This window comes from Coprococcus ammoniilyticus (assembly GCF_025567345.1).
Lineage (GTDB): Bacteria > Bacillota > Clostridia > Lachnospirales > Lachnospiraceae > Coprococcus > Coprococcus ammoniilyticus.
In genome coordinates, this window is the sequence record NZ_JAOQJS010000005.1 from 230,687 (window position 1) to 346,029 (window position 115,343).

The window sequence follows — 115,343 nt, forward strand, 5'->3', positions numbered from 1 at the left end:
AAACTGCATGAGAAGATTCGATATAGCTTCATAATCCAGTTCCTGATCCGTACCCAGATAGTCTGTAAGAGCCTTGTCTCCATACTTCTGATATATGGATAACCACTGCATGTCCTCCTGTTCTTCTGCATCCCTTCCGGCTTTTTGAAGCTCTAATAATTTTTCTTTTATTTCATCTGTATATAGCCTTTCAGTTATAAGTCCATTTAACCCGGACATACGAAATCTCGCAATTCGTTCTGCATCATTATACATGGGAATCCGATGCGGATAATTGTCCCCGCTTATAATAAGTGATTTCTTTCCCTGTTTTTCAAACATATTTTGAAGTAAGAAAGCCATTCCGGTCTTACCAACACCAGAACCTCCGGATACCGATATGACTGTTTTTTTCTCTTTTCTTTCTTCTGTTTTTTTCCGGATCAACGGAAATAATCGTTCTGCGTTTTTGATCTGTTCCTGTGCCAGATCCGATACTGTAATTTCTTTCGTATCCATCTGTCCGTCACCTCATTTCTGATCATCTTATATATCTTTTATTCTATTGTTTTTGCCAAACTCCCCGATCTCTGCAAACAGAAACCGGGGAGTCCTATTTATTCTTATTCTACTGCATCAAGCAGGATCTGATAGCTTGGATAATTACCGGATACTACCGTAAACGGCATACCGAGCTCCATCAAAGCAGCTCCTGAATAAACAGTACCTGTTTTCTTATCCCGATAGGAACGTTCCGGCGCAAGCCCTCTCAATCGAATATAAAATACAGGATGATTACCATGTGTATTTAATAAAACAGCACCTACAACTGCATGTTTTTTTTCTTCATCGACAGACATCCATGCTCCATATTCCGCCTCAAACGGATTACTTAATCTGTAATAATCCCCTTTTAAAATAACCGGTGCTGCTTCATGATAGGTTTTGATCTGTTCACGGACTGCCGTCTTATCTTCCTCAGATAACTTTCCAAGATCCAGTTCATATCCGAATGCACCTGTCATGGCAACCACACCTCTGGTCTTCATGTCCGTCACTCTGCCGGTCTGATGATTCGGCACCGCAGATACATGGGCTCCCATCGTTGATAAAGGATAAGCAAACGATGTACCATACTGGATACGGATACGATCAACTGCATCTGTATTATCACTGCACCATATCTGTGGTGTATAATACAACATACCCATATCAAACCTTCCGCCACCGCCGGAGCAGCCTTCCCATAACATATCCGGAAATGCCTGCGTCAGGCGTTCCAGCAGGTCATATACACCAAGCATATAGTCATACATTACATTTCCCTGCCATACCATACTGTCGGAATATATATCACATAAGCTTCGATTCATATCCCATTTCACATAATTGATATCGCCCTGCCTGAGGACAGCTGCAATCTGTTCATAGATATGATCCACCACCTCCGGATTTGCAAAATCAAGTACAAGCTGATTTCTGCCATGTACCGGATGTTTACCGGGAACCTGAATTGCCCACTCCGGATGTTTTCTGTAAAGATCACTGTTTTCTGAAACCATCTCCGGCTCTATCCAGATACCAAACTGAACACCTTTGTCATGAACACGTTTTGTCAGCTCCGTAAGAGAACAGCCCAGCTTATCTTCATTTACAATCCAGTCACCAAGGGATGAATTATCATCATCTCTTGTGCCAAACCAGCCATCATCCATGACCAGAAGCTCTACACCAAGTGCTGCAGCCTGCTCCGCAAGATTAACGATCGCTTCACCATTAAAATCAAAATAACAGGCTTCCCAGCTATTTACAAGAACCGGACGGATCTGATCTTTATATTTCCCGCGACAGATATGCTCTCTCACCAAATGATGCATCTGATTGGATAGCTGTTCCATTCCATACGCTGAATATGACAGAACTGCTTCCGGGGCATAAAATGTCTGCTCCGGCTTTAATTGATAGGAAAAGAAATCCTCCTGAAGACCCATAACCAGACGGATCTGATCAAACTGATCTAATTCTACGCTTCCTTCAAAGCTTCCACTGTACACCAGTGATACACCATAACAGGCTCCGGCAGTCTCTGTTGTGCCATGTTCCGCAAGGATCATATATGGATTATACTGATGTCCGGACGTACCACGATTACTTCCGATCACCTGTCTGCCATGTGTTACCGGTGTTCGCTGCATATTCCGTTCCATTGCATGCCGTCCATAAAATGTCAGTACATCATAATCTCCATACAAAAGATCAAGACATGCGCTGGAAAGCTTCTCCAGATAGATTTCATTCTTTCCGACATTTGTAACTTTTACACTTCTGGTTATTACATCGCAGTCAGGTAATACGCCATATAATAATGTTACCTCTACACCGACTCTTTCGTCCTTCAGATATATGCACAGAGTCTGTGCAGCTTCAGAATGTACTGCCGGAAGTCCCGGGAGATCATACTTACCATCCTGAATCTGATATCCTGTATAGCGAAGATCAAGTGCCATACAGCCATTTGCTTCACGGATCTTTCCTGCCGTTGTTCTGTAATCACCGGTTCCAAGAACAGGGAATTCCTGAGGAAGTGCATCTAGGGAATAAGTACGATCGTTTCCAAGATCATATGGATTTCCTGAAAAACCTCGATCATAGTAAGTCAGTATATAATCCATTTCCGAATCCAAGCGTTTTCCGTAATACAGATGAAGCAAATAATCATGTGTATCGGCCATCATCTGATAAGTTGTATGTTCCGTATGGAGAGAAAATATTCTTTTCTCTTTGTTATATATAATAGCCATAAATTAAGTCTCCTTTTATTTTACTGCTCCGTTTGCCACACCTGATATGATCTGTTTCTGACAAATAATATAGAAGATCAGAATCGGAAGTAACGCTAACAGATAAGATGCAAAGGCCAGATTGTAATTTGTTCCAAACTGAGTCTGGAAATTCAGCTGCGCAAGCGGAAGTGTATTCTGATCACCGGACATAATTACAAGCGGTGTCATAACGTCATTCCATGTGCCAAGGGCTGTAAGGATCGCAACCGTTGCATGCATTGGTTTCATATTCGGGAAGATGATCTTCCAGTAAGTCGTCCATGTAGTGGCTCCGTCAACACAAGCTGCCTCTTCCAGTTCAAGCGGAAGATTATTCAGATATCCGGCATATAACATTGTGTTCATCGGAAGATAAAATACTGTATAAAGTAATACCACACCAATCATATTTGCCAGTCCCATTTTTGCTGTCTGTTTTACAAGCGGCATCATCAAAATAGCAAATGGCACGAACATACCACTGACAAGATAAAGATAAATTCCATTATAGATCCGATTCTTTTTCTTGCTTCGTCCAAGTACATAACCGATCAGGGAATGTATTACGATCGATAATGCGATAGTTGCCAGTGTGATAAATAAACTGTTACCGAGAGAATGCCAGAAATCTGTTACCTCCATAGCTTCCTTAAAATTACTCAGACTCCAGTGCTGTGGAAGAGATAAGATTCCATGGATATCATTTGTCATCTCAGACGGCTGCTTAAATGCGATCATAACCGTCATATATAATGGGAACAGGATGGTTACAAGACCAAGGATCAACAGAATCGTAACCCCGATATTATATCGTTCTTTTCCTGTCTTAATCCCCTTTTCTTTATATTCTTTTCTGATCTGTCTCTGCGATTTTTTCATAACTGTTCCTCCTTCTTACCCAGGAAACGCATCTGTAATACAGATATCACTACGATTACTATAAAGAACACGACTGCATTTGCACTCTGGAATCCAAACTGTCCGCCACTCATACCATTATTGTAAATCAGGTAGGAAATGGATTCTGTGCTCTGCGCAGGGCCACCCTTTGTCAACGACATGATCTGGTCAAATACCATCAGGAAGTTCTTCATACAAAGGACTACATTAATTGTAAAAAACGGAAGGATCAGTGGGAATGTCAGATAACGGAATTTTGCAAATCCGGTTGCACCATCTAAAGATCCTGCTTCGTATACATCTTCCGGAACTGTCTGAAGACCGGATATATAAATGATCGTATTCATCGCGATCGACTGCCATGCACATACTACTGCGATTGCTAGCCAGGCCGTTTTAGAACTTGCCAGCATACTGTTTCCCTCAAAACCGAGCATGATTGCAATCTGTGGCAGAATGTAAGTAAAGAAATAGTTAAAAATATAACCAACAACCAGACCGCCTAAGATATTTGGCAGGAAATACAGTCCACGAAGGCCGCTCTTAAAACGAATCTTGCTGTTTAATGCCATCGCAAGGATCAGGCTGACAACATTTACGATGATCGTTGTTACTATAGCCAGCTTAAATGTAAACAGATAGGATGAACCAACTCTGGCATCATGAAAAAGATCAATATAGTTTCGAAAACCAACCCACTCATAGCTGCCATACCCACGGAAATTGGTAAAGCTGTAAATCGCACCCTGAATCAAAGGCAATGTGTTGAATGTAAAGAACAATGCTACGATAGGAATTGTGATCAACATAAATGTTCTGGATTTCCCGGACATTTTCTTTTTCTTTTTAGCAAACTTCATATCTTCTGTCTTTTTTGTATCCATTTCTATTCCTCCTCTCCGGAATGCTCCTGCTCATATTTGCGAACCTTTGTGATCAGGTCACGATTGTACCGTTTCCATTCCGTATCAAATTTCTTCAAAAACGCTTCTGTATCTCCATCTAACAGATAAGTCTGAATCAATGCATCTACTGCCATCTCAGATGGATAAAAATGATCCTGATAATCAGTCACGATTCCGTTGTCCAGATATTCCTGCATACCGTCTAACATAGATGCAAGCTTGAAATCACCTTTCTTACAAGGTACTGCGTTCTGATTGTCTATATAGTCCTGTACATTTTCATCCTCTAACAGGAAACGGAGGACTTCATAGGCTGCTTCCTTATTCGGACAGTCTTCCATCACGCAGAACTGAAGATCTACACCGGATGTCAGAACCATGTCATCCTTATTGTTAGAAGCCGGGAATACAAATGAATCAATATTGATATCCGGATTTACTGACTGGATCTGTGGTACAGCATAGCTTCCGATCATATACATTGCTGACTCACCTTTTGCAAATGCTGTACAAGCATCATTATAAGAATATGCAACCGGATTGGCTTCTCCATACTGAAGCAGGGTTTTCATTTCTTCCGCAACCTGAACATACTGATCGGAAAATGTCGTTTCTCCCTTATTAACATCCTTACATACGGTCGAAGATGTCAATGAAGCTACTGCACTGTTCCATGGAGAAAGACAGGTCCATGTATCCTTGTAGCCCATATAAAACGGAAGAATTCCTTCTGCTTTAATCTCATCACATAATGCAAGAAGCTCATCCCATGTTTCCGGGATCGTCCATCCATGCTCCTCAAACATATCCCGGTTGTACAGGATACCGGCAGCATTTGCCACATATGGAACACTGTATGTTCCTTCTGTTGGAATAAATTTCAGATTCTCACAGATCGTCAGATAATTTTCCTTTATATCTGCCAGTCCATCAAAATCAGAAATATCCATCAACATATCGGCATCAATAAAATTCGAATAATTGATGTCACCGCCAATACCAATGATATCCGGATTATCTTCACGAACAAATCTGGTCTTCAACACCGTCATTGCATCGTTCGGAGAACTGATCTTCAATTCAATATCATCATGACTGGCATTAAACCGTTCCTCAACTTCTTCAAAATAAGAGGTTGCTTCCGGCTTGTACTGTACCAGTTCGATCACTGTTTTTCCGTCTTTATTATTCTTGCCACACCCCGCCAGTAAGCAGAAACCAGTCATCATTGTAAGTACAAATAATAGTTTTTTCCCTTTTAGCATAAATACATTTCTCCCTTCTTTTATAATATGCTTTTTTAAGTTATTTTCATTCTAACATATCATAATGCTTGTTAAAATATCGTAATAATTCCATTTTTATACCAAAATGCATTATTTTTGTCTCACTATTGCATTTATCTAGCATTTTGGTATATAGTAAAAAACAGTAGAGTTTATATTGTGTATTTGTTCTAATTTTGGGAGGTTTTTTTATGCATGAATACCTTTTTTCTATATTTCCAAATGAGAAATTTATAGATCTTGGACTATACCAGTACGGATGGGAACGCTGTGCACCGGCCCATCAGTTCGGTCCGGCTGCCAGAACCCACTATCTGTTTCATTATGTCATCTCCGGAACCGGACTTTTAATGGCACAGGACAAAAAAGGAGAGACTAGAAATTATTCGATCAAAAGCGGACAGGGCTTTCTTCTGTATCCGGGACAGATCAGCACCTATATCGCAGATGAGACAAACCCATGGGAATATACCTGGCTGGAATTTGATGGATTACGGGTAAAAGAAGCACTGGACATTGCCGGTTTTTCAAAAGACCAGCCCATCTATCATGCTACCTCAAAGGAATACCGGGAAATCATGATGAACGAAATGCTCTATATTGCCAATCACCCAAACGAACCGCCATTTCACCTGATCGGTCATTCCTACCTTTTTCTGGATGCACTCACCCGTTCCACCGCCTCTACCCAGATGATAAAAACCGGTAAAATGAGCGATTACTATATAAAAGAAGCGATAAACTTCGTAGAGCAGAATTTTCCTTATGACATCTCTATCGAAGATATAGCTGTCTGTTGCGGCATCAACCGCAGCTATCTGGGAAAGATCTTTCATGACTCCATTGGCAAAACGCCACAGGAATTCCTGATAAACTATCGGATGTCCAAAGCAACAGAGCTGCTGAAAATGACTAAATTATCAATTGCAGACATAGGAAATGCAGTCGGCTATCCAAACCAACTGCATTTCTCAAGAGCTTTTAAAAATATATATGGTGTCTCCCCAAAAAACTGGCGGGACCAGAATCACTAACATAGAAACCCCTCCGGCAGATGATTATATGTATGTGGTTTTATCTGTCGGAGGGGATTCGTTTCCTTAGTTATAGGTTCCACCTACGCCGGATCCGGCATTGAAGCCAAATAACGCACAACAGATCAGGTCGATGATAAAGGCTGTGCTTAAGACAGCGCAGATCAGGATCTGTGTTTTCCGGCTCTTCTTATGCATAAAGCGGCTGAGCTTCGGCGCCGCGATATAGACACCGAACAGACTTCCGATGCCAAATGCAAGTAAGCCGACCAGACAGATCCTTCCATTTAAATTCAGGAAGAATTTCTTATAATTCCAGTAGTGGGAATTAAAGAAGAAATCCAGGATCCAGCTTGCGATATATTCGAGCACGCCACAGATACCCATAGACATCAAGAATAGTTTCAATTTATCTGCCTTGAACCGGTCTAACAGGAAGATAATAACGACACCTCCGACACCATAGATCGGAAGCCACGGTCCATACATTGTTCCACGGTTTACGAGCTCATGATCTCTGACAATGTGGAGCATAACCTCCCACACCCAGCCGACAAAACAGAATGAGAAGAAGAAAAAGATGAAATCTGTCAGCCGGTATTCACTCTTGATCTTGATTCCCTTTGGTACTTCTACTGCTGCATCCTGCAAGAGATATACCGGCACAGCAGTTTCTATACCTTTACAGTATGGTGCTCCGTCAAATGCACGCTCAACAAATGCTTCACTGTCAATTCTCTTTCTAAGATGAAAATACATCTCCACGTCGATCTCTACATCAAACGGTACTGCTACTAACAGACCGGCAATCGGAACAAGCTTTAACAGCATAACAGGAATACAGGACAGATCTGTTACGAACATCTTCCATTTGTATCCATTTGTCATTTCTTTGGATAAAGCTTTTGCCTCTTTCCAGCTAAGTGTCTGATTCTCCGCAACAAGATACGGGATCATCCGGTACTGATAGAATTTGTATATACCACCGACGATCGTAAGATTCCATAAGAACAGAACCACCTTATATACGAACATCGTCCAGATCAATCTCAATAAATGTTTAAAATGAAATGGTGCAAACATACGGTTGATTGATACTTTATCACTGTACCGGCACTCCATCGCATACCGATTCTTTCCAACGATGGCTGCACTCTGAATAAAGAAATGCACGATCATCATAATAAATGCGGATAATAGAAGTGCAATGATCACTTCTCCGGTATTACGTTCCAGATAGGCGGCATTTGCGCCTAACAGCTTAATGATCCATGTCTGACTCTTGGAAGCAACATCGATCAGTCCGATCACAAAATCCGAATGTATAAACGGAACATCCTTTACAATCGGTGTATTTACAGCATAGTCTTTTAAGATTTCCACGTTACTTGCTACATGCGAAGTATCCAGTCCGATTGCCTTGTCAATCCCATTTACAAATGTCGACTGTGCAAATTCATCGACACCTAAAAATGCAAAGATGAAGCAGACTGCAACCAGTGCAAGCCACGCCATCGTTCCACGCTTAAACACCGTGTTCCACGCGCCTTTTCTCAGTTCTTTTCGATTCCAGTTCATATTCTTATGCTCTCCTCCAGCTCTGCTTACTGTATAATCTCATACTGTAACAGCTCGTAGTGCAGCTTCGTTCCCTCTGCGATCCCATTCGGCAGCAAGGCTCTTGCAACCAGCTTATCTTCTTCGGAACCATCCAGATTCTGCAGATGCGCATATTCTCCATCAATCTGTTTTACAATATAATCACATACTAACATTTCCATATCTCCTATCAAAAGCGTTAGCCTGATTATACTATCTCTTTCGACAAAATTCTATCTTTATATGCAATTTGAAATTTACAAAAAACTTCGCAATCAAAATAAACTGCCTGTACGCATACATTTAATCATTAGACAAATATATCCACCCGGAAAAGAATTCAATGCATTTTTCGTTATAAGATACACATTGTCAACAAATGCGGGTGTATGTCTGAGCCCAAAGGGCGAGTTCACACAGGAGCATTTGTGAATCAGACATGTGTATCGAATAGAAAATGCATTGATATTTTCAGAGTGGATATATCTGTCTAATGTTATACTGCTTATAAACAGTTTATTTTGATTGCGAAATTTTTGCTACTTGCCAAAATGGAATAAGCCTTTTTTCTCATATGGCTCACTGGTTGCGGAAAGCATCTCATAACCGATATCCTTGATTGCCTTCTTTGCAGTCTCAGTATCGATATTGTCCTCGCTGATGATCACCGTTTCCCCGCTCTTGGCAGAAGAAGTTACCTTTTTTACCTTGAAATTCTTACGAATCACATCATTCATGTGGGCTTCGCACATACCACACATCATTCCATCAATTTTTAAAGTTGTCTTTATCATCTCAATTCCTTCTTTCGTATTTATTATGTCGCATTTAATATATACCCCACAGGGGTATATGTCAATTCTGTTTCTATTATATTGAGAATTAATTATCACTTAATCGTATATTCCTTCACAAATCACTTTTTGAAAAATCATGCTGTATAAAAAGGAAAAACCGGCAGTCCCTAATCTGCCGGTCATCACCGATATCCCCACATCGGTCTCACGCTCTTTTCTTTATACTAAATTCCCAAATGCACTGATCTATTATCGATCATAGTCAAATTATATCACCCTGCACCACTTTTTGTACACTAACCAAACGGATAGTATTTGCCATTTATTTTATTTATTTTTATCTTTTTTACCTCTTCTTATCGAATCAAACATACACACACTGTCCAATTTGCGGGTTGTATTTTTATATAGTTCTGATTAAAATAGAAAAAAAGAAAGGAGCACCCCATGACAATTCAGGATTTTGTTTCTCTTTCCGGCGAGATATTGACACAATATTATGACAACAACATTACGCCATTTCTCGATGCATGCCATGAAGATGTTCTGTGGATCGGTCCTGCCGAAAAACAGGTAATTCGCACAAAAAAAGTACTGGTCAACACATTTCTGTCTGAACAGCACAAATTAAAATTTGTTCTTCATGATCTGGTTATTACTCCTCTTGCTACGACCAGCAACCGGGTAGTTGAGATCATTATGTTCTTTATGGTTGATACGATATGGCCTGATAACAGCATGAATCGGGTTAATCAGAGGATTCATCTGTCCTGGATCATGAACAACGAAGTTCCTCAGATTCGGCTCTGCCATATCTCAAATGCTATCTCTTACGATGAACGAGATACCATCTATCCGGTGCATTACGATTCCAAATTCCGCGGAATGCCGCTTGCCGGCGTATCCCGCTCGGAACGTTTGTCGTTTAAGGGTACAGATAAATCTCTGCTTTTTCTGAATCGGAATCAGATCCTGTACATAGAATCCCATGGCAGACACTCCAATACCCATACAACCTCCAATTCCTACGAGATTACAGAAAGTCTGCTTTCTCTGGAAAAACGCTTCCCGGATTATTTCCTGCGTTGCCACCAGAGTTATTTGATCAATCCTGATTTCGCATCATCAATTGAACGTTTTAAACTTACAATGTCCGATGGCTTTGTAATCCCAATCCCGGAAAAGAAATATACTCAGGTAAAACGTCTGCTTCTGGATTTTATTAACGCCCGGTCATCAGACACCGGAATTTAAAAGATCTTTAAACGGTGCAAATGCTGACGGAATCGCAATCTCCTGCTTCAGCTCTTCTAATGTAACCCAACGAAGATCTTTCGCCTGCTGTTCCATACATTCCATATAAAAGGCTTTCATATGCCATTCTACATGGGAAAAAATATGTGTATATGTTGTCTCCATCCAGATTTCTTTTGGGTGGAGATTTTTTGACGTTACATACGAAAGGATCTCCTGTGTGCTGTAGCTTCCGGGAAGATTCGGGAATTCCCACAATCCATGTAACAACCCTTTCTCTGTCCGCTTCCGTATCGCAACCTTATCTTCATACCGAAGCATCAGCACCGCTTTTTCTTCCACTTTCCGTTTCTTCTTTGCTTCACGAACCGGATACTGCTGCCAGGAATCATGCTTATGAGCTTTACACAATTCCTGTAGTGGACACACCTCACATTTTGGCGCACCATTTGGCAGACAGATTGTTGCTCCAACCTCCATCAGACTCTGTGTCAGCATATCGCAATGTCCATACCGGTACACCTGCAGAAGTTCCTCCCGGATTTTCTTCTTTACTGCCTGCTTGTCGATATTTGACGGATCTTCCATCACTCTGGTATATACCCGGAGGACATTTCCGTCCACTGCAGGAGTGGGCAGATCAAAGCAGATCGAGCCGATTGCTCCCGCCGTATATTCTCCGATTCCCGGCAGGCTCAGGATCTCATCGTATTCTGCAGGGAAGTTTCCCTGCCATTCTATCACCACTTCTCCTGCTGCCTTTTTCAGATTTCTTGCACGGTTATAATATCCAAGTCCTTCCCAAAGTTTCATCAGGCGGTCATCATCTACCTCTGCCAGCGCCTCGATCGTCGGAAGCTCCTGCAAAAACGTTCTGTAATATTCTTTTACTGCTTCCACTCTCGTCTGCTGCAGCATGATCTCCGACAACCATACATGATACGGTTCTTTATCTTTTCTCCATGGAAGATCTCTGGCATGTTCCGGATACCATGCGATCAAATTGTCCGCGATCTGCTTATATACATTCTGCATAAACTCATTCCATCCTGTTGCGTTTTTGTATTTTATTTCTATCATTCTATCACAATATCCTGCAAAACAGCATTACCATTTTCTTCCCGTTTCCATTTATTTGCTGCCATCGGATATTGCTCCTCTCGATGTTTTTATTTTTCCAACAATTCTACCGTTTTTACCACATATGCAAATGCTTCTGCATTAAACTTTCGTAATTTTGAGAGCTTCGAATAGTTTGATTTACCTATATTACAATCCAGATATAAATTACAGTCTATAACTTTTTCAAAATTTGATTTTCGCAAAATACAAGCAGCAAGATACATTGTTTTACAGGCAGATTGCACCGCCTTCTCAGCAGAATATCTTTCATCATATATATGTGTGGAAATACTTTTTATTCCTGCCAGATACATTGGATATTCATTACCGATCTGTCCTCTGCCAGCAATACAGGCAGCAGTATCTATTGTATCCATTAATACCTCATTTGCCGATATATCTAACCCTCTATAATTTATCTCCGTTTCAACGATAGCCATATAAGAATTATAAACATCTTCAAAATCATCAAATACATCGATCAACGCAGCTACATCATACATTTGTTTGATTATCTCAAGTTCTTTTCCTATTCCCAATGGTATACCCGTCGTATGTGGCGCAAATGCTGTTAATTTATCACCCAGAATACAATCTACCGATGGCAATACAACTTCTAAATCTTCCCCCTGTGTATTTAAAAGATCATTTTTAATAGGTTTACTTACAATCCTTGCATAATGATTCTCTTCAAAGAGGATATCTAAAAGTATATAAAACAAAGTATCATTTTTCACCGGAGATTTATAATAAAATTTATAGTGTTTCTTTGCGATACCATTTTTTCCAATTCTCTCCTGTTGCACGACTTTCTCAAAAGGAAAGACATCTTTTACTTTCTTCAAATAACTTTCCACATCCGTTCCTTGTGGAACGATTATATCAACATCTGTCGATAATCTTCTTGGATGTTCAAGTAACAACATTAAACTGGTTCCACCCTTAAATATAAACGGCATCTTTACCTTGCAAAGAGCCTCCAGCAAACCAAACGCATAGATGCTTCTCTCTAAAATAAAAGTATCCGTATTTTTATTTTTTCTCAATTCATTTATATGTTCTAATGTATAATTATCCTTTGTAAGCATCCAATCTCCTATACAATCAGTTGTATGTTCGTGTTATCTTTTATAAAATCCCGAATTTCAATTTCTTTATTACGCCTCCGTGCATATCGAAATAACTTTGTTTCATCAATTTTGTACATGGAAAACATATTTTCCAAGGCCTGTGGATAATCAGAAAATGAAAGCATCTGCTTCAATTTTTTATTGGCAAACAAATCAACTACCAGCTTTTCCAGTGAAAGACCATACGCCGAACTTTCCCCTTTCGGAGACTCACTGACAAGACGATCTAGCAATATTGTTTCATATGTTGCATAACGCAATACATCTTCTACACTTGGCTTAAAAAGAATCTTTTTATTTTCAACTATTAACTGATCAAACACAAATTCACATCCTGTATGTTCAACTTCTAAAAAAATATAATTATATCCTACCTGATGATTAAAAAATTCATTCAACCATCGAAGTTCCCATATTCTATAATCCACCAATGGAAATTTCTGCTCCATCTCATCTATTATTTTTTTTGATCTGTCTGTATAGATATTTGTATATTTTTTCAGATGTTCTCCTGATGTACACTTCTTGTATTTATCACGACCAACTCTTTCTATCTCTGACATTCGAATCCAATATTCTATTAATCGCTTCATCTGTCCTTCACGAAACTCCGGTTGTACCTCAATCACAAGCTGCATCAATTCTTTTCTTGATATTATTCCATCAGGTATTCTTATCAATAAATCCATATTTTTCATTCTTCCATACAATCCAATCTGTAATTGGAATCCTCCTTTCCTCTTTTTCTAACCGTTTCATTGTCTCGTTCGGCAAATTTTTATTTTTTTGCCGATATAGTCATTAATAGGATAACATCTTTTATAATAAAAGGCAATGACCAGAGCGGCAAATTTTTATTTTTTTGCCGTTCCGGTCATTTTGATAAGAATAATAATTATACACTTAAAATCTTCTTCCGCCCATGCCACACATAGGCTTTTCTTCTGTCTCCGGTGTTTCTACTACATAATTTGTGCGAAATGCAGCATTTACTTCTGCAATTTCTTTCTTGCCATCAATGTAATCTCTGAAATATTCCATCAAATTCATACCGGAATTCTCACAGCCTTCTTCTTCCTCCCACTGTTTTACAAGTGCAATTCGTTCTGATTTTGTTGTGTCTTTAATTAATGTACTTTTCATCTGAAATTACCTTCCTTTTTTCTTTTTTTCCGGGATCTCGATTCCTCTTGCTTCTAACAGTTCCTTCAATGACTGTGGCTCATAATTCATATACGGTTGCATACAACCGACATTGATCGCCAGGAAATCCTGGTCTTCCTCATGAAGATCCTTGCGTTCATTCAGCCGCTTTATGCAGTCCTGAAAAAACACATCCTCCGGGGATCGGTGTGTATGCCCATACAACAGGATATTCCCTCTATGCTGACCATTCCAGAACAGGATTGGATAATGACAAAGCACCAGCTTATATGCATTTCCTCGAATGTTGTCTGTAATCTCTTTGTAATTACAAACCTCCTCAAATAACTGCCGGAGCCTGTAATCTGACAGATCATCATGGTTCCCATGCACAAGAATCTTATGTCCTTTTAACTGCGCAACGAGTGCAATCAATTCTTCACTTTTTCCCCGCTTACTGAGGTCGCCAAGGATATAGACCGTATCACCATTTGTCACCTTCCGGTTCCATCTGGCAAGCATATCGGCATGCATTTCTTCCAGTGTCTTATAATCTCTCTCATCATATCCGCTTCCGCTGCCTGCAAGCTGACTGGCACAGCAGAAATGCAGATCACTGATATAATAATTCATTCCGTGTTTTCACCTCGCAATGTCCTTATGACATTTTTCCTCTCACCAGTTTACATTCTACCAAATAGGTATATCAATTCATCCAGTGGATCTGTTCTCCCTGAACCAGTGGATATCTAAAAAGCTCGGAACCGTCCAGATCACAATGGTGCATATCCACACCTGTGATCTGGTGGTTGTCGTATGTTGTATAATAATAAATTCCTTTATCTGCATTACAGCAGGAAGTATAGAGTGTGATCTCATATTTGCCATCTGCCACTTCACAGCATCCACGCTGCTGATCGACCGATCCGAGAATATGGAAGAACTGGCTGATACTCTCCGCCTCGCTGTCGCCAGATTTCGAATTCATTTTTGTAAATGCGACCTTCGCAAATCGTGACGCTGACGACAGATCACCCGGCAAACCAAGTGCACCCATGCCCCTGCTGTAAGACTGTAACTGCAGCTGCTCTGCGAAAGTATTTTCCGGCTGCTTCGGAGATAAGCCCTGATAATTATTCAATAAAAACATCTGTGTCTCAAATGGTGGATTGTTCGTGAGAACTCCGACCGGATTCTCATGTATATGCATTCCATCCGCCATACACTCAACTGTGATCGCAGCATTTCGATCTGCTATGATCCAGTGTAACTGTGCCGATGGAAGCTGTTCGCTGAAAGGTGTTCCGACCAGATTCATCCGGTCAAGCAATGCCCGTACCTCGTCCAGATCCGCACACTGTCCAAGTATCCACGGGATAAATTCAAACTGTGCAACATTATCCCTACCAGCTTCTACTGCCTGATAAACTGCATTTCCAACAAAATTAAGTCCCGCCATACCAACACCCTTTTCATTGATCGCATCATAATAAAGCGGATATCCACCTGCCACATGCGCCATGCCAATGATCGCATAATGAGAATACCTCTTTCCCATATGACGAAACTCAAACGGGAACTTTCTCGGTGTCACCGTAATCTCATCCCCATAAGAAAATTCATAATCTAACGTTCTGCCAAAATAAAAATCCTTCGTTTTATACGTCGCTGCTGTACACATCTATAACCATCATCCTTTCCTGTTTTCTCAATTTTGCAATCTTGCACTCATCAAGTTCAAAATTATATTCTTATTATTTTCATATACTACACATGTTACTATTAGCATTCGCATAAAACAATGGTTCAATTATAAAAGAATTATAAAAAGCGGCATTCTTGCAAAAGCATTTCCGTATAACCAGCTATTCACTATAATATAACATCAGCGAGGATTTCGTTATGACATGCACATTGCCAGTAAATGCGAGTGCTTGTATGAGCCGAAGGCGAGTTGCACAGGAGCATTTACGAATCAGGCATGTGCATGGAATAGAAACCACAGCGAGTTATATATAGTGAGTAGCTGATTATACAGAAATGTCTCTGCAAGAATGACGCTTCCAGATTCTATTCTTCCATGTATTCAATATAATCTGTTTCATCCGCAAAAAGCTGGTATCTTCCATCTACATATCCCATATAACCTTCCGTTACAAAATATCCTTTTATCATAATTCCGATCTCCTGTACATTTGTTCTGTCCTATAAAGTTCCGATTTTCTTTGAATTTCCTGTATTTTTATACAGTCAACCCGTTTATGGCTTTATATTACAGTTTTATATGCACAAAAAATCGTACATCTTTTAAACCAGCAAAATATCAGACAGATTTGCCTGAATTCCTGCTGCCACCTCCGGCTTGTTCATGGAATATACATGAATGTGCTTTACGCCATTTGCCAGAAGATCTATGATCTGATCAGTCGCATAAGCAATACCTGCCTGCTTCATTGCAGCTTCGGTATCTCCAAACCGGTCAACAATATTCTTGAAACGTTCTGGCACATTGCAGCCGGATAATTTGACGGCATTTTTCACCTGAACCCGCTTCGTGATCGGCATGATTCCCGGAATCACCGGCACAGCAATCCCTGCTTCTCTGATACGATACATGAAATTAAAGAAAATATTGTTATCAAAAAACATCTGTGTAGTCAGATATTCACATCCCGCTTCCACTTTCTTTTTCAGGTTTGCAATATCATCCTGCTTGTTTGCAGAATCCGGATGAACCTCCGGATAACAAGCTCCGCCCACACAGAAGTCTCCGCTCTCTTTTATTAATTTTACCAGCTCCGATGCGTGAGCAAAATCAGTAAATACCTGTCCATCATAATTCTTTGGAATATCCCCACGAAGTGCCAGGATATTTTCAATCCCTGCATTTTTCATTTCAGAAAGTGCTGTCCGGATGCTGTCTTTATTTGCGCATACACAGGTCAGATGCGCAATCGTCGGAACTCCGTATTTTTCTTGAATCTCATTTGCAAGCTTGATCGTATGTCCTTTTGTGCTGCCACCCGCTCCATATGTAACACTCATATAACTCGGCCGTAATGCCGCAATTCCAAGTGCCGCAGCTTCCACACTTGCAAAATCTGTATCCTTCTTCGGTGGAAAAACCTCAAATGACAATGTTGCTTTCTCCTGCCCTATAATATCTCTTATCTTCATGTATTTCCTCCTGTCATTTCATCTTTTTTGTATATCTGCAGTTGGGATAATTCGTGCATCCCAGAGAATTTTCTCATCCTTTTTCATTATATAAATTCTACGGTAATATGACAATAACAACATTCTTTTCTGCCACACCATGAAAACTTTTGAAAAGTCTGCTGGCGTAATCCCACATTTTCCTGTATAGTATATGGGTATGTAATTTGTTTGGAGGAGTTATCAAAAGATGAAAAAACGTGAATCATTTAACAACAAATGGGGATTTGTCCTCGCCTGTATCGGCTCAGCGGTCGGCATGGGTAATATCTGGATGTTCCCAACCAGAGTATCCCTCTATGGCGGAGGCTCTTATCTGATCCCTTACTTCATATTCGTTATCCTGATCGGATTCACCGGTGTTATCGGCGAAATGAGTTTCGGCCGTGCTACGAAATCCGGTCCGGTCGACGCTTTTGGCTATGCCTGTGGAACAAAGGGCAAACGAAAGCTTGGCGAAATCCTTGGATTTATACCGGTACTTGGCGCGCTTGCCATGGCAATCGGCTATACTGTCGTAATGGGCTGGATCTTAAAATATATGATCGGTGCATTTACCGGTTCAACACTTGCACCGGAAAATGTGGAATCCTTTGGTGCCGCATTTGGCTCAACCGCTTCTGCATTCGGCAATAACCTATGGCAGATCATTGCACTCGCTGTCGGCATTATCATTCTGATGTTTGGTATCGGAAACGGAATCGAAAAGGCAAATAAGATCCTGATGCCTCTGTTCTTTATCCTGTTTATCATTCTTGCGATCTATACCGCCTGCCAGCCGGGTGCTGCCGAAGGATATAAATATATCTTCCGGATCGAGCCAAAGGTTCTCGCCGATCCAAAGACATGGATCTACGCACTTGGTCAGGCATTTTTCTCCCTGTCTGTTGCAGGAAATGGGACACTGATCTATGGCTCTTATCTGCCGGACGAAGAAAATATACCGGAAGCTGCCGGACAGGTTGCTTTATTTGATACGATTGCTGCATTACTTGCCGCCCTCGTTATCATTCCGGTTATGGCAACGACCGGTGCACAGTTAGACCAGGGTGGTCCCGGACTTATGTTCATCTATCTGCCTGCCCTGTTCAAATCTATGCCGGGAGGACATATCATCGCCATGATCTTCTTCGTTGCAGTATTCTTTGCAGGCTTGTCCTCATTGATCAATCTATACGAAGCTCCGATCGCAACGATTCAGGAAAAGCTTGGATTAAATCGTAAATTATCCTGTGGTGTGATCGCAGGAATCGGCGTGATCGTATCCATCTGTATTCAGGGAATCGTATCCGGCTGGATGGATGTTCTGTCCATCTATATCTGCCCGCTTGGTGCAGGACTTGCCGGAATCATGTTTTTCTGGGTATGCGGTAAGAAATATGTAGAGGAGCAGGTAAACCTTGGACGTGAAAAGAAGTTCACAGACAAATTCCTGCCAATCTGTAAATATGTCTATTGCCCTATCTGCATTCTGGTTTTAATACTTGGAATCGCATTAGGCGGAATCGGCTAAAACAGGGATAATGCGAGATTCAGATACTTCTATTTACAACAATACCCCTATTGAATAACACACTACGATTTCTGTTCGATGCACATGCCTGATTCGTAAATGCTCCTGTGCAAACTCGCCCTTTGGGCTCAAACATGCACCCGCATTTACTGGCAATGTGCATTCTCACAACGAAATCTCGTTCATGTTATATCAATAGGGGTATTATTGTAAATATAAAATACTTGAATCTCGGCATTACTCCTCGTCATTAGGAATGCCATTTGCCAGGTATTCATTCCACTTGGCGTTGTTACGCTCCAGTTCTTTTTTCTGCATGATGCGGTTGCGGTCTGTAAGGATCGCGAGCATCTCATCTACGATCTCCTCCATGGGAAGTGTCTGATAATGTGACAAATAGCCGATCATACGACCGGCTGTAAAATCTGTATTCAGATTCTGTGTTATAACCTCGCAGAATTCCACCGGATAGCCCCGGTCAAGCATCATCTGATATAGGTTTTTACTTGCTTCTGATCTTGGTTTCAATTATGATCACCTGACTATTCTTTCGATATATATCTGCATATCCAATTATGCATCCAAACGGTTCGCTGATCGTCCGATCTGCTCTCCCATTTTCACCAGTGTTTCCATTCCTGATCCGGTATGTTCCAATAAATCCCGATCCGGTATCACGACATTCTTCTGTGTCAACAGAATGATCGTTGAACCGCCGAATTCAAATCGTCCTTTTTCAACACCCTTATGAACAAATCCCAAGCCTTGCTGATTATTACTGATCTTACCAACCATCAATGCCCCGACTTCCATCTGAAGAAGCGTTCCAAACTGCTCCGTCTTTATCAGACAATACTCTCTGGAATTCATCTTGTAGATCGGACAGACATCATTTGCAACCGGGTTCACCGTATGCAGAATTCCTGCTATCTTACGCTGTTCGGATTTTCTTCCATCTGCTGCATAGCAATACCTGTGATAATCATCTACCGTCAATCGGATCACATAAATATGTCCGTCCAGATACCTCTTAGCCAGCTTCTTGTCCTGCAACAACTGTTCCAATGTATACTCGGTGTGTTTAATAAGAAAATGTCCGTTTTCATGGATCTTATACACACTGACCTTTCCATCACTTGGGCTAACCAGCGCATTTGCATCCGGATTAACCGGTCGTTCTTCTACTCTGATCTTTCGAGTGAAAAAATCATTATATGAATCAAATATCCGTTTCTCATATAAGGACAGATCAATGCCATTCTTCTTTACAAACCCCGGAACTGCCAGTCCTGAAATCCGGGTATCCAAAAATGCCCCGCCTATGCGGGACACTACCGGTGACAGAAAGGGACGGATCAGACACCTCGTCACTGCATGTCCATAGATAAATGCAAGCAGGCGATCCTGACCGGTCTCGCCCTGTCTTTTATGTCCTTTTCGATCTATATATATGATACTCATTTTCTTTTCTCCAATCTTCTCCTACCATATATGGAGCATCCGAAGTACAGCCAACGTTACAACGCAAACGATGATCGCCAGTGTGCGGTTCTTTGGTTTACGGAATTTGAAATTTGTAATAAACAGCAAACCGACCAGCAGTACCAGCGCATGAAGGCTGAGCATAAATTCCCGCTTGCCAAGCATCGGCTTAAATACTGCCAGAAGTGGCAGAAGCACAGCCATAGATGTGATCGGAAGTCCCTGATAATATTTACGTTTTTCCTCTGTCTCATCCTGTCTGACTTCCTCAGAAACATTGAACCATGCCAGACGGATGAGGCCTGCCAGCACATAGAATAACAGGATCGCAACACCAGTCAATCCACGCATTCCCATGCGGTAGCAAAGGATTGCCGGTGAAACTCCAAAGCAGACAATATCCGCCAGAGAATCAATCTGGATTCCAAATCGTTTTTCAACCTCTGTACGATCTTTCTTGGTCCGTGCAACCTTGCCATCAAACATATCGCACAAACCGGAAATTGCCAGACATACAAGCGCCATCCGGCAGTCGCCATTTAACGAAAATAACATACCACCGATGGACACCATCAGACTGATATATGTAAGAATTACTGTATAATCATAAACACCTAACATTTCTCTACCACACTTTTCTTTTTTCTTCCAATAGTAAAATTTGCAACAATCGTAAATATCGCACTGAGGATCAGTTCCGTATAATACCCCAGTCCACGGGACAATACCATACCCGGAAGGAGAAGCATACTTCCAAATACCGGAAGGAAGATATCAAGGAATATCTTCTCACTGATTCCCATTCCGCCCGGAAGCGGCAGCATATCAACTGCAACCGCGATTGAGCCCTGAAGAAGTATCACGGTAAGCGCCGATGTTCCTTTTAATCCAAATGCAAGATATACGAACCAGGTTGCTGCAAACAACGCAAACCGCTGCACCATCGTAATGAGGAATACAACGATCAGCACCTTTTTATTTTCCTGCAAATAAACAGCAGATCCCCGATACTGATCCATCGACTGAACCAGCTTTTTTGCTCTTGACTTTCTATGTTTTAATATATGGATTCTTTCTAACAAAATATGCCCTTTGATCATAATTGACTTCGCAAAATTCGGATGAAATGCAAATACAACCATAATCGCTACACACACCACATTTAATCCCATTCCGAGATAAAACCAGAAGATTGCATCCGATAAATACCGATGTATAAATCCCTGCCCGAAGATCATCAATGCAATACCAAGCAGTACCAGTACCATCTTATAGATAATGGTTATGATCAACAATACCATCGTTGAGATCGGAATCGGTATATCTTCTTTCTTCATATAGTAAACCTGTGCCGGCTGACCACCCGATGCAGACGGAGTAATGCAGCTAAAGAAAAAGCCAACGGATGAAAATAAAAAGCAGGTCCATTTCTTTACCTTTATACCAAGTGAATGCATCAGATAATGAATAATGATAGATTCTCCCCATATGAAGATTATTACACAGATAACGCCGGGAATCAACCAAAACGGGTTCACAGTTTTAATTATTTCGATGATCCGCCCCATATCCTTGCCATGAAACACACCATAAAGAGTTGCTGCAAAGATCAGAAGCAAAAAAATTATATTAAATATCCATTTTTTCTTACTCTCCATACGTCCTCATTTCCAATTTCACTGCCTTATGCATGAAGCATTTTTACTGTTTCTTTACCATGTCTTTGCCAATATCTGTTTCAGTATATCACAACGTTTGAAAAAAATGTTAAATCTGACATTAATATCACATTAATAATATTTAATATTATATTTTCAATAGGAATTTCCAATCAATTAACTTTTTTACCATGAAGTGCACCCCTTGTTTTACTTTACAAGGAAAACTTTTCTAATATAGAAAAAAGCAGTCTGTAGAATAAAATTATTCTCAAAGACCGCTTTCTATGCTGACTTTCGCCAAATATGAAATTATTTCTGCGCCTCTAAAATCTTGGGCTCCTGTCCTTCTTCCCATAAAACAGTTACTTCTGTTCCATCCTTATGACAGTAAACTACCTTCCGGATCACTGGCAAACTCTCTGTCTCTTCCTCATCACCGGATGCAAATGCTGATGATATAGTGGCACCTTCCCGGTGTCCACCAAGTGCATGATAGCTCTCTGTCAATTGCCATGATCTGCTCTGACCGGTTGGATCAAGGGAAGTCAGTCCCTGTTCACCGAGATAAAATCTTACAATTCCATTTTCCAGTTCCTCTCCTGTACTGATCGTCACGATCTGTCCGCTTCCTAAGAGAGCAGACTGATGCAGATATAACGCTCCATCCATCTCGACCACTTCCACATTTTCCTGAATACCCTCTGCACCAATCTCCGGCCATACCTCCGACCAGTGTGAAGTAACCGCCCAGTTACCGACTACCCACAAAACAGCAAATATCACAATAATGATCAAAGCCCGTCCCCAGACCTTTTTATTTACAAATTTACGAAATCCTTTTACATCCGCACTGTCCTTCATCGGCAAGGCAAGGTCTGACTTCATCTGCTCCGCAGTTTTTCTGCAAGAATCGCAGGTCTTCATATGTTCTTCTACTAATTTTTTACTTTCTTCGCTGCAAACCCCATCTATATATAAAGGAAGCAGATCATTTATCATTTCACATTCTTTTTTCAAGATAATTCCTCCATTTCATTCATGATCAACAGCCTTGCACGATGATACGTCACTCGCGCCCAGCTCTCTGTTTTTCCAAATATTACTGCAATTTCCCGAAATGGCAGTTCGCCAAATACTCTCAGATTGAATACTTCCTTATACGGTTCACTCAGGTTATGAACCAGTTGATGAATCTTCATCGCCTGTTCCCTGTCCACAGTATCTTTGACAAAATCGTGATCCGAGGCCCGTTCTGTCAGTGTCTCATCCGGTTCAGTCGTTTCCCGTTTCTGTTTTTTCACATAAGTAAAGTAAGTATTCTTTGCAATCTGGCACAACCACACGCGTATATCGCAGTCACCCTTGAATCGGTCTACTGCCTTTATGGCTTTCATAAATGTCTCCTGCGTAATATCTTCCGCTATATGCGCGTTTTTGCTTAACGCGAAAACATACCGATACAAGTCTGTATAATAGTTATTGTAGATTTCTTCTATTGGTACCAATTTGCTTATTCACCTCCCATCACTTATATGACAACGCTCCCGGAAAAACGTTACAGAAAAATTTATATTTTTTATAATATCCGTCTTGACGACATTTGTCGATGGTGTTTAAATAGATTCTGCTTCTAATGTGTGAAATAAACATTTCAAAATACTACTTTGGGATTATAGATATGAAAACGATAAAGTCAAAAGAAATGGATATGTTAAACGGGGGATTGGTTGGCAAGCTGATCCTTTTTTCACTGCCGCTTGCATTCAGCAGCATTTTACAGCAATTATTCAACTCCGCAGATGTCGCTGTTGTCGGCAGATTTGCCGGAGATAATGCGCTCGCTGCAGTCGGAAGCTGTGTGGCTCTGGTCGGCATCTTTGTCAACCTGATCGTCGGTCTGGCTGTGGGACCAAATGCCGTCCTCGCTAATCTGATCGGTCAGAAACAGCGTGACAAGATCAACGATATGGTACATACGATCCTGACATTTGGCACAATCCTCGGACTTGGGCTTATGATCCTCGGCTTTGCCTCTGCCCGGATCATTCTGGAATTATCCGGTACTCCGTCCGGTGTTCTTGCCGAAGCACTGTTATATATCCGCATCTATTTCTTAAGCATTCCGTTTATGACCGTTTATAATTTTGGAGCTGCCATTCTGCGAAGCTTCGGCGATACCAGACGACCGATGTTCTACCTTATCATCTCCGGTATCGTAAATGTCATCCTGAATCTGATCCTCGTCATCTGCTTTCATCTGGGTGTTGCCGGTGTTGCCATTTCCACTGTAATCTCTAATGTTATCAGTGCTGTTATGGTCATGGTATATCTTTACCGCAGAGATGATGAGTTTGCATTCCGGTTCAACCGGATGAAGATTGTGCGCCCATATCTGCGCAAGATCCTTCAGATCGGTATTCCATCCGGTATCCAGGGAACCATTTTCTCGATCTCGAATGTTTTTATCCAGAGTGGTATTAATTCATTTGGCAAATTTGCGATTGCAGGTTCTTCTCTTGCACTTAATTTTGAATATTTTACCTATGACATTGCAAATGCATTTGCACAGGCAACGGTCACCTTCACCAGCCAGAACTATGGCGCAGGAAACATCAAACGCTGCAAGAAGGTGTTCTGGTTAAATATGCTGTTTGGCATTGTCTTCACAGAGATTCTCGCAGTTATCTTTATCGTATGGAGTGACTTTTTCGTCGGGATCTACACAAAAAGTACAGCAGTCGCTGCCTATGCTTTGATCCGTATGTATCATGTCTGCTCATTGGAAGGTCTAACCACTACTTACGAAGTTGAAAGTGCCGCTCTCCGTGGTATGGGCAAATCAGTGGAACCTGCAATCTTCACCATCTTAGGAACGGTTGTTTTCCGCTTGATCTGGCTTGGAACAGTCTTCCGCCTGCGGTCAACATTTGACTGGCTGCTGAATGTATATGCGGCTTCATGGATATTTACCGGATGTGCACTGTTTATCGTGTATGTAAGACATATGAAGAAGGTGGAGGGAAGACAGAAATCAGCGCTTTAGGGACTATGAAATAATAGCTTCTTTGGTAATTCTGATTAGCTGCCTTTTGCTCATAAATTATTTTATTCCATCCTCCACAATCTTACAAATTGCACCGCCATCTATAACTGCGATAATCTTGCCCTTGGCTGTTTTACCAATCCTGTCATACAACCGACCGGCACTTGAAGACTCACCCTTGACAGTAAATGGACTGTTTGCAACATAACCACATTTACCAATGCCTTTGATCTGCACCATAATTGCTTCTGAATCAAACTCATTGTCCGGTTCCTTTTTCAATTTCACCTTCATACCCTTTTCCATAAATTCATTTCCCAGATAATGATTACATCCTGTAATTGTAAAATACATATCCTTCATATATACCGACTCCTTTCTGATCATATATTATATCGTGAGCATAGCTCACTCAATGCATTCCGCAAAATCAATATCCTTGCGAGCAAATAATTTTGCGTTCATTATATCTTGTTGCTCATGAATGTTCCTGTCTTCATGGCTTTATATTAGCAACTATCATGTCCAAATAAATGTACATCCGAAAATTTCTTTTCATCCACAATATATTATTTAATACTGCAAAGTCGCCAGACACCTGCATTTCTACAGGTATCTGGCGACTTTGCATTTTACTCTAAATGAGTGGACCATGTATGCCAGTCATATGGATCATACTTGTTGATATCTACATAATAATCACCCTTCATTAACTCTTCGATCGTATTATATTCATTCAAAGCGAACTTACATGATGCAGAAGTTAATGTACTATAAGTTGGTTTATGCCAGCCTGTAGGATCAAACTTAAATTCTGAACTGTCCGATGCATACCCCTGAACCTCACATTCTACAAACTTACCCTGCCCCATAAAAATCAGTGTCACCACATGTCCTCCACTTACATTATGCGGCTTTTTACTTGCAGCAGAATAATACCGGCTATAATCATTATAAAAACCATTTTCCCCATCATATGAACAGGACAATATTATATAGGGATAACCAAGTTCTGTCATGGCATTTGCTACCGTTGACGCACCCCAGCATGTATACTCTGAATAACTATGACTACCGATCCAATAATTAAGTGCTGTATATGTTTCATAATCTGTCATATCGGGTGCGCATTGGGCAACATCTTTTAAAATACCTTTCAAACGCACCTCTCTATCATAGTTATACACAGGCTCTAAAAACGGATCATATTCCCAATACTTTTTACGGTTAAATTCTACAGAATTTGAAAATCCGTTCGACACCAATGTTACAACCTTCGTATCACCAAAATACACATCTACGGATTGTTTTTTATCTAGCAGACAGCTTACATTTACAAGTATATACCCAATATATCCTTGCTTATAAAGCGTCTGCTGCATTTTGTCTCGCACCGGCATTTCATCATAATATACCACCGATATGTTTGTCGCTATCTGGACATTTTTTCTGTCTGGGATATATTGTGTATTTGAAAAGCTGTTAAATCCACATTTTCCATTATACTCTGTATGAATTACAACATCGTTTTTCAACTTCTGTTTAATAAAAATCGGGAAATAGCACTGTGCAAAATCCTTTGAGATTTTGTTTGCTTCATCATTATAATTCGCATAATCTGTATATTTAAAAAAAGGAAACTCATCCGTTTTGTAAGCAAGATCTATTCCGTTTACTGTTTTAGTCGTCATATGATAATCAGGTATCGGTATCTTTTTCGTTACCTTCGACCACTTGGAATAATATGTTTTTCCGCCTATTTTTTTATAGGTACGTATGCGGAATGTATATGTTATTCCATATTCACTGACATATAGATAGAAGCCGCTATAATAAGTTTCTATCTTTTTTTTCGTTACCTTATCCCCTATGGTTCCATTGTTTCTTACCTCAAGCTCATACCCATCCATTTTCATAGTAGCACTGTTCATATTCCAATCGAAATCTAACGTATCACCATAAGTATCATTTCTGTAAAATGTGCTTTTCAAACCTTTTATAGTAGGAAGTGCTACACTATATTCTATCGTCTTACTTCCTTTTATTTTTTTACCTTTATATTTGCCTTTTAAGGTTACTTTGATTTTATATTTACCCGGTTTGACCGGATTTTTAGGATATGTAATCTTATAATTCTTCGGTTTTAATTTCTTCCCCTTATACTTTACTGTAACTTTAGGTTTAATTTTCTTTCCTGTATAAGCATAAGTTTTTTTACTCGTAGTTACCGTCCATTTCGAAGCTGTACCTTTTGCATAAGTCTCTATATCGGCTCCCTGAAATGCAAATATACCGAATACTAATAAAATAACTAGGCCTGTTAAAAGTCCTCTTTTTCCTCTCATATAACGTTTCTCCTCCCAGGGTATTACCTATATTCTTCTATCAGTTCAATGGCTTCTTTGATCATGCCATCACAGTGCGGTTTCTTCTGACCACCCGCCTGTGCATTTGCCCTTAACAGATCAAAGCAATTAATCATACCATTATGATTCTCTTTCATCTTTCTCTGGAACTCTCCTACAATATGAGGATCTGAGATTCCCAATGCTCCGAGTACCATCAGTGCTCCTGTCACAGCTCCACATGTACTGCCTGACTTCATTCCTCCGCCAAAATTTGTACCAAGTGCCTTCATCTGGCTCTCCGACAAACCAAGCTCATCTGCATAGGTCATCATTATCGTTTCCGCGCAGTTCGGACACCTCTCATTATTTCTTAACTGCATTGCTTTTTCTATGTGTTTATCCATAAAAAACCTCCTGATTATCATTTGTAGATTCGGATATAAAAATACCCATTTGTCATTGTTTTTAATGAGCAGCATACTTTTCGATAAAAATTATCTGCTGAATTAAAAATATCATTGTAAACTTATTATACAAGATACCAATACCATCGCAAATACTTTTTCATCATTTTTTCACATGCCTCAAAGAAAAGCTATCTAAAAAAACAAAACGATGTGAAATAGAGTAGTTGCTATTAGTTGCAAATTAGTAGCAGAGCAAAAGAAAAAGTCTCGGAAGCCGCTTGTTTAGCGGGTTCCAAGACTTGTGGCTCTTATTCAAACTCTTTATGACCCAAACATCACTTAACTTATTTTATTTAAGTTTCGGTCGAGTATGGGGCATATTTATATATCAATTACACTATTTATTTTGACCTACTGAATGGTTGTTGCCAAACTGTTGCCATGGGAATATTATAACTTGATGATACCTGAATGACAAGTTAATTTTCATTTTTTGCAACTACAAATTCTCTTCTCCCTCAATATCGTCGCTTTCAAACATATTCTTGTTGTATGATTCATTTTCATCATCTTCAAAATCATCAAAATCAAACAAAACCGATCTATTTCCAATCAATGCCAATAATTCCTTACGCTCTTTTCTTTTCTTTATGTCTTCCATTTCTTCATACAACTCGTCTACATAATCTATCAACCAATTATTGACTTTTCCCTCACATAAATCAGCTAAATAATCATTTACTAGTGCATCATCCATTTCCAAAGATTCCATATCATTCAGTAATCTAAAAACACCAGACTCTCGCTTATTCTTATACATATAGAGCAGTAGCTCTTTTATTGAATTTTGTTCTATAACCATCTGCTCATAAAGAGATCTTCTTTGAGTTGATAAAAAGACTCTTGCAGCATTTGAATACGAGTCAATCTCATATGTATACGTATTAATATCTCTTGCCTTATGTTCTATTAATTCAAAATAATATCTAGCCAATTTTCCCAATTCATTTATGTAAAAACGTTTGAATTCATCAAACTGGATCAAAGCACATGGCTCATCAAAATTAAATTTTCCATTTTGTTTTTTCAAAAAACTAATAAATAACTTTCTCAACTCACTGCTATTTTTTCCAGGTATATAATTTGCATATCGGTAATTATTATAATAATTAGAAAAAACTCCCAAAAGACTTCTTCCATTTTTTGAAAGTTGTTCTGTAGTATATTTCTCAATTTCTTTTTCTAATTCATGATGGTTATGTTCTATAAGGCACTTTGGAACAGATTCCTTATCAGTTGGATTTTTTAGAACAAGACACAAATAAATTTTTTGTAACCGTTCTATGCCAACTGCTCCGGTATACAATATGATATTAATCTCATATTGATTATTTAATCCAGTTATCGACATTGTTTTCTTTGCTGATTCATATATAAATTCTCCAGAAATCTCTAACTCGCGTCCCATGTTAATACTTTTGAAATCCCATATTTCATCTACCAACATCTCATCACCACCTTTATTATCATCTTATATTCAAAGATATCTTTCAAAAAAATCCTGTATTCTCTTCTTTGTGTATTTATTCTCAACCTCTTTTAATATGTATATCGACAATTCATTTAACGAACGAGTAAGGGCTACATAAAGCTTATTCTTCGTCTTATTCGCCTCCGTATTATTATCGTTAAATAAATATGCTGCCAAGTCATTTGTGAGAATGAATAAACACTTCTCCCCCTCCATTCCCTTTATGTAGTCTATTGATTTTACAAAAATCTTATCTTCTTGTTTTATTGGACTTTCGTCTTCAAAAATATTTATGATAATGCCATATCTTCTTGAATCTATTTTTTCGCACTTGCTCAGTAATGCCATTGCATCTTTTTTCTTTCCCGTATTCCTGTACTTTTCAATCATCTTCCCAGCATAATAATACGCTACTTTTTTAACTGTCTGAGCATCTTTGGTTGGATGATTCTCAAACAGCAATGGTTCAAGCTCTTCCGCTAAATTCTCTCTTATGTTATTCTTCTTGTAGTCGTGTGTTTCATACACCCCTTGCTTCTGGGATATATACATCAAATCATATTTTTGTCTTTCAATTAATGTGTGACAATCAATTTCACTTTCATAATATACTGATAATTGACCGGAGTCCTTTTCAGATTTCTGCTTTTCATTTTTATCTACCAAACGATTTGACAGTTCTAAATGTAATTGCGGACATCTATGACATTCTGATATATATCTAACATTTTGTTCGTATATAGACATAAGGTTTCTTAAGCATTTAAATCCTTTTAAATCCTGCTTCGGATCTCCCATCAGTATCATTGGGATTTCCATTCCACTTAATTCTTCTATAATTTCTTGCATATGCTTATCTATGTCCTGTACTTCATCTATACAGATTGCACCACAATATTTTACAATTGCATTTTTAATTATTTGTCTCCCATCTTTTATATTTTTTGTATCCTTTGATTTTTTACACAATACCCATTTAGCATGTTCAGGAATTACTGTTTGATGAAGTACATTCATATCATCAAGTCTTTTAATCTTTGCATTTTTATACTTTGCGTCTTGTGGTAATTCTGCAATAGAAATTTTTTCATATTTCTTTCCATAAAGTAAATGATAATATGGCTTTATTATTTCCCTATACAAAAACGAATGAATCGTACTCACTATTATGTTTTCCGGAATTTGTACATAATGTTCGCACAGCTTTCTACGAATACAATCTACGGCACTATTAGTAAATGCAACGCAAAATATTTTCTTTTCCGCATCAATTTGATTACGAAGAAGTATTATTTTATCAGACATCTTTGTAGTCTTTCCTGCTCCTGCACCTGCTATATTTATTTCCACTTTATAACACCTCTTCTGACTCTTGTGAAAGAAAATCTATAACATCTTGGATATGTTTTGGCATTTGAAAACCTTCTAATTCTCCACTAGCTAAATCTTTACAAATCGTAAACATATCAGTTGCTTTTGCATTTTTCCACGCTTCTGTAAGCTGATCATCTGTCATATCATTCCAACCAAAAACATCTCCATATTTGTTCTTCAATATCTTATAGTTGTCACCCGTATTTACAATTTCCGGTTCTAAAGTATAATACTCGGTCGTTCTAACACATATTTCCTTATCATCATTATATTTATCATGTTGCTTCTTAGCGTTAGATTGATTATCATAATCACGAATAATGCCCAATTTATTGCCAGAACCTTCATTGACTTTTTTCCAAATATTCATTATTTTTTTAAACCCTTTATGAAATGACAGCACTTCAATGTCACTTAATGTTTCTTTTGATTCAATATAAGAACGAATTAATAATTCTTCCGATATTCCTTCAAACAAAATACATTTCTTAGAGAAAAATAGTTTAAAAAGATCCAAATTAGGGTTCTTTGCTAAATATGCAAAATCTTCATCCTCTAATTCATCTGCAAATGAGTAAGCTTTTCCATTATGTAAAACCACCACATTTTTTAAATTCATCTTGTTAATGAATTCAGTACTATGTGTGGAATAAAACAACTGCACAGTTTTATTCTTATCCGTAAATGCTTTTAAAAAACTTACCATCAATCTTGTATTATTAATACACAAATGGGCTTCCGGTTCTTCTATCGTTAAAACATTCAGAGCAATATCTGTTTCCTTTCCAAGCAGTGAATTAATCAGCACAAACAGCAATACTAAGTTACGATGTCCCAATCCTTGCATTGACAATTCTTCTTCTGAATATCCCAACCTTACACTACTTAAAATAGATTGCATTGGTGGCATATTAGGCAAAATGTTAATGTACGAAAAAAACTTCTTTGCACCCTTTAGCTCAGATGTTTCTTGCCAGTTAATTATATCATTAATATCACTAATTTCTTTTAGTGCCTCAAAGAAATGACTATATTCTTTTTCTATTTTCAATTTATCCTGATCAGAAAGTCTATCTTTCAATAAATCAACCAAAAATTTTGAGCCCAACTGATTCTTAGTTTTTGAAAAATCATCTCTTTCTGCCTCAAGAGCCTCGTACTTGAACATTCTCAATGTATCATATGACACATTGCTACCATCCGAAACTTTTATTGAATAATTATAATATTCTACTGGTAAGAGATTCATTTTAACCTCTTTTAAATTTGCATCGTTAATTTCAGTCTGAGATACAACTTCTTTTACCACTCTGAATATGTCTGCGCAATTCTTAGGAGCGAACTCATATTTTATTCCATATTGAATTTCTCCGTCTTCGATTGCATACGATATATCCTTAACATAATATTCCTCTGCACCACTTGCCTGAATATTCACTTCAACACTTACTGTCGGTAAAAATTCTGCAAATTGCTCTACAGTAATCTCATCATTCCTAATTTTATTTTGATTCAGAATAATTTTCTTATAATAGCATTTCTTAGTTTCATTGTTTATATCAATCCATGATAATTTCTTACTGATATGTGTATTATCATCAGTCAAAAAAGGAAGCGTGATTGCTTTTAAAAAGTTGCTTTTACCACTATTATTTTCCCCTATAATTGCTACCGTTTCTGCTAAACCTATATCTATATCCCTTAAATTTCTATAATTGCGTATTTTAACATGTGTAATCTTCAAATCTTCACTTCCTTTTTTTACAATACAGCTGTCAATTGTTAGTAAATATAATTTAAATAATGACTTCTCCAATTATTTTCTGCACTTTTTCCGACTGTATCAACATCCTCATCTTCTCATTCCCATCCTCAATCTCCGGCTGACCACACCTCAGATTATCCGGATATTCTGACACACAACAATCCTTGTACCAGCACTCACCCATAAGAGAACCCTTAACGGACCACTTCTCGTTTTGTGTAAATTCACCCACCAATGATTTCATCACACGCTCTGTAGAGTATCTCTTAAAACTTGCCAAATACTGCAATGTCTTCTCATCGCCAATCTTTGACAAATTGATTCTATGATTCTCAATTGCTGATAAAACCTCTTCACGAATTTTGATTTTATCTCTCTTTCCGGTGCCTGTCCATTCCACCAGCTTATCAAAAGCAAGAATCAGGTATTCAAAACAAATCATATCCAGAATTATAATCTTTCCTTCGGACTTATCTGCTATTGATTTCAACATACGATACTTGTTACGAATATCCTGATTATCAACCACATAATCAAATGCAATATAATACTTATCGTCCTCTTTAATGTCTATCTCTGCCAATGCATCCAATAAACCCTGATTACTTTCCTTGCTTTCGATCACCAATGCATCATCAAAGAAAAGTTGATTTACCAATTTCCAGAAGTGAAGTCCTGCGCCGGTATCTTCTGTCCATAAATACTTCATATCACAACTCCTCTTCCAGTGTTATCCTATTATTGTCAAACTTTAACACCTTAAAGCTCTTATCAGATACATTTAGTCCATCGCAATTTCGTAGGAAAAGCATATATTGATTCGACGGCTCAAAATTAATAAAACGTCTGATCTCATCATTAATCAAATTATCTGCATTATCGACCACAACAAAACTATCCCTGCATTGTTCTAATGATTCTGAGAAATTATCTGATTTATAATTAAACAATTTTATAGCTTTGTACTCATCAGTTAATCGTAAATCTTCTAACATTTCATAAAGCACAGTTTTACCGGTACCGCTATCTCCGCCAACAAGAGTTATTCTATCGTCAAATTCCAGATTGTATGAAAATGGATCTGCTTTAAATGTAATATTCTTATAGATCATCTGCTTCTCTCCTTTCATACTCCTTGCCCCACCAGGCATTATATCCTCTCCTTCCGGTCACTATATCAGAATCATTGAATCTGATTTGCACATCATCCGGGATATCAAAAAGCGATGGTCTGGACATATAAATCTTTATATTATCCATAGTAAAAATTATTTTAAGCACATTCGGACCACATTCTTCTACATTCACCACCTTATCAGGATGCTTTACAATATTAAGTAATGTCTTGCAGCCAGATGACAAATTACGGATTGTACCTAAACCATATTTTGTTTCAATATGCTTATCTGGTGTCAACTTCGCCTCATCTACTTGCTGAATGAGATTTATTTCATTTGAGGACATTTCTTCATTACTTGTATTTAAATTGAAATACAAGTCGTTTTGAAGAATCCAGTCTTTAGAATCTTTTTTTTGTGTATATATATCTATCATTCGGTGTCACTCCTTCTCTCAATCATAATCAGGAACAAACGTTGCCATTTCTTCATAATATCCAGCAATACAATTTAAGTTATCACCTATTTTTTTGAATACCTCCACAAACATTTCCAAATCTACAACCTCATTTCCATAGTTCTCAATATAAAAATGATATTCGTCATCCGTATTAAACGGATACCGTGAAAAATCCATATTTTTTATCTTTGCATTAGCATTATGGTCTTTATCTATTTTGTCATATAATTCTAAAATATAGTCGTCGAGTTCTTTTGTCATTTCCTTAAATTGTTTTCTCTGGTCTTTATCGGATTCAAAACTTATCATACGTTTTTTTACTGTATGCCATATCTGCCTGATATCGTGCCCTCCGCAAAAGGACTCTTTCTCATTAAGCAACATATTCAAAGACCAGTTTATAGATTTTAGATACAACTCTATTGCATGGTTTGCCGAAAACAGCATTGGGAAAACTACAATATCCGCCTTTTTATCTCCATTATCCTGCAAACAATCTTGTGCAAGCATTATCGCTGCCTTCATGTATCCATCAGCAATAATCATCATATCATGAATGGGTTGATGCTGTCTGGTTCTCCAATTCATATATGCTGTTTTGTCTATATCTACATTATACGAAAAAATCTTTTCCATTCATTCACCTACTTTTCAAAGCTATATATTTAAATTTCTGAAATACCTAAAATCTATAAAATATCAACCAAATACCTTCCACCAATTAATGAAAATAACACTTTTGATGGAAATAATCTTTCACCCATACTGGAAACCCCAGCAACAGTCATAGTCCAATCACTGTACTCATTCGGCAATCTATAACATATCGGCTTATCATTTTCAGAGATTGTTACTAATGGGGTCCTATTCTGTGAAAATCCAACTGAAAGAACATAAAACTCATTCTGTCCACTATGTAATGGCAACATAGGTTGCTTGTTAATATCCTTATAAACCTTTGCACCTCTTTGATTATAAAAATAATCTTTGCCATCTTCTACTATAGGATCAATCGGTAATTTGTTCCTCATTATTTTATAACGTTCGTTCAAGCTCTCGCAGACAAAAGCATTATAATATTCTGGTTGCATTTCTATCTTACTATTACGAATCTCATCTGCATCTGAAAAATGATTCACAAATTGAAGAAGTGCTACAAAAGCCACCAAATCATCCGAATAAATTCCAGAATAAGATTTGTACCAATAGTCATTATTCTCACAAATTACCCGATATAATTTTTTATACAAATCAAGCTGTCTTTGATTCAATGCAAACCAACCAGAATCCAAAAGAGTCTTCTTAATTTCCCCTTCTTTATAATTTCCGGTTAATGATATCTTCAATGATTGCATCAATCGAGATATTAATCCAACAAGCAAATCAGCCATTCTGATTCCAACATAATCCTTAGAATCTTCTTCGGTGACATTTTCAAGCCCTACATCCATTGCAGAATTCAATGTATGCGATTTTTTCCCTTCTCGGTCAATCATCAACTGATATTCATTAACATTCATCTCTGTCAACAACTTCTTAAATCCATCAAAAGGTGCAAAATAGGACCAATCTAATGTTTCGGGTACCTCTGTGTCCTCAAGGAGTATAAGTATTTCCTCAAATGCTTGATTCTCATGCTCTTTCAAAGTAGTATTCGCTTGATTTTTAATAATCCTATCTTCTAAAAAAGACCGTAGTTCTTTAACAAATATTTGTGGTTCTTTATAAATTGCTTCTATCACATTTTGTGGTCGATATACATTGATAGCCTTAATTATTGAGTATTTCATGTAATCAACATCAACAAACATAGAACTATGATAATTTACAAACAACTGGCTAATAACATACTCTATTTTGCTAAACACAGAGAAATAAATAATTATTTTCTCATCAAATAATGATACAAGGTCTTCATAAAACTCAATCGTATGATTATTAAGAGAAGCAAACCCAAGCCTAAAATCTTTTGCTTTCATGGTCTGGCTCTTTAATTCTCCGTCTTTTTTTCTATAAGCATACTTCGATTCAAAAGCAAGGTATCTGTCAGAAATACATTCATCTTCTTCTGCTTTCCACCCTACAATTCCAGTTATGAAATTATCATAGTAATTATTCGCAGTAACAGTTTCATAATTAATCTTTCTACTATGCTCTGTTTCATCATAAAAAAAAATGTACTTCATCTTCAGTGCCTCCCCTACTGATTATTTTTTGAATCACCATAATGTGCCGAATCTTCCGCCACCTTCATCACATTATACTCTGGCTCATATTGATAAATCTTTGCAGACTTAGCTGCTTCATTTCCTATATCTTCTGTTACGGAATACTCTTCAAAATTCTCCACCTGTTCCATAACTTTGTTGAATACTTCCGGACTATACTGTGGCGGATAACCATTCTTCACCAAGCATATTTTGATTTCCAATTTCAATCCATTTCTTACATTTTGGTTATTGAGCCAGTCGGCAAACGAAGACTTTGTATCAATAATATCTTTTATTTTCTTTGCTAAAGCTTTACATTTATCATTGACTATAACACCATCCACTTCTTTATCTGTTCCATATTCAAAGTTATATTGGTCACGCAAAGAAATCAAAATATCATAGAATGCTTTTTCCTCAAATGTTAAGCCAATTTTTCGAAAACTCTCTCTGTTTTCGTTCATGTGACGAAGAATAGCTAACGCCTGTTCCGTTGCAATCTTAATTATATCCTCAGATGCCTTTTCCTGTGCCTCACCGGCTTCTTCAGCAGTAAGATGTTTACGTCTTTCATGATATTCTGCAATCGTCTTTTCCAACATTTCCTGATATGATTTTGCAGCTAACCGATTGACTTTTCCATATTCCTTAATTTGCTTTCGAAGCATCTTAACAAGCAATTCCAATTTAGTTGCCGGCATTTTGACATCAGATAATTTTTCAAAATATTCCGGAGAAAAAATATCTTCTTCCTCTCCGCTTTCAAGAACACTTTCCACCTGATTATATTTTAATGCTTCTTCAACCATCTTTGAAACTGCACGATTCATCGTATCAGTGTCTACTTCACTTGTTCCGCTCATCTTACGAACAAAACCTGCTATAGCCATAAAGCATTGTGCAAGTGCAGATTCTTCTTCCCCAAGATAACCGGAAGGCTGACAAATATCAAAAGCTGCCCTCATTCGTTTTACTGTCTTTAAAAAGTAGGTTTTGAAGGAAACTTTCTGAACACCATTATTTCCTTCCGACTGTAATTCTTCTGTTGATACAAATACATATTCTGCTGCTTTTGCAAGAAGTCTATATCTTTCTATCGGATCACATTCCGGATTTAAAAATGGTGATAAATCATAACCTGTGAACATGTTTTTCAATACTTCAAGTTCTTCTCTAAACACTGATGTAGCCTGCTCTACATCATCGGCTGTCGGTGCAACAGATGTATTGCCTCCATATACCTTCATGGCTTCACGCATATTGTCGCGAATACCAATATAGTCGATAACCATACCATATTCTTTCCCCGGATATTTTCTGTTTACACGGCTTATTGTCTGTATCAGCAAATGCTTTTTGAGAGGTTTATCATTATATAAATATGTAAGGCAAGGAACATCAAAGCCCGTAATCCACATATCTACAACAATGACAATACTGAAATTTGATTTTTCCTGTTTAAAAGCAGCATCCAATTCTTCTGAACGCTTATCATTTTTAACTCCGCCAAGATAATCATACATATCTTTTTCATCGTTACTACCAACACTGGATACCATTGCCATAAATGGCATTGGTTTCAATTCTTTCAGTTCCTCTTCTGTTACAGAAACCCCATCTGGTGATTTCTTTTCCTCAAACCATTCTGGGTATTTATCCTTAAACTTCTGTAATAATGCGTAGGCTATCTTTCTATTAGAACATACAACCATTGCTTTTTGTATTCTGTCTGGATCACCTGCACAAGATGAAACATAATGGTCATGAATATCTGTAGCAAGACGCTCAAGTCTGGAAGGCTCGCCAAGAATTATTTCCATAGAGCTCATTGCTTTCTTACTTGCTTCGATATCCTCATAGGTTGCGCCGTCATCAACACATTTTTTATAATAATTCTCAATTTCTTTTACCTTATTATTATCAAGCAATACCTTTGCAATACGCGGATGATACTTAATGGAAACAGTAAGTCCATCTGCAACTGCCTGATCCATTGTATATCGGTCGATTTCTTCACCAAAGGTCTGATAAGTTTCTGCAATCGGAGTTCCAGTAAAACCGACAAAAGTAGCATGTGGAAATGCTTCTTTCAATACTTTTGCATATGGTTTTGAAACCATAGCTTTCATATTTTCATCGGCATCCTTACTAAACTGAATTTTCTTAGAATGTTCAAGCTGGGTTCTGTGAGCCTCATCTGAAAAACATATAATATTCTGTCTATCATTGATAAGTCCGATTTTGTCATCTTCTCTGTCGCAGAATTTCTGGATGGTGCAAATATAAAAACCACCACTTTGCCTTGCACCAAGTTCCTGTCTTAACTGTGTTCTGTTTTTTACAACAGATACTTCACCAAGGTTAAGAAATTCTTTACTCTTCGTAAAAAGTTTTGAACCTTGTTTTTGCAGTTCATCTCTATCAACAATTAGTATGATTGTAGGAGAACCGATTGCAGGAATATCAGTACAACGAAGTGCAAGCTGACGTGCAAGAAAAGCCATCGTATACGTTTTGCCACATCCGGTTGCACCGAAGTATGTTCCACCTTTGCCACTCCCCGTAACAACAGAATTTACAATACTTTGTTTTAAAAGTTTTGCTGCAAAGAACTGAGGGTATCGGCATACGATTTCTACTTCATCGCTATCATAAATACTATCTTGGAAATAGATATAGTCCCTAAAAATCTCCATGAAACGTTCAGGTGCGTAAACACCCTTTATCATAGTTTCTGTTTCTGCAAAAGGTAAGGTGGATACTGTATCTCCTTCATTTACTCTACGCCAAGCATAAAAATGCTCGTAAGGTGTGCGCACTGTACCTAATTTTGTTTTCACACCATCTGAAATGCAAGCCAAAGGACAATAGTGTAAAAGATGCGGAATATCTCTCCAGTAACGAATATTAATTTGCTCCCAGGCATCATAAATAGTCGCATTGGCATCAGCGGGATTTTTAAGCTCAACGACACACAAGGGCATACCATTTACAAACAAGAGCACATCCGGTCTGCGATTTTCTTTTTGACCATTGTTTGTATATTCTACTGTAAACTGGTTCACTATACGAAAGATATTCTTATCCCAATTGTCAAAATCAATAAGTGGTATCATTCTTGGCAATCCATCCTGCGGTATAAACTGAACACCATTTACCATCCAGCCATATACTTTGTGCAAAGTAGCAAAATCACTTTCCGCACCTACAAAACGGACATTATCGTAAATCTGTGTCACTTCGTCATCTATCAAATCCGGGTTGGTGTCTGCTATAAACTTCTTGAAATCATCAGCAATTAGTACATCTCTTTTTGTTACACGGGAGATATTATTGCCAGAAGAATACTTCCAACCTTCCGCTTTTAAAAATCCAATGAAGGCATATTCATATTCTGATTCACAATAATGACCATTGTATTCTTTTAATCTTGCCATAGACTATGCCTCCTTTGCTTTTGTCGCCTCTTCTATTGAGCCTTTAATAAGAATTGGACAGATGTCTTTTATTTGTGCTTTGAGTTTTTCGTTAATCTCTTTTCGTATTGTGTATGCTTCATAGATACCAACTATGGATTTTTGAACGTCAATAGTTGGAAGTGGCATTCGTACTTCTTTCATATCATCAAGGCTAAATGTTTCTCTTGCACTCCCCCACGAATGAAAACGGGCATAACGATCAAATTCTGTTCTGCAAAAAAATAAATACAAATATTTAGGAAGTAGTTTAGTATTATCAGTTTGTATTACAGTTGATATTGACGATACTAAATAGTTCTCCTCCGACTGATTCAAAGCTATCGACATTTTATCTGCTCTTCGTGAAGTGTCAGAAATAAAAGCAATCATTCCAGGCTCTACTACCTTGTAATTTTCTAGAGAAACTCCCTCCATATTAGCTTTAGTATTGATGAATTCTTTACTTGTTGCTATACCTCGTACAGAATCCAACTTGAGATTACCAATATTTTTTTGATTGACCTCTTCTATATAGGAACCAATTGCTTCACAAGGCATCTCTCGCCTCAAATCTTCAGTATACGCATCACAAACAAGTTTTATATCATCCAAGCCACGCTCATAGCTTTTCTGATTTTCAAGCATAGCATTATAAACATCTACATATTTTTGTTGGATTTGAATTGGTGGAAGAAAAATTTCTTCTTCACAAAATATATTCCAATCAAAAACCTCAGTGGAACTTCCCCATGAAATAAACTCTGCGTATCTGTCCCATTCTTTTCTACATAAATACATGAATAAATATGTGTCCAATATTTTTTTCTTTGCTGTTTCCTTAATTCTAAAAACATTGTCATTAAAAGTGATAATAAATGTTTTTTCAGTATCATTAAAACCAATACCGAGTTTTCTACTTCCTCTTGGATTGTATGCAAAGTGCCTTGGTGGAACTAAATGGAAATTTGAAAAATCTTTCTTCTCCAAATTTCCTCTCATTGGCATAATAATTTTATCGATGTTTACACCTATTGCATCATCTTCACCATATAATCCATTGGCATTTTTTTCATTTGTTAATTCAATCAATTCACCAAATTTATATTTAGTCAATCCCATATCCAATCCCCCTAAATGCTTCCTCCAGCATTTGCTGGGATTTCTTTTCTTGTTTCATAACCTCTTTCATTTCAGATTGAATACGAGCCATTTCTTTTTCATAATCAATTTCTAAATCATGGTCAATAAACTCAATGTATTTGCTTGGTGTGAGAGCCCAGCCTTTATTTTCAATTTCATTAATGCACACACTATGGTAAAGTTCTGGCATCTCATAGTCTACTCCATCAGTTCCCTCACATTGCCATGTGTGATAAATATCTGCTGCCTTCTCAATTTGTTCTGTATCCAACCGAACTTTTTTTTGCTCTCACCCTTAACAGCATTTTCTGTCCATTGGCGTAAATCCATAAAGAGTATCTCATGCTCGCGATTTCGGAGATTTCTTCCATGGTATTTTCCACCTTTTTTATTCTGATTCAGTATCCAAAGAGTAACACTGATATCTGTTGTAATAAACAATTCTCTTGGCAGAACAACGATAGCCTCAATTTTATCATTCTGAATCAGTTCCTTACGTATTTCCAATGTATCACTATCATTCAACGCACCATTCGCAAGAAGGAATCCTGCTACTCCATCAGTTTTCTTCAAATGTGAAAGTATATGCAAAATCCATGCATAATTTGCGTTGCTTTCAGGTGGCGTTTGATAGTCAGACCAACGACCGTCATTTTTCAAATTGTCATTATACCAGCCTTTCAGATTAAAAGGTGGATTTGCCATAATATAGTTAAAGTGCAATCCTTTATGTAAATCATGCGTAAATGATGAATCTGCTTCTTCTCCAAGATTATGACTAATTCCACGCAAAGCCAAATTCATTTTCGCAAGGCGATATGTAGCCGGTTCTTTTTCCTGACCATATACATTGATACCATTTAAGTTTCCTTGCTTTGACTTTACAAGTTCAGCACTCTGAATAAACATTCCTCCTGAACCACAGCAAGGATCATATAAGGTGCCATCATAAGGCTCAATCATCGTTGCAATGAGTTGAACTACGTCATGAGGTGTATAAAATTCTCCTTCCTCCTTTGTAGCATTTACCGCAAACTCCTTAAGAAAGTATTCGTATACACGACCAATAAGGTCTTTTTCCTCTCCAAATGTCTTATGACTGATTTTGTTCACTTCATCAACAATTTTCTTTATATCATTAGCTGCTAAATTGCGTGCTGTAAATGTTCCTTTAACAAAACAGCCTTTCAACTGTGGATCTTCTTCCTCAAGCCTTTGCAAAGCTGTATCAAGTGCAACATTAAGCTGTGGTGCCGGTGTACTGATAATAGTCGACCATCTTGCTTCTGGTGGTAAATTATATGTACCATCTGCAAAAGTAGCATCATCAAAGAATGCTGCTCTAATGTTCTCATCTTCCGGATCTAATCCCTGCTCTTTAAGTGTCTGTTTTAGATTTTCAATTCCATCCTCATACTTTTCGCCGATAAACCTCAAGAACACTAGCGTAAGCATCATATCTCTTTTTTCAAAGAATGAGCCGGAATTACGTGCCGCACGCAAATAATCTCTACAATTAAATAAAATATTATCTATGTTCAATGCCTTTTCCGTTGTTTTCTTCTTAGCCATATTACTTTTCTTCCCTTTCCTCGTCTGGAACAAATTCCATGATATCCTGTATCTCACAATGCAATACTTTACATACTTTTTCCAAAACTTGTGTACTTACATGTTCATTCTTCCCTAGTTTAGCCAGTGCATTTGTTGTAATTCCTGCCTGATCTCTAAGGTCAACTTTCATCATATTTTCATCTATCAATTTCTTCCATAATTTGTTGTATCTGATTGCCATTATTATCCCTTTCGTGTCATTACAACTATTTATCATTTCTTTTCATTATATCATCAAGTCCTCCTTGTTTCAATCTAAAATTGATTTTTTCAATTTTAGAATTGTAGGATTACAATACATGTGTTACAACTGAATATAAAAAAGCAGAGATGCTTCTTTTGTGTTATATTTTAGTCACCACAACAAAAAAGGAGTTCTCTGCTATGGCTACTATAACACAAGATATGCGGTATCGTCTATCCTTAATCAAATACGCTGAAAGGTTTGGTGTCACCAAGGCTGCTATCAAATATAAAACCAACCGTCAATACATTTATCGTTGGAAACGACGTTATGACGGTTCTATTGAGTCCCTTCGTGACCACTCTCGCAGACCCCATCATCATCCAAACCAACATACCCCTGAAGAGATCAAGCTGATCTTTGATATGCACAGACGCAATCCCAATGCCGGTCTTGTTGTCTTTTGGGTTAAACTCAAGCAGCGTGGTTACTCCCGTTCCATCCCTGGACTATACAGATTTCTCCGTAAGCAGGGAATTATGGCAGTTCATCCGCCAAATCCTAAATATATTCCAAAGCCTTACGAACAGATGGATTATCCGGGACAACGCATACAGGTTGATGTAAAATTTGTTCCTTCTGCATGCCTCAAAAACCCCAAGGTCATCGGCAAACAATTCTTTCAGTATACTGCCATTGACGAGTATTCCAGATGGCGTTTCGTAGAGGCTTTTGAAGAACACAACACGTATTCTTCTGCTATGTTTATAGAGCATCTGGTGAAAGCCTTTCCGTTACCCATTCAGTGTATCCAAACTGATAATGGAGCAGAATTTACAAATCGTTTTACCACTCACCGTGACAAACCCACACTATTTCAGGTGCATCTGAAGCAGCATGGGATTTGCCATAAAGTTATACGACCTTTTACACCACGACATAACGGGGAAGTTGAAAGAAGCCACCGAAAGGATAATGAGCGTTTTTATGCAACTCATACTTTTTATTCTTTTGAGGAATTTGCCAAACAGTTGAAAGTGTATAATCGCAGGGATTATAACAACTTTCCTATGCGTCCATTAGGATGGAAATCTCCAAATCAGGTACTAAAGGATTATCTGTCATCTGTGTAACATATGTTTGACAAACCTACAAAATAAAAATTATTGATTATCCCTCTACGTCGCAAAATACTATTTAGCATCGGTTACAATCGGAAAATTCATTTCAACAATAAACTCTTTTTTTTCTATTTTTGCTTCAATCTCTCCATCCATCCGACTAACCAACTCCTTTGCAATAGATAGTCCCAATCCAGTAGATGTTTTACTTCTGGCAACATCTGCTTTATAAAATCGCTCAAATACCTGATCTATATTAATCTGTTCTGGATGTGTAACCTGATTGCTGATTCTAAGCACCGCCTGATTTTGATCACGTTCCAACACAATGCTAATCTTCTTTTCTCCATGATCCAGCCCATTTTTTATCACATTCTGGATAACACGGCGGAGTCCCTGCCTGTTTCCATGTATATACAACTGTTCTTCCGTAATCTGAATATCCGGCTGAATTTCCATTCTTACCCATTCATCATAGTATGAAAAAACTGTTTCTTTCAAAATCCGGTTCATACAGCACAATGTCAATTCCAAACTGTAAGATTCGTTTTTTAACTTTGTAAACATAAAAAGTTCTTCCAACATTTCATTCAGACTATGAATTCTTTCGTGGATAATGCTTAAATAACGTTTCTGATCCTCTATATTTTCACATTCTTCCATTAGCTGGAAATATCCGTCCAAAGATGTCAGTGGTGTGCGGATATCATGAGAAAGATTTGTATAAGTGTCCGCAATCAGAGCTTCTTTCTCCTGATAATGCTGCTTCTCTTTTCTTCGCAGTTCCAGAAGCTCATTCAACTTGTCAGAAAGCTTTCCTATTCCACCCACATCAAATTCATGGTTAATCAACATGTTACTGTCATGTTTCATCATAAACGCCAATTGGCGGCAGATGTCTTTCACCTGCCGCTGGTATTTCCACATAATAATAAATTGTAAGATAATAATTCCTGCTAATATCCCAATTACGATATACATCCGTTAAATATCCCTCTTTTGAAAAACAACGCTGCTTACTGATATCATCATAACGATGAACACTATTGCCACACCAAATGCCGCCAAACACTCATTTCCACTCGGATCCATAGGAAGCAGTGATAATTTTCCTGTTATCGTATACTTATAAATCTGGAAATTCTGAATTCCTATTTTTTGAATAGCACTATTGATCACCCCATACACAATGGTCATTACATTCATGCTAAGACAGACAGCAATGACCATGCTGATTACATTATTTTTCAAAATAATTGCAATCGCCATACAAATCAGCACAAGTGCATAATGAAGAGCCAGTTCAGTCACAAAATAAGATAAAATTGCCTTTGTATTTCCCCATTCCAATTCCCCGAAAACAATACCATTCGCCGCTGCCTGAAATAAGAATGCACCTGCCATTGTCAGTACCGTAAAGACAGCCAAGGCAATTGCCCTGGAAAAAATCAGAGTTCCTCTATTTCTAACCTGACCTCCTATATTCTTAATATATCCGCTACTGATATCCGCTGTTGAAAACAGAACAGTAAAAATTACCAAAAGCAGTGCATACAATTTTCCTTGGGAATTGGCAAAAAAGATATCATATACCGTCACCTTTTCTCCCGGCTCCGTAGGCAGCGTTACCATCATTCCCACATTAATATTATCCACAGTAGGTTCAGTAACCTGCTCCTGTTTCATGGCATCCTTTTCAGTCAAAAGCTCATAATCCGTCTTGCATAAAGATGTTGTAATCAATAATATTGCTGCCAGTACGATCCAGATTACATACATACTTTTGGTTTTAAGCATCCGGTATAAATCCATTTTTATTATATTAAGCATGATCCGCACCTCCCGTCAGATTCAGAAAATAAGTTTCCAGTTCTTCACTGGTTATGGAAATCCCTTTTACCGGAATTTCTGACTTTGCAAGTTCCATATTCAACGCTGCACTTTCATTCAATCGTTCAAAAATATGAATATGCTCTTTATCTGTTACCTGATAGTTGGTAAATCCCATAGAATCCATCACCGGAATCGCCTGTTTCGGATGATCCAATGTCAACTCTATCCGTTCACTGCATCTTCTTATTAATTCTTCTCTTGTAATTTCCTGTAATAAACTTCCATTATGAATAATTCCATAATCAGTAGCAATCTTCGATAATTCCTCAAGAATATGACTGGAAATGCATATTGTCATATTCTTCTCTTTCTGAAGTCTCTGAATCGTATCCCGGATCTCTGCAATACCCTGTGGATCCAATCCATTGATTGGCTCATCAAGAACTAATAAATCTGGTTCTCCAACCAAAGCAAGACCAATTCCCAAACGCTGTTTCATTCCAAGTGAAAAATGTTTTGTTTTTTTCTTTCCCACATCTTCCAGACCGATAATTCTCAATATTTCTTCAATATAACTTTTTTTCTTTATTCCAAACAGCTTGCATTTGATATTCAGATTTTCATATGCAGTCATATCTCCATAAAGTCCCGGTGCCTCAATCAGACATCCTATCCGTGATCGAACTTTTTGCAAATCCTTTCCCTTGTATCCGAACATCTCGATTTCTCCACAAGTTGGCTTGGAAAGTCCACTGATCATCTTCAGACAAGTTGTCTTCCCAGCTCCATTCCGACCGATAAAACCATAAATAGCACCTTTTTTAATATGCATATTGACACTGTCCACAGCTTTATGGTGTCCATATTGCTTAGTCAAGTTTCTTGTTTCCAATAATATTTCGCTCAAGTTTTTCATCTCCTTTTTCTTATCTGCATTTATCATAAAGGAATAATCCTAATCAAACGCAAATAAATAGTAAAAAAAGAGTAAAGATTATAGATGAAGACGATAACCGATTCCCCAGACTGTTTCAATATATTCCTCAGATGTAACTGTTTTTATCTTTTTACGAATATTGCTTATATGTACATCCAGAGTTTTTGTTTCACCCATATATGGTTCGTCCCACGCATATTCAAAAATGTCCTCTTTACTGAAAACCTGCTTCGGATTTCTGAGCAGTAATTCTAAAATCGCAAACTCCTGTCTTGTTATCTTAGGAAGTATTTTTCCACCAATGCTGACCTGAAAAGTAGCTTTGTTCAATACCATCTCTCTGAACGAAAGGTTAGATTCTTTTATTTCCTTTTCTTCTGTATGACGAAGCTGTACCTGAATTCTTGCCAATACCTCTCTGATTTCAAAAGGTTTCGTTATATAATCATCAGCCCCACTAGTTAAAACCTTTACCTTTTCATCCAAGCTATCTTTCGCAGTCAAAACAATAACCGGAAGATTTCCCTTTTTCCGTATTTCCTCCAGAACTGCTTCTCCTGTAATTCCCGGCAACATCAAATCCAGCAACACCAGTGCATAGCTATGCTCCTGCATATTCAAAAGCAGCTTTGCCTCAGTTCCGGAAAACGCCTGCTCACAGGAATAGCCTGCTTTGGATAATGCTTCCTGAAGCAGATTATTGATATTTGTATCATCTTCTACAATCAGTATTTTCTGCATGATAGTTCTCTCCTCTATTTTACACTGTGAAAACATTATTTTCTTGCATTATACGCTTTTCCCTTTTTTCCCGCAATTACTCCCCACAGATTCCCGGAATTCTCCAGTACATAACTTACTTTTTGTTCCAGCTGAACTTATAATTTTCAGTATTGCTGTGCTTCCAAGATGCATATATCACTTTTTCCTTACCATTATGCCTTTATTTCTCCATCAGTGCTTTCGCAACCCTTATCCCGCCCACAAATAGAGCCAAACTAGAGCCATTTGATAAAACAAATGCCGGAAACCCGCATAAATACAGGCTTTCGGCATTTTAATCCGTTATTCAAACTCAATCGTTCCAGGTGGCTTACTCGTCAGATCATACATTACTCGATTGACACCCTTCACTTCATTAATAATTCTTGTCATTACTCTCTGCAATACTTCAAACGGAATATCCGCGCAGTCAGCGGTCATGAAATCGCTGGTGCATACGGCACGAAGTGCAACTGCATAGTCGTAGGTACGTTCATCACCCATAACACCAACCGAACGCATGTTGGTAAGAGCTGCAAAATACTGTCCAAGTCCTTTATCAAGACCTGCTTTTGCAATCTCCTCACGATAGATATAGTCAGCATCCTGAACAATCTTAACCTTCTCAGCAGTTACTTCCCCAACGATACGGATTCCAAGACCCGGACCTGGGAATGGCTGACGGCTTACCAGATACTCTGGGATGCCAAGCTCACGACCAGCTTTACGAACCTCGTCCTTGAACAGGAGACGAAGCGGTTCAACGATTTCTTTAAAATCAACATAATCCGGAAGTCCGCCTACGTTGTGGTGGCTCTTGATCGTTGCAGATTTTCCAAGACCGGATTCGATCACGTCAGGATAAATTGTTCCCTGTACTAAGAAGTCAACAGCACCGATCTTCTTTGCTTCCTCCTCAAATACACGGATAAATTCTTCACCGATGATCTTACGTTTTGCTTCCGGTTCAACAACTCCTGCAAGTTTCTGGTAGAAACGATCCTGCGCATTTACACGGATGAAGTTCAGATCATATGGACCATCCGGGCCAAATACTGCTTCGACTTCATCACCCTCGTTCTTACGAAGAAGTCCCTGATCGACAAATACACAAGTAAGCTGCTTGCCAACTGCCTTGGATAACAGAACGGCTGCAACCGACGAATCTACACCACCGGATAATGCACAGAGCACTTTGCCATTTCCAATCTTCTCACGCAGACTCTTGATCGTATCTTCAACGAAAGAATCCATCTTCCAGTCACCGGAGCATTTACATACATCCATGACAAATGCACGAAGCATCTTCATTCCTTCTTCTGTATGCATAACCTCTGGATGGAACTGTGTTGCATATAAATTCTTCTCTGCATTTTCCATTGCCGCAAATGGACAGTTTGGAGTCGTTGCAGTTGATACAAATCCTTCTGGTGCTTCTGCGATATAGTCGGTATGACTCATCCAGCAGATCGTTGATTTATTTACATCTTTAAACAAAATGGAATTCTTATCCACTGTTACCTCAGTTCTGCCATATTCACTAACCGGAGCAGTTGCTACCTTGCCGCCGAGCACATGTGCCATCAACTGTGAACCATAACAGATTCCAAGGATTGGAATACCCAGTTCAAAAATTTCCTTGCTGTAACTTGGTGAATCAGCCTTGTATACACTATTCGGTCCACCAGTGAAAATAATGCCTTTCGGGTTCATCTTCTTGATCTCGTCAATGCTCATGGTGTACGGATGTACTTCTGCATAAACATTACATTCTCTGACCCTTCGTGCAATAAGCTGATTGTACTGACCACCAAAGTCCAGTACGATAATCAATTCCTTATTCATGAAAGTTTCTCCTTTATTTTTCTTAACCGTGCCACTCACAAATACTTCGTATTTCCTCGTTGTCGGGCTTTCGCCCTATCAAAATAAACTCTAATGCTTTCGTCTGCAAGCAGCCGAATCATCAGAGTTTGTTTTGGCACGGCTCAATGCTTACGCATATTATACCATGTAATTACTCTATTTTCTACACCTAATCCTAGTCTATTTTTCGTTCCCGCGCAGGACTTCCAGCCCCTTCTGGTACTGTGTATCTTTTTCGCCCTGGAAATCATCGGAAACATAATCCTCCGGAAGTTCTACTTCGATATCCGGTGCTACACCCTTCTTGTGAATATCATTTCCATTTGGTGTGAAATATTTGGCAGTTGTAAGCTTTATTGCTGAGCCATCAGAAAGCGGAATAACCGACTGTACGATTCCCTTGCCATATGTGTTCTCGCCAACAATCGTTGCTACGCCATATTCTTTTAATGCCGCTGTCATGATCTCGGATGCGCTTGCACTTTCTCCGTTTACGAGCACTACCATCGGTAGATCTAGCTGCTCTTCATCCGTAGACTCATACGTTGATAAGACATTTCCATTCTTATCTTCCTGATATACGATCTTACCGGCAGGAAGCAGATAATCACACATATCAACAACCGTTGATAACATTCCGCCCGGATCGGAACGGAGATCGATCATCAGCGCTGTCATTCCCTGTGATTGCAGATCTTCTACTGCTTTTCTGAACAAATCACCTGTATTCGCAACAAACTGTGTTACACGGACATAGCCGATCTTCTTATCTGTATCTGCCATAAAATAAGAAACGGTACTGTTTTCCAGTTTTCTTCTTGTAATGGTTACTGTATGATACTTCCGCTCGCTTGGTCTGTAGATCTCAAGAGTGACATCCGTACCTTCTTCTCCACGGATCTTTGTAACCAGATAATCCAGATCATCAGATTCCTGAATCTCATAATCATCGATCTTACAGATCAGATCATCCGGCTTAATATCAGCTTCTGACGCCGGGGAATCTTCTGTAATGCTAACCGCGATCGCATATCCGGTATCTTCATCCTGTCTCACAACAACACCGATGCCCGCATATTCTCCGGAACTGTCTTCCTGCAATTTTGCAAATTCCTCTGGTGTATAATATTTTGCATATGGATCATCCAATGCCTCGATCAGCCCGGCATACAGACCATTCTGCATATCCTCATCCGATGTGTCAAAATAATACGACTGATCTATGATCGTCTCCAGACTTGCAAGCTTCTCCAGTGTATCTTCATCCACGACTGAACCATTGTATTCCAGATTATCATGCCGTTTTCCGGCATCCGTATTCAAATCGCCGCTTTTTGTATTGTCCTTCGTAAAGGAGCATCCCATCATTCCCGCACATCCGGCTATAACTGCCGCACCAAGAATCCATTTCTTAAAATTATGCTTCATTTTACCTTTTGCAATGCGCATCGCGCATTTTGCATCCTTTCATATTCTTAGAAATAATCATTCATATTCATTTGTATCATGTTAACTTTTTTGAATATCTCCCGAAAATTTCCTTTTATAAACGACAACAGACAAATCCAGCTTTCACCCGATCTGTCTGTTGTTTTATCCTATGTGTAATTCTGTAAAATCTTACAATTCTGACTGGTTATCATACTTGTATGAATCCCAACTTTCTGTCTTTTTACAGGTAATCCAGTGGATTTACATAAGATCCATTGATCATAACTCCAAAATGGCAATGGGAACCTGTACTGTATCCGGTACTTCCTGCCTTGGCAATTACCTGTCCCTGTTCAACACTCTGTCCTACACTGACAACCAACTGGGAATTATGCATATATACTGTCGATACACCATTTCCATGATCGATCATGATGTAGTATCCTGCAGATGAGCTGTACTGTGATACAACAACTGTACCTGCTGCTGATGCAACAATATCACTACCGGTTGGACATGGAATATCAATTCCCTTATGGTTCGAACTTGCACCTGCTGTAGGTGAAGATCTTGGTCCGAAGTAAGAACTGATCCGGCTTCCCTGTGTAGCAGGCCACATGTAAGAACCACCGCTTGGTGTATAGTACTGTGGCTCACTGCTTCCGCTGCTGCCACCACTCTGCTGCTGTGCTGCACGCTGCTCATCCAGTCGCTTCTGAATGGCTGCCATCTCTGCATCTGCTGCATCAATCTCTTTCTGATACTGTTCAACCATAGCTGTCTGAGCGTCAATATCCTTGGAATACTCTGCGATCTTATTATTCTTCTCTGTAATTGTTGTATTCAGATTATCTTTTTCAGTTTCAAGATCAGCCTTAACACTCTCAACCTCTTTCAGGTCTTTTTCCAGTGTTGCTTCGTAATCCTGAATATCCTGTCTGGTCTGAATCAATGCATTTAACTGTTTCTGGTCATAGCTTGAAATCTGCTCAACATATTCTGATTTATTCAACATATCTGTAAAGGAAGCAGATGACATCAGTGTGTCTATGTATTCTACCTCTCCGTTTTCATAAAGATACTGAATACGCTTCATCATTGCTGCATACTGATTATCTTCATCAACCTGGGCTTCTGCAAGCTTTTTCTTTGTATCATCGATCTCAGTATTCAACTGATCTTCTTCTTCCTCTTTTGCAGTGATCTTTGTCTGAATATCAGAAACCTGTTTATCAAGCACTTCAACATCACTGATCAACTGGTTCTGTCTCTCCTGCAGACCGTCCAGCACATTCTGTGCATCTTTTTTATTTCCCTCAGCTTCATTCTTGCTGTCCTGTGCCTCCTGCATGGAAGTTGCCGAGACATTGGAAACCGGCGGTATTGCCGCAAGTGCAACCGCACATACAACAACAATTGCTGTCTTTTTGAATTTCTTCATCAATGGGATCTGAAATTTCTTCAAAATAAAACCTCCCTTAAACCTTCAAATGTTTTCTGGTAGTGATCAAACTACCAAACAAACCTACACCTATACCAAGTATTAAGCCTACCGGTACCATTGTACGGAACAGTTCCTCTTTGCTTACAAATGCAAATACTGATGTCAGAACTGCAAATCGTCCTGCCACATATTCCAGAATCTTCTGATACATAATATATAACAGATAAAGCGGAATAACAGAACCGACTGCTCCGATAATAATACCTTCTATTATGAACGGTGCACGTACAAAAAAGTTTGTTGCACCGATCAGCTTCATGATCGCAATTTCTTCCTTACGAACGGTAATACCGATTGTGATCGTATTACTGATCAGGAAGATAGATACCAGCATCAGTATCACAACGATACCGACGGAAGCATAACCGACCAGTGATGATAATGTCGAAATACTGTCAGCCGTTACCTCTGAGCTTCTGACATTTCTTACACCGTCCAGTCCCTTTGCAAATGCTACAAATTCAGCCTGTTTGGATACATCCTTCAATGTTACCTCATAAGAAGCAGAATTCTTTAACGGATTGTCATCACCAAAAGCTGCTTTTGCTGCTTTCGGATCATCATAGTTCTGCTCACAGAATTTATCAAATGCTTCATCTGCACTGATAAAATCCATTGTGTTCACATAATCGAGAACACGGATCTGCTCTCCGATCAACTGAACCGTTTCATCCGGAATATCTTCATCAAAAAAGATAGATATCGTTACGTTGTTCTCCAGATCCTGCATTCCGGACTGGAAGTTAACAACAACTGCATATACAATACCAAATATAAACAAACACGAAATAATTGTACCGATGGATGCAAGGGAGAACAATATATTTCTTCTGATGTTTGTAAATCCCTGTTTCAGGATATAAAAGAATGTACTAATCTTCATCTATATAACCACCTTGTTTTTCATCGCTGATAACCACACCCTTCTTCAGTGTGATTACTCTCTTTCGCATCTCATTTACGATATCTTTATTATGTGTAACTACAACAACTGTCGTTCCACGTTTATTGATATCGTCCAGCAGCTCCATAATATCCTCTGAGTTCTTCGGATCCAGGTTACCGGTTGGCTCATCGGCAAGGATGATCTCAGGATTATTTACCAAAGCTCTTGCCATGGCAACTCTCTGCTGTTCACCACCGGATAACTCCTTTGGATATGACTTGTACTTATCAGCAAGTCCTACCAGCGTCAGCATAGCAGGTACTCGTCTTCTGATATATCTTGCAGGAGTCTGTATAACTCTCTGTGCAAATGCGACATTCTCATAGATAGTACGATCCTTTAACAGTCGGAAGTTCTGGAATACAACTCCAATCTTTCTTCTGACCTTTGGGATATTCTTCTTTTTGATCGTTTTATAATTATATCCCGCTACACGGATAGAACCGGATGTCGGATCTAGTTCCTTTAATAAGAGCTTGATCAATGTCGTTTTACCAGATCCACTGCTTCCAACGATAAAGACAAACTCGCCTTTTTCTATATTGATATTAACATTCTTCAGAGCCGTCATACCACCCGGGTAGGTCATAGTAACATTCTCTAACTCTATCATAATGGTTTCCTTTCAACTTTAACTGTCTGTACTTTCTCTCTCTTTGCATTTGCAAGTATAGCAACTAAATGTGAAATATATGTGTAAATCATGCATACAATATATTACAAAGAGACCAGCTTTTACCTTTAATAATCTAATGACTCCATATACTTCATGTATTTTACAACCATCAGCGCGATCTTAAATGTGATCGCATCCTCAAATACACGAAGATCCAAGCCTGTACTCTTCTGAAGCTTATCCAGACGATAAACCAGAGTATTTCTGTGAATGTATAACTGTCTGGATGTCTCTGATACATTCAGACTGTTCTCAAAGAACTTATCAATCGTCGTAAGTGTTTCTTCGTCGAATTCATCCGGTGACTTGCCATCGAAAATCTCACGGATAAACATCTTACAAAGCGGAAGTGGAAGCTGATAGATCAGACGTCCGATTCCCAGATTGCTGTATGCGATGATATTCTGGTTCTCATAGAAGATCTTTCCTACATCCAGTGCCATCTTTGCTTCTTTATAAGAACGGGATACTTCCTTGATCTCATTTACGATCGTACCATAAGATACATGAACAGAAGACATAACCTCTGTATTCAGCATATCTACAACAACCTTTGCGATCTTATTCATATCATCATAGGACTCTGTCTGCTTTACTTCCTTTACAAGAATAATATTCTTCTCATCTACAGCAGTGATAAAATCCTTTGTCTTTGTTGAAAAGATATTACGAACCGTCTCAAGTGCATTGGTATCCTTCTCATTCTTGGTTTCAATGATAAATACGATTCTTCTGACATCTGTATCGATATGCAGTTTCTTTGCCCGGTTGTAAATATCAACAAGCAACAGATTATCCAGCAGAAGATTCTTGATAAAGTTATCCTTATCAAAACGCTCCTTGTATGCAACTAACAGATTCTGGATCTGGAATGCTGCGATCTTACCTACCATATAGGTATCATCTGTCTCACCCTTTGCAAGTAAGATATGCTCTAACTGGTTATCGTCAAATACCTTGAAGAACTGATAATCACGGATTGCCTGACTTTCCGCAGGAGAATCCACAAATGCGAGTACAGCCTCTTCACAGTCATCGACATCCTTAAATGTTGATGCAAGTATTTTACCTTCTGTATCAAGAACACATAAATCGGTTCTTGTAATATTCTTTAATCCATCAATCGTATCCTGAAGTATCTGGTTCGATATCATATATTCTACACTCCTTATTCTTATATTCGGATTCTGTATTCTTTCCTTATCCATTCTGCCCGACGGATAAACCTCCCGGAAAGCATACGAATAACAAAATACACTACTATACCTATTCTAAAACATATTTCAAAAAAAAAAAAGAGAAAATGCAGAATTTTCTGCATTTTCCCTCTTTGTTTATAAATATTAAGTATGTAGCATCTATTAGCTTACTAAGATTTCCTCTGTTTCCTTATCAAAGATATGAATCTTGCTTAAGTCAAATGCGAACTGAACTGTATCACCAGGTCTTGCTGTTGTACGAGCATTAACTCTTGCTGTGATATCGAACTGATCGATTGTGAAGTATAAGTAAACTTCTGCACCTAACATTTCATAGATATTGATTCTTGCATCAATAACGCTTTCCGGTGAGGACTCGATGAAGAGCTGCTCATCATGGATATCTTCTGGACGGATACCAAGAACAACTTCCTTATCAACTGCATCAAGTGCGATAAGTCTCTCAGCCTTGCTGTCTGGAACTTTGATTGAGTGTGAACCGAACATTAAGAGAATGTCTGATCCAGACTTAACTACCTTACAATCAATGAAGTTCATAGGTGGCATACCCATGAAACCAGCTACGAATAAGTTACATGGCTTATCGTATAAGTTCTGTGGTGTATCTACCTGCTGAATGATACCATCCTTCATAACTACAATTCTTGTACCAAGTGTCATAGCCTCTGTCTGGTCATGTGTAACGTAGATAATAGTTGTCTGTAATCTCTGATGTAACTTGGAAATCTCAACACGCATCTGTACACGAAGTTTCGCATCAAGGTTTGAAAGTGGCTCATCCATAAGGAATACCTTAGGCTCACGAACAATTGCTCGACCCATAGCTACACGCTGTCTCTGACCACCTGATAAAGCCTTTGGCTTTCTGTCAAGTAAGTGTTCAATGTCAAGGATCTTAGCAGCTTCATGAACAGCCTTGTCGATTTTCTCCTTCGGAACCTTTCTTAACTTAAGTCCGAATGCCATGTTGTCATATACTGACATATGCGGATACAGAGCGTAGTTCTGGAATACCATTGCGATATCTCTGTCCTTAGGCTCTACGTCATTTACAAGCTTGTCGCCGATCCATAACTCACCTGAGCTGATATCCTCAAGACCTGCGATCATTCTAAGAGTTGTTGACTTACCACATCCTGAAGGTCCAACGAAAATGATGAACTCCTTATCTTCAATTTCAAGGTTGAAATCCTTAACAGCATTAAATCCGTTAGGATATACCTTATAGATGTTCTTAAGTGATAAACTTGCCATTCTGCAAATACCTCCGTAAATATTATATAGTATTGTTTTATTTATTCATTCGTTCTGAACATAGTGTCATTTTACAACATTCCCCTTCTTTAAACCATATGATTATTGCCCAAAAAAATTTTTAATGTTTTGTTTGTTTTGTATACGACCGCAAAAAAACTAACATTTTGACGATATTCGCGTCGATTTAAGAACTTTTAAGGCGAGAATTTTGTGAAACCTTCACCAAAAACCTCCGTAACCTGCCCTACAATGAGAAAAGAATTTTCATCAATTGTCCTTATTTTATCTTTTAATTCTACTAATTGCCTACTTGACAAAACAGAAATAATCATTACACGCCCTTCATTCGTGTAACCGCCTCTGGTATTTAATACCGTCACACCTCTTCCAATCTCATTCATGATACAGGCTTTGATCTCTTCATAATGGGAAGAAATAATATATACCAGTTTTCCATGCCGGAGTCCCTGCACGATCACATCGGATAATTTTGTCGATATCGCAATCGCAATAACTGCATACAGCATATTTTCAAATCCAAATGCCAGTCCGCCTGCCACAACGATCGCCAGATCGATCCCGCCAAGAAATAATGGTGCTCCTATATCATGCCGCAGATGATTCAGGATCAATGCCATCAGATCAACCCCGCCGGAGGAAGCATTCTGCCGGAACATCAGCCCATAAGCACAGCCAAACATAACACCGCCAAGGATCATATTCAGCAGTTTATCCTGTGTTGCAAGCGGAAATGTGGGAATAGCCGCCATGAATACTGTTGAAACGGCTGTTGTATATGCTGTCCTTATCATGCTCTTCTTTTCCAATAGAAAATATCCGCAGATAAAAAGAGGTATATTGATCACCAGATTACTCAGCCAGACCGGTATGCCTGTTTCTCCGTTTCCCATCCCTTTTGTCAAATTCTCAATTATAATTCCAATTCCTGTCACACCACCCGGCACGATCTGTTCACTGTTAAAAATCCAGACAACCCCAAGCGACATCAGAAATGCTGCCACCGTAAGCAATGCATATGTTTCTATCACTTCGCCAATATTTTTCATATAAACCGCCTTTCATACAGTTTTTTATAGTATGTCCGATTTATTCCAGTGTAGTCATGTGCATCTAAAACAAAAAGCAGGTACTGTCACACTTCTGTGACAATACCTGTTTTTTGTATGGGCAACCTGTACAAATACATGTTCTTCCAGTTGTTCTGTTTAATTTTTAATATCGCTAGTTCCTATAATAACGATAATATCATATCCATCAATTGATACATCACAATCAGATGCGCTTACGGAATCTACCGTTGACATCTCCGGCGAAGTTAATTCAGCAGCAAGATCTGCTCCATCATATGAACCGGATACACATACCTTTGAGGTTGCAATTGCAGACTGTGTATACGTACCAACTTCTACAGAAGTATAGCCCTTGCCTTCTAATGCTGTCTTCCATGCACCGGCAACGCCACTTGTTCCTGTCGCATTGATAACAAGGATCTTCGCATCTGTGGAAGCAACAGAACCTGATTCGTCTGAGTCATCTGATCCACTGTTTTCTCCATCTCCATTCTTGAAGGTAGGATCATTTTCATCTCCTGCTTCTGTTACAATTTCTTTTCCGTTTGTTGTTTTCTTACTGTCTTTCAGAGAATTATTCTTTACTAAGGTCTTTATAAGCAGTGCTCCCATAATAACTATTCCGATTGCAAGAATAATTACAAGTGCTCTGAGCATTGTTTCCAGAAATAATCTCAATACTTTTTTTCCCATTTTCTGGCCTCCATTTAATATATACTATAATGCATCCTAGGAACATCCGATTGTTCTTAAAACAGCCTACCAGTTCCATGCATCACAAATGCACCAAAAAAAAATTACTTTTCTATGATTCTTCATTATACCTAAAAATCACCTAATGAGTATACCAAACGTACTTTTAAATTTCAACCTGCATTTCCAATTTCTTATTTATCCGCGGCAAATAATCGACCAATATAATATACAATCCTGTATTTTGTCCATTTCCCCGACATAAAAAAGAATCCTTATATGTTTTCATACAAGAATCCTTTTCCACTTCTATACTCTCTGTTTTAAAAATTAACCGATTCCATATATTTTTACTTCTGTACCCGTTTTTTCCCACAGACCTCACAGACTTCTCCACTATTTACATGTCCGCAGCCCCAGCATGTCCACTCTGAAGCCTCTGTTTCCTTCTTCGGCTGCTGGCTGGTTGTCATTGTAAAATTCTTCGATACGATCTCAACATTGCCATCTTTATCTACTGTCGTTTTCAGATCTGCCAATGTATTTGCCGCAGCAACCTCACTCTTTTTCTTTTTAATAAACTTTATTCCCATAATCTCTACCCCATACCTGCGCAACTTTGCATAGATTATTTTATAGCAATATGAACAATTTTTCAATAGATAATTATGGAAAATGCAAAACGTTTACCAGACTACTGCCAGCCACCATCAAAGGTCAGGACCTGACCGGTCAGATAACTGCCGGCATTTGCTGCCGTTACGATAAAATCTGCGGCTTCTTTCTCAGTAGCCATCCTGCCAAACGGAATCTCCTCTTCCAGAGCTGTTTTTTCTTCCAATGACAGATGTCCATTCATCGTAGTATCAATTGCACCAAATGCGATGGCATTTACCGCGATGCCGCTTGGGGCGAGTTCCTTCGCAAGAGCCTTTGTGAATGCATTGACCGCACCTTTGGTCGCTGAATACGCTACCTCACAGGAGGCTCCGACATTGCCCCATACAGATGAAATGTTGATAATACGTCCCTTATGTGCATGCACCATGTACGGCACAACCTGACGGCATGTGTTAAATACTGACGTTATATTCGTATCTATAATTCTTTTCCAGTCCGTTTCATCCATATCAGTCAGCAGCCCGACATAAGAAATTCCGGCATTATTGACCAACAGATCAATCTTCTTACCAAAATGTTCGGTTACATGTTCTATAAACTGCTTTACAAATGTAAAATCTCCGGCATCACCGGTCTCTGCATAACAATCTGTGCCCTGCGCAAGTATCTTCTGTTGAACCTCTTTCAGCTTTTCCGGATGACGAAATGACGTTATGGCTATTTTTTTATATTGTTGTGCAAGGGCTTCCGCCGTTGCTGCACCAATTCCTGTTGATGCCCCGATAACTATTGCTGTTTTCTGCTCCATTCTTTCTGTTCTCGCTGTTCTTTCTATTTAAAATGTGATACCCAACAGATTGATCAACAACCCCCAGCACACACTAGTAACATACAAGGTTCCAACAACCATAATGTTTTCTTTCAATCTGTGGCGGTTCATACGGAACAATACCAGAAGTCCTACGCCTGCGCTGACAAGCAGACCTGACATCATTGCTCCGGCACTGAGCATACCATCCAGATAAAGCTCCGTAATAATAACAGATGGTGCGCAGTTTGGTATCAGTCCAATCAGTGCTGCCATTGCTTCTCCAAGGAACGGTACATCACCAAGAAGTCTTCCAATCACATCTTCCCCTGCGATACCGATAATAATATTTAACACAAAGGATACCGCCAGAATAAATACCGTGATCTTCAAGGTGTGCTTTAATGCCGACATCCAGATTCCGTCCTCGCAGTTGCAGTGTTCCTGCTCGCACAGATCATGGATATGTTTTTCTTCTATGTCTGTACCATCATAGTGGATATGTCCATGATGTGTATGTGTACTTTTTCCATCGTCGGTATGAATAATTTTTTCATCATGCACATGCACACTTTTTCCATTATGTGTATGAGTATCTTTATAATTATGTGTACATTCTGCATTGACTGTCTGTGTTGCCTGAACGGAATATCCAGAATGCTCTGATTCATCTGCACTGTCTGTATTTTTAGAATTATCACTTTTTGAAGACGCTGTATGCTTCGTTTTTCTTCCTGCCAGATATCTTCTGCGGATATATTTATTTGCAAGATCGACTGCATAACCTGTAACGATCGCAATGCACATTTTTGCAAGCAGGATACGAATAATTGTACCGGCATTTACTGTATGCGAAATAAAGATTGGGAGCATCTCATCAGAGGTTGACATAAATACTGCAAGCACAACTCCTGCTGTGATCACGCCACCACTGTAAAGGTTCGCTGCCACACAGGAAAATCCACACTGTGGAACGATCCCAAGTACTCCACCTGCCAACGGACCAAACGCACCGGCAGACTGCATATATTGCTTCTGCTTTTCTTCTGTTCTCTGCTCCAACCATTCCATCAGCAGATATGTCACTAATAAAAATGGTATTAATTTTACACTATCGATCAGTGCATCTGAAAACGAATCAAATAATAATTCCATACTATCCATCTCATTCCTGAAAATATAATTTGCAACCAAGTTGCATTATCAGATTATAGCATTATTTTGCCCAATGTCAACTCCTATTATCAGAAATATTCAATTTTCAGCATGGAAATTCCTGTTATCTGGTTTTATTTTTCTGTTTCTTTCTTACTGCATTCGTCGCAGACACCATATAAAATGGAATCCTTGCAGCAAAGTGTGAACCCATGATCAGACAAAATGTGCTCTGATATCTCTTTCATGAAATCGCAGTCCAAATGGATGACCTTTCCACATTCGGAGCATTGCAGATGTAGATGCTTCTGACACCTGGATGGCTGTTCTACATACTGATATCCTGCTTTTTCGCCCTTATCAGCCACATATTTCATCAGTGTCTTCTCTGCGACCAGCTTATCCAGATATCGGTATACAGTTGTTTTATTTACCGAACACTCTTCCTGATCCATATGCCGTATAATATCCGACACATGAACGGCACGATCTTTATTCCGGATCAGATAATCAAGGATCATCTGTCTGCTCTTTGTCTGATATTCATGTTTACGTTCCATCTCAATTCCTGCTTTCTATCTGTTCTTAAGTCTCCACTATGTAAGCTGTTATTCTATGCAGTATCGATCTGCTGTCACATTATCTGCTTTTTGTTACACATTCTATCTATACTTTATCTTCCTACTGCATATTCTAATTACTGCTGCACATTGTCCTGCATCTGCACCGGTACTCCCTGATAATAAGGTGTATTCGGGATATTTCTGAGATCCTGATTTCTCATATACCGAAGATATGCCAGCCCCTCATCAGAATATCCAAATCTCGCATTTGGACATGCCTGTGCAAGTACATTCAACAACTCCTGTTTACTCTTTTTCCCTCTTGCCAGTACATTAATAGCAACACGGTTCTTTTGAAAACGATTTTCGATTACATATTCACTTCCGGTTGGAATAAAGTTCGTCGATGTAGTATGCAGATAGATCAGATATACATCCCAGAGCCAGGTCATCTGTGTCGGCTGCTTCTTATTCGCAAGCACCTTATCGGAAATCAATACATATTGGTCTTCATATATTATATGCGAATATAACTGGTCGGCCATCTCCAAAAGCTGTGGGTTATTTTTCAAATAGCCGGTTTTTTCAGGTCTTACAATATTACGAATCCCTATTATGATAAATACAATTCCTAATAATGCAAATAAACCAAACAAAATGATCATACCCATTCCGTCATCTGCATTATCTGACATCACACCTATTGTGATCAATCCGAAAATCAGCATTAACACCGCTCCGCCGACAACCGCTGTGATTCCACCTTTTTTTATTTTTGCCAGTACAATATCTCTCCCCATATGAAGATCCTCCTTTTTTATGTAAAAAGTATATAATATCTATATTATACGAAAAGGTCTCCATAGATTCAATCAAAAACTTTCCATAAAATCATTATAGATTGTATCTGCATATCCCGAAATAAAGCGTTATTGAATTTTCTTTTCTATAATGTCTTTCTCGCAAAAAACCCCGAAACCGCATATCACGATTCCGGGGTCTTATATTAACATTTACTATATAATAATTATCGTTAGATTTTGACCGGCATTTGATTAGCAAACACCCTGAGCAAGCATAGCTTCTACAACCTTTTCGAAACCGGCAATGTTAGCACCTGCAACATAGTCGCCTTCTACACCGTAACGCTTAGCAGCGTCGCTGATGTTTGCGTAGATTGTCTCCATGATTCCCTTTAACTTGCCGTCAACTTCTTCAAATGTCCATGAAAGTCTCTCTGAGTTCTGGCTCATTTCAAGTGCAGATGTAGCAACACCACCGGCGTTAGCAGCCTTACCACCTACGAATAATACTCCATTCTCCTGTAAGTACTTAGTAGCCTCTAATGTTGTAGGCATGTTAGCACCCTCTGTTACAGAGATAACACCATTTGCAACTAATGCCTTAGCATCGTCTAAGTCTAACTCGTTCTGAGTAGCACATGGTAATGCGATATCACCCTTAACATTCCATACACCGTGCTCACCGTTCTTCTTCTCATGGTATTCAGCGCTTGGTCTTGCTGCTGCGTACTCTGTAAGACGTGCTCTCTTAACTTCCTTAACTTCCTTAAGTAAGTCAACATCGATTCCTTCCGGATCATAGATCCAACCTGTTGAATCGGAGCATGTTACACACTTAGCACCTAACTGATGTGCCTTCTGGATTGCGTAGATTGCAACGTTACCAGCACCAGATACGATACAAGTCTTACCAGCGATATCAATACCATGATCCTTTAATAATGCGTTTGTTAAGTATAATAAACCATATCCTGTAGCTTCTGTACGAGCAAGTGATCCACCATATGTAAGTCCCTTACCTGTAAGAACACCTTCGTAGGATCCACGGATTCTCTTATACTGTCCGAATAAGAAACCGATCTCTCTTCCGCCTGTTCCGATATCACCAGCAGGGACATCGACATCTGCTCCGATGTACTTGCAAAGCTCTGTCATAAAGCTCTGGCAGAATGCCATGATCTCTCTATCTGATTTGCCCTTAGGATCAAAATCAGAACCACCTTTACCACCACCGATTGGAAGTGTTGTCAGTGAATTCTTAAATACCTGCTCAAATCCAAGGAACTTGATAATACCTAAATTAACTGAAGGATGAAGTCTTAATCCTCCCTTGTATGGTCCAATAGAATTGTTAAACTGTACACGGAAACCTCTGTTTACCTGAACCTGTCCATTGTCATCTACCCAAGGTACTCTGAACATGATCTGTCTGTCCGGCTCTGTGATTCTTTCAAGAATCGCATTCTTTCTGTAGAGCTCCTCGTTTGCATCGATACAAGGTCTAAGTGAATCAAGAACCTCTGTTACTGCCTGTAAAAATTCTGGCTGGTCAGCATTTTTCTTCTTTACGATCTCCAGCACTTCATCAACGTATGACATCTTAAAATCCTCCTTAAATTAATTATAAGTAAATCGCATCTCTGCGAAATTCATTTGGAGTAGTATTTTCTCTTTAAGAAAATTTCCACTTAAGATTATAAACAAAAGACTTGAATTTATCAAGTAAAAATATGATTTTTATGAATTTTTTTATCTTTTTAATGAAAAAGCAAGATTTTCTTAAGTTGCAATGCGCTAAAGTGCTAGCAAATTAGCGGGATTTACAGGTCTTCCATCTCTGCCTTGATCTCATCCTCCGTTGCTGCCATTGCCTGTAATGTCATGGTCAGAAGCTTCTCAAGCTCCCAGTTAAGCTGTGCAGCACCACGTTCAATCACTTCTCTGGAACAACCTGCGGCAAATCCCTTGCTCTTGTATTTTTTCTTCAGAGATTTCAGTTTCATATCCTTTGTACTCTTTGACGGACGCATCAATGCCGCCGCCCAGATCAGGCCTGTCAGTTCATCTGCTGCAAACAAAACCTTCTCCATCTCATGAACCGGCTCTACATCGATGGTTGTACCACATTCCACTGTAATTCCATAACCATGAGAACAGACCGCATGAATAATATCCTCTGACACACCACCATCTCTTAACAGCTCTGGTGCTTTCAGACAATGCTCTGCTGGATACAGTTCAAAATCAATATCATGAAGCAGACCTACGATTCCCCAGTATTCAGCATCTTCACCATAGCCAAGTTCATTTGCATACCATTTCATAACAGCCTCAACTGTAAGCGCATGCTGAATATGGAATGGATCTTTATTATATTTCTTCAGTAATTCAAACGCGTCATCTCTTGCAATATATTCCTTCAATGTCATAACCTCTTCTCAGTATATTTTTAATAATTTTATGTTCAATATCTCGTGAGCATAGTTCTATCACTTTATACCGCATCTCAAAATAGACTCCATTTTTTTAATCGGTATATAAATCCAAAAATAAATGGATGGTATTACTATTAAACGTCTTGCGGAATAATAGATAATACCATCCTTTATTTTGTTTCAAAGACTATATATTAATTGAGTCCTTTGAGGTACTCGTCAATGCCCTTTGCTGCTGCCTTTCCAGCTCCCATAGCAAGGATAACTGTAGCTGCACCGGTAACTGCATCACCACCGGCATATACACCTGTCTTTGTGGTCTGTCCGTTTGCCTCATCGGCAACGATACATTTCCACTTATTTGTATCAAGTCCCTTTGTTGTAGATGAGATCAGTGGGTTTGGTGAAGTACCAAGTGACATGATAACTGCATCCACATCCATAACGAACTCAGAATCAGGAATCTCAACCGGTCTTCTTCTACCGGATGCATCCGGCTCACCAAGTTCCATCTTAACACATTTCATGCCCTTAACCCAGCCCTTTTCATCTTCAAGGATCTCAGTTGGATTTGTAAGGAGATCAAAAATGATTCCTTCTTCTTTTGCATGATGTACTTCTTCTACTCTGGCAGGAAGTTCTTCTTCACTACGTCTATATACAATATGTGTCTCAGCGCCAAGTCGAAGTGCCGTTCTTGCAGCATCCATTGCTACGTTACCACCGCCGACAACGGCAACCTTCTTACCAACCATGATAGGTGTGTTAGAGCCTTCCTTATAAGCCTTCATCAGGTTACTTCTTGTCAGGTACTCATTTGCTGAGAATACACCATTTGCATTCTCACCCGGAATACCCATGAACTTAGGAAGTCCTGCACCGGAACCGATAAATACTGCTGAGAAGCCTTCCTCCTCCATTAATTCATCTATCGTTACAGATTTACCAACTACAACGTCAGTCTCAATCTTAACACCTAAGGATTTTACATTTTCGATTTCTTTCTTTACTACGCCATCTTTTGGAAGACGGAATTCAGGGATACCATAAACCAGTACGCCGCCTGTCTCATGAAGTGCTTCAAAGATTGTTACATCGTAACCCATCTTTGCAAGGTCTCCTGCACAGGTAAGACCGGATGGACCGGAACCGATAACTGCAACCTTCTTGCCATTCTTCTCTGCTGCCGGTTCCGGCTTAATACCATGCTCTCTTGCCCAGTCAGCAACGAAACGCTCCAGTTTACCGATAGATACAGGATCGCCCTTGATACCTCTGATACATTTACCTTCACACTGTGTCTCCTGTGGACATACACGGCCACATACAGCAGGGAGTGCTGATGATTTGCTGATCACCTGGAATGCCTCTGCAAATTCGCCCTTCTTTACATGAGCGATAAATCCAGGAATATCAATAGAAACAGGACAGCCCTTTACACACTGTGCATTCTTACAGCCGATACATCTTGCTGCTTCTGCCATTGCTTCTTCTTCATTATATCCGTAACATACTTCTTCAAAATTCTTTGCACGAACCGCAGGTTCCTGTTCACGAACCGGTACTCTATTTAAAACGTCCATTATTTGTCACCTCCACACTGTCCGCATCCACCATGATGGGTGTCGCCTTCCTTGGCTGCAAGATATGCTCTGCCTTCCTGTGTTTTATAGATCTGCTGACGCTCCATAGCTTCTTCGAAGTTTACAAGGTGTCCGTCAAATTCAGGTCCGTCTACACATGCGAATTTTACTTCGCCGCCAACTGTTACTCGGCATGCACCACACATACCGGTACCGTCTACCATGATCGGATTCAGGCTGACAACTGTAGGGATCTCAAGCTCTTTTGTAAGCTTACAAACGAACTTCATCATGATCATCGGTCCGATTGCTACGCATACATCATATTTGTTGCCTGCGTCTACAAGCTTCTGAATCTCATTTGTAACAACGCCCTTGCTTCCATATGAACCATCGTCTGTTGTAATGTAAAGATTTCCTGCAACTGCCTTCATCTGCTCTTCCAGAATGATAAGCTCTTTGGATCTTCCACCGATGATAACATCAGCGGCTACTCCATGCTCATGTAACCATTTTACCTGTGGATATACAGGTGCGGTTCCTACACCACCGGCTACAAATAAGATCTTCTTGTTCTTTAATGTCTCTAAATCTTCTTCTACTAATTCCGACGGACGGCCAAGCGGTCCAACAAAATCTGTAAAGCTGTCTCCAACCTTTAAATTCTTCATCATCTCTGTTGCTGCACCTACTACCTGGAATACGATAGTGATCGTGCCTGCTTCTCTTGAATAATCGCAGATTGTAAGAGGAATTCTCTCTCCATCTTCTGAGCCTCTTACGATTACAAACTGACCCGGAAGACAATTCTTTGCTACTCTTGGTGCTTCCACGTCCATAAGATAGATTGCATCTGTCAACGCTTCTGTTCTAACAATCTTAAACACGTTTTTATCCTTCCTTTCTCTTTTCCCGACTCTCCACACAAGACTCAGGAATACTACACTGCCGAAATCGCACAATATAGTCCATTATAGCATCTATTAACAAATACTGTAAAGGTGTAATTTTCAGGCATTTTCATATAATTTTTACGTTACTCCAAACCGGAAAACAGATCGCTTTCTATCCGACTGATATCTTCAATCGGTATGATCGTTGCATCTGCCATGATCACCGCTCTCCTATACAGATCGATTCGCTTAACGATACCGGAATGCGTAACATATTCTCCTCCGGCTTTTCTCTCATCCTGTACGAAATAGGTAATATCCACTAACTGTTCTGTACCTATATTGGCTGAAATAATGTTTAGTTTCTCATTCAATTCTTCCAATACTTCATCACTGAGCACCCGTTTCTCATCTGTCCGTCTGGCAGTCTCACGAATCGCCGCCGCATGTCCTGTCAATGCCGCAAACGGCGCAAATTGTGCCGCCCGGTCATAGAGTGACATCTGCGGATGTGTCTTTGAAACAGGGTGTTCCAAATGAATGATATCATCATATTTATGGTTGTTCTGCTCCTGCATATTATATATACCTCTTTATGCCTTATGTCCGCCGATCTGTGCATTTCTGTCTTTCGCCGTTGCCCCTTCCTGCAGGTTCATGCCCTTCAGAATCGCATTTTTTCCATATTTTTTCTTGATGTTGAGCATGGCTTCCTGCATGTGGCGTTCCCGTTCCAGATCCGCTTTCTCTTTCTCCCTTTGTTTTTTTACAGCCTCATAATCTGTAAAAAAATCAAGTTGCTCATACGCATCGTCATTCGTGACAGTATGTTCATCCACCAGTTTATTCGCGGTAATATTAATCCTCCGGATCAAAAGATCCTTGTCGACGATCCGGTCATACAGTTCCATTACCGCATCCATAAGCATCTGCGTCGATGAAGTCTGCCGCTTGAGATTGATCGTTCCATGTGCATGCTTTGGAACCTTTCGTCCATAACGATCCGTTGTAACAGCGCCTTTATATCTCTTCTTTCTCGCCAGGTCTGTCAGATTATCAATATCATAACCGATCGTAAGCACGATCTGATCTGTAACAAGTCCCTTATCCACCAGATCAAGCGACATAAGATCAGTCATTTCCTTTACAACCAGCCTTGTCTTATCAAAATCATACGGACAATGCAGTACCTGTCCGGTGCAAATGCTATTCGTCTCCGGTTTATATGCCTTGATCTGATCCATCGTGCAAGGCTCATATCCCCATGCATGATCGATCAGCAGCTCTGCATTAATGCCAAATAACTTATACAATAAATCTTCATTATATAATTCATTTGTCTTTCCGACCGAGCATCTCGCCACATCGCCCATCGTGTATAGCCCATATTCCGCTAATTTCTTCGCATATCCCTGACCGACACGCCAGAAATCCGTGATCGGCTTGTGACTCCAAAGCTTCCTGCGGTATGCCATTTCATCCAGCTCCGCAATCCGTACTCCGTCCTCATCCGGTTCAATATGCTTCGCCACGATATCCATCGCGATCTTACAAAGATACAGATTGGTTCCGATTCCTGCCGTCGCTGTGATTCCGGTCGTCTTTAATACATCCCGTATCATCATCATGGCTAGTTCTCTGGCTGTCATATGATAGACATTCAGATAGCTGGCCACATCCATAAATACCTCATCGACCGAATAAATATGAATATCCTCCGGCGCAATGTATTTCAAATAAATGTCGTAGATCCGTGTACTGTATTCCATATAAAGTGCCATGCGCGGTGGAGCAATAATATAATCCAGCTGAAGAGTCGGATCTGTCCCCAGCTTCGTGCTGTCATCCGATGCTCCGGTAAAATGATGATCCGGTATATTCCGTCTTCTTGCGTTATTTGCCTCCCTTACCTTCTGAATAACCTCAAACAATCTCGCCCTGCCCGGTATTCCATATGCCTTAAGAGAAGGGGATACCGCCAGACAGATCGTTTTCTCTGTTCGGCTCGGATCTGCCACTACTAGATTTGTGGTCAGGGGGTCTCTGTTCCGCTCTCTGCATTCTACAGAAGCATAGAAGGATTTCAGATCGATCGCTATATATGTTTTATTTTCTTCCATTTATCCATGCTCCTTCCGAATATTTTATCCACATCATCCGACAGTTGTTCTGCATTTTATTCCATGTTTCAATTATATGTAAAATAGTTGGTTTTCTCAATGGCAAAATACGGATACAAAGATAAAGTCCCACCTGTTTCCGGTGCTATGTCAGGGATATTATTGGAGCAAAAAAGTCCAGATACAGCATTTCTACCATATCTGGACTTCTACTAAAATATACATGCTATCTGTTCTGCCTGTGTCTTTAGCCTATAATTTCCTTAATTTCCGCTTCGCTCATATCGGTTACATCCATGATCTGCTCTAAGGAATAGCCTTTCTTATGCATTTTCAGAATAATCTCCGATTTTCCTCGTGCTTCGCCTATGATTTCGCCTTCTGCCCTGCCAACAGTTTTGCCAGCGGCTTCACCCTTTGCATATCCCATTTCTTCTACGCCTTCACTCAGATTGCACATGATCTTCACCTCATCTCTAATACCATTTCTGTCTACCGGTATGTCATACTCCTGTTTCATAAGCTTCAATTTTTGTTCTGCCGTCATTGTCTGTGACAATAGCGTTCCAAGTAATCGATGCAGTTCATATTGTTCTTCCTTTGGTGGAATCTCCTTTGCCAGACCGATCATCACGATGTTAGGGATATCCAGATTGCCTTTCCAATCCTGTTCGCCAAGTAAATCATCTTTTACCATATGAATATGACTCAGACTGTTCTCTTTCATATTCATACAGATCCAGATGGAATACACCTGTTTGATCTCATTATAATCAGAACCTGTAAATTCCCGCTCTTTCTGGGATGACACCAGTCTTGCCGTATAGAAGATTGCCCGATTTAAGATATGATACTTCGTCGGTTCATTCTTCTGGGCTTCCAGATTGATGATCATTTTCGCCAGTCCATCCCGCATCCGTACATAGAAGATAATATCAAAATATATCTTTCCCTCATCAATTTCGGAACTTTCTGTATTCAGTCCGACAATCCGTTCACCGGTTCTGGCATCCACCGTTTCTTTGTTCGTTAATCCCGGTTCTACCGGAACCTGGCTGATATACGGTTCCCCTTCAATCAATGATGCAACCGTATCTGCATCCATACCTTTAAATTCTTCTACTACCCTGATCAGTATATGCGCCAATATGATCTTCTGTCCAAGCAAGCGCTTGGCACTGGCATCATACTGTGCTTTCTGATCAGTAGCCTTGGAGGAATATACAATTTCGTTATCCATGTTCTATCTCCTTTCTTAATACTGATAGAACAGAATAACATGCATATTTTAGCTTTGTATATTGCCTCCGTCTCTCCAAGTTTGATTGTAATGGATATTCGAACGGAAAACAAGTTTATAATTATTTACCTAAAAAGGATCCTCAATATGTCAGAATATCCTTTTATATCTCATCTTTTTGCTGTAAAAAAATATCGACTGTTACCCATTCCGGATCTACGTTGTACTCCATTTTTCCATTATAGGATTTCACCACACGTTCCATATTCTGGATTCCGTATCCATGACCATCTCCCTCTTTGGAAGAATAAAATTCACCGCCAGCCAATGCTTTATAACGGCTGCTGTCATATGTATTCTTAATTTGAAAACTGATCATATTTTCATAACAGCCAGCTTTCATAATAACCGCTTTCCTATCATTCCCTTTCAGACACGCTTCCATTGCATTTTCAAGAGCATTCGCCAGAACTCCGCAAATGTCAATATCTTTGACACCCAGATTGCTTGGCAATCCACCATCAAATTGAAAATCAACATCTTTAAATTTCTGATCCCTTGTAATGCCAAATATAATAGAATCAACCATAAAATTTCCAGTATACCGAACCCGTTCTCGATTTAACTCTTTATCCTTCTGGGATAATTGTCCCATATATTTCTCCAATTCTGAATATTCTCCACCATAGACCAGACCTTCCATTGCTACAATATGATGTCTGAAATCATGTCTGAACTGCCGAACCTTCTCATAATCATCATGAACCTGTTCACCATATGCCAATTTCAATCCTAAACTTTCGCCATAAAGCCCTTCCGTTTCTATGTGTACATCATTTTGGTGTTTTAAACGATTTGAATATATGAAAAATGCAATAATACAAGCAACTGTTATCACAGAAGCAAAATATATAACGCCGTACAATCGAGCTCTGTTATCAGGACCTCCATATGTCATAAACATCATCATAACAATAAATAAAATGTATAATCCTAATGTTGCACCCAATAACATGATACACATAGCAAATGTTATCTTTCGTCCTAAATAGTCTTTGGATGGCATTTTCTTTTTGCATATAAGTGCTATTATCATTATAATAAAAAATGATATTACATTTTCCAATAAGGCAATTTTAAAATCATCATATATAAAATACCACCATATTTTTCCTTTAATTGCATATGATCCTATTGCCAATAGAAACGAATCTAAATAATTCGTTGCCACAATCGTAATCAAAAATAGGAGAATTTTGTTCCATACTATACCTGAATAAATCAAAAATAATTCCACTCCAAAAACTATTATCGCAACTATCTGATCATCACTATGTAAAACATATGACATCAAAACTAATAATCCAACCAGCACTATTAATCCCGTATATTTCCCAGTTTTCTCCTTAATCCGCCTATGAAAAATCAAATTAAAAATCACTAAAAACTTCAGTACTTCAATACTGTTAGTCAATAAATTTGTATACATATTAATTCCATTTCATCTTTCTTTTACAAAATTCAAAATATGCGTCTTCACACTTATTGTAATTCGCTCTAGGAATACTTAAACAGGCTCCATTTTTCAAAATAATCTCTCTTCCCATTCGTGAAATATAATCCATATTAACAATAACGCTCTTACTTATTCTTAAAAAGTCATTATTTAAATCTACCTCCCAGTTTTTCAATGTTTTTCTCAGCAATTTTTTATCTGACTCCAAATATCCACCATTCATTTTTCCTGTAGAATATTCCACAATTGTATATACATGTTCTGACTTTATCAAAATAATTCTATCTTTTTGAATATAAAAACTTCCATCCTCATCACGAATACTAATTATTGATTTATTTTCTAATGATTTTTCAAATATTTTCAACTTTGATATCAAAATATCATCATCTTTATAAAATTTTACTTTATCCACAAAACCAATTACATTTCTTCCAAACGCTTCATGTATCAATTCTTCATGACTTGTTAAATAAATAATACTGCTTTCATACCAATTTAACTCTAATTCATGTTTTAACCATAACCCGCTTTTTCCTGGCATTTCAATATCAAGAATAAAAAGATCGATTGCTCCCATATCACTTGATAAATTTTTCAACAAACTTTCTGCCGATGGAAAGGCATATATTGTCACCTTACTCAAAAAACTTTTCTTACATATTTGTGCTACTTTTTCTAATACTTCATGCTCATCATCACAAATTACTATTTTCATTACATTTTCACTCCCCCTTCAACAAGTATAATAAAATAATAAATTGTTTCTTTCATTTTTACAATAATTACTTAAGAAAACGACATTTTTCGACAAAAATAGATAAAAAAATAGCCCAATTTCTTGGACTATTTTTATGTTCTGTTAATGCCACCATTAACAGCCGCAGTCATTTTGTTTCTTTTGCTAGATATACAATTTTAACTATTATAAATTTTTCTGTTTACAATCCCCCTTTTATTAAAAGCCCCCTTTAGAATCATAAACTGTCATTGTTTTATATAGATAAATATTGTCTGTCAAAATATTTTTCCGCTCAACTTCATAATATTTTTATTTTCCCCAGCCTACAAATTTCTTAAGCCATTCCCAGATGCCAAGACCATATAACTCCATATTTTTCCCCTTTCCCTTTAAGCGCCATCCGTTATGTATTTCGTACGATGGTTATAGTTTAAGAGGCTATATGCAATTTTTCTATTTATTTGTTCTGAACCGTCGTTTTTTGTTCTGTAACAAAAGCTGCGTATAGGAATTGCACACATCTTGTCATTTTATTTACTTCAGAAGCATAAAAAAGTGCCCCGGATATGCCTGATATAAAATGCACAGCATACCCGGAGCGGGGTTGATTCTAATATATATTTATTTAGAAAAGATCCTTTACTTTCTGCCAGCATTTCATCGATCTGATCCTGAACCTGAATATCCATATTGCTTGTTTAACATGAAGAAAATGGAAGGATCTCTTATAACAAACGAAGAAGTTTCTTATAATACAAAAAAGCTTTGGCAGATACATTAAAAGAACTGACGACACACAAATCATTTTCTAAAATAACCGTCAGTGAGATCATCCATACCTCCATCCCTGCTGTTCTACTTGATTATGTTAAGAAAGCAAACGATAAAGAATCATCATTATAAAAAGGAAAATAACATTTGCAACTGTAAATTCCAGAAAATATCTGCCACGGAACGAGCGGTCTTCTCTTGCAACATATTTGAAACTGATCAGGATTGCCATTGATGCTATCAATGTTCCAAGTCCCCCGAGATTGGTTCCGATCACCAGCTCCCGAATATGGTCTGTGAATCCGGATAACAAAATCGCAGCCGGAACATTACTCATTACTTGACTTGCAATTACCGAAGTAACCACCTCCCGTCCGGTCAATATATCCGAAAGCAGTTGACTGAATGCCGGGATACGTCCAAGATTACCGATGAATATAAATAACGCGATAAAAATACATAACAGAGAATAATCAACCTGTGTCAGAATTTTCCGGTCACGCAGAAGCAAATATAAAATTACTAACGCGAAAGGCACACCATACGGAAGAATATGCGAAACCGCAAGCAGACTTATGACAAACAGAATAAGATATGCTGTAAATTTTTCAATCCATTCCGCATCCTTTTTCTCCCATTTTGAACCGGAAGCACCCAACGGATCCTTCTGTCTTTTCGTTGAAGCTTTATCTTCAGCAGAATCTAAGCCTTTGTTCTGCTTTATTTCTGTCTTTCCATCATGACTTAACTTTCTTTTTCGAACTATGGATGCCAGACCGATCCATGCCATTAACAAAGCAAATGCGCAGACTGTATACGGCAGCATGATCTTTAAAAACTCCGCAATACCTATACCTGCTTTTCCATACAAATACAGATTCTGAGGATTACCAAGAGGTGTCAACATACTGCCAAGATTCGCCGCAATCGTCTGCATGACAATTACTTTTAGCATCCATTTGCTATCAGTGTCCGGGTTCAGTTTCTTCATTATTATAATTGCAAACGGCACAAATGTAATAAGTGATACATCATTTGTTATAAACATCGACATAAAGAAACACAAGCATACAAGGATTACCGTTACTCCTCCGATCCCATGCACCTTTGCTAACAGCCGTTCTGCTAATTTATCAAACACATCAATATTCCTCAAGCCGGCAACGATACTCATAAGGCAGAACAGGATCGCCAGTGTCCGGAAATCAATATACGAAATATATTCTCTGTCAGGGACTACAAAAAATACTGATATCACTGCCAGCACGACCGCGATCGATAACACGGTTTCCTTCTTTATAAAATATAAAATCTTTTTCATCCTTCTAATCCTCTTAACACATATTTTCTGCTTGCATTATTGTACTGCATTCACTTCCGCCCCACAACCTGTAATTCTGCAATTTATGATCAAGTCTTCCTTATATTTTAGATGCTTTTTTACCGGAAATATTTTATACTCTACATATAAATATTTACAAAAGCGTTCCTGTCTTGATAGTATCAACAGGTTGAAGCTCATAATCTACACAAGCTGTACAAGCATTAATAAGGGAGGGCATGCATATGAATCTCAAAGACAAAACACTCTGGCAAAGAAATGCTGCTGCGATCGGCGGCATGGTTTTATTTGCCGCCGGAATCAACTTCTTTATCGTCCCCGCCAGTCTGTATAACGGCGGTGTCCTTGGTATCAGCCAGATCATACGAACCTTACTGATCCAAGTATTTCCATCGCTTGCATCAGGAACCGATATCGCAGGTATTATCAACTTTATCTTAAATATACCTTTATTTATCATGGCATATATCTCAATCGGCAAAAGTTTCTTCAGCCGGACACTGGTCTGCCTGATCAGTCAGACGATATTCTTAAGTATATTTCCAATTCCGGCTACACCTCTGGTCAATGACAGCCTGACTGCCAGCATTATGGGTGGACTTCTCGCCGGTACAGGAATCGGTATCTCCTTACGCTCCGGCGGCTCCAGTGGCGGTATGGATATCGTCGGTATGTTCTTTACCAAGAAATACAAAAATTTCAGCGTGGGAAAGGTATCTTTGACAGTCAATGCTGTTGTCTACGGCATCTGTGCAATCCTTTTTGGTATCCCGACAGCCGTATACAGCATTATCTATTCCGCTGTCAGTACTCTGATGACTGACAAAGCACATACGCAGAACATCAATACCGAAGTTGTGATCTATACAAAAGAAGAACCGGAAGCCATCCTTGATTACATCGTAAACGAATTTCACCGGGATGCAACCTGGTGGGAGGCGCGTGGTGGTTATACCGAAGAAACAACTTATATGATCGTTACGATCCTTTCCAAATATGAATGTGTTCATCTCCGCCGTGGACTGAAAACCATCGATGAACATGCCTTTGTTGTCGTAAAAGAAGGTATGCATATTGGCGGAAAATACGAAAAGCATTTATAAAACCTGCATAAAACCTGTAATTTTCAGCAATTTTTTGCATATATAAATTGCATTTTCCAAAACACAATGGTATATTTATTCAGAAAAGAATGAAAGGAAGTAATGAAAAATGAAACTTAAAAAATTTTTAGCAATTACTATGTCTGCAGCCTTGGCTATGACTGCATTAACAGCATGCGGAAGCAAAAACGACGACAGCAAATCTTCTGATAAGAAGACTGCTAAGGTTATTGAGATTGACCTTACAGATGAGGAATACGCTTTCGGCGTTGACAAAACACAGCCTGACTTATTAAAAGAGGTTAATACATTTATCGCAGATATGAATTCAGATGGCACATTTGAAGAGATCTGCAACCACTACTTCGGTGATGGCGAGCCTGTTGCTGTTGAATCAGCTACATTAGATTCAAGCAAGGATCAGTTAGTTGTAGCAACAAACGCTGCATTCGAACCATTTGAGTATACAAAGGGTGAGAACTACTACGGAATCGATATGGAGATCGCTAAGGCACTCGCTGACAAGCTCGGTAAGGAGCTGGTTATCCAGAACATGGATTTCGATGCTGTATGTCTCTCCGTTGGTCAGCAGAAATGTGATATCGCTATGGCCGGTCTTACAATCAAGCCGGATCGTGAAGAATATGTAGCTTTCTCAGATTCTTACTACAAGGCTTCCCAGAAGTTGATCGTTCCATCAGACAACACAGAATTTGACGAATGTAAGACCGCCGATGATGTAAATGCAATCCTTAACGCTAAGGATTCAAGTAGCAAGATTGGTTTCCAGACAGGTACAACCGGACAGTTCTACTGCGAAGGTGATGATGACTGGGGATTCGCTGGTCTTAAGATGACATCTACCGGTTATAAGAACGGTTCACTTGCAGTTCAGGATTTATTAAACGGAAATTTAAATTATGTTATCATCGATTCTGCTCCTGCTGCTGCCATTACAAAATCATTAAATGCTATGCAGTAAAAATATGCTATAAGAATCACGCGTTCCTCGCGTAAAGAAAATAAATGATATTGAAAGGATATTTCATGGGAGACATTTCAAGTAAAATACAAAAGTTCATAGAAATATTCATTGATAACAAAGGATATGTAAAGGTTGTTGAGGGTCTTAAGAATACCGTTATCATCGCCATAACCGGTCTGATCATAGGTATTTTGATCGGAACCATTATTGCAACTGTCCGCGTCATTCCAAAATATAAACGGCTGCCACGGGTTTTAGATGCGATCTGCAGCGTCTATGTCGGATTCTTCCGTGGGACTCCTATGGTCGTGCAGTTACTGCTGTTTTACTATGTTCTGCTCCCTATCGTAGGAGGTCATATGAGCGGTGTACAGGTATCAATGCTTGTATTTGGTCTAAACAGTGGTGCTTATATTTCCGAAATCATGCGAAGCGGTATCCTTTCTGTTGATCCCGGACAGATGGAGGGTGGCCGTGCCATGGGACTTAGCTTTGCGACGACCATGCGCAAGATTGTGATTCCTCAGGCAGTTAAAAACATCCTTCCTACTCTGGGAAATGAATTTATATCTCTGATCAAGGAAACATCTGTTGTAAGCTTTGTTGGTGCTACTGACTTATATGTAGCATTTAACTATATTGGTAGTAACAGCTACGAATTCATGATCCCATATCTGGTTATGGCACTGATCTACATTGTGATGGTGCTTCTGATCAGCCTTGGTATCAAACTTATGGAAAGGAGCCTGAGAAAGAGTGATAGACGTCATTAATCTTGAAAAACACTTTGGTGACAATGAAGTTTTACGAGGCATCAATGTCACAATCGATAAAGGCGATATAATGGTTGTAATCGGTCCTTCAGGTTCTGGTAAAAGTACATTTCTTCGCTGTTTAAATTGTATGGAAGACCCAACAGGCGGTCAGATCATCTTCAATGGTGTCGATATTGCAGACCCGAAGGTTGATATCAATATCCACCGTCGTCATATGGGAATGGTATTCCAGCATTTTAATCTGTATAACAACAAAACCGTTATTCAGAATATCATGCTTGCTCCTGTACTGGTGCGTTGTCAGGATCTGAAAAAAGCGAAGCGTCATAATCGTCTGCTTCCGCTCACGAACCTGTTCCGCAAGGAAAAGCAGGAAAAGCTTAATATCACAACCACAAAGGCTCAGATCGTTGCAGATGCAAGAGCAAAGGCAGAGGAGCTTTTGAAACGGATCGGTCTGGAGGATAAAGCGGATGTGTATCCTTCTACTTTATCCGGTGGTCAGAAACAGCGAGTTGCCATTATTCGTGCGCTTGCTATGAATCCGGATGTGATCTTATTCGATGAACCGACTTCTGCTCTTGATCCTGAAATGGTTGGAGAAGTTCTCGACCTGATGAAGGATCTTGCAAAAGAGGGAATGACCATGATCGTGGTTACTCATGAAATGGGATTTGCAAAGGAGGTTGCCAATAAAGTCCTCTTCATCGATGAAGGACAGATTCTTGAAACCGGCACGCCGGAAGAATTCTTTGGCAATCCAAAGAATCCTCGACTAAAGGATTTCCTTTCGAAAGTATTATAGACTGACTTGGCATTATAAATAAAAGATGATAGATACTCTTTGTTACGCAAAACGCTCTCGCTCTATTTTCACGTAACGGTACTAAGCTCCCGCTTATGCGGATCGCTAAGAACCGACGTGAATAACTGAGAACTTAGTGAGGCTCCGCCGAGGTTAGTTCGAAGTTACACAGCGTGAATAGGTTTGCTTCACAAAAATATCTATCATCTTTTATTTATATCCACTTTAATGGCTTTAACTTCATATATTAATATGTGCAAACCTACACCAGCGCGAATAACAGAGAACTTTAAAACAGCTACTATCTATGTCGTCTGACATATGACAGTAGCTGTTTTTCGTTTATTTTTTTAATGCTTCCTCCAGGGTATGCCAGCCAAGGACTGCGCATTTTACACGGGCAGGCATATGGGAGATATCTTTTAAGGCGGAGGCTTCTTCCAGTTCATCGATCTCTTCATCGGTCGCTTCGCCCTGTATCATCTTTAAGAAAAGTTTTCCAAGCTTCAACGCTTCTTCCTCGGTCTTTCCGACGATCATGCCAAGCATAATATCAGCGGACGCCTGTGAGATCGCACAACCGTCTCCGACAAATGCTCCGTCTTCGATGATTCCGTTTTCTACTTTTAATTTCAACCAAATATCATCCCCACAGTTCGGGTTTACACCTTCCAGTACAATGTTCGCATCCGGAAGATCATGCTTGAATTCCGGTCGGATATTGTGTTCCGTCAGGATCTCATTATAAAAACTTCTATTCTCCATATCCCATTCTCCTTCTGACATTTGCAACACTCTCTACAAATGCATCGACTTCTTCTATCGTATTGTAGAACATAAAGCTGGCTCTTGTTGTATTATACACCTTCAGATAAGTAAGCAATGGCTGTGCACAATGGTGTCCGGCACGAACATCGATACCATCTGCTGCCATGATCTCACTGACATCATGTGGATGTACATTGTCGATCGTAAATGCCACAATACCGGTATGGTTTGCAGGATCTTCTGAGCCGATCACATGAACATGCGGAATCTTTGCAAGTCCTTCCATCGCATGTCGGGTCAGTTCCAGTTCTCTCTGCTCGATTGTCTCAAATCCAATCTTATTAATATATGAAATTGCGGCTGCAAGTCCGGCTGCACCGGCTGCATTTACAGTTCCTGCCTCGAACTTATGCGGAAGTTCAGCCCATACCGCTCCTTCTGTCGTTACCGACTGGATCATCTCGCCACCTGTCATAAATGGCGGCATCTCTTCCAGTAATGCTTCTTTTCCATATAACACGCCGATACCCATCGGTCCCATTAGCTTATGACCGGAAAATGCAAGAAAATCCGCATCCAGATCTTTGACATCGATCGGCATATGCGGTGCGCTCTGTGCCGCATCTACTACAATAACCGCGCCGACCGCATGTGCAAGCTTTGCGATCTTCTTGATCGGATTCACACAACCGAGAACATTGGATACCTGTCCGATCGCTACAAGCTTTGTCTTCTCATTGATTCCTGCTGCAAGTGTCTCATCTGTCAAAGTACCGTCCTTCTCACAGTTCAGATACCGGACCGTTGCACCTGTCATTCTCGCTGCCATCTGCCATGGGAGAATGTTGCTGTGATGCTCCATGATGCTGACTGCGATCTCATCTCCTGCTTTCAAATGACTGCATGCATAGCTGTATGCAACAAGGTTCAGACTCTCTGTTGTATTTCTTGTAAAGATGATTTCTTTTTCAGAATCTGCATGAATAAAATCACGCACAACTTTTCTGGCATCTTCATATGCTTCTGTTGCTGCAAGGCTCAGCGGATAGAAACCACGAAGCGGATTTGCATTGCTTTCTTCATAAAAACGCTTCTCTGCTTCAATTACAACTGCCGGCTTCTGTGCTGTAGCCGCATTGTCTATATAAATGGTTTTATTTGTCTGTAATAACGGAAAATCCTCTTTATAATTCTTCTCTATCATCTGCCATTACCTCCGCAAGCTGTGCTTCTACCAGCTTCTGTGTCTGCTCATCTCCTATGTGGCGATATAACATCTCGAATTTGCCGCGGGTCATGATATCCTCCGCAGTCTCCTTGTCGATGCCTCTTGATTCAAAATAAAATAATGTCTCCTCATCCAGTTCGCCGATCGTTGCACCGTGAGAACCTTCTACATCCTCCTCTGCACAGAGAATGATCGGGATTGTCTTATTGATCACATCATCACCAAGCAGGAGTACATTTTCTGTCTCTGCGCCTGTGGATTCGGATGCGCCGTTCTTGAAATCGATCGTTCCACGAAATACTTTCTCTGCTGCATCCTTTAAGGTTCCATCTACCTGGATCTCACAATTCGTCTTCTTACCGAAGTGATTTATGATCAGGTTCACATCAATCTTCTGTGTCTTCTGTCCAAGGTAGCCGATCTCGACCTGTGTATCTGCTCCTGTACCCTTAAGATCTGTACGGATTCCGTTATAGAGATCACCTTTTCCGATAAAGATCTGAAGGATATCGAACTTTGCATTTTCATCGCAGACACAACCGATATCATTTAACAGAGTCTGTTCTTCATCCTGCATAAATACCTGTACCAGACGAACACGGCTGTCTTTCTTTGCCTGTATCATCGTACGATATGCCAGTGAACCTGCCTGCGCACTTTTCTTTGTAAATGTCTCAATTATGGTTGTATCCGTACCTTCTTCTGCCGTCAGATAACATGCACCTGCCGCAGATGTTGCTGTCGTTCCATCAACAGCCAGACGGATTGTTGCCTTCGCGTCTTTGTCCGAAGCAGTCAGAACTGTTTTTTCTGTCTGCGCATCTGCAAAGATCGGATCAGCCTCTCTTCCTGCTCCACTCTCAACTGTGACAAATTCTGCCGCATCCCCGGATATCAGGCTGTTTGTCTCTTTATCTTCAAATGTTTCCTCTACCGTCACCTTACATGGTGCTATCTCCGGATTCCATGAAACCTTTGTATCATTCATATGAAGCCAGTACCATGTTTTGGATGGAAGTTTATTAATATTGATCGTATTCTTGTCCATTGCTCATTTCCTCCTAACCTATACTGCCCTTCATTTCCAGACGAATCAGATTGTTCATTTCCAAAGCATATTCCAGCGGAAGCTCCTTTGATACGTTGTCCGCAAATCCACTGACGATACAAGCTCTGGCATCTTCCTCACTCATACCACGGGACATCAGATAGAATACCGCATCATCACTGATACTGCCGATCTGTGCCTCATGTCCTACATTTGCCTTTCTGGTACGAATATCCATCGCCGGGATCGTATCAGATCTTGAGATAGAATCCAGCATCAGCGACTGACAGGATACTGCTGCCTTGGCATTCTCTGCTTCCTTTGCTACTACAACGGAAGAACGGAAAGTACTGATACCTCCATCCTTTGAAATAGATCTTGTATTAATGTAGGAACTGGTATCCGGTGCACTGTGAACAACCTTTGCTCCGGTATCCAGATTCTGTCCTTTTCCGGCAAACGTAATACCGGTAAATTCCATCTTCGCGCCCTTTCCCTTAAGGATACTCATCGGATATAGATAGGATACGTGGGATCCGAAGGAACCGGAAACCCATTCGATCGTTCCACCTTCTTCTACAACTGCACGTTTTGTATTCAGGTTATACATATTCTTTGACCAGTTCTCGATCGTCGAATAACGAAGCTTCGCATTCTTACCGACAAATAATTCCACGCATCCGGCATGGAGATTTGCCACGTTATATTTTGGTGCAGAACAGCCTTCGATGAAATGAAGATCCGCGCCCTCATCCACGATGATAAGGGTATGTTCAAACTGTCCGGCTCCCGGTGCATTCAGACGGAAATAAGACTGCAACGGAATCTCTACGGATACTCCCTTTGGCACATATACAAAGGAACCGCCTGACCATACAGCACCATGAAGAGCTGCGAACTTGTGGTCATTGGGACGAACCAGCTTCATAAAATGCTTTCTTACCATATCTGCATATTCGCCATTTAATGCACTCTCCATATCAGTATATACAACGCCCTTTTCAGCTACCTCCTGACGGACATTGTGGTATACCAGTTCGGAATCATACTGTGCTCCGACACCTGCAAGAGATTTTCTCTCTGCCTGTGGGATGCCCAGTCGTTCAAATGTATTCTTGATATCTTCCGGCACATCAGACCATTTTGCTTTCATATTTGTATTTGGTCTGACATAGGTTACGATGTTGTCCATATTCAGACCTTCAATCGATGGTCCCCAGTCCGGTACTTCCATATTATTATAGATCTGCAGGGATTCCAGACGGAAGGTCTGCATCCATGCCGGATCATGTTTCTCTTTCGAAAGCTGCTCAACGATCTCAGGCGTCAGTCCTGCCTTGATCTTATAAGCATCTTTTTCATCATCTTTGAAGTCATATATATTTCTGTCTATGTCTTCTACATATGTTTTTTCTTTCATATCTATCGGATGCTCCTTTCAAAGACTACTGATTCTGCTCTGTCTTCTCATATTTTGCAAATCCATTCCGGTTGATCTCCTCTACCAGAGATGCATCACCGGTCTGTATGATCTTACCTTCTACCATAACATGTGTATGATCAACAGATAAGGACTCCAGAATCTTCGTGCTATGGGTAATGATCAGAAGACTGCCCTTGCAATTCTTCTGGTATTCTTCGATACCGGCAGATACTGTTCTTACAGCATCAACGTCCAGACCGGAATCTGTCTCATCAAGGATTGCAAGTGAAGGCTTCAGCATCAGGAGCTGTAAGATCTCTGCCTTCTTTTTCTCACCACCGGAAAATCCGACATTCAGATCACGTTCTGCATAGGATGGATCCATCTGAAGGATCTCCATTGTACGCTCCAGCTCTTTCTTGAAATCATATAAACGCTGTCTTTTTCCTGTCTTCTGCTCCAATGCATTTCTGATAAATGAACTTAAAGTCACACCCGGAACCTCTAAAGGATTCTGGAAGGACAGGAAGATTCCTGCTTTCGCCCGCTCATTGACAGGCGCCTCTGTAATATTTTTACCCTGAAACCAGATCTCTCCGCTCTTTATGGTGTATCTTGGATTTCCCATGAGTGCATAGCCAAGTGTTGATTTACCTGTTCCGTTTGGTCCCATGAGAACGTGTGTCTCACCTTTTCCGATCAACAGATCCACACCGTGAAGGATCTGCTTCTCCTCTACATCTACATACAAATTCTTTACATTTAATAACTGTTTCTCTGACATATTCGTGCCTCCTGTATATTCATCTATTCTTTCACTGTTTTCTCAGCTTTTCCTGCCACATCGGCAAGCGTCATATTATCAAAATAATTATTGATCAGATCGGCAAGTCCCTGCCAGATCGGTAATGTATAACATAATTCCGACCGGTCACATGGTACTGAATCATCCTTCAGGCAGGATACCGGTGCAAGGGTCCCTTCCGTCAGCTTCAGAATCTCGCCTACATTATATTCTTCCGGTTCCCTGGTCAGACGATAGCCACCTCCATGTCCGCTTGCCGCTTCGATCAGATGTGCTTTTGACAGCATCCGGGTGATACTTTCCAGATATTTCTGTGACAGCTCTTCGTGTTGTGATATTTCTTTTAATGGTATAAAACTGCCATCATGATTTACCGCCAGATAAACCATAACGCGTAATGCATACCGTCCTTTTGACGAGATGACCATAGTATTTCTCCCTCTTTCCAAATTATGCTACAAAGATAATATTCCTATTCACCTACCATGTCAATAGGTGAATAATATTTTTGTTGCTTTTTCGACTGTAAACCTTTAAACTGGAACAGTGTCGGCAGATGATTTTGAAATTAATATTCATCATGTGTAAACAGTTCTGACATTACTAACCAGTGGACGCTTCCGCTCGTTTCCCCGCTGTGTAACTTCGAACTAACCTCGGTAAACCTCGCTAAGGTCTCAGTTAGCTCTGCAACGGTACTAAGATGCCGCTTAAGCGCCATCTACACCACAAGGGTGCGCTTTCGTTCTAAGCTCGTGCAAGCACTCACTAAGTACGAAATGTGAGGACCGGCGACCTCAAATGCCACTGTTTTAGTAAGTCAAACTGTTCACACATAACGATTGAATATCAATTTCAAAACCATCTATATAATATATAGAAAGCAGTTATTTAACTGAGATAAGGTTAGTTTATGAGTAATAAAAATACGAAAAGTTTTGGAAGCAAATGGGGATTCATTCTGGCTTCTGTTGGTTCTGCCGTTGGTATGGCAAATGTCTGGGGATTTCCAAATAAATTGGGAAGTAATGGTGGCGGCGCATTTCTGCTGATCTACCTGCTTTTTATCTTTATATTCAGCTATGTGGCACTTCCGACCGAATTTGCGATCGGACGAAAAGCCGGGACGGGAACACTTGGTGCTTATAAACATGCATGGGAAACAAGAGGTAAAAAAGCCGGTACTGCCGGCGGACTGCTTGGCTGGCTTCCACTCGCGGGCTCCTTATGTATCGCGATCGGTTATGCTATCATCGTTTCCTATATTTTAAAAGCCTTCCTTGATTCTCTGATCGGAACTTTAATGCATGAAGATACAGCAGCCTGGTTTGATTCATTTTCATCTAAACCGTTCTCCGTGATCCCACTTCACATTATCGTGGTAGCCGGAACGCTCCTGACCCTGTTCTTTGGAGCGCATAGTATAGAAAAGACAAATAAGATCATGATGCCGTTATTCTTCATCATTTTCCTGATCCTTGCAGTCCGTGTTGCTATGCTTCCGGGCGCAGCAGAAGGATATAAGTTCATGTTCACACCGGACTGGTCAAAGCTTGCTGATCCTATGATCTGGATCTGGGCAATGGGACAGGCATTCTTCTCCCTGTCAGTTACGGGAAGCGGCATGATCGTCTATGGCGCTTATCTGTCAAAGGATGAAGATGTTGTCGGAGTTGCCAGACATACTGCGATCTTTGATACGATTGCTGCCGTTGTCGCAGCGCTGGTCATTATCCCGGCATGTTTCTCTTATGGCGTTGATGTCGGAGCAGGTCCAAGTCTTCTCTTTGTTACCCTGCCGACCATCTTACAGAACATTCCACTTGGACGGTTATTTGCGATCATCCTGTATATAGCAATGATCTTCGCCGGTGTAAGCTCCCTTCAGAATATGTTTGAGGCGGTTGCCGAATCACTCTTACACCAGTTTCCGAAGCTCAGCCGTACCGCAGTCCTGATCATCATCGGTGTGTTATGCCTTGGCTGTGGCATCGGTATGGAGACGATCTCCAAATGGGGACCTTGGATGGATATTGTTTCTATCTACATCATCCCGATCGGCGCAACCATCGGTGCTGTCTCATGGTTCTATGTCATGAAGAAGGACGAACTGCTCGAAGCTGTCAACTGCGGCAGCAAAAAAAATCGTGGCACACTCTGGTATTCCATTGGACGTTACCTCTATGTACCACTTGCTATCGTGTTATGTGCAGTTGCATTGTTTAAACATATATCGTTTTAAAAAAAAACAAAACGGCGGGGAGTTTCCCCGCCTGTTCTTTTGGTTGGACCTGGGTCTTTCGACCAGCCCATAACTGTGACCTGTCACATTTCTTATTATCGCTCTACCACACTTCTTCTGCAATCTCTTTTACAAGACGAAGCTTATCCCACTGTTCTTTCTCGGTCAGCTTATTACCGATCTCACAGGATGCAAATCCACACTGTGGGCTGAGATATAATCTGTCAAGTGGAATATAATTTGCAGCTTCCTTTATACGGGCAATTACTTCTTCCTTATTTTCAAGCTTTGGTGACTTCGTTGTAATAAGACCAAGCACAACCTTCTTATCACCGGAAACCTTTGCAAGCGGAGCAAATCCGCCGGAACGCTCATCATCGAATTCCAGATAATATGCATTTACATTTTCTTCTCCGAACAGGATATCTGCTACAGGATCATAAGCACCACTGTTTGCATAAGTAGAATGGAAATTACCACGACATACATGTGTATTGATTGTCAGATCCTTTGGTGCATTTGCGATTACCTGATTATTGATATCCTTATGGATCTTCTGGATCTCCTTTAAGCCCTCAGCAGTTGTTCCGTATGCAAGATGTCCGCTTCTGTCTGCCATCATGCCCCAGGTACAGTCATCAAGCTGGATATTTCTACATCCTGCATTGTACAGATCCTGGATCACTTTTCCATATGCATCTACAATATCCTTTACCAGGTCTGCATCGGATGTGTAGTATTTCTCCGTCTCCACACGGTTGAATGGCATTGTAAACTGCGCAAGGAACTGAGCAGGAGATGGCATTGTCTGTTTTGCTACTGTATTCTCATCTTCAAACTGTTTTACGAACTTAAAATGCTCTACAAATGGATGCTCTTTGGATATGCCGACTTTTCCAACCAGATAAGTATCATCGACCATAGCTGCTTCACCATGGAATGGAAGACCTGTCTTTGTAGGTGTATGTCCGATTCCATCAAATCCCCACATAAAATCAAGATGCCAGGTTGCACGACGGAATTCACCATCTGTAATAACATGATAGCCTGATTCCTTTATCTTTGTTATAAGCTCTGTGATCGCTTCATCTTCTACTTTCTTTAATTCATCGTATGAGATATTTCCCTCATCAAACTGTCTTCTCGCCTTCTTTAACTTTGCAGGGCGAAGAAAGCTTCCTACATAATCATAACGAAATGGTGTCTGTAACTGACTCATTGCTTTATCCTCCATATAATTCAAATCATTTCTATAATAACCACTCTGCTTATTTCCCAGCCGTGATTTCCCGCTTATTATATGGCAGCGAACAAGATCTGTATAATACAAAAAGGATTCTGTTTGTCATAGTTTCAAACTATATCTAAACAAAATCCTTTTCGATTTTATTTCAGCTTCTTTATATGTTCATCTATCTTACCTGTAACATCCGTCAGCATTTCCCCATCTCTGCCAAGTTCATTAAAGCGTCCCCGATGTTCCAGTTTTCGTCTGGGCGGTTCCGGACTCAGATATTTTTTCAGAGCCTCCAGATATGTATTTCCCAACCGGCTGATCATTCCTTTCTTATGCGTGATATATCCGATCCGCATATCACTCTCATCGGCAAGCGGAACTGCTATGATGTCTCTGCCATTCAGCTTCTTATCGATCACACCGCTGCACACGGTATAGCCATTTAAACCGATCAGCAGGTTAAACAACGTAGCTCTGTCCCGGACACGGATATTCCGTTTCCGCTCAAAGGATGAAAAAATCTCTTCTGAAAAATAAAAGGAATTATGCTCCCCCTGTTCAAATGACAGATACGGATAGTCCTCAAGTTCTTCATTTGTTATGACCGTCTTGCCGGCAAGCGGATGTTTTCTGCTGATAAATACATGCGGTCTGGCTACAAACAGCAAATGAAATTCCAGATCATTCGAACGCAGAAGCTTACGCAGCACTGCTTCATTAAAATCATTCAGGAATAAGATTCCGATCTCACTTCTCATCCTTGCTACGTCTTCGATGATCTCATAAGTCTGCGTCTCCCGTATGCTGAAATCATATTCATCCTGTCCATACTGCTTGACCAGATCCACAAATGCATTGACGGCAAATGAATAATGCTGGGTTGATACACAGAACTGTTTCTTACCACCATCATTTCCCTTATATTTATCTTCTAAAATAGCCGCCTGTTCCAAAACCTGTCTTGCATATCCTAAGAATATCTCTCCTTCCTTTGAAAGACTGATACCCTTATTCGTCCGGTTGAAAATGACGATATTCATTTCCTTTTCCAGTTCATGGATCGCATTTGTCAGACTTGGCTGCGAGATATACAGCTTATTTGCTGCTTCCGTGATCGTTCCTGTATCCGCTACTGTTATCATATATTTTAACTGTTGTAATGTCATTGCCGGCACTCCTTATCATTAACTTATCTAAAAGTCCACCTTCACTTCCACACCATCACCTGCATTTTTCATCTCACAAATAAATCCATGGCGATCCATGATGGTTTTGACAATGGATAAGCCAAGCCCGGTTCCTTTGTGTCCATGTCTGCTGTTATCCCCTTTGACAAATGGATTCCAGATATTCTTTAAAATATCTTCCGGAATCGGCTCACTTGTATTCTGAATGGAAAGGCGCTCATTGCTCATCTGAACTGTGATCTTTCCATCCTTTGTAACATACTTAACCGCATTATCCATCATATTCATAACTGCCTGATACATCAGAGCCTCGTCTGCTTCGATCTGGCAGCTTCCCTGAATGTCAAGCCTGATATTTTTAGTTTTAATTGTTTCCGCATATACATCTGCTGCTGTATTTATGATGTTTCCAATATCAACTTTAGTCTTATGAAGCTCTGTGTTTACATCCTCAGCCTTTGCCATATCAAGGATGGATGCAACCTGTTCATTCATTGCCTTTACTTCATTTAATATCCCGTCCATATAATACTGGTTCTTCTCCGGATTCTTTCCTGATTTCAAATTCTCGGCATACAGAGAAATAACGGCAAGCGGGCTTTTGAGATCATGTGCCATCGCATTTGAAGTTGTTCGTCTGTACTGCTCCATATCATACGCTGATTTATAGGATCTGTACATTATATATGCGATCAGAAGTGAGATCAATGCACTTCCAAGCACTACCCCAAGCCATGTGTAAATGATCATATGTCCCATCAGTGACTTTACAATATTATAATGATAATCAATGACTGCAAAAGCAGTGTTGTCATTGTTGATAGGGAATGCATAGACTGTATGTGTGCCGTATGCACATTTTTCTGTATCTTCCACATATTCCCAATTGGAATTATTCTGATAATCATTCACGATCTCATCCGTACCTGTATACCGGTCAACCTTTAACGATGTTGGTATGCAGCCAACGACTCCATGCGGAATGGTAAATCCCGAACTCTGATCCAGCTTCACATAACCATCCGGTATCTCTGATACCGTTCTTTCCTGCTCCTCCCCATCTGCAAAACAGGTATAGGAAGCCGGATAAAACTGCATTCCTGATACATAGATCTCATTCATTTTATCAAGTGAAAAATCCGCAGACATATCCTTTATTTCAGGAACAGCCGCTTCAAATATATCATTATCACAATACAGCATATATTTGTTCTCAGATGTATCATTGATTTGAAGAAATACCTTATCCTTCTGATCCGTGATCTCTGTCAGATTACCGGCATCGTCCTTCTGATACAGATGAATAAATCCCTGCATATTGACCACCTCACTGTCATTTAACGCAGCCATTGACAGATTATTCAAATATATCATATTTCCAATATAATGATCATACGGTGTCTGGAACTCGTAATCTGCGTCTTTCTGTTCTTCAAGCTCCGTCTGATAAATATTCCAGTATTTTATGCCTGCCTGACGGATCGTCTTTTCTGCAGCCTGCACATTGCTCGATATATTATTCTGAAATGTCAGGTTTAAAAATGCTGTAATGATACCCCCAAGTATCGATGTTACAATAATAAACGGAATAAAAATCTTTAAAAAGAAGGAATAAAACTTCTTTTTTTTCCCATAATATTTCTTTTCTTTTTTTTTCATATGATAGTCCACCTCTCTGATCTGATTACTCCATCCGATATCCTTTTGCAAATACGGTCTTTACCATTTTACCGCTGTCACCAAGTGCTTTGCGAAGCTTCTTTACATGGTTGTCAACCACACGGTCACCACCATCGTAATCATACCCCCATAACCGGACAAGCATATCATCCCTTGTCACGATCATGCCCTTATGCTCCATCAGGTATTTGAGCATCGCATATTCTTTTGGTGCAAGCCGGACCTCTTCTCCTGCTGCCTCAACAAGCAGTCTGTCCGGATACATCTTGATGTCTCCCACCTGGATCACCTGATTCTTCGTCCACAAGCCTTTCGACCTACGCAAAAATGACTGGATCTTCGCCTGAAGCTCTGCCATGGAAAATGGTTTCACAACGTAATCATCACAACCGAGATCGTACCCGTAAAGCCGGTCTTCTTCTCTGCCTCTGGCGGTCAGAAAAATGATCGGAACGTAACTCTTTGCCCGGATGGCTCTGCATATCTCAAATCCATCTGCCCCCGGCAGCATCACATCTAAAAGTGCCAGATCATATTCATGTTCGTACACCAGAGCAAGTGCCTCGTCTCCGTCCGCCGCCCAGGTAAATGTGATCTCACTCTCTTTCATGTAATCCATGATGCCCTCTGCAATTCCTGCTTCATCTTCTACCAGTAAAATGTTGTAACTCATAGCGCTCCCCATTTCCAGAATTCATTTTTTAATCTCTCGATATCTTAGATTCTGAACCTATCATACATGGCAATTATATCCTATTTGTATCCTGTTGTACACAAATGTAAGTTTTCAAAACGAAAAGAACGTCCTTCTGCCTGGTATCAATGCCCATTATATAACTCGTTACGACTTCTGTTTGTTGCACATAACTTATTCGTAAATACTCCTGTGCTAACTCGCCTGCGGCTGAGCGGAGCACTTAGTGAAGACGAGCGTTAACACGAAGTCTGAGGTTAGTGCGTGCCATGTAAGTACACTTAGTGAAAACAAGCATTAGCGTAGTTTGAGCTTAGTGTAGCTTACTCTGATCTGGTTATGTGCACCGCACAACGAAATCTCACTGATGTTATATTAATGAACATTGATACCAGGCAGAAGGACGTTCTTTTTATTTTTTCTTCTTATTATTTTGCTACTACAAATTCTGTTTCATCCAGATCTTCGGAAGCTAAGATATCAAGCAAACGAAACGCTGGTCCGGTTGGGTGTGTTCTGCCACACTCCCATGCCTCTACTGTTTTCTTCGAAACACCCATATAAGATGCAAAAACTCCCTGTGTCATTCCTGCCCGCATCCTGATCTCACGAATTTCTGTATTTGAATATTCTTTCACTGGCATTATCATATATGTTTTTACGCGAGCTTTTCCCTGTCCTTTTTCATACTCTATTGCTTCTTCCAATCCCTGTTTTAAATCATCAAATAATGAACCCATAGAAATCATCTCCTATTCTTTGCCGTTTCCTCTTTCAAAGATTTTACCAACTTCTTAAGTACATTTTTTTCTTCATTTGTCAGATTTTCCTGACTTTTCTTTTCAAATGCAGTTATTAGATAGGTAACTTCATATTCTGCAAAATCCGTATAACATACACGAACACTACCACTCTTTCCTCTATTTTCTAATGGGAACCGTACCTTACGTATTCCACCAGTTCCTTCCATTACCGGTCCTGATTCTGGATTTTTTAATAGCATAATTTGCAATGCTCGTAACTCATCTTCCCCAAGCCCTATTTCTTTCCACCGTTTTGTAAATAATGGTATTTCAATAAATGTTCTTATCATTCGCTAATTCATCCCTCCTTTTTTCTAAATAGTATACCCTATTTTGTAGGGTGTCAATCTTTTTATTTAATCTGTTTTGTCTAATATCCTATTTTACACGATCACAAATTATTCAAAATAAAAGGAGCATCCCTTTACCGAATATATATCCAGTAAAGAGATGCTCTATTATTTTATAAAATCTCATCCAAATAGTCTAATAGCTCCGGTAATGTCTTTCTTCCAAATGCTACATGTTCATCGTTCACAACAAGGCATGGTACGCTCATAACCTTATAGCGTTTCTGATAAGATGGATATAGCATCACATCGTAAATCTCTGCTGTAACCTGTGGATTTTCTGCGGCTATTTTCTGTGCTGCGATGACAAGATCGGGGCACATGGAACAGGCAAGTGTTACAAGAATCTTGATATGAAGCGGCTTTTTGATCGCATGAATACGCTCCATAATCTGTGCATCCACTTCTTGTCCCGGTCCGGCAGCATTATACAATCCAATCACAAAAGAAGTGAATTCATGTCCACCCGGTACACCATGGAAGCCAAGCCCGGTATCACTTCCGTCTTCTCCCAAAATCCTGACAAATGGTCGTTCGTTTGCCGGAACAGAATCCCCGTCTGCCCCTTCCTCTGCTACGATTACACTGAGCTTTTCGGTTCGTCTGCTCATAGCTTCCATATATTGTTTTAGCTGCACTGACTCCTGCTTCTGATTCAGATATAATTTCAGGATCAGCGGATGCGCCATGCGGTCAAAGACCTCATCTAACTGCTTTTCCGTCTCTTCATCAAAGAACTCGTCCGACAATGAATCTTCTGCTTCCGGCTGTTTCTGTTGTCCAGTTTTATACATTCCATATCCGGTATTTTCAGCGACCACAGGCTGCATTCCTTCACTCTTTTTCTCCTGTGTAACATTCTTCTCCTTTGATTGTTTATTTTCCCGCAAATTCCGTGATGGCTTTGCTCCATTCTTTTTCTGCATGGCTGCCACATACCGTTCAAGCTCTGTCGCTGCAACTGCACCATCACCGACTGCCGTCACTACCTGACGAAGATTTTTCTGGCAGACATCGCCAGCCGCATAAACACCCGATATACTGGTCTGTCCAGAAGCATCCGTAATTACATATCCCTTTTCATCAATCTCTGCTTTTCCCTGCAGCAACGAAGTCTCCGGCTCGTATCCGGCAAATACGAAAATACCAAACGTATCTCCTTTTGGCGCATGATATACACTTTCTTCTCCTGTTTTCACATTTTTATACACCAGTGTTGTCAGGACATCTTCACCCTCCGCGCGGACGATCTCAGTACTGGTAAGCACCGTAATTTTTTCATTTGCTCTGGCTTTATCCGCCGATGACTTAGGGCAGGAAAAATCTTCACCCCGGATCAATATCGTCACATGGCTGGCATACTTGGTAAGGAATACACTTTCCTCCGCAGCAGCATAACCGCCACCCACAACAAATATTTCCTTGCCGGTGAAGAACTCTCCATCACAAGTTGCGCAATAAGCTACGCCCCGTCCTTTAAACCGTTTCTCCCCCTCAAATCCGATCATTCTCGGATGTGCTCCGGTTGCGAGCAGAATTCCGTAACAGGAAAAGTCGCCCTTATTTGTATGCACGATTTTATATTCTCCATCTACATCCAGCTTTTCAACCTCTGCCATCAGGAATTCTGCACCAAAATTCTCTGCCTGTCTGTACATAGCAGCGGTCAGGGATTTTCCATCTGTTTTCTCTATTCCCGGATAGTTCACCACCTCTTCTGTTATCGTGATCTGTCCGCCAATCTTCTCTTTCTCGACAACAAGCACCCGGTAACAGGCTCTCGCCAGATAAATAGCTGCTGTAAGCCCCGCCGGTCCCGCGCCTGCAATCACCACATCATACATATTTTCATTCTTCATTCTTACAATCTCCCTACAAGATCCAGACTTGGACGCAACGTAGCTCCTCCCGGCTGCCATTTGGCAGGGCAGACCTCATCTCCATGCTCCGCAACAAACTGGCATGCCTGCAATTTACGAAACAGTTCATCTGCATTTCGCCCGACATTTCCTGCACTGACTTCATAGGAAACAATTCGCCCTTCCGGGTTGATGACGAAGCTGCCACGCTCTGCCATCCCATCTGATTCGATCATCACTTCAAAATCTTCACATAATTCATGATTTGGATCTGCCAACATCGGAAACGTGATCTTTCCAATCTTTTCCGATGTATCATGCCATGCCTTATGCACAAAATGCGTATCTGTTGATATGGAATAAACCTCACAGCCGGCAGCCTTGAAATCCTCATATTTATCCTGCAGATCTGACAGCTCCGTCGGACAGACAAATGTAAAATCTGCGGGATAGAAGAAAAATACACTCCATCCGCCTAATATGTCGTCCCTGGTTACCGTTTTAAATTCACCATTTTGATATGCATGCACAAAAAAATCGCTTACTTCTCTGTTAATCATCGACATTGTTTAATCTCCTTTATCAAACATTATTTCTGATTAATATTACCTGTAAGCGATTTTTTATACTGTTAAACCTTCTTCACATCTTCTGCAATCTGTTCTGCTGTCAGATGATTTTCTTTTAATACTTCATTTACATCGTAGCGGTCATAGAAGAATTTCTTTAAACCGTAATTCAGAACCTTCATATCAGAATCACCATAGAAGCCGGCGATTCTCTGACCGAAGCCACCTTCCAGATAACCATCCTCTAATGTAATTACGATATCATGATCTTTCTTCAGATCATTCAGAAGTTCTTCATCCATACCGGAAACATACAGTGGGTTAATGATGGTTGGCGTAACTCCTGTCTGCTCCTCGATCAGTGCTGCTGCATCTGTTCCAAGCTGATAGAAAGTACCTGCACCGATAACGGCAATCTTGCTTCCCTTTTGGGTTACTTCGTATTTATTTAACTGGCTGAAATCCTTTGTTACAGCTTTTCTGTCCGATACCATCGCAGCTCCCGGAAGCTTGATCGCAACCGGATGCTCTGTCTGCTCTACGCTCCAGTCAAGCATTGCCAGATATTCCTCTTTGGTTGTCGGTGCCAGATACACAAGCCCCGGAATACTTGTAAGCATCGGAATATCCTGTAAGCCAAGATGTGTTACATCATTCATTCCATATACAGATCCCGCAAATACAACGATCGTTGCAGGGTTGTTATTGATGCACAGATCCTGTGTCAGCTGATCATATGTCCGCTGGATAAATGAACTGTATACACCATATACAGGCTTGCCGCCATTTGCCGCAATACCGGATGCCAGTGCAACCGCTGTCTCCTCTGCGATACCGACATCAATAAACTGACTGCCTGCTTCTTTTCTCTTATCTTCTGTAAATCCCATAACAGTAGGTGTTGCAGATGTGATCGTAACTACAGATGGATCTTCCTTCATTTTCTTTAAGAGATAATCTCTGGTTACGTCGGAATAATCTTCTCCGTCAAATTCCATCAAAGAATTTCCTGTTTCAAGGTCAAATGGCATACACCAATGCCACTGTTCCTTATTCTGTTCTGCCGGTGCATAGCCTTTTCCTTTTAAAGTTTTAATATGCACAACAACCGGTTTCTTACTGTCTTTTACAGATTCAAATGCTGCGATCAATGCAGCAATATCATTTCCTTTATCTACATATACATAATCAAGTCCCATTGCACGGAACAGATTACATTCTGCCTGCCCGTTTGTCTCACGAAGCAGTTTCAGATTCTGATACAAACCACCATGATTCTCAGCGATCGACATGTCATTATCATTTACAACAATGATCAGATTGCCACCAAGCTCAGCCGCATAGTCAAGACCTTCCAATGCCTCGCCACCGCTTAATGAACCATCACCGATCACAGCGATCACGTTGCCGTCTTCCTTTTTCAGATCTCTGGCTTTCGCAAGGCCACAGGCAAGACTGACAGATGTAGATGTATGTCCGATCTCAAAGAAATCATACTCACTTTCTTTTGGATTTGTATATCCGGATACATCATCGTAATGTTCTTCGTAGAGATAAGCATCCTTTCTGCCTGTCAGCATCTTATGCGGATAGCTCTGGTGGGATACATCATATACGATCTTGTCCTTTGGTGACTCAAATACATAATGCATCGCAATCGTTGCTTCTACCATACCAAAATTCGGTCCAAAATGTCCGCCATGCTTACTTGCACGAACCAGCAATGCCTGTCGCATCTCTGCTGCCATCGCCGTCATTTCTTCTATATTTAATTTCTTTACATCTTCCGGTCCGTTAATCTGTTCAATATACATAATGTTCTAACAATCCTCCTTATCCCATGACAATACGCCGGTCTGTACCGCTTTCTCATAGCGCGATACCTTATAGGCAAGCCGCTTCATGGTTGCCTCGATCTGTTCTTTCTGCTCCTGCAATACGTCATACTGCTCCTGCAATAGCTGCCGTCTTGCTTCAAACGTCGTATCTCCCATCTGATACAGTTTCACATATTCAATCAATGCCTCGATTGGAACGCCGGCATTCCGCATACAAACTGCATTTTCTACCCAGCCAAGATCCGATTCCTGATAATCTCTGTTTCCACTCGGAGTTCTTGTAACCGGTGGAATCAGCCCTACACGCTCATAATACCGAAGGGTATCCTGTGAGATACCAAATTTCTCACTTACTTCCTTGATCGTCATCTGCGCCACCATCCTTCATTTGATTTTTCCTTACTATAGCACTTGGAGTTTGCTCAAAGTCAAGACTTTTTTACCGGCTTATAAAATCCGCCGTCTGCGCCATGATTTTTTCCAGATTCTTCAGATTCTTCCATACATCGGCTGTCTCTAAGGAATGATTTGCTTTCTCTATCACATGAACCGGAATCCCTGCTTTTTGGCACCGATCTGTAATTGCATCGGTGCTCTCCACCCATGGATCTTCCGTTCCTGTAAATGCTATCGCTCTCCCCGACAGATTAGATGCGCAATTGTCAAATGTCGCCTCAAGCGGAGTATACAGCACATGCCTGCATGGCATCTTATGTCGTTCTGCGTAAGTAGTCGCAATGATCGTTCCTACACTTTTTGATAAGAATAAAATGCTGTCATACCCGGAAAAATCTATATCTTTTAATATTTCCTCTGTCTGTCCGTACAGGTCTTCAAATGCTGCCTGCATTTTTGCCGGATCGCCTTTGACGTTTCCGATCCGATTCACATATTCTACGTTCTTATATTCTTTATATCCTACGGATTCTGCTACGCGCCTGCCATAATATAACAGTGGCTTGTCGCAGTGATAGCCGATTCCCGGAAAACATACTACCAGCTTCATCTTCATACCTCCTGACGGAGTTATTATAACACAAAAAACTGTGGTGGGAGGATATCTGTATATCTCCCCATCCACAGTTTTTCAATGAATATTATTTTTACGATTTAGATTTATTATTTATTTTACGTTTATTGTTTTTTATTTGAATATTATTTTATGCTTCCTTTTCAGCAGTCTTCTCATGCTTCATAAGAACAAGTTTTCTGATACATGTAATTGCTACAATGATACCAAGTACGATAAGGAATACTGCAACAATGAGCTGAAGTCCTTCAACAAGGAATGTACCGGTTCCGGCCTGGAACTTCTGGATATTTCCGATTACGTTGAGAACGATAGCTGTAAATGTTACAGCAAGCATTATAAGCATTGGTGGATAAAGCATTGCATGCTTTCTGCTTGTTGCCTTGAGGAATACTGCTACACCAATCAGTACAAGTGCTGCAAGCATCTGGTTTGCTGATCCGAAGAGTGGCCATACATTTGAATATCCACCCTTGCAGAGAAGGTAACCAAAGAACAATGTTATAACTGTAGCTAAATACTTATTTGTAAGAATCTTCTGCCATACAGGCATCTGAGATGGATCTGTAGTATCTCCCATGAACAGCTCCTGGAATGACATACGTCCGATACGTGCGACTGAATCAAGGGATGTCAGAGCAAGTGCTGATACACACATGGTCATGAATACATTTGCTACTGAATTTGGAAGTCCGAACTTCTCAAGGAAACCTGCGATACCCTGTGAGAAGATCTGGAATGGTGTAAGTCCTTCCGGTGCTTTTCCTCCAACTGCTACTGCGCCAACTACGATCAATGAAATAACACCGAGGAGTGTCTCAAGGATCATTGCGCCATAACCTACGAATAACATATCTTTTTCATTTCTGATCGTCTTTGATGATGTTCCTGATGAAACAAGGCTGTGGAAACCGGAAACCGCACCACAGGCGATCGTTACAAACAATGTTGGGAACAGATAACTCTTAGCACCTGTTGACGATACAACTGTGAAACCATTGAAAGCGTTCAGCCCCATATTCGGATGTCCAACCAGAACACCGACAAATGCTCCAACCAACATACCAACAAGCATGAATGTTGTCATGTAATCTCTTGGCTGCATAAGTAACCACATAGGAAGTACGGATGCAAGGAACAGATATGCCATGATAACGTAGTTCCACTGGTCACCGTTTAAGTACCAAGGAAGCTTCATACCTACTGCAAACATTGCAACGATGAGGACGATAGCAACGATCGCTTTCACCCACTCCTTCATATTCTTACAGGTCTTCATAACAACACCGAGTACCATAGCGACAACAATGAATAACATAGATACCGTAGCGGCTGCTGCACCGTTAAAGTTCTTTGTTACTGCTCCGTCAGCACCTGTCGTGAATCCGTTAAATGTTGATGAAACCATAGATGTGAAGGCTGCAATAACAAGAAGTGTAAAGAGCCAGCAGAACAGTGAGAAGAATCTTCTTCCTGCCTTGCCTATGTACTTCTCAATAACAAGTCCGATGGACTTACCTTCATTTTTAACGGATGCATACAGAGAACCGAAATCCTGTACTGCACCGAAGAATACGCCTCCGACAAGCAGCCAGAGTAAAACCGGTACCCATCCAAACATTGCCGCAATGATTGGTCCCTGTACAGGTCCCGCACCTGCGATGGATGAAAACTGATGTGCAAATACTGTAAGCTTTGATGATGGCACATAATCCTTTCCATCTTCATTTGCAACGGCCGGGGTCTTTGCATTTGCATCTACGCCCCATTTCTTAGCAAGCCATCTTCCGTAACCCAGATAGCCAGCTCCTAAAACTACTACTGCGATAAGAATAATTACCAAACTATTCATATCATTCTCCTTCCTTCCGCCATGTGGCAGATACTTGATTATAGTATGTTCACAAAGAGTTTATACAAAAACATATCTTTTATAGGACGACCTTTCCTATAAATTAAAAAAAGCTTTCGTCTTCATGTAATTCCATAAAGACGAAAGCCTGTAAACTTCCGCGTTACCACTTTATTTGCCATTCAAAAAAATGACCACTCAACCTCATCTCATAAGCTCACACTGTAGAAATAAGTTTCTTTGTAACGGTAGAAAACCGGTGACACCTAATGTCCATATCTGGAATTCAGTGCACTGCTCGCAGAGGATAACCACTAAAAACATACACCGTCTCACACCACCCGGCGGCTCTCTGAAATACTCCTTTTTTAATGATCGTATTCTGTTCGTTGCATTTGCTCTTTGTTAACTGCTAATTTAGCACTCTGTTTTTTTGTTGTCAAGAGCGATTTTAAATTTTTTTGACTTTTTCTGAATGATTTTTCCCTATTCTTTACCATCCCAACAATAAGTACACAGCTTGCACTTATCGATTCCAACGGATTCAAGCATATCGTCTAAGCGATTGAAACGCAATGATGTAAAGTTCAGTTCCTTACGGATCTCCTCAACCATTGTTTCGTATTTCTCAGATTCCGGATCTGCATACTCCTGTAATACTTCATCGGTTACATTTCCATTCTCCAAACGATCGATCACACGACGGGTGATCAGATCCATTTCTGATGATGAACGAGAGAAATTCAGATATTTACATCCATATAATAACGGCGGGCAGGCAGGACGGATATGTACTTCCTTCGCACCACTCTCATATAAGAACTCAGTTGTTTCACGAAGCTGGGTTCCACGTACGATGGAATCGTCAATCAGAAGAAGGCTCTTATCACGGATCAGTTCATCCACTGCTAACAGCTTCATCTTCGCGATCAGATTTCTCTTACTCTGGATCGTTGGCATGAAAGAACGTGGCCAGGTCGGTGTATATTTGATAAATGGTCTGGAAAATGGGATTCCGGATTCATTTGCATAGCCGATTGCATGAGCGATACCGGAGTCCGGCACACCGGCTACGATATCCGGCTTTACGTTATCACGCTTCGCCATCGCCTTACCACAGTTATACCGCATCTGCTCTACGCTTGTGCCCTCATAGGAACTGGATGGATAACCATAATATACCCAGAGGAAGGTACAGATCTTCATTTCTTTATTCGGATTGACCAGCGTGATACAGTTCTTGTCTGTCACGACAGCGATCTCTCCCGGTCCAAGTTCCTTATAGTCCCTATATCCAAGATTTTTATATGCAAAATTCTCAAAGGTTATACAATAGGCATCCTCTTTCTTACCGATGACAACCGGTGTTCTGCCGTATTTGTCACGGGCTGCATAGATTCCCGCCTGATTCATCAACAGAATAGATACAGAACCATCGATAGAATCAAGTGCAAACTGAATTCCTTCGATCAGATTTTCCTTCTGATTGATCAGCGCCGCGATCAGCTCCGTTGCATTGATGTCCCCACCGCTCATTTCTAAGAAATGGGAATGTCCATTCTTGAACAGCATCTTTGTAAGCTCGTCTGTGTTATTGATCTTGCTGACTGTTGTAAGTGCATAAGTGCCATGATGAGAACGTACGATCAATGGCTGCGGTTCGTAATCGGAGATACATCCGATTCCCATATGACCACTCATTTCCTGAACATCTTTGTCAAATTTTGTACGAAATGGTGCATTCTCAATATTGTGGATCGCACGGTTAAATCCGTCTTCTCCATATACTGCCATTCCACCTCGTCTTGTTCCCAGATGTGAATGGTAGTCGATACCAAAGAACAAATCAAATACACAATCCTGCTTTGATGCTACGCCAAAAAATCCGCCCATTGCCTTTTCCTCGCTTTTCTAAAACTCTCATGACATTCCTCAACAAATGCTTCCATAACGAGATGTATCCATATATATTCTTTATTTCACAGAACACTTGCGTTCTATTTTTACGCAACGGTACTAAGCTCTCTGCTAATCGCAGATCGCTAAGGACCGGCGTAAAAAGAGGTCTGTTACATAAAAATATATATGTCTACATCTCTGTTTTCTAGTACAATCTCATATCTCTTTGTCAATTCATATCAATATTTTCTTCAGTGATAATTCTTCGTTTTTTTACAAAACCTTTTTTATTTTATAGGATGTACTTACATAAATCAATAATTTCTATCAAAAAACGTAATAAAAAAAGAACAAGATCATACACTTATCGGGCTGCAAACAGCTTGCGAAAATATGTATAATGTTGTTCTTTTTCTATAGATGTCAATATTATTCTTTAGCTATATGCAGCATGCTGCATTATGATCAGCCTCTGACGGTTTTTGTGACGGCAAGGCGGAGGACTCTGGTGGTTTCTTCGGCGGCGCACAACTTATCCGCCCATGTTACGATCCAGCTCTCCCGGAACTTTGGAGGTGTTATGTTGAGTGGGAACATATGCTTTCGGATGATATCCCGCTCAATGAAGTTCAAATTGAAATCCCGTCTGGCATTATGCAAGGCTCGTTCTGCATGAAAAAAACCATGCAGCCGATGTCCGCCATCCTTCTCATGCCAGTCATACAAGAAATAATCATGAAGCAGTGCTCCACGCACCAGCGACCGTTCATCAATATATGCGGAACATTTCTCTGCAAGCTCCAGACTTTTCTCCGCCACCCGCAGGGAATGATCGTAACAGGTTATTGAACCATGTTGCACAAATGTTTTTTCTTTCTGCATACCCTCTGATGCCAGGATATCCGCACCATATTTATATATTTTTTCTTCGATACGATTCGCTTCCATTTTGGATTCTCCTGAATTCCCTAATCTCTGTCTCTTACATCATTCAACTACTGCCAACTATTTTCCAATTCCTTGCTTTTTTCTCAAACCGGCTATTTATTCTTACCCATGATAGCACAATTTATACGTGGTAAACTATTACTTTTTCTTAATGTTCTTTTTATTTTTCTTGATTCATTTTTACCGATAATTCCGGAACAACAACCTTGATCACATTCACCAATTTTGTCATTGGTTCTGTAATGATAAAATCTCTTCCCAGCTGACTCTTTATTATAAGCTCCAGTCCCATAACCTTCTCATCAACATCGGTCAGAATGCTGGCAGTTCCTTCTCCCATCACGCAAGCATAATTTGCCCCATATTCACATGGAACTTCACCACCACTGGTCAGTACCATATCTGTATCAATCTCGATAAATACATTTGGATTGGCTGCGATCACGTCATATTTGCGTCCTTCCGTTGCGCCATGCATATATAACGTGAGTCCTCCATCCTTATAAATATATCCATAATGCAATGGAACGATGTATGCCTTTCCCTCATCCACCATTCCAAGATGAACCACGCCTGCTTTCTTTATGATCTGCTCGATCTTCACCGGATCTGTAACTGCTCTGTCCTGTCTTCTCATCTATTTTCTCCTTTCAGCCACATTGGGCTTAAAATAATTATTAAAGACATATTTTCCATCCCTCAATCATCAACAATAAACTTATGAATAGGGCGTACTTTCCTATAAAGTAAAAAAAACAGAGAATTCGCACATCGTCGAACCTCTCTGTTCTTTTTTATTATATACCAGCTTTATGTTATCTGGCAAGGGAGCATTTATAAATATTTAAAGTTGCATACAGAATTAACATTCCCCCTCTTTTATGTCAACACACAACCCGGCAAACATAGTAACTGCGGTTTCAAGTATGGCATCGGGAAATTCGAAATGTTCCGTATGAAGCTGAGCATAATCCTCTCCGTCACCAATGCCGAAAAATGCTCCCTTTGTCTCCTGCAAATACCAACCGAAGTCCTCCGACCAGCGCATCGGTTCAGGCAGCTCCATATATGGAATCTGCTGAGAAGCCGCACACGCCCGGATCTTCTGCACCTGTTCCGCATGATTATCCGTAGATGGAAACCGTTCAATCTCCTTTATCGAAAGTTCCAGAGCTTCCTTCTGTGCCATAACTTCTGCCAGCTTACGAATCTCTGCCAGATAATCATGAAATACCTGTTCGCCTTCACCTCGAACGGTAAGTCTCAGATATCCGTCCGATGCCGCTACACCATAGTTCTCACTTCCAAGTTCCATCCCGATCAAAGTCATGCGGACAAATCCTTTTGTCTCATTAAACTGCTCTGTCAGTTCTTCAATCTGAAGCAAGAGTCCGGCAAGTGCATATCCGGGATTTCTGCCAGCTTCCGGATATGCTGCGTGGCTCGGCGTTCCTGTCATGTGGATCTCTAAGCCCGTTGAAGCACATGCAAATGTTCCATCCTTCACAAGTACCGTTCCAAGCGACTTCCCCGGTATATTATGAAAGCCATAGATTTCTCCGATATGCGTTTCTTTGATCAGGCTTCTGCAAAGCTCTGCGCCCTTTCCAATCTCCTCCGCCGGTTGGAAGATCAGATATACATCCTGTGTCAACGGATCTTTTCTGCTGTCCAGATACAAGCCAAGTCCACATAGCACACTGCTGTGTCCATCATGTCCACAGAAATGTCCCGGCTTTCCATCCTTGCCACATACCGCATCCATATCTGCCCGGAATGCAATCGGTGGCTTATATTCCGTCATTTGCTCTGGTATTTCCGCAGCCACTTCACTCACATGGAATGTTTTATCATTTTCTGTGGTTACCCGATCATATGCTCTTTTCACCGCATAAAACCATGCCCCACAATCTACGATCTCTAATGCTGTATGCGATTTTAAGAAATCCATCAGCAACTGTTTTGTCTTTACTTCCTGCATGGAATGCTCCGGGATCCGGTGGAGCTGCTTTCGCAGTTCCATTATTTGCTCTATAATCTGTTTATCTATATATTGCTCTCTCTTATCCATATCGTCAGCCCTCTATTCCCATAAATCTTCATCGTTTCATCGTTACTTCATAAGTATTTGTGCAGCAAATACCGCAGCAACACTTAATATCACACTTAATCCTATATAAAGTATCGTAAATCCGTAATTCCCGCTCTGTATTAATTGATCTGTTTCCAGTGCAAATGTAGAAAACGTCGTAAATCCACCGCACACTCCCGTCTTTAATGTCAAAACCAGAAGTGGTGATACCTGATACTTTTCTGCCAACACAGAAATTAAGCCAATAACAAATGCTCCTATTACATTAATCAATAATGTTTTTATCGGAAAGTTGTTTTGTGCTCCCACCGGTATTAAACCAATCAAATATCGAAGAATTGCACCTATGCCGCCTCCAACGCCAACTAACAAACATTTTACCATTTTATCTTTTCTCTCTTTCTGTCATTTCATACCTACACTATCAAATGATAAAACAATACAAATTTTATGCAAGTATAATTTGTATTTTTGTAACCTTTAAACCGGATGAATTGTGTTATTATTGAAAGGCCTTTTAACACAAGAAAAGAGGATGTGACTATGCGATTACCAACACAAACTGTTATACAAATGTATCAGGACAATCTGTTCCGCATTGCATTTTCCATTTGTCAGAACCGGGAGGATGCCGAAGATGTTGTTCAGGAAACATTTCTACGCTATCATTCAGGTGCCGTGGATTTTAACGATGAAATGCATATCCGGGCATGGCTGATCCGGGTTACGATCAATCAGTCAAAAAATATGCTTCGCACCTTCTGGCACAGGAACCGGACATCATTGGAAGATTATATGGAACAACTGAATTTTTCTGATACTGAAAGCCAGGAATTATTTGAAACAGTCATGAAGCTGCCGGAAAAATACCGGACAGTGATCCATCTGTTTTATTATGAAGACTATTCCATTAAGGAAATTGCAGACATTCTAAAGATCAGCGAAAGCAACGTAAAGGTCCGGTTAAACCGCGGACGTACCGTGCTTCGCGACACCCTAAAGGAGGCTTGGGACTATGAACAATCAGAATAAAGAACGCTATAAGAAAACATTTGACATGATCCACTCAGATGCAGTCATCAACATCACCCCGGAACGCTCAAAGAAGCTGCGGATCCACACGATCACACGCAGACTTTCCTACGCAGTTGCCGGACTGGCAGCCATCTTCTGTCTGTCAAATGGCATCTGTCTGGCAGCAACCGGAAGCACCTGGGTGCATAAGGTATTCTCTACTGCAAATGGTACGAAGGTCGAATACGATGCAGAAGACGCTACCATGTCTTTCCGTATCGAATCAACCGATCAAACCTATGTCACCGCGAAAGCCGGAAGACTGTATTTCACCCTGAACGGACAGCAGACCGATATCACAGACAAATGCAGTACAGATACCTACTTCCGATATGATTACACGGATGCCGATCATATCACACATGTGATCGTCATAGGCGGAACTGCCGATGATTATGGCTATGCCGAATATCTGTTTGATGCAGATGGTACTTATATCTTCAACAACATGAATGTATCTTCCGATACTCCGGCATGGTTTGTAAATGCGGAAAAAGATCTCGGTGTAGATGCGGAATCCTTATCGGATGAAGCTGCCACCTATTCCGTGACCGAAGAATAAAAATTTTTAAAATAATTCCATAAATCCTCCATTTTCTTTCGTATATAAATTAAAGAAGCAAATAAACCGGACATTGATAAGACTATATATTTTTTTGAATATTCTTATTCACTGATATATGTTAGTATTATTCGTATCTGACCACGAAAGAAATGGAGGATTATTTATGAATAAAAAGATAATCAGCTTATTACTTGGTGCATGTCTGTGCACAAGTCTTGCAGGATGCGGAAACGCAGATAATAATGGCGGCAGCATCACCAAACAAAAACTTTTAGCATCAAAAGAACTCGGAAGTGACATCGCAGTCGGAGCAAAACCGGCGCCCGTCGATTCCTATGAGGAACTTAAAAACGGTGTCAACAATTTTGCATTTGACCTGTATGATGCACTTCCAAAAGACAGCAACTGTTTTTATTCCCCTTACAGTATTTCCAGTGCACTGTCCATGCTCGATCAGGGTGCCGGGGGCGAAACGAAAACGGAACTGGAATCAACACTTGGCATCAAAGATCTTTCAACCTGGAATACGGAAATGCAAAGCTATCTGAACAAAGACTGGTCCAAGCAGACATATGTAAATACTGCAAATTCCATCTGGATGACCACCGGAAAAGACTGGGCGGCTAATATCTCAGATGATTTTCTGCTTCCGGCCAAGACCTATTACCATGGTGAGATATATGAAGCCGATTTTACGGATCATGCCGATCAGGTTGTGAAGGATGTAAACAACTGGGTAAATGAACATACAAATCAGATGATCCCATCCATCATGAATGAACTTTCGACAAATACTGTTATGATGCTCATTAATGCGGTTTACTTTGAAGGAAAATGGCAGACACCATTTACAGAGGGTAACACATACGATGATACTTTCCACGGAACCAGTGGAGATTCTACCGTACCAATGATGCATCTGTACGATGAACGATTCTCTTATGCGGATAGCGGATCGATAAAAGGAATCGTACTTCCTTACGATGGTGATTCTGTTGTAATGAAAGTATTCCTTCCATCTAAAGAAGGCGATACGATCACCAACCTGTTCGATGCTTTAAGCAGTGATGAGAAACAGGCACTTATCGACTCTCTGGATAATGCTGATTCTCCTGAGATAGAGACCATTCAGCTTCCAAAATTCACAGATGAACAGAGTATCAACGGTCTGGATGATATCCTGAACAGACTTGGAATCCGGTCTGCATATGCTTTTGCTGATTTCTCAAAGATCGCAGATGGCATCGCGGTATCTTCCGTTTCTCACAAAGCAAAAGTGATCGTTGATGAAAACGGAACAAAGGCTGCCGCGGAGACGGATATCATAATAAAGGAAACTGCTATGATGCCACCGGAAGAAACCTATAACTTCATCGTTGACCAGCCATTTGTCTATGTCATTGAAGATCAGGATACCGGAATGATCCTGTTCATGGGACGGGTAAATGATCTGTAAGATCCAATTCCATATTGATTTTCAATAATCTCTGTGCTATCGTAATAAGAAATAAATACAGACACATGCAACGGAGCAATTCAGAAAATGAGTTGCTCCGTTTTTTGTTTTATCAAATATAAGACTGAAAAATCTCCTGCCTGCAAGAGATGATTTTTCAAACACGCTATGGATATTTTATTTACGATACAAGGAGGATACAGGAATGGCGAAACTTATTACAAACTCGACCCCAAAGGCTGACGGTTTCCGTATGCCGGGAGAATTTGAAGAACAAAAGCAGATCTTTATGATCTGGCCGGAACGAACCGACAACTGGAGAGCCGGTGCGAAACCGGCACAAAAAACATTTGCAAATGTAGCTGCTGCGATCTCAGAATTCGAACCTGTTACAATGTGCGTATCTGCCGCACAATATGAACATGCAAAAACCATGCTGCCTGCCGGCGTACGGATCATTGAAATGAGCAGCAACGATGCATGGTGCAGAGATATGGGACCATCTTTTCTGATAAATGATAAAGGCGAAACCCGCGCCTGTGACTGGACCTTCAATGCCTGGGGCGGACTGGTCGACGGATTGTATTTTCCATGGGATAAGGATGATCAGATCGCATCCAAAATCTGCGAACTGGAACAGATTGATTCTTACCGAACCGGTGATTTCGTATTAGAGGGCGGCTCTTTTCATGTCGATGGGGAAGGTACACTGATCACCACCGAGATGTGCCTGCTGTCAAAGGGAAGAAATCCTCATCTCACAAAAGCTCAGATCGAGCAGAAATTAAAAGATTATCTAAATGTCGATACGATCATCTGGATCAAGGACGGCATCGATCCCGACGAGACAAATGGACATATCGATGATGTTGCCTGCTTCGTCCGTCCCGGTGAAGTTGCCTGCATCTATACGGATGATCCGACTGACCCATTCTATAAAGAAGCACAGGCCGCTTACCACACCCTGTCAAATGCTGTAGATGCCAAAGGCAGGAAACTGATCGTCCATAAGCTCTGTACAACCAAAGCTCCGGTTTATCTGAAGGGCATGGACACAGTCGATGCAGTTCCCAGAAGCACTCCAAGAAAAAACGGTGACCTTGCGATCGCCTCTTATCTGAATTTTCTGATCGTAAATGGCGGCATCATCCTGCCACAGTACGGTGACGAAAATGACGCTCTTGCAATCCGTCAGGTGCAGTCCATGTTCCCGGAACGTAAGGTTATCGGTGTCCGTACCGAAGAAATCGCTTATGGAGGCGGCAATATCCACTGTATCACCCAGCAGCAGCCGAAAGCATAAACGACGCATGAAACTTTATCTGCAAACATTAAAATCGTATTATAAAAAATAATCGTACAGGAGAATCAAATTCATCCCTGTACGATCTTTTTTTACTTTCTCATCATTGCAAATCGTTCTCTGCGAAGCTCCTGCATCAGCATCGGAACTGTCCAGTTCTGATTGCTTGGTGTCAGAATGGCTTTATACATAACCTTCACCTCAGCATGACGAAGCTCAAACAACATCTTATCCAGCCGTTTTTCTTTCAGATTGCATACCAGAATTAAGCTGTCTGCACTGCTCTTTGCCTGTGCATTCATCACCCCTGTCTCTGAAGAATGTCCTGTCACATTTTCCTGTTCCCGACCAGTTCCATCTATCGTATCTGCGGCGTTTTTATAGACTCCATTTACAAGCTCGCCCAACTTATAATTCGCTGTCACTATTTCTTCCTGTATCCGGTCTACAGTGATCTTCATCCGACTCGCAATGTTCTGTATCTTGTGATATTCGATGTCATCTACATGTATTAATACTAACTTTTCCATGCCGTCTCCTGTCTACATTTTATTATGTGTACACCGATGTTCATTATACCACAACTGCCACATTTCTCCTACTTATCTTCTTCTGCCCAGACTTCTTTTGCCATACGGAATACTGCCCATGCCTTTGGCCATCCACAGTAAAATGCTGCATGTGTAACGATCTCAGCAAATTCTTCTCTGCTTGTAGTCTTCATACTATCACTCTCCATCTTACTTAAACCTACTTCAGAGCTTATGCTCTTATGTTCTGATGTTTCCCGTATTTATATACGAAAAAGGAGCATACCTTTTTCGTACACTCCTATCATACTCTTTGAACCTTACTCCAAGTCAAGAATTTTTTTGTATGAAGTTTTTATGAAGTAAGTATTCTCAGTAGTGAACTACCCATTGTCTAAAGCCAGTGGGATTGCGGTAGCCTTATTTCAACGAACTTAAACGTGATCTGACCGGTATCAGCCAGAAGGTTCTGACCAACAGTCTTCGCTCAATAGAAGAAGATGGGCTGATCACCCGACCGGGTGCTCTTGCTTTATCTTTTCTTTGTTGCCTTGGCTGCTTTCTCCAGCTTTCGCTTCTTTGCCTGCTCAGCCATGAATAATTTTCTGAGATTTTCCAGCTTTGCAGCCTCCTCTTTTGCGGTATTCAGATCATCTGTGACCCTGTCCTGTGCGTCCTGACTGTCAAATCTTACAAACTTCTCAAATACGGTTGGATAAGTGAAAGTCTTTTCTATATTCTCACACTGAAATAAAATACGGATGTGTGTACCATCACATTCAACTACATTTCCCTCACCAAATTTTACATGTTTCACTTTTTCGTTTTCAAACATAACCTATCTTCCTCTCTACCTATTGAAAACATCTCCAACTGCCAATATGTGCCCTGTTTCGTCTTGCCGCTACGGCTAAAAAATAACTTTTTTATTTCAGACTTCTATATTATTAATATTACCAAATATTTTCCATAAAATTCCAGTGCAAATTAATTTTCGTAAGAAATTCGTGAAAACCCCACACTCAAGCTTTCAAATTTTGTAAAAAATGTATTCTTGACATTTACCCGGCTATTCAAATATGCAGAAAACCGTCTCAGAAAATAATGCACTTTTTAAGCCTCGCCTGCGCTAATTGCAGAAACTTTCATATCTGTTTTGTTTGGAACTATCCGATATATTACAAAAGCAACAGTTACTATATATTACACTATTATGTAGCAAGCCTTTTTCAACGCCGGTCCTTAGCGAGTTGTCATAGGCAAGGAGCTTAGTACCGCTGCGTTGAAATAGAGTGCAAACGACTTGCGGAATAATAGGTGTAATTATAGTACTAGTTGCTTTTAATATCTTTCATTCTGTTCCAAACAAAACAGATAAGGGCTTTTCGCTTATCTTGCGGAGGCTTTTAACAGTTCAGCCACCTCAGCTTCTGTGGATAAGGACAATGCTTTTGCTGCAAGAGCATCTGCATCTGCCTTTGACCATTTGGCAATTGTGCCTCTGGTTCTTAAAACAGAAGTTGCCGATACACTGAACTCTCCCAGTCCAAAGGAGATCAGAAGTGGGATCAGTAACGGATCAGCTGCTGCTTCACCACACATACCTACCATGATGCCTGCTGCATTTCCTGCTTCAATAACATTCTTCATAGAACGAAGAACAGCAGGATTGTATGCGGAATACAAATATGCAACCTTGGCATTTCCTCTGTCAACTGCCATTGTGTACTGGGTCAGATCATTTGTACCGATACTGAAGAAATCAGCTTCCTTTGCCAGAAGATCTGCGATCAGGCTGGCTGCAGGAGTCTCGATCATAACGCCGACCTGAATATCCTTGTTATATGCGATTTTCTCTGAATCTAACTCCTTCTTAAGTTCCGCTACCAGTTCTTTTACCCGTCGAATCTCATCCACACAGGTAACAAGCGGAACCATGATCTTAATATCGCCAAATGCACTCGCACGAAGCAATGCACGAAGCTGTACCTTGTAGCTGTCCTCATTTTTCAAACAATATCTGACTGCACGGAAACCAAGGAACGGATTGTCTTCTTTTTCCAATCCGAGATACGGGATATCTTTGTCACCGCCGACATCCAGTGTACGGATAATAACTTCTTTACCCTGCATCGTCTCGGCTGCTGCCTTATATGCTTCAAACTGCTCGTCCTCTGTTGGCAAACTGTCTGTTCCCATGAACAGGAACTCAGTACGGAATAAGCCTACACCTTCACCATCAGCAGCTACAACACCCTTGGCATCCTCTGGATTGCCGATATTGCCATATAAAGCTACCTTTGTTCCATCAGCAGTTACTGTATCTTTTCCTCTGTAGATCTGAAGCAGTTCCTTCTCTTTCAGGTAATCTGCACGCTTTGTCTCATATTCTGCGATCTCATCCATCGCAGGTTCTAAGATGCAAACGCCTTCGCATCCATCTACAACTGCCATCATACCATCGGACACCTGATCTACGATACCATCTACACTAAGTACAGCAGGGATCTCAAGTGCTCTTGCAAGAATAGCTGAATGAGAAGTCTTACCGCCAATCTCGGTGATAATACCTGCTACATTTTCCTTTACGATTCCTGCTGTCATGGATGGTGTCAGATCCTTTGCGACGATCACTGTACCTGCCGGAACATCTCCGATATTAATATCCGGCGTACCGGTAAGGATCTTAAGCATACGGACACGGATATCTCCTACGTCAGTTGCTCTCTGTCTGGTCAGTTCATCATCTACCTGGGAGAACATGGATACGAACATATCACATACACTGTCAACGGCTGCTTCTGCACATTCGCCATTACCGATCAACTCCTTGACCTGATCCTGCATAAACGGATCACTTATCAAAACGATATGTCCTTCCAGAATCTCTGCATTATGTTCTCCAACCTTTTCTTTCATTGCATCTGCCATTTTCTGAGTCTTTTCAACAAAAACTTCCATAGCATTCTCAAATCTCTGAAGTTCAGCATCTGTATCTGTTACTGTATGCTGCTTATATTCCGGTTTGCCATCACTGATGATGACAACCTTTCCGATGCCATAACCGGCTGAGCCGCCTATTCCTTTTAACATATCTTCTACCCCGCTTTCCAGATGAAAGAATGCTGTCTGACTATTCGCCAAGACCGGATTCAACCAACTCTACTGCCTTTGCGAGAGCTGCCTGCTCGTCTTCACCGTCACACTCAATTGTCATCTCTGTTCCACACTTAATACATGCTGCAATGATCAGCATAACGCTCTTTGCGTTGATTCTCTTACCGGCAATATCGATTGTTACGTTACATTTGAACTTTGTCATTTCCTTTGCAAATACTCCTGCCGGTCTCATGTGTAATCCCTGCTCATTAATAACTTTAACTGTCTGTGATACCATAATTATCTTCTCCTTTTTATATCTCTTTTATCATTTGTCCGATTCGGACAAACGCATGATCAACATTGTTACTTTTGATTTAATATTTGAAATATCCCTGTTTTATTTATATCCGGCAGGAACAGATTCTTTCTGTTCCCACCGTTGTTAAAAAGGATAGGGTTTTTGTTTTTATTCTTCTGCTACATTTTTCTTGATCAGACCGAGCAGTAAACAGGTTACTACAGAACCGATCACCCATGAAAGAATGTAAAATAATGGATGCCCTACTGTTGCAAATACGAAGATTCCTCCGTGTGGTGCCATCAGTGTACATTTGAATGCTGCTGATAATGCTCCTGCTACACCTGCACCAACCAAGGTACATGGGATAACATGAAGCGGATCTGCTGCTGCAAATGGAATCGCACCCTCTGTGATGAAGGAACAACCCATTACAAAGTTAGAAACGGCTGAGCCTCTTTCTGCCTTTGTGAATTTCTTAGGGAACAGCTTACATGCAAGTGCAATTCCCATTGGTGGGACCATACCGCCGATCATTACGGCTGCCATGGAAATGTAGCATGCCTGAACGGCTGCATCACTCTGGGATGCACCGGCTGATACAAGGTCTGCTGCTGTAGAAAGCATTCCCGAGCCGAATACATAAGCTGCCTTGTTGATAGGACCGCCCATGTCGATCGCCATCATTGCTCCGAGGATCAGACCAAGGAGAGCTAACAGATTCTTATCTGCAAGTGATGTAAGCATATTGGAAAGTCCTGTATTTATAAGGCCGATCAATGGATTAAAGATAAATACCATCAATACGCCTACAAGGAAAATACCAACTAACGGATAGATCAATGTTGGCTTGATACCCTCTAATGACTGAGGGAACTTTGAACACATCTTCTTTAATAAAAGTACGATATAACCTGCAAGGAAACCTGCAAGAATACCACCTAAGAAACCGGATACTGTATTACCGGAGCCTTCGCCTACAAAACCGAATTTTGCAATAAAATTCTGGAATGGGGAAAGACTTGCACCTGCCCATATATATTTTGCAATCGCTGCATTACCGGATGAAGCAAGAAGTCCGCCGGTAAATCCAACTGCAAGACCCGGACGATCTGCGATCGAATATGCGATATAACCTGCAAGTACCGGAACCATCAGTCCCATAGACAGATCTCCGACATATTTAAAGAATGCGGAAAGTGGTGTACAGGTACCGAAGTTTGAACCACCGGTTGAACCATATCCACAGATTGTATCGATCAGGAATGCCAGTGCGATCATGATACCGCCACCGATAACGAATGGAAGCATATGGGATACACCGCTCATCAGATGCTTGTAGATCTGACTTCCAACACCGCCTGCGCTTTCTTCCTCTGCTTTCTTTCCACTCTCATGATGCACCGAAACCTTGCCATCGATTACTTTATTGATAAGCTCTTCCGGTTTGTGGATACCATCTGCTACCTTTGTAAAAAGAACTGGCTTGCCGTCAAATCTTGCGGTCTCCACATTCTTATCGGCTGCTACGATAATACCGTCACATTCTTCAATCTCCTTTGCTGTCAGACGATTCTTAACACCGCCGGATCCATTTGTTTCAACCTTGATCGAAATGCCCATTTCATTTCCTTTTTTCTCAAGGGCTTCCGCTGCCATAAATGTATGTGCGATACCGGTCGGACATGCTGTAACTGCAAGGACTCTGTATCCTGTCTTTTCCGGTGCGTTTTCTTTCTTATCTTCTGTTGCTTCTCCAAGTTCATCCGCGAACTTTTCCATCTCATATTTGCTGCAGATATCTAAGAACTGATCTGCATTCTTTGCTGCAAGAAGTTCTGCTCTGAAGTTCTCATCCATCAGCAACATACTGAGTCTTGATAATACTTCCAGATGTACATCTGCGCCCTTTTCCGGTGCTGCGATCATGAAGAACAGGTTTGCAGGCTGTCCGTCTAATGAATCATAATCTACACCGTCCGGTACTGTCATAGCTGCAAGTCCCGGCTGCTTAACTGCTGCATTCTTGGAATGAGGAATTGCGATTCCCTCTCCAACTCCGGTCGAACCGGATTCTTCTCTTGCAAGAATTCCTTTCTTGAATTCTGCCTTATCTGTTATATTGCCCGATTTTGCATGAAGATCGATCAGATAATCGATCGCTGCGTCTTTAGAATCTACTTTTACACCAAGGGCAATTCCTTCTTTTTTTAATAACTCCCTTATTCTCATACTCATTCTCCTTTACTCAAATACCGGTTTATCAGGATCTGGTCAGGTCAGTCGGTTCTTCTCCCTTTTCCCCAACTGTTAAAATTGTCCTAAAAGTTTCTCAACCTGGTCTTTTGTTGCAAGTCCTTCTGAAAATGCAGTTGCACTGCCTGTTGCTGCGCCGTACTTTAATGCTTTCTTGTAATCATGCTCTGCAAAATAGCTTGCGATAAATCCTGCCACCATGGAATCTCCGGCTCCTACAGAATTAACAACTTTTCCTTTTGGAACGCCCATTCTGTATGTCTCTCCGGTCTCTGTGAGCAGCATAGATCCGTCTCCTGCCATGGAGATCGCTACGTTTCTTGCTCCAAGTGCCTGTAATCTCTTTGCATATTCTTCAATCTCCTCATCGGAATGAAGTGTTACGCCAAACATTTCTCCAAGCTCGAAGTTATTCGGCTTGATAAGAAACGGATGATACTTGAGAACATTTAACAGGAGATCCTTCGTAGCATCGACTACGATATCAACCTTCTTGCCTGCAAGTCTTGCCATGATCTTCTCGTACACATCAGATGGTAAAGATGGTGGGATCGCTCCTGCCAGAACCAGACAGTCACCGTCTGTTAAACCATCTAATTTCTTATAAAGTTCTTCCAGTTCTGCATCGCTGATATTAGGGCCTTTTCCATTGATTTCTGTTTCTTCTCCGGCTTTCAGCTTAACATTGATTCTGCTAACGCCATCTGAAACCGTGATGAAATCAGCTTTTACACCAAGGGCAGCGACTCCTTCTTCAATCGCTTTTCCGGTAAAGCCTGCAACAAATCCAAGTGCTACAGAATCTACGCCCAGATTCTTAAGGACTGTCGAAACATTGATTCCCTTTCCACCGTAGAACAGGGCTTCTTCTCTGCTTCTGTTTACCGAACCGATTTCCAGTTTTTCCATTCTGACAACATAATCGATTGCCGGATTGAAAGTTACTGTGTAGATCATTCCTTCATTACCTCCTTTATGACTGTTGCATCTGCATACTTATCATTTACAAGTCGGTCGGTGATAATACACGCCTTCTTGATTCCTGCAAATGTAACCGCTGTAACCTTGTCAAACTTCGTGTGATCGGCAAGGACAACACTCGCATAAGATCGGT

Annotated in this window: 110 protein-coding genes, 1 pseudogene and 1 other annotated feature (2 of these 112 running past the window's edge); of the genes and pseudogenes, 15 read left to right on the forward strand and 96 right to left on the reverse strand. The window is 40.1% G+C overall.

Annotated elements, in window-relative coordinates; genetic code table 11:
- The 5 genes from OCV60_RS09410 to OCV60_RS09430 all read right to left on the reverse strand — a co-directional run.
- Positions 1-498, reverse strand: the 5' portion of a protein-coding gene (locus OCV60_RS09410) for a zeta toxin family protein (protein ID WP_021943322.1). The gene continues 330 nt to the left of window position 1, outside the view; 498 of the gene's 828 nt are visible here — the first part of the coding sequence; the start codon lies at positions 496-498; its stop codon lies beyond the left edge, outside the window.
- Between the two features lie 104 nt (positions 499-602).
- Positions 603-2,780, reverse strand: a complete 2,178-nt coding sequence (locus tag OCV60_RS09415) for an alpha-galactosidase (protein ID WP_173788887.1) — start codon at positions 2,778-2,780, stop codon at positions 603-605.
- Between the two features lie 15 nt (positions 2,781-2,795).
- A complete protein-coding gene (locus OCV60_RS09420) occupies positions 2,796-3,680 on the reverse strand; it encodes a carbohydrate ABC transporter permease (protein WP_008399819.1) in 885 nt (294 codons plus the stop codon).
- Entirely contained in the window at positions 3,677-4,585 is a 909-nt protein-coding gene (locus tag OCV60_RS09425) for a carbohydrate ABC transporter permease (RefSeq protein WP_021943320.1), read from the reverse strand. Before OCV60_RS09425 ends, OCV60_RS09420 begins: the two co-directional genes overlap by 4 nt.
- 2 nt (positions 4,586-4,587) lie before the next feature.
- Positions 4,588-5,871: an ABC transporter substrate-binding protein gene (locus OCV60_RS09430; protein WP_262530075.1), complete on the reverse strand. Its 1,284-nt coding sequence runs from the start codon at positions 5,869-5,871 to the stop codon at positions 4,588-4,590.
- Positions 5,872-6,083: 212 nt separating this feature from the next.
- Between OCV60_RS09430 and OCV60_RS09435 the strand changes: the two genes are divergently transcribed.
- A complete protein-coding gene (locus OCV60_RS09435; protein ID WP_118674786.1) occupies positions 6,084-6,926 on the forward strand; it encodes an AraC family transcriptional regulator in 843 nt (280 codons plus the stop codon).
- Positions 6,927-6,992: 66 nt separating this feature from the next.
- On the opposite strand, the gene OCV60_RS09440 is transcribed toward OCV60_RS09435, so the two are convergent.
- The 3 genes from OCV60_RS09440 to OCV60_RS09450 form a co-directional block, all read right to left on the reverse strand.
- Positions 6,993-8,504 (reverse strand): DUF975 family protein, encoded by a 1,512-nt coding sequence (locus tag OCV60_RS09440; RefSeq protein ID WP_117785595.1) that lies wholly within the window; start codon positions 8,502-8,504, stop codon positions 6,993-6,995.
- 26 nt (positions 8,505-8,530) lie between these two features.
- Positions 8,531-8,701 (reverse strand): hypothetical protein, encoded by a 171-nt coding sequence (locus OCV60_RS09445; RefSeq protein WP_021943314.1) that lies wholly within the window; start codon positions 8,699-8,701, stop codon positions 8,531-8,533.
- Positions 8,702-9,064: 363 nt separating this feature from the next.
- A complete protein-coding gene (locus OCV60_RS09450; RefSeq protein ID WP_118674788.1) occupies positions 9,065-9,319 on the reverse strand; it encodes a heavy-metal-associated domain-containing protein in 255 nt (84 codons plus the stop codon).
- Positions 9,320-9,769: 450 nt separating this feature from the next.
- Here OCV60_RS09450 and OCV60_RS09455 point away from each other — a divergent pair, with 450 nt between their 5' ends.
- Positions 9,770-10,576: a LytR/AlgR family response regulator transcription factor gene (locus tag OCV60_RS09455; RefSeq protein ID WP_262530076.1), complete on the forward strand. Its 807-nt coding sequence runs from the start codon at positions 9,770-9,772 to the stop codon at positions 10,574-10,576.
- Here OCV60_RS09455 and mutY read toward each other — a convergent pair.
- The 7 genes from mutY to metF form a co-directional block, all read right to left on the reverse strand.
- Positions 10,559-11,656 carry an A/G-specific adenine glycosylase gene (gene mutY / locus OCV60_RS09460; protein ID WP_118484451.1) on the reverse strand — a complete coding sequence of 366 codons (1,098 nt, stop codon included), beginning with the start codon at positions 11,654-11,656 and terminating at the stop codon, positions 10,559-10,561. The genes OCV60_RS09455 and mutY overlap by 18 nt on opposite strands.
- A gap of 89 nt (positions 11,657-11,745) precedes the next feature.
- Positions 11,746-12,786: a nucleotidyl transferase AbiEii/AbiGii toxin family protein gene (locus OCV60_RS09465; protein WP_021943310.1), complete on the reverse strand. Its 1,041-nt coding sequence runs from the start codon at positions 12,784-12,786 to the stop codon at positions 11,746-11,748.
- Between the two features lie 8 nt (positions 12,787-12,794).
- A complete protein-coding gene (locus OCV60_RS09470) occupies positions 12,795-13,517 on the reverse strand; it encodes a DUF6577 family protein (protein ID WP_262530077.1) in 723 nt (240 codons plus the stop codon).
- Between the two features lie 214 nt (positions 13,518-13,731).
- On the reverse strand, positions 13,732-13,971 hold the full coding sequence (locus tag OCV60_RS09475) for a hypothetical protein (protein ID WP_008399828.1): 240 nt from the start codon (positions 13,969-13,971) through the stop codon (positions 13,732-13,734).
- Positions 13,972-13,977: 6 nt separating this feature from the next.
- Complete coding sequence (locus OCV60_RS09480; RefSeq protein WP_262530078.1) at positions 13,978-14,604, reverse strand: metallophosphoesterase; 627 nt, start codon at positions 14,602-14,604, stop codon at positions 13,978-13,980.
- A 73-nt stretch (positions 14,605-14,677) separates the two neighbouring features.
- Entirely contained in the window at positions 14,678-15,652 is a 975-nt protein-coding gene (gene bsh / locus OCV60_RS09485) for a choloylglycine hydrolase (RefSeq protein ID WP_021943306.1), read from the reverse strand.
- A gap of 626 nt (positions 15,653-16,278) precedes the next feature.
- On the reverse strand, positions 16,279-17,148 hold the full coding sequence (gene metF, locus OCV60_RS09490; protein ID WP_021943305.1) for a methylenetetrahydrofolate reductase [NAD(P)H]: 870 nt from the start codon (positions 17,146-17,148) through the stop codon (positions 16,279-16,281).
- Positions 17,149-17,377: 229 nt separating this feature from the next.
- Between metF and OCV60_RS09495 the strand changes: the two genes are divergently transcribed.
- Positions 17,378-18,700: a sodium-dependent transporter gene (locus OCV60_RS09495; RefSeq protein WP_173788883.1), complete on the forward strand. Its 1,323-nt coding sequence runs from the start codon at positions 17,378-17,380 to the stop codon at positions 18,698-18,700.
- Between the two features lie 237 nt (positions 18,701-18,937).
- Here OCV60_RS09495 and OCV60_RS09500 read toward each other — a convergent pair whose 3' ends face one another.
- From OCV60_RS09500 to OCV60_RS09525, 6 genes are all read right to left on the reverse strand, one after another.
- The gene (locus OCV60_RS09500) at positions 18,938-19,228 is read right to left on the reverse strand and encodes a hypothetical protein (protein ID WP_118674796.1); all 291 of its coding nucleotides are present in this window, start codon (positions 19,226-19,228) and stop codon (positions 18,938-18,940) included.
- Positions 19,229-19,273: 45 nt separating this feature from the next.
- Positions 19,274-20,161, reverse strand: coding sequence for a phosphatidylserine decarboxylase (locus OCV60_RS09505; protein ID WP_173788882.1), 888 nt, complete (start codon positions 20,159-20,161; stop codon positions 19,274-19,276).
- A gap of 21 nt (positions 20,162-20,182) precedes the next feature.
- Positions 20,183-20,803 carry a CDP-alcohol phosphatidyltransferase family protein gene (locus tag OCV60_RS09510; protein WP_118674800.1) on the reverse strand — a complete coding sequence of 207 codons (621 nt, stop codon included), beginning with the start codon at positions 20,801-20,803 and terminating at the stop codon, positions 20,183-20,185.
- Positions 20,797-21,840, reverse strand: coding sequence for a lysylphosphatidylglycerol synthase transmembrane domain-containing protein (locus OCV60_RS09515; protein ID WP_262530079.1), 1,044 nt, complete (start codon positions 21,838-21,840; stop codon positions 20,797-20,799). The genes OCV60_RS09510 and OCV60_RS09515 overlap by 7 nt, the downstream gene beginning before the upstream one ends.
- 312 nt (positions 21,841-22,152) lie before the next feature.
- Positions 22,153-22,860 carry a zf-HC2 domain-containing protein gene (locus tag OCV60_RS09520; protein WP_262530080.1) on the reverse strand — a complete coding sequence of 236 codons (708 nt, stop codon included), beginning with the start codon at positions 22,858-22,860 and terminating at the stop codon, positions 22,153-22,155.
- Positions 22,857-23,348, reverse strand: a complete 492-nt coding sequence (locus OCV60_RS09525; protein WP_118484374.1) for an RNA polymerase sigma factor — start codon at positions 23,346-23,348, stop codon at positions 22,857-22,859. The genes OCV60_RS09520 and OCV60_RS09525 overlap by 4 nt, the downstream gene beginning before the upstream one ends.
- A 173-nt stretch (positions 23,349-23,521) precedes the next feature.
- On the opposite strand from OCV60_RS09525, the gene OCV60_RS09530 reads away from it, so the two are divergent.
- On the forward strand, positions 23,522-24,886 hold the full coding sequence (locus OCV60_RS09530; RefSeq protein ID WP_186847391.1) for an MATE family efflux transporter: 1,365 nt from the start codon (positions 23,522-23,524) through the stop codon (positions 24,884-24,886).
- A 57-nt stretch (positions 24,887-24,943) separates the two neighbouring features.
- Here OCV60_RS09530 and OCV60_RS09535 read toward each other — a convergent pair whose 3' ends face one another.
- The 16 genes from OCV60_RS09535 to OCV60_RS09610 all read right to left on the reverse strand — a co-directional run bounded on the left by OCV60_RS09535 (position 24,944) and on the right by OCV60_RS09610 (position 42,492).
- Entirely contained in the window at positions 24,944-25,249 is a 306-nt protein-coding gene (locus OCV60_RS09535) for an HIRAN domain-containing protein (RefSeq protein ID WP_117822180.1), read from the reverse strand.
- A 269-nt stretch (positions 25,250-25,518) separates the two neighbouring features.
- Positions 25,519-27,231, reverse strand: coding sequence for a hypothetical protein (locus tag OCV60_RS09540; RefSeq protein WP_262530081.1), 1,713 nt, complete (start codon positions 27,229-27,231; stop codon positions 25,519-25,521).
- Between the two features lie 23 nt (positions 27,232-27,254).
- On the reverse strand, positions 27,255-27,638 hold the full coding sequence (locus OCV60_RS09545) for a C-GCAxxG-C-C family protein (RefSeq protein ID WP_117785580.1): 384 nt from the start codon (positions 27,636-27,638) through the stop codon (positions 27,255-27,257).
- Positions 27,639-28,140: 502 nt separating this feature from the next.
- Positions 28,141-29,148 carry a hypothetical protein gene (locus tag OCV60_RS09550; RefSeq protein WP_262530082.1) on the reverse strand — a complete coding sequence of 336 codons (1,008 nt, stop codon included), beginning with the start codon at positions 29,146-29,148 and terminating at the stop codon, positions 28,141-28,143.
- 30 nt (positions 29,149-29,178) lie between these two features.
- Complete coding sequence (locus OCV60_RS09555) at positions 29,179-30,522, reverse strand: UvrD-helicase domain-containing protein (RefSeq protein WP_118694191.1); 1,344 nt, start codon at positions 30,520-30,522, stop codon at positions 29,179-29,181.
- Between the two features lies 1 nt (position 30,523).
- On the reverse strand, positions 30,524-32,290 hold the full coding sequence (locus OCV60_RS09560) for an ATP-dependent nuclease (protein WP_262530083.1): 1,767 nt from the start codon (positions 32,288-32,290) through the stop codon (positions 30,524-30,526).
- Between the two features lie 52 nt (positions 32,291-32,342).
- Entirely contained in the window at positions 32,343-33,020 is a 678-nt protein-coding gene (locus OCV60_RS09565) for a hypothetical protein (protein WP_262530084.1), read from the reverse strand.
- Between the two features lies 1 nt (position 33,021).
- Positions 33,022-33,423, reverse strand: a complete 402-nt coding sequence (locus OCV60_RS09570) for an ATPase (protein WP_262530085.1) — start codon at positions 33,421-33,423, stop codon at positions 33,022-33,024.
- Positions 33,413-33,865: a DUF4869 domain-containing protein gene (locus OCV60_RS09575; protein WP_262530086.1), complete on the reverse strand. Its 453-nt coding sequence runs from the start codon at positions 33,863-33,865 to the stop codon at positions 33,413-33,415. The genes OCV60_RS09570 and OCV60_RS09575 overlap by 11 nt, the downstream gene beginning before the upstream one ends.
- Positions 33,866-33,883: 18 nt before the next feature.
- Positions 33,884-34,525, reverse strand: a complete 642-nt coding sequence (locus OCV60_RS09580; RefSeq protein ID WP_262530087.1) for a hypothetical protein — start codon at positions 34,523-34,525, stop codon at positions 33,884-33,886.
- A 53-nt stretch (positions 34,526-34,578) separates the two neighbouring features.
- Positions 34,579-36,075 (reverse strand): DUF3800 domain-containing protein, encoded by a 1,497-nt coding sequence (locus OCV60_RS09585; protein WP_262530088.1) that lies wholly within the window; start codon positions 36,073-36,075, stop codon positions 34,579-34,581.
- A 14-nt stretch (positions 36,076-36,089) separates the two neighbouring features.
- Positions 36,090-39,536 (reverse strand): type I restriction endonuclease subunit R, encoded by a 3,447-nt coding sequence (locus OCV60_RS09590; RefSeq protein WP_262530089.1) that lies wholly within the window; start codon positions 39,534-39,536, stop codon positions 36,090-36,092.
- 3 nt (positions 39,537-39,539) lie between these two features.
- The gene (locus OCV60_RS09595) at positions 39,540-40,676 is read right to left on the reverse strand and encodes a restriction endonuclease subunit S (protein WP_262530090.1); all 1,137 of its coding nucleotides are present in this window, start codon (positions 40,674-40,676) and stop codon (positions 39,540-39,542) included.
- Positions 40,663-40,887 (reverse strand): hypothetical protein, encoded by a 225-nt coding sequence (locus OCV60_RS09600; protein WP_262530091.1) that lies wholly within the window; start codon positions 40,885-40,887, stop codon positions 40,663-40,665. The genes OCV60_RS09595 and OCV60_RS09600 overlap by 14 nt, the downstream gene beginning before the upstream one ends.
- 8 nt (positions 40,888-40,895) lie before the next feature.
- Positions 40,896-42,269, reverse strand: a complete 1,374-nt coding sequence (locus tag OCV60_RS09605) for a class I SAM-dependent DNA methyltransferase (RefSeq protein ID WP_262530092.1) — start codon at positions 42,267-42,269, stop codon at positions 40,896-40,898.
- Between the two features lies 1 nt (position 42,270).
- A complete protein-coding gene (locus OCV60_RS09610; RefSeq protein WP_015525478.1) occupies positions 42,271-42,492 on the reverse strand; it encodes a helix-turn-helix domain-containing protein in 222 nt (73 codons plus the stop codon).
- A gap of 203 nt (positions 42,493-42,695) precedes the next feature.
- On the opposite strand from OCV60_RS09610, the gene OCV60_RS09615 reads away from it, so the two are divergent.
- Positions 42,696-43,628 carry a DDE-type integrase/transposase/recombinase gene (locus tag OCV60_RS09615; protein ID WP_262530093.1) on the forward strand — a complete coding sequence of 311 codons (933 nt, stop codon included), beginning with the start codon at positions 42,696-42,698 and terminating at the stop codon, positions 43,626-43,628.
- 60 nt (positions 43,629-43,688) lie between these two features.
- On the opposite strand, the gene OCV60_RS09620 is transcribed toward OCV60_RS09615, so the two are convergent.
- The 28 genes from OCV60_RS09620 to OCV60_RS09755 form a co-directional block, all read right to left on the reverse strand.
- A complete protein-coding gene (locus OCV60_RS09620) occupies positions 43,689-44,597 on the reverse strand; it encodes a sensor histidine kinase (RefSeq protein ID WP_021943286.1) in 909 nt (302 codons plus the stop codon).
- Between the two features lie 3 nt (positions 44,598-44,600).
- Complete coding sequence (locus tag OCV60_RS09625) at positions 44,601-45,302, reverse strand: ABC transporter permease (protein WP_262530094.1); 702 nt, start codon at positions 45,300-45,302, stop codon at positions 44,601-44,603.
- Between the two features lie 136 nt (positions 45,303-45,438).
- On the reverse strand, positions 45,439-46,392 hold the full coding sequence (locus tag OCV60_RS09630; RefSeq protein WP_262530095.1) for an ABC transporter ATP-binding protein: 954 nt from the start codon (positions 46,390-46,392) through the stop codon (positions 45,439-45,441).
- A 51-nt stretch (positions 46,393-46,443) separates the two neighbouring features.
- Positions 46,444-47,127, reverse strand: coding sequence for a response regulator transcription factor (locus OCV60_RS09635; protein ID WP_172674890.1), 684 nt, complete (start codon positions 47,125-47,127; stop codon positions 46,444-46,446).
- 324 nt (positions 47,128-47,451) lie between these two features.
- Positions 47,452-48,993 (reverse strand): glutamine-hydrolyzing GMP synthase, encoded by a 1,542-nt coding sequence (gene guaA, locus OCV60_RS09640; RefSeq protein ID WP_044944527.1) that lies wholly within the window; start codon positions 48,991-48,993, stop codon positions 47,452-47,454.
- Positions 48,994-49,194: 201 nt separating this feature from the next.
- Positions 49,195-50,463 carry a S41 family peptidase gene (locus OCV60_RS09645; protein ID WP_262530096.1) on the reverse strand — a complete coding sequence of 423 codons (1,269 nt, stop codon included), beginning with the start codon at positions 50,461-50,463 and terminating at the stop codon, positions 49,195-49,197.
- A gap of 223 nt (positions 50,464-50,686) precedes the next feature.
- Complete coding sequence (locus OCV60_RS09650) at positions 50,687-51,910, reverse strand: murein hydrolase activator EnvC family protein (RefSeq protein WP_262530097.1); 1,224 nt, start codon at positions 51,908-51,910, stop codon at positions 50,687-50,689.
- A gap of 13 nt (positions 51,911-51,923) precedes the next feature.
- Entirely contained in the window at positions 51,924-52,832 is a 909-nt protein-coding gene (gene ftsX, locus OCV60_RS09655; RefSeq protein WP_021943135.1) for a permease-like cell division protein FtsX, read from the reverse strand.
- Positions 52,822-53,508 (reverse strand): cell division ATP-binding protein FtsE, encoded by a 687-nt coding sequence (gene ftsE / locus OCV60_RS09660; RefSeq protein ID WP_021943136.1) that lies wholly within the window; start codon positions 53,506-53,508, stop codon positions 52,822-52,824. Before ftsE ends, ftsX begins: the two co-directional genes overlap by 11 nt.
- A 128-nt stretch (positions 53,509-53,636) precedes the next feature.
- Positions 53,637-54,725, reverse strand: a complete 1,089-nt coding sequence (locus tag OCV60_RS09665; protein ID WP_021943137.1) for a PucR family transcriptional regulator — start codon at positions 54,723-54,725, stop codon at positions 53,637-53,639.
- A gap of 207 nt (positions 54,726-54,932) precedes the next feature.
- On the reverse strand, positions 54,933-56,045 hold the full coding sequence (locus OCV60_RS09670) for an ABC transporter ATP-binding protein (RefSeq protein WP_021943138.1): 1,113 nt from the start codon (positions 56,043-56,045) through the stop codon (positions 54,933-54,935).
- A gap of 197 nt (positions 56,046-56,242) precedes the next feature.
- Positions 56,243-57,115: a YitT family protein gene (locus tag OCV60_RS09675; RefSeq protein WP_262530098.1), complete on the reverse strand. Its 873-nt coding sequence runs from the start codon at positions 57,113-57,115 to the stop codon at positions 56,243-56,245.
- Positions 57,116-57,274: 159 nt separating this feature from the next.
- On the reverse strand, positions 57,275-57,832 hold the full coding sequence (locus OCV60_RS09680; protein WP_021943140.1) for a LytR C-terminal domain-containing protein: 558 nt from the start codon (positions 57,830-57,832) through the stop codon (positions 57,275-57,277).
- Positions 57,833-58,182: 350 nt separating this feature from the next.
- On the reverse strand, positions 58,183-58,425 hold the full coding sequence (locus tag OCV60_RS09685; protein WP_262530099.1) for a hypothetical protein: 243 nt from the start codon (positions 58,423-58,425) through the stop codon (positions 58,183-58,185).
- Between the two features lie 101 nt (positions 58,426-58,526).
- The gene (gene ymfI / locus OCV60_RS09690; RefSeq protein WP_021943142.1) at positions 58,527-59,261 is read right to left on the reverse strand and encodes an elongation factor P 5-aminopentanone reductase; all 735 of its coding nucleotides are present in this window, start codon (positions 59,259-59,261) and stop codon (positions 58,527-58,529) included.
- 27 nt (positions 59,262-59,288) lie between these two features.
- Positions 59,289-60,416 carry a putative manganese transporter gene (locus OCV60_RS09695; RefSeq protein WP_262530100.1) on the reverse strand — a complete coding sequence of 376 codons (1,128 nt, stop codon included), beginning with the start codon at positions 60,414-60,416 and terminating at the stop codon, positions 59,289-59,291.
- Between the two features lie 134 nt (positions 60,417-60,550).
- Positions 60,551-60,976, reverse strand: coding sequence for a Fur family transcriptional regulator (locus OCV60_RS09700; RefSeq protein ID WP_262530101.1), 426 nt, complete (start codon positions 60,974-60,976; stop codon positions 60,551-60,553).
- 137 nt (positions 60,977-61,113) lie between these two features.
- Positions 61,114-61,779: a phage holin family protein gene (locus tag OCV60_RS09705; RefSeq protein ID WP_021945013.1), complete on the reverse strand. Its 666-nt coding sequence runs from the start codon at positions 61,777-61,779 to the stop codon at positions 61,114-61,116.
- A gap of 255 nt (positions 61,780-62,034) precedes the next feature.
- Positions 62,035-63,381 carry an NADP-specific glutamate dehydrogenase gene (gdhA, locus tag OCV60_RS09710; RefSeq protein WP_008399921.1) on the reverse strand — a complete coding sequence of 449 codons (1,347 nt, stop codon included), beginning with the start codon at positions 63,379-63,381 and terminating at the stop codon, positions 62,035-62,037.
- Positions 63,382-63,602: 221 nt separating this feature from the next.
- Positions 63,603-64,211, reverse strand: a complete 609-nt coding sequence (locus tag OCV60_RS09715; protein ID WP_262530102.1) for an HD domain-containing protein — start codon at positions 64,209-64,211, stop codon at positions 63,603-63,605.
- Between the two features lie 200 nt (positions 64,212-64,411).
- Positions 64,412-65,800: an NADPH-dependent glutamate synthase gene (gltA, locus tag OCV60_RS09720; RefSeq protein WP_021945015.1), complete on the reverse strand. Its 1,389-nt coding sequence runs from the start codon at positions 65,798-65,800 to the stop codon at positions 64,412-64,414.
- Positions 65,800-66,687: a sulfide/dihydroorotate dehydrogenase-like FAD/NAD-binding protein gene (locus tag OCV60_RS09725; RefSeq protein WP_021945016.1), complete on the reverse strand. Its 888-nt coding sequence runs from the start codon at positions 66,685-66,687 to the stop codon at positions 65,800-65,802. Before OCV60_RS09725 ends, gltA begins: the two co-directional genes overlap by 1 nt.
- A gap of 149 nt (positions 66,688-66,836) precedes the next feature.
- Entirely contained in the window at positions 66,837-67,271 is a 435-nt protein-coding gene (locus tag OCV60_RS09730) for a YolD-like family protein (RefSeq protein WP_021945017.1), read from the reverse strand.
- A gap of 15 nt (positions 67,272-67,286) precedes the next feature.
- Complete coding sequence (locus tag OCV60_RS09735) at positions 67,287-68,813, reverse strand: Y-family DNA polymerase (RefSeq protein ID WP_262530103.1); 1,527 nt, start codon at positions 68,811-68,813, stop codon at positions 67,287-67,289.
- A gap of 247 nt (positions 68,814-69,060) precedes the next feature.
- Positions 69,061-70,053, reverse strand: a complete 993-nt coding sequence (locus tag OCV60_RS09740) for an Rpn family recombination-promoting nuclease/putative transposase (protein WP_262530104.1) — start codon at positions 70,051-70,053, stop codon at positions 69,061-69,063.
- 163 nt (positions 70,054-70,216) lie between these two features.
- Complete coding sequence (locus OCV60_RS09745; RefSeq protein WP_262530105.1) at positions 70,217-71,542, reverse strand: sensor histidine kinase; 1,326 nt, start codon at positions 71,540-71,542, stop codon at positions 70,217-70,219.
- 1 nt (position 71,543) lies between these two features.
- Entirely contained in the window at positions 71,544-72,287 is a 744-nt protein-coding gene (locus tag OCV60_RS09750) for a LytR/AlgR family response regulator transcription factor (RefSeq protein WP_021943684.1), read from the reverse strand.
- Between the two features lie 892 nt (positions 72,288-73,179).
- Complete coding sequence (locus tag OCV60_RS09755; protein ID WP_262530106.1) at positions 73,180-74,403, reverse strand: SLC13 family permease; 1,224 nt, start codon at positions 74,401-74,403, stop codon at positions 73,180-73,182.
- A gap of 245 nt (positions 74,404-74,648) precedes the next feature.
- Between OCV60_RS09755 and OCV60_RS09760 the strand changes: the two genes are divergently transcribed.
- The 4 genes from OCV60_RS09760 (at position 74,649) to OCV60_RS09775 (ending at position 78,093) form a co-directional block, all read left to right on the forward strand.
- Positions 74,649-75,527, forward strand: a complete 879-nt coding sequence (locus OCV60_RS09760) for a YitT family protein (protein ID WP_021943687.1) — start codon at positions 74,649-74,651, stop codon at positions 75,525-75,527.
- 109 nt (positions 75,528-75,636) lie between these two features.
- On the forward strand, positions 75,637-76,509 hold the full coding sequence (locus OCV60_RS09765; RefSeq protein ID WP_021943688.1) for a transporter substrate-binding domain-containing protein: 873 nt from the start codon (positions 75,637-75,639) through the stop codon (positions 76,507-76,509).
- A gap of 65 nt (positions 76,510-76,574) precedes the next feature.
- Entirely contained in the window at positions 76,575-77,285 is a 711-nt protein-coding gene (locus OCV60_RS09770; protein WP_021943689.1) for an amino acid ABC transporter permease, read from the forward strand.
- Positions 77,269-78,093, forward strand: a complete 825-nt coding sequence (locus tag OCV60_RS09775; protein ID WP_021943690.1) for an amino acid ABC transporter ATP-binding protein — start codon at positions 77,269-77,271, stop codon at positions 78,091-78,093. Before OCV60_RS09770 ends, OCV60_RS09775 begins: the two co-directional genes overlap by 17 nt.
- A gap of 342 nt (positions 78,094-78,435) precedes the next feature.
- Here the strand turns inward: OCV60_RS09775 and sufU are convergent, their stop codons facing one another.
- From sufU to OCV60_RS09805, 6 genes are read right to left on the reverse strand one after another with little or no spacing between them, the layout of a single operon-like run.
- Positions 78,436-78,858, reverse strand: coding sequence for a Fe-S cluster assembly sulfur transfer protein SufU (gene sufU, locus OCV60_RS09780; RefSeq protein ID WP_008399947.1), 423 nt, complete (start codon positions 78,856-78,858; stop codon positions 78,436-78,438).
- Complete coding sequence (locus OCV60_RS09785; RefSeq protein WP_173788844.1) at positions 78,848-80,065, reverse strand: aminotransferase class V-fold PLP-dependent enzyme; 1,218 nt, start codon at positions 80,063-80,065, stop codon at positions 78,848-78,850. The genes sufU and OCV60_RS09785 overlap by 11 nt, the downstream gene beginning before the upstream one ends.
- A complete protein-coding gene (locus tag OCV60_RS09790) occupies positions 80,046-81,137 on the reverse strand; it encodes a SufB/SufD family protein (RefSeq protein WP_117785559.1) in 1,092 nt (363 codons plus the stop codon). Before OCV60_RS09790 ends, OCV60_RS09785 begins: the two co-directional genes overlap by 20 nt.
- A 13-nt stretch (positions 81,138-81,150) precedes the next feature.
- Positions 81,151-82,557 carry a Fe-S cluster assembly protein SufB gene (sufB, locus tag OCV60_RS09795; protein WP_021943693.1) on the reverse strand — a complete coding sequence of 469 codons (1,407 nt, stop codon included), beginning with the start codon at positions 82,555-82,557 and terminating at the stop codon, positions 81,151-81,153.
- A gap of 25 nt (positions 82,558-82,582) precedes the next feature.
- A complete protein-coding gene (gene sufC / locus OCV60_RS09800; RefSeq protein ID WP_262530107.1) occupies positions 82,583-83,344 on the reverse strand; it encodes a Fe-S cluster assembly ATPase SufC in 762 nt (253 codons plus the stop codon).
- 23 nt (positions 83,345-83,367) lie between these two features.
- Positions 83,368-83,793 (reverse strand): RrF2 family transcriptional regulator, encoded by a 426-nt coding sequence (locus OCV60_RS09805; protein ID WP_262530108.1) that lies wholly within the window; start codon positions 83,791-83,793, stop codon positions 83,368-83,370.
- Positions 83,794-84,278: 485 nt separating this feature from the next.
- On the opposite strand from OCV60_RS09805, the gene OCV60_RS09810 reads away from it, so the two are divergent.
- Complete coding sequence (locus tag OCV60_RS09810; RefSeq protein WP_262530109.1) at positions 84,279-85,607, forward strand: sodium-dependent transporter; 1,329 nt, start codon at positions 84,279-84,281, stop codon at positions 85,605-85,607.
- 103 nt (positions 85,608-85,710) lie between these two features.
- On the opposite strand, the gene OCV60_RS09815 is transcribed toward OCV60_RS09810, so the two are convergent.
- From OCV60_RS09815 to crcB, 17 genes are all read right to left on the reverse strand, one after another.
- Positions 85,711-86,826: a 5-methyltetrahydropteroyltriglutamate--homocysteine S-methyltransferase gene (locus OCV60_RS09815; RefSeq protein WP_173788841.1), complete on the reverse strand. Its 1,116-nt coding sequence runs from the start codon at positions 86,824-86,826 to the stop codon at positions 85,711-85,713.
- 167 nt (positions 86,827-86,993) lie between these two features.
- On the reverse strand, positions 86,994-88,010 hold the full coding sequence (locus OCV60_RS09820) for a LysR family transcriptional regulator (RefSeq protein ID WP_173788840.1): 1,017 nt from the start codon (positions 88,008-88,010) through the stop codon (positions 86,994-86,996).
- Between the two features lie 27 nt (positions 88,011-88,037).
- Positions 88,038-89,690, reverse strand: coding sequence for a sensor histidine kinase (locus OCV60_RS09825; RefSeq protein ID WP_262530110.1), 1,653 nt, complete (start codon positions 89,688-89,690; stop codon positions 88,038-88,040).
- Positions 89,691-89,715: 25 nt separating this feature from the next.
- Positions 89,716-90,384 (reverse strand): response regulator transcription factor, encoded by a 669-nt coding sequence (locus OCV60_RS09830; protein WP_262530111.1) that lies wholly within the window; start codon positions 90,382-90,384, stop codon positions 89,716-89,718.
- A 449-nt stretch (positions 90,385-90,833) separates the two neighbouring features.
- Positions 90,834-91,145, reverse strand: a complete 312-nt coding sequence (locus tag OCV60_RS09835; protein WP_021944812.1) for a helix-turn-helix domain-containing protein — start codon at positions 91,143-91,145, stop codon at positions 90,834-90,836.
- Between the two features lie 5 nt (positions 91,146-91,150).
- Entirely contained in the window at positions 91,151-91,498 is a 348-nt protein-coding gene (locus tag OCV60_RS09840) for a type II toxin-antitoxin system RelE/ParE family toxin (protein ID WP_008399964.1), read from the reverse strand.
- 173 nt (positions 91,499-91,671) lie between these two features.
- Positions 91,672-93,417 (reverse strand): FAD-dependent oxidoreductase, encoded by a 1,746-nt coding sequence (locus OCV60_RS09845; RefSeq protein WP_262530112.1) that lies wholly within the window; start codon positions 93,415-93,417, stop codon positions 91,672-91,674.
- A 2-nt stretch (positions 93,418-93,419) separates the two neighbouring features.
- Positions 93,420-93,983 (reverse strand): alkyl hydroperoxide reductase subunit C, encoded by a 564-nt coding sequence (gene ahpC, locus OCV60_RS09850; RefSeq protein ID WP_262530113.1) that lies wholly within the window; start codon positions 93,981-93,983, stop codon positions 93,420-93,422.
- Between the two features lie 65 nt (positions 93,984-94,048).
- Positions 94,049-95,800 (reverse strand): 1-deoxy-D-xylulose-5-phosphate synthase, encoded by a 1,752-nt coding sequence (locus tag OCV60_RS09855; protein WP_262530114.1) that lies wholly within the window; start codon positions 95,798-95,800, stop codon positions 94,049-94,051.
- A 6-nt stretch (positions 95,801-95,806) separates the two neighbouring features.
- Positions 95,807-96,193: a MerR family transcriptional regulator gene (locus tag OCV60_RS09860; protein ID WP_021944808.1), complete on the reverse strand. Its 387-nt coding sequence runs from the start codon at positions 96,191-96,193 to the stop codon at positions 95,807-95,809.
- 70 nt (positions 96,194-96,263) lie between these two features.
- Complete coding sequence (locus OCV60_RS09865) at positions 96,264-96,830, reverse strand: alpha/beta hydrolase (protein ID WP_262530115.1); 567 nt, start codon at positions 96,828-96,830, stop codon at positions 96,264-96,266.
- Between the two features lie 154 nt (positions 96,831-96,984).
- Positions 96,985-98,706, reverse strand: coding sequence for a carbon starvation CstA family protein (locus tag OCV60_RS09870; RefSeq protein ID WP_173788836.1), 1,722 nt, complete (start codon positions 98,704-98,706; stop codon positions 96,985-96,987).
- Positions 98,707-98,839: 133 nt separating this feature from the next.
- Positions 98,840-99,105: a binding site (T-box leader), on the reverse strand.
- A gap of 87 nt (positions 99,106-99,192) precedes the next feature.
- Positions 99,193-100,599: an amidophosphoribosyltransferase gene (locus tag OCV60_RS09875; RefSeq protein ID WP_173788835.1), complete on the reverse strand. Its 1,407-nt coding sequence runs from the start codon at positions 100,597-100,599 to the stop codon at positions 99,193-99,195.
- A gap of 471 nt (positions 100,600-101,070) precedes the next feature.
- On the reverse strand, positions 101,071-101,553 hold the full coding sequence (locus tag OCV60_RS09880; RefSeq protein WP_021944804.1) for an HD domain-containing protein: 483 nt from the start codon (positions 101,551-101,553) through the stop codon (positions 101,071-101,073).
- Positions 101,554-101,713: 160 nt separating this feature from the next.
- On the reverse strand, positions 101,714-102,190 hold the full coding sequence (locus OCV60_RS09885) for a pyridoxamine 5'-phosphate oxidase family protein (RefSeq protein WP_021944803.1): 477 nt from the start codon (positions 102,188-102,190) through the stop codon (positions 101,714-101,716).
- Positions 102,191-102,415: 225 nt separating this feature from the next.
- Positions 102,416-103,624, reverse strand: coding sequence for a M20 metallopeptidase family protein (locus tag OCV60_RS09890; protein WP_262530116.1), 1,209 nt, complete (start codon positions 103,622-103,624; stop codon positions 102,416-102,418).
- A 42-nt stretch (positions 103,625-103,666) separates the two neighbouring features.
- Positions 103,667-104,029, reverse strand: coding sequence for a fluoride efflux transporter CrcB (crcB, locus tag OCV60_RS09895; RefSeq protein WP_008399981.1), 363 nt, complete (start codon positions 104,027-104,029; stop codon positions 103,667-103,669).
- A gap of 159 nt (positions 104,030-104,188) precedes the next feature.
- Here crcB and OCV60_RS09900 point away from each other — a divergent pair, with 159 nt between their 5' ends.
- The 4 genes from OCV60_RS09900 to aguA all read left to right on the forward strand — a co-directional run bounded on the left by OCV60_RS09900 (position 104,189) and on the right by aguA (position 108,043).
- On the forward strand, positions 104,189-104,677 hold the full coding sequence (locus tag OCV60_RS09900; protein ID WP_021944800.1) for an RNA polymerase sigma factor: 489 nt from the start codon (positions 104,189-104,191) through the stop codon (positions 104,675-104,677).
- The gene (locus tag OCV60_RS09905) at positions 104,661-105,281 is read left to right on the forward strand and encodes a hypothetical protein (RefSeq protein ID WP_173783806.1); all 621 of its coding nucleotides are present in this window, start codon (positions 104,661-104,663) and stop codon (positions 105,279-105,281) included. Before OCV60_RS09900 ends, OCV60_RS09905 begins: the two co-directional genes overlap by 17 nt.
- A gap of 166 nt (positions 105,282-105,447) precedes the next feature.
- Positions 105,448-106,740, forward strand: a complete 1,293-nt coding sequence (locus OCV60_RS09910; RefSeq protein WP_262530117.1) for a serpin family protein — start codon at positions 105,448-105,450, stop codon at positions 106,738-106,740.
- 205 nt (positions 106,741-106,945) lie between these two features.
- On the forward strand, positions 106,946-108,043 hold the full coding sequence (gene aguA / locus OCV60_RS09915) for an agmatine deiminase (protein ID WP_262530118.1): 1,098 nt from the start codon (positions 106,946-106,948) through the stop codon (positions 108,041-108,043).
- 92 nt (positions 108,044-108,135) lie between these two features.
- Here aguA and OCV60_RS09920 read toward each other — a convergent pair whose 3' ends face one another.
- Together OCV60_RS09920 and OCV60_RS09925 are read right to left on the reverse strand one after the other, a co-directional pair.
- On the reverse strand, positions 108,136-108,573 hold the full coding sequence (locus tag OCV60_RS09920; protein WP_173788830.1) for a DUF3783 domain-containing protein: 438 nt from the start codon (positions 108,571-108,573) through the stop codon (positions 108,136-108,138).
- Between the two features lie 68 nt (positions 108,574-108,641).
- A complete protein-coding gene (locus OCV60_RS09925) occupies positions 108,642-108,767 on the reverse strand; it encodes a carboxymuconolactone decarboxylase family protein (protein WP_330599159.1) in 126 nt (41 codons plus the stop codon).
- 242 nt (positions 108,768-109,009) lie between these two features.
- Between OCV60_RS09925 and OCV60_RS13200 the strand changes: the two are divergent.
- Positions 109,010-109,174 (forward strand): annotated as a pseudogene (locus OCV60_RS13200) (winged helix-turn-helix transcriptional regulator); the annotation flags it as partial.
- Here OCV60_RS13200 and OCV60_RS09935 read toward each other — a convergent pair.
- From OCV60_RS09935 to OCV60_RS09960, 6 genes are all read right to left on the reverse strand, one after another.
- Positions 109,106-109,408, reverse strand: coding sequence for a hypothetical protein (locus OCV60_RS09935; RefSeq protein ID WP_021944793.1), 303 nt, complete (start codon positions 109,406-109,408; stop codon positions 109,106-109,108). The pseudogene OCV60_RS13200 and the gene OCV60_RS09935 overlap by 69 nt on opposite strands.
- A 554-nt stretch (positions 109,409-109,962) precedes the next feature.
- The gene (ptsP, locus tag OCV60_RS09940; protein WP_173788828.1) at positions 109,963-111,666 is read right to left on the reverse strand and encodes a phosphoenolpyruvate--protein phosphotransferase; all 1,704 of its coding nucleotides are present in this window, start codon (positions 111,664-111,666) and stop codon (positions 109,963-109,965) included.
- A 40-nt stretch (positions 111,667-111,706) separates the two neighbouring features.
- On the reverse strand, positions 111,707-111,970 hold the full coding sequence (locus tag OCV60_RS09945; RefSeq protein ID WP_008400082.1) for an HPr family phosphocarrier protein: 264 nt from the start codon (positions 111,968-111,970) through the stop codon (positions 111,707-111,709).
- A gap of 171 nt (positions 111,971-112,141) precedes the next feature.
- Positions 112,142-114,205, reverse strand: a complete 2,064-nt coding sequence (locus OCV60_RS09950; protein WP_173783811.1) for a PTS fructose transporter subunit IIABC — start codon at positions 114,203-114,205, stop codon at positions 112,142-112,144.
- Between the two features lie 78 nt (positions 114,206-114,283).
- Positions 114,284-115,186 (reverse strand): 1-phosphofructokinase, encoded by a 903-nt coding sequence (gene pfkB, locus OCV60_RS09955; protein ID WP_021944790.1) that lies wholly within the window; start codon positions 115,184-115,186, stop codon positions 114,284-114,286.
- Positions 115,183-115,343, reverse strand: partial view of a DeoR/GlpR family DNA-binding transcription regulator gene (locus OCV60_RS09960; RefSeq protein ID WP_008400090.1) — the 3' end only. It continues 592 nt past the right edge of the window; 161 of the gene's 753 nt are visible here — the last part of the coding sequence; its start codon lies beyond the right edge, outside the window — the gene reads right to left on this strand; it ends in the stop codon at positions 115,183-115,185. The genes pfkB and OCV60_RS09960 overlap by 4 nt, the downstream gene beginning before the upstream one ends.

Coding starts and splice junctions, on each gene's coding strand:
- OCV60_RS09885 (WP_021944803.1), bottom strand. CDS start 102,190: ATGAGAAGACAGGACAGAGCAGTTACAGATCCGGTGAAGATCGAGCAG.
- OCV60_RS09590 (WP_262530089.1), bottom strand. CDS start 39,536: ATGGCAAGATTAAAAGAATACAATGGTCATTATTGTGAATCAGAATAT.
- OCV60_RS09440 (WP_117785595.1), bottom strand. CDS start 8,504: ATGAACTGGAATCGAAAAGAACTGAGAAAAGGCGCGTGGAACACGGTG.
- OCV60_RS09680 (WP_021943140.1), bottom strand. CDS start 57,832: ATGGGAAAAAAAGTATTGAGATTATTTCTGGAAACAATGCTCAGAGCA.
- sufU (WP_008399947.1), bottom strand. CDS start 78,858: ATGGAGAATAGAAGTTTTTATAATGAGATCCTGACGGAACACAATATC.
- OCV60_RS09565 (WP_262530084.1), bottom strand. CDS start 33,020: ATGAAGTATTTATGGACAGAAGATACCGGCGCAGGACTTCACTTCTGG.
- OCV60_RS09925 (WP_330599159.1), bottom strand. CDS start 108,767: ATGAAGACTACAAGCAGAGAAGAATTTGCTGAGATCGTTACACATGCA.
- gdhA (WP_008399921.1), bottom strand. CDS start 63,381: ATGTCATACGTTGATGAAGTGCTGGAGATCGTAAAGAAGAAAAATGCT.
- OCV60_RS09535 (WP_117822180.1), bottom strand. CDS start 25,249: ATGAAGGATATGTATTTTACAATTACAGGATGTAATCATTATCTGGGA.
- OCV60_RS09615 (WP_262530093.1), top strand. CDS start 42,696: ATGGCTACTATAACACAAGATATGCGGTATCGTCTATCCTTAATCAAA.
- OCV60_RS09700 (WP_262530101.1), bottom strand. CDS start 60,976: ATGGAACGTAAACATGAATATCAGACAAAGAGCAGACAGATGATCCTT.
- OCV60_RS09505 (WP_173788882.1), bottom strand. CDS start 20,161: ATGAGTATCATATATATAGATCGAAAAGGACATAAAAGACAGGGCGAG.
- OCV60_RS09685 (WP_262530099.1), bottom strand. CDS start 58,425: ATGGGAATAAAGTTTATTAAAAAGAAAAAGAGTGAGGTTGCTGCGGCA.
- OCV60_RS09510 (WP_118674800.1), bottom strand. CDS start 20,803: ATGTTAGGTGTTTATGATTATACAGTAATTCTTACATATATCAGTCTG.
- OCV60_RS09770 (WP_021943689.1), top strand. CDS start 76,575: ATGGGAGACATTTCAAGTAAAATACAAAAGTTCATAGAAATATTCATT.
- OCV60_RS09805 (WP_262530108.1), bottom strand. CDS start 83,793: ATGGTCATCTCGTCAAAAGGACGGTATGCATTACGCGTTATGGTTTAT.
- sufB (WP_021943693.1), bottom strand. CDS start 82,557: ATGAAAGAAAAAACATATGTAGAAGACATAGACAGAAATATATATGAC.
- OCV60_RS09530 (WP_186847391.1), top strand. CDS start 23,522: ATGAAAACGATAAAGTCAAAAGAAATGGATATGTTAAACGGGGGATTG.
- OCV60_RS09445 (WP_021943314.1), bottom strand. CDS start 8,701: ATGTTAGTATGTGATTATATTGTAAAACAGATTGATGGAGAATATGCG.
- OCV60_RS09425 (WP_021943320.1), bottom strand. CDS start 4,585: ATGGATACAAAAAAGACAGAAGATATGAAGTTTGCTAAAAAGAAAAAG.
- OCV60_RS09665 (WP_021943137.1), bottom strand. CDS start 54,725: ATGATATCGAACCAGATACTTCAGGATACGATTGATGGATTAAAGAAT.
- guaA (WP_044944527.1), bottom strand. CDS start 48,993: ATGAATAAGGAATTGATTATCGTACTGGACTTTGGTGGTCAGTACAAT.
- OCV60_RS09845 (WP_262530112.1), bottom strand. CDS start 93,417: ATGAAGAATGAAAATATGTATGATGTGGTGATTGCAGGCGCGGGACCG.
- OCV60_RS09735 (WP_262530103.1), bottom strand. CDS start 68,813: ATGGAAGAAAATAAAACATATATAGCGATCGATCTGAAATCCTTCTAT.
- OCV60_RS09630 (WP_262530095.1), bottom strand. CDS start 46,392: ATGATAAATGCAGATAAGAAAAAGGAGATGAAAAACTTGAGCGAAATA.
- metF (WP_021943305.1), bottom strand. CDS start 17,148: ATGAAGATAAGAGATATTATAGGGCAGGAGAAAGCAACATTGTCATTT.
- mutY (WP_118484451.1), bottom strand. CDS start 11,656: ATGATAGAAATAAAATACAAAAACGCAACAGGATGGAATGAGTTTATG.
- OCV60_RS09950 (WP_173783811.1), bottom strand. CDS start 114,205: ATGAGAATAAGGGAGTTATTAAAAAAAGAAGGAATTGCCCTTGGTGTA.
- OCV60_RS09815 (WP_173788841.1), bottom strand. CDS start 86,826: ATGAGTCAGTTACAGACACCATTTCGTTATGATTATGTAGGAAGCTTT.
- OCV60_RS09870 (WP_173788836.1), bottom strand. CDS start 98,706: ATGAATAGTTTGGTAATTATTCTTATCGCAGTAGTAGTTTTAGGAGCT.
- OCV60_RS09675 (WP_262530098.1), bottom strand. CDS start 57,115: ATGAAAAATATTGGCGAAGTGATAGAAACATATGCATTGCTTACGGTG.
- OCV60_RS09785 (WP_173788844.1), bottom strand. CDS start 80,065: ATGATAGAGAAGAATTATAAAGAGGATTTTCCGTTATTACAGACAAAT.
- OCV60_RS09515 (WP_262530079.1), bottom strand. CDS start 21,840: ATGGAGAGTAAGAAAAAATGGATATTTAATATAATTTTTTTGCTTCTG.
- OCV60_RS09495 (WP_173788883.1), top strand. CDS start 17,378: ATGAAAAAACGTGAATCATTTAACAACAAATGGGGATTTGTCCTCGCC.
- crcB (WP_008399981.1), bottom strand. CDS start 104,029: ATGGTAAAATGTTTGTTAGTTGGCGTTGGAGGCGGCATAGGTGCAATT.
- OCV60_RS09600 (WP_262530091.1), bottom strand. CDS start 40,887: ATGCCAGAACTTTACCATAGTGTGTGCATTAATGAAATTGAAAATAAA.
- OCV60_RS09430 (WP_262530075.1), bottom strand. CDS start 5,871: ATGCTAAAAGGGAAAAAACTATTATTTGTACTTACAATGATGACTGGT.
- OCV60_RS09480 (WP_262530078.1), bottom strand. CDS start 14,604: ATGAATTATTATATCAGTGATCTGCATTTCTGCTGTGCCAGTCAGCTT.
- OCV60_RS09745 (WP_262530105.1), bottom strand. CDS start 71,542: ATGTATACAAATTTATTGACTAACAGTATTGAAGTACTGAAGTTTTTA.
- OCV60_RS09585 (WP_262530088.1), bottom strand. CDS start 36,075: ATGAAGTACATTTTTTTTTATGATGAAACAGAGCATAGTAGAAAGATT.
- ymfI (WP_021943142.1), bottom strand. CDS start 59,261: ATGGAGCAGAAAACAGCAATAGTTATCGGGGCATCAACAGGAATTGGT.
- ftsX (WP_021943135.1), bottom strand. CDS start 52,832: ATGAAGATTAGTACATTCTTTTATATCCTGAAACAGGGATTTACAAAC.
- OCV60_RS09855 (WP_262530114.1), bottom strand. CDS start 95,800: ATGTATATTGAACAGATTAACGGACCGGAAGATGTAAAGAAATTAAAT.
- OCV60_RS09635 (WP_172674890.1), bottom strand. CDS start 47,127: ATGCAGAAAATACTGATTGTAGAAGATGATACAAATATCAATAATCTG.
- OCV60_RS09465 (WP_021943310.1), bottom strand. CDS start 12,786: ATGCTTACAAAGGATAATTATACATTAGAACATATAAATGAATTGAGA.
- OCV60_RS09595 (WP_262530090.1), bottom strand. CDS start 40,676: ATGGGATTGACTAAATATAAATTTGGTGAATTGATTGAATTAACAAAT.
- OCV60_RS09570 (WP_262530085.1), bottom strand. CDS start 33,423: ATGATCTATAAGAATATTACATTTAAAGCAGATCCATTTTCATACAAT.
- gltA (WP_021945015.1), bottom strand. CDS start 65,800: ATGGACGTTTTAAATAGAGTACCGGTTCGTGAACAGGAACCTGCGGTT.
- sufC (WP_262530107.1), bottom strand. CDS start 83,344: ATGTCAGAGAAACAGTTATTAAATGTAAAGAATTTGTATGTAGATGTA.
- OCV60_RS09540 (WP_262530081.1), bottom strand. CDS start 27,231: ATGAGAGGAAAAAGAGGACTTTTAACAGGCCTAGTTATTTTATTAGTA.
- ftsE (WP_021943136.1), bottom strand. CDS start 53,508: ATGATAGAGTTAGAGAATGTTACTATGACCTACCCGGGTGGTATGACG.
- OCV60_RS09900 (WP_021944800.1), top strand. CDS start 104,189: ATGCGATTACCAACACAAACTGTTATACAAATGTATCAGGACAATCTG.
- OCV60_RS09740 (WP_262530104.1), bottom strand. CDS start 70,053: ATGGATAACGAAATTGTATATTCCTCCAAGGCTACTGATCAGAAAGCA.
- OCV60_RS09750 (WP_021943684.1), bottom strand. CDS start 72,287: ATGAAAATAGTAATTTGTGATGATGAGCATGAAGTATTAGAAAAAGTA.
- OCV60_RS09695 (WP_262530100.1), bottom strand. CDS start 60,416: ATGGAATTATTATTTGATTCGTTTTCAGATGCACTGATCGATAGTGTA.
- OCV60_RS09920 (WP_173788830.1), bottom strand. CDS start 108,573: ATGGAAAAGTTAGTATTAATACATGTAGATGACATCGAATATCACAAG.
- OCV60_RS09715 (WP_262530102.1), bottom strand. CDS start 64,211: ATGACATTGAAGGAATATATTGCAAGAGATGACGCGTTTGAATTACTG.
- OCV60_RS09575 (WP_262530086.1), bottom strand. CDS start 33,865: ATGATAGATATATATACACAAAAAAAAGATTCTAAAGACTGGATTCTT.
- OCV60_RS09840 (WP_008399964.1), bottom strand. CDS start 91,498: ATGATAAGAACATTTATTGAAATACCATTATTTACAAAACGGTGGAAA.
- OCV60_RS09820 (WP_173788840.1), bottom strand. CDS start 88,010: ATGACATTACAACAGTTAAAATATATGATAACAGTAGCGGATACAGGA.
- OCV60_RS09760 (WP_021943687.1), top strand. CDS start 74,649: ATGAATCTCAAAGACAAAACACTCTGGCAAAGAAATGCTGCTGCGATC.
- OCV60_RS09935 (WP_021944793.1), bottom strand. CDS start 109,408: ATGTTTGAAAACGAAAAAGTGAAACATGTAAAATTTGGTGAGGGAAAT.
- OCV60_RS09830 (WP_262530111.1), bottom strand. CDS start 90,384: ATGAGTTACAACATTTTACTGGTAGAAGATGAAGCAGGAATTGCAGAG.
- OCV60_RS09645 (WP_262530096.1), bottom strand. CDS start 50,463: ATGCGCATTGCAAAAGGTAAAATGAAGCATAATTTTAAGAAATGGATT.
- OCV60_RS09610 (WP_015525478.1), bottom strand. CDS start 42,492: ATGGCAATCAGATACAACAAATTATGGAAGAAATTGATAGATGAAAAT.
- pfkB (WP_021944790.1), bottom strand. CDS start 115,186: ATGATCTACACAGTAACTTTCAATCCGGCAATCGATTATGTTGTCAGA.
- OCV60_RS09890 (WP_262530116.1), bottom strand. CDS start 103,624: ATGGATAAGAGAGAGCAATATATAGATAAACAGATTATAGAGCAAATA.
- OCV60_RS09420 (WP_008399819.1), bottom strand. CDS start 3,680: ATGAAAAAATCGCAGAGACAGATCAGAAAAGAATATAAAGAAAAGGGG.
- OCV60_RS09545 (WP_117785580.1), bottom strand. CDS start 27,638: ATGGATAAACACATAGAAAAAGCAATGCAGTTAAGAAATAATGAGAGG.
- OCV60_RS09450 (WP_118674788.1), bottom strand. CDS start 9,319: ATGATAAAGACAACTTTAAAAATTGATGGAATGATGTGTGGTATGTGC.
- OCV60_RS09945 (WP_008400082.1), bottom strand. CDS start 111,970: ATGGTATCACAGACAGTTAAAGTTATTAATGAGCAGGGATTACACATG.
- aguA (WP_262530118.1), top strand. CDS start 106,946: ATGGCGAAACTTATTACAAACTCGACCCCAAAGGCTGACGGTTTCCGT.
- OCV60_RS09670 (WP_021943138.1), bottom strand. CDS start 56,045: ATGGCAAGTTTATCACTTAAGAACATCTATAAGGTATATCCTAACGGA.
- OCV60_RS09825 (WP_262530110.1), bottom strand. CDS start 89,690: ATGAAAAAAAAAGAAAAGAAATATTATGGGAAAAAAAAGAAGTTTTAT.
- OCV60_RS09765 (WP_021943688.1), top strand. CDS start 75,637: ATGAAACTTAAAAAATTTTTAGCAATTACTATGTCTGCAGCCTTGGCT.
- OCV60_RS09790 (WP_117785559.1), bottom strand. CDS start 81,137: ATGGACAAGAATACGATCAATATTAATAAACTTCCATCCAAAACATGG.
- OCV60_RS09580 (WP_262530087.1), bottom strand. CDS start 34,525: ATGGAAAAGATTTTTTCGTATAATGTAGATATAGACAAAACAGCATAT.
- OCV60_RS09550 (WP_262530082.1), bottom strand. CDS start 29,148: ATGTTGGTAGATGAAATATGGGATTTCAAAAGTATTAACATGGGACGC.
- OCV60_RS09905 (WP_173783806.1), top strand. CDS start 104,661: ATGAACAATCAGAATAAAGAACGCTATAAGAAAACATTTGACATGATC.
- OCV60_RS09865 (WP_262530115.1), bottom strand. CDS start 96,830: ATGAAGCTGGTAGTATGTTTTCCGGGAATCGGCTATCACTGCGACAAG.
- bsh (WP_021943306.1), bottom strand. CDS start 15,652: ATGTGTACAGCAGCGACGTATAAAACGAAGGATTTTTATTTTGGCAGA.
- ahpC (WP_262530113.1), bottom strand. CDS start 93,983: ATGTCGATGATTAACAGAGAAGTAAGCGATTTTTTTGTGCATGCATAT.
- OCV60_RS09435 (WP_118674786.1), top strand. CDS start 6,084: ATGCATGAATACCTTTTTTCTATATTTCCAAATGAGAAATTTATAGAT.
- OCV60_RS09605 (WP_262530092.1), bottom strand. CDS start 42,269: ATGGCTAAGAAGAAAACAACGGAAAAGGCATTGAACATAGATAATATT.
- OCV60_RS09835 (WP_021944812.1), bottom strand. CDS start 91,145: ATGGGTTCATTATTTGATGATTTAAAACAGGGATTGGAAGAAGCAATA.
- OCV60_RS09880 (WP_021944804.1), bottom strand. CDS start 101,553: ATGGAAGCGAATCGTATCGAAGAAAAAATATATAAATATGGTGCGGAT.
- OCV60_RS09455 (WP_262530076.1), top strand. CDS start 9,770: ATGACAATTCAGGATTTTGTTTCTCTTTCCGGCGAGATATTGACACAA.
- OCV60_RS09755 (WP_262530106.1), bottom strand. CDS start 74,403: ATGAAAAAGATTTTATATTTTATAAAGAAGGAAACCGTGTTATCGATC.
- OCV60_RS09875 (WP_173788835.1), bottom strand. CDS start 100,599: ATGGGCGGATTTTTTGGCGTAGCATCAAAGCAGGATTGTGTATTTGAT.
- ptsP (WP_173788828.1), bottom strand. CDS start 111,666: ATGTTAAAAGGAATAGGCGGCTCAGCCGGTTATGGCATCGGAAAGGTT.
- OCV60_RS09620 (WP_021943286.1), bottom strand. CDS start 44,597: ATGTATATCGTAATTGGGATATTAGCAGGAATTATTATCTTACAATTT.
- OCV60_RS09910 (WP_262530117.1), top strand. CDS start 105,448: ATGAATAAAAAGATAATCAGCTTATTACTTGGTGCATGTCTGTGCACA.
- OCV60_RS09475 (WP_008399828.1), bottom strand. CDS start 13,971: ATGAAAAGTACATTAATTAAAGACACAACAAAATCAGAACGAATTGCA.
- OCV60_RS09470 (WP_262530077.1), bottom strand. CDS start 13,517: ATGGATTTATTGATAAGAATACCTGATGGAATAATATCAAGAAAAGAA.
- OCV60_RS09625 (WP_262530094.1), bottom strand. CDS start 45,302: ATGAAACAGGAGCAGGTTACTGAACCTACTGTGGATAATATTAATGTG.
- OCV60_RS09810 (WP_262530109.1), top strand. CDS start 84,279: ATGAGTAATAAAAATACGAAAAGTTTTGGAAGCAAATGGGGATTCATT.
- OCV60_RS09705 (WP_021945013.1), bottom strand. CDS start 61,779: ATGGGGAGAGATATTGTACTGGCAAAAATAAAAAAAGGTGGAATCACA.
- OCV60_RS09730 (WP_021945017.1), bottom strand. CDS start 67,271: ATGCAGGAGCAGAACAACCATAAATATGATGATATCATTCATTTGGAA.
- OCV60_RS09415 (WP_173788887.1), bottom strand. CDS start 2,780: ATGGCTATTATATATAACAAAGAGAAAAGAATATTTTCTCTCCATACG.
- OCV60_RS09860 (WP_021944808.1), bottom strand. CDS start 96,193: ATGACGATCAAGGAAGTAAGTGAGAAATTTGGTATCTCACAGGATACC.